General features: G+C 61.1%; 111 protein-coding genes and 3 pseudogenes (1 of these 114 only partly in view). 46 read left to right on the forward strand and 68 right to left on the reverse strand.

Features of this window, described 5'->3' with window-relative positions; all coding sequences use genetic code 11:
• Window positions 1–453, forward strand: the final stretch of a protein-coding gene (ccoG, locus tag ACZYR5_RS14390; protein ID WP_489090631.1) for a cytochrome c oxidase accessory protein CcoG. Its footprint begins 960 nt before the window's first position; 453 of the gene's 1,413 nt are visible here — the last part of the coding sequence; its start codon lies beyond the left edge, outside the window; it ends in the stop codon at window positions 451–453.
• Between the two features lie 146 nt (window positions 454–599).
• On the forward strand, window positions 600–2,009 hold the full coding sequence (gene mapR, locus ACZYR5_RS14395; RefSeq protein ID WP_489090632.1) for a GntR family transcriptional regulator MpaR: 1,410 nt from the start codon (window positions 600–602) through the stop codon (window positions 2,007–2,009).
• Here mapR and ACZYR5_RS14400 read toward each other — a convergent pair.
• The 5 genes from ACZYR5_RS14400 to ACZYR5_RS14420 form a co-directional block, all read right to left on the reverse strand.
• Window positions 2,006–2,752, reverse strand: a complete 747-nt coding sequence (locus ACZYR5_RS14400) for an SDR family oxidoreductase (RefSeq protein ID WP_489090633.1) — start codon at window positions 2,750–2,752, stop codon at window positions 2,006–2,008. The genes mapR and ACZYR5_RS14400 overlap by 4 nt on opposite strands.
• Before the next feature lie 211 nt (window positions 2,753–2,963).
• A complete protein-coding gene (gene nahK, locus ACZYR5_RS14405) occupies window positions 2,964–5,597 on the reverse strand; it encodes a hybrid sensor histidine kinase/response regulator NahK/ErcS' (RefSeq protein WP_489090634.1) in 2,634 nt (877 codons plus the stop codon).
• Window positions 5,527–6,690, reverse strand: a complete 1,164-nt coding sequence (gene nosP / locus ACZYR5_RS14410; RefSeq protein WP_489090635.1) for a nitric oxide-sensing protein NosP — start codon at window positions 6,688–6,690, stop codon at window positions 5,527–5,529. The genes nahK and nosP overlap by 71 nt, the downstream gene beginning before the upstream one ends.
• A 466-nt stretch (window positions 6,691–7,156) precedes the next feature.
• Entirely contained in the window at window positions 7,157–8,341 is a 1,185-nt protein-coding gene (locus ACZYR5_RS14415; RefSeq protein ID WP_489090636.1) for a porin, read from the reverse strand.
• 195 nt (window positions 8,342–8,536) lie between these two features.
• Complete coding sequence (locus ACZYR5_RS14420) at window positions 8,537–9,343, reverse strand: sulfite exporter TauE/SafE family protein (protein WP_489090637.1); 807 nt, start codon at window positions 9,341–9,343, stop codon at window positions 8,537–8,539.
• A 161-nt stretch (window positions 9,344–9,504) separates the two neighbouring features.
• On the opposite strand from ACZYR5_RS14420, the gene ACZYR5_RS14425 reads away from it, so the two are divergent.
• A complete protein-coding gene (locus ACZYR5_RS14425; RefSeq protein WP_489090638.1) occupies window positions 9,505–10,368 on the forward strand; it encodes an MBL fold metallo-hydrolase in 864 nt (287 codons plus the stop codon).
• A 125-nt stretch (window positions 10,369–10,493) separates the two neighbouring features.
• Window positions 10,494–11,351, forward strand: coding sequence for a tyrosinase family protein (locus ACZYR5_RS14430; RefSeq protein ID WP_489090639.1), 858 nt, complete (start codon window positions 10,494–10,496; stop codon window positions 11,349–11,351).
• Between the two features lie 12 nt (window positions 11,352–11,363).
• On the opposite strand, the gene bkdR is transcribed toward ACZYR5_RS14430, so the two are convergent.
• Complete coding sequence (bkdR, locus tag ACZYR5_RS14435; protein ID WP_489090640.1) at window positions 11,364–11,852, reverse strand: Bkd operon transcriptional regulator BkdR; 489 nt, start codon at window positions 11,850–11,852, stop codon at window positions 11,364–11,366.
• 186 nt (window positions 11,853–12,038) lie between these two features.
• On the opposite strand from bkdR, the gene ACZYR5_RS14440 reads away from it, so the two are divergent.
• From ACZYR5_RS14440 to ACZYR5_RS14460, 5 genes are all read left to right on the forward strand, one after another.
• Entirely contained in the window at window positions 12,039–13,274 is a 1,236-nt protein-coding gene (locus tag ACZYR5_RS14440; protein WP_105754140.1) for a 3-methyl-2-oxobutanoate dehydrogenase (2-methylpropanoyl-transferring) subunit alpha, read from the forward strand.
• A gap of 1 nt (window position 13,275) precedes the next feature.
• Window positions 13,276–14,334, forward strand: coding sequence for an alpha-ketoacid dehydrogenase subunit beta (locus ACZYR5_RS14445; protein WP_489090641.1), 1,059 nt, complete (start codon window positions 13,276–13,278; stop codon window positions 14,332–14,334).
• On the forward strand, window positions 14,335–15,612 hold the full coding sequence (locus ACZYR5_RS14450; RefSeq protein WP_489090642.1) for a dihydrolipoamide acetyltransferase family protein: 1,278 nt from the start codon (window positions 14,335–14,337) through the stop codon (window positions 15,610–15,612).
• 3 nt (window positions 15,613–15,615) lie between these two features.
• On the forward strand, window positions 15,616–16,998 hold the full coding sequence (lpdA, locus tag ACZYR5_RS14455; RefSeq protein ID WP_489090643.1) for a dihydrolipoyl dehydrogenase: 1,383 nt from the start codon (window positions 15,616–15,618) through the stop codon (window positions 16,996–16,998).
• A 236-nt stretch (window positions 16,999–17,234) separates the two neighbouring features.
• Window positions 17,235–18,254 (forward strand): branched-chain amino acid aminotransferase, encoded by a 1,020-nt coding sequence (locus ACZYR5_RS14460; protein WP_489090644.1) that lies wholly within the window; start codon window positions 17,235–17,237, stop codon window positions 18,252–18,254.
• Between the two features lie 55 nt (window positions 18,255–18,309).
• On the opposite strand, the gene ACZYR5_RS14465 is transcribed toward ACZYR5_RS14460, so the two are convergent.
• Window positions 18,310–19,230 (reverse strand): LysR substrate-binding domain-containing protein, encoded by a 921-nt coding sequence (locus tag ACZYR5_RS14465; RefSeq protein WP_489090645.1) that lies wholly within the window; start codon window positions 19,228–19,230, stop codon window positions 18,310–18,312.
• Between the two features lie 104 nt (window positions 19,231–19,334).
• On the opposite strand from ACZYR5_RS14465, the gene ACZYR5_RS14470 reads away from it, so the two are divergent.
• Window positions 19,335–19,943, forward strand: coding sequence for a LysE family translocator (locus ACZYR5_RS14470; RefSeq protein ID WP_489090646.1), 609 nt, complete (start codon window positions 19,335–19,337; stop codon window positions 19,941–19,943).
• 16 nt (window positions 19,944–19,959) lie between these two features.
• On the opposite strand, the gene ACZYR5_RS14475 is transcribed toward ACZYR5_RS14470, so the two are convergent.
• Window positions 19,960–20,298, reverse strand: a complete 339-nt coding sequence (locus ACZYR5_RS14475; RefSeq protein ID WP_489090647.1) for an FKBP-type peptidyl-prolyl cis-trans isomerase — start codon at window positions 20,296–20,298, stop codon at window positions 19,960–19,962.
• Between the two features lie 147 nt (window positions 20,299–20,445).
• On the opposite strand from ACZYR5_RS14475, the gene ACZYR5_RS14480 reads away from it, so the two are divergent.
• Window positions 20,446–22,257: a monovalent cation:proton antiporter-2 (CPA2) family protein gene (locus tag ACZYR5_RS14480; protein WP_489090648.1), complete on the forward strand. Its 1,812-nt coding sequence runs from the start codon at window positions 20,446–20,448 to the stop codon at window positions 22,255–22,257.
• Between the two features lie 25 nt (window positions 22,258–22,282).
• Complete coding sequence (locus ACZYR5_RS14485) at window positions 22,283–23,383, forward strand: DNA alkylation repair protein (protein WP_489090649.1); 1,101 nt, start codon at window positions 22,283–22,285, stop codon at window positions 23,381–23,383.
• Here ACZYR5_RS14485 and ACZYR5_RS14490 read toward each other — a convergent pair.
• A complete protein-coding gene (locus ACZYR5_RS14490; RefSeq protein WP_489090650.1) occupies window positions 23,380–24,273 on the reverse strand; it encodes a LysR family transcriptional regulator in 894 nt (297 codons plus the stop codon). The two genes, ACZYR5_RS14485 and ACZYR5_RS14490, sit on opposite strands and share 4 nt — an antisense overlap.
• A gap of 133 nt (window positions 24,274–24,406) precedes the next feature.
• Here ACZYR5_RS14490 and ACZYR5_RS14495 point away from each other — a divergent pair, with 133 nt between their 5' ends.
• From ACZYR5_RS14495 to ACZYR5_RS14515, 5 genes are all read left to right on the forward strand, one after another.
• A complete protein-coding gene (locus ACZYR5_RS14495) occupies window positions 24,407–26,092 on the forward strand; it encodes a GMC family oxidoreductase (protein WP_489090651.1) in 1,686 nt (561 codons plus the stop codon).
• Between the two features lie 107 nt (window positions 26,093–26,199).
• Complete coding sequence (locus ACZYR5_RS14500; RefSeq protein WP_489090652.1) at window positions 26,200–27,822, forward strand: MFS transporter; 1,623 nt, start codon at window positions 26,200–26,202, stop codon at window positions 27,820–27,822.
• Window positions 27,823–28,273: 451 nt separating this feature from the next.
• Window positions 28,274–28,552, forward strand: coding sequence for a hypothetical protein (locus ACZYR5_RS14505; protein ID WP_489090653.1), 279 nt, complete (start codon window positions 28,274–28,276; stop codon window positions 28,550–28,552).
• Between the two features lie 275 nt (window positions 28,553–28,827).
• Window positions 28,828–31,539, forward strand: coding sequence for a magnesium-translocating P-type ATPase (mgtA, locus tag ACZYR5_RS14510; RefSeq protein WP_489090654.1), 2,712 nt, complete (start codon window positions 28,828–28,830; stop codon window positions 31,537–31,539).
• Between the two features lie 80 nt (window positions 31,540–31,619).
• Window positions 31,620–32,402, forward strand: coding sequence for a hypothetical protein (locus ACZYR5_RS14515; RefSeq protein ID WP_489090655.1), 783 nt, complete (start codon window positions 31,620–31,622; stop codon window positions 32,400–32,402).
• Here the strand turns inward: ACZYR5_RS14515 and ACZYR5_RS14520 are convergent.
• On the reverse strand, window positions 32,399–33,793 hold the full coding sequence (locus tag ACZYR5_RS14520) for a heavy metal sensor histidine kinase (protein ID WP_489090656.1): 1,395 nt from the start codon (window positions 33,791–33,793) through the stop codon (window positions 32,399–32,401). The two genes, ACZYR5_RS14515 and ACZYR5_RS14520, sit on opposite strands and share 4 nt — an antisense overlap.
• The gene (locus ACZYR5_RS14525; protein ID WP_489090657.1) at window positions 33,790–34,464 is read right to left on the reverse strand and encodes a heavy metal response regulator transcription factor; all 675 of its coding nucleotides are present in this window, start codon (window positions 34,462–34,464) and stop codon (window positions 33,790–33,792) included. The genes ACZYR5_RS14520 and ACZYR5_RS14525 overlap by 4 nt, the downstream gene beginning before the upstream one ends.
• Window positions 34,465–34,938: 474 nt before the next feature.
• Between ACZYR5_RS14525 and ACZYR5_RS14530 the strand changes: the two genes are divergently transcribed.
• The 4 genes from ACZYR5_RS14530 (at window position 34,939) to ACZYR5_RS14545 (ending at window position 41,057) form a co-directional block, all read left to right on the forward strand.
• Entirely contained in the window at window positions 34,939–36,156 is a 1,218-nt protein-coding gene (locus ACZYR5_RS14530) for a TolC family protein (RefSeq protein WP_489090816.1), read from the forward strand.
• A gap of 49 nt (window positions 36,157–36,205) precedes the next feature.
• Window positions 36,206–37,408 carry an efflux RND transporter periplasmic adaptor subunit gene (locus ACZYR5_RS14535; protein WP_489090658.1) on the forward strand — a complete coding sequence of 401 codons (1,203 nt, stop codon included), beginning with the start codon at window positions 36,206–36,208 and terminating at the stop codon, window positions 37,406–37,408.
• 26 nt (window positions 37,409–37,434) lie between these two features.
• Window positions 37,435–40,587, forward strand: coding sequence for a CusA/CzcA family heavy metal efflux RND transporter (locus ACZYR5_RS14540; protein WP_489090659.1), 3,153 nt, complete (start codon window positions 37,435–37,437; stop codon window positions 40,585–40,587).
• A 140-nt stretch (window positions 40,588–40,727) separates the two neighbouring features.
• The gene (locus ACZYR5_RS14545) at window positions 40,728–41,057 is read left to right on the forward strand and encodes a DUF2790 domain-containing protein (protein ID WP_489090660.1); all 330 of its coding nucleotides are present in this window, start codon (window positions 40,728–40,730) and stop codon (window positions 41,055–41,057) included.
• A gap of 150 nt (window positions 41,058–41,207) precedes the next feature.
• Here the strand turns inward: ACZYR5_RS14545 and ACZYR5_RS14550 are convergent, their stop codons facing one another.
• Both ACZYR5_RS14550 and ACZYR5_RS14555 read right to left on the reverse strand, forming a co-directional pair.
• On the reverse strand, window positions 41,208–41,423 hold the full coding sequence (locus ACZYR5_RS14550; protein ID WP_489090661.1) for a DUF2790 domain-containing protein: 216 nt from the start codon (window positions 41,421–41,423) through the stop codon (window positions 41,208–41,210).
• A 134-nt stretch (window positions 41,424–41,557) separates the two neighbouring features.
• Complete coding sequence (locus ACZYR5_RS14555) at window positions 41,558–42,883, reverse strand: OprD family porin (protein ID WP_489090662.1); 1,326 nt, start codon at window positions 42,881–42,883, stop codon at window positions 41,558–41,560.
• Between the two features lie 270 nt (window positions 42,884–43,153).
• Here ACZYR5_RS14555 and ACZYR5_RS14560 point away from each other — a divergent pair, with 270 nt between their 5' ends.
• Window positions 43,154–45,106 (forward strand): DNA topoisomerase III, encoded by a 1,953-nt coding sequence (locus ACZYR5_RS14560; protein WP_489090663.1) that lies wholly within the window; start codon window positions 43,154–43,156, stop codon window positions 45,104–45,106.
• Window positions 45,107–45,210: 104 nt separating this feature from the next.
• Here the strand turns inward: ACZYR5_RS14560 and ACZYR5_RS14565 are convergent.
• The 4 genes and pseudogenes from ACZYR5_RS14565 to ACZYR5_RS14580 all read right to left on the reverse strand — a co-directional run.
• A pseudogene (locus ACZYR5_RS14565) lies at window positions 45,211–45,330 on the reverse strand (outer membrane lipoprotein carrier protein LolA); the annotation flags it as partial.
• A 5-nt stretch (window positions 45,331–45,335) separates the two neighbouring features.
• On the reverse strand, window positions 45,336–45,914 hold the full coding sequence (locus tag ACZYR5_RS14570; RefSeq protein ID WP_489090664.1) for a hypothetical protein: 579 nt from the start codon (window positions 45,912–45,914) through the stop codon (window positions 45,336–45,338).
• Between the two features lies 1 nt (window position 45,915).
• Window positions 45,916–48,084, reverse strand: coding sequence for a xanthine dehydrogenase family protein molybdopterin-binding subunit (locus ACZYR5_RS14575; protein WP_489090665.1), 2,169 nt, complete (start codon window positions 48,082–48,084; stop codon window positions 45,916–45,918).
• Between the two features lie 2 nt (window positions 48,085–48,086).
• Entirely contained in the window at window positions 48,087–48,548 is a 462-nt protein-coding gene (locus ACZYR5_RS14580) for a (2Fe-2S)-binding protein (protein ID WP_489090666.1), read from the reverse strand.
• A 249-nt stretch (window positions 48,549–48,797) separates the two neighbouring features.
• On the opposite strand from ACZYR5_RS14580, the gene ACZYR5_RS14585 reads away from it, so the two are divergent.
• The 4 genes from ACZYR5_RS14585 (at window position 48,798) to ACZYR5_RS14600 (ending at window position 53,870) form a co-directional block, all read left to right on the forward strand.
• Window positions 48,798–49,322: a sigma-70 family RNA polymerase sigma factor gene (locus ACZYR5_RS14585; protein ID WP_489090667.1), complete on the forward strand. Its 525-nt coding sequence runs from the start codon at window positions 48,798–48,800 to the stop codon at window positions 49,320–49,322.
• 6 nt (window positions 49,323–49,328) lie between these two features.
• Window positions 49,329–50,315, forward strand: a complete 987-nt coding sequence (locus tag ACZYR5_RS14590; protein WP_489090668.1) for a FecR domain-containing protein — start codon at window positions 49,329–49,331, stop codon at window positions 50,313–50,315.
• Window positions 50,316–50,429: 114 nt separating this feature from the next.
• Window positions 50,430–52,913, forward strand: coding sequence for a TonB-dependent siderophore receptor (locus ACZYR5_RS14595; protein WP_489090669.1), 2,484 nt, complete (start codon window positions 50,430–50,432; stop codon window positions 52,911–52,913).
• 123 nt (window positions 52,914–53,036) lie between these two features.
• Window positions 53,037–53,870, forward strand: coding sequence for a helix-turn-helix domain-containing protein (locus tag ACZYR5_RS14600; protein WP_489090670.1), 834 nt, complete (start codon window positions 53,037–53,039; stop codon window positions 53,868–53,870).
• Window positions 53,871–53,878: 8 nt separating this feature from the next.
• Here the strand turns inward: ACZYR5_RS14600 and ACZYR5_RS14605 are convergent, their stop codons facing one another.
• Entirely contained in the window at window positions 53,879–54,466 is a 588-nt protein-coding gene (locus ACZYR5_RS14605) for a LysE family translocator (protein ID WP_489090671.1), read from the reverse strand.
• A 171-nt stretch (window positions 54,467–54,637) separates the two neighbouring features.
• Here ACZYR5_RS14605 and ACZYR5_RS14610 point away from each other — a divergent pair, with 171 nt between their 5' ends.
• Window positions 54,638–55,150, forward strand: a complete 513-nt coding sequence (locus ACZYR5_RS14610) for a PaaI family thioesterase (protein WP_489090672.1) — start codon at window positions 54,638–54,640, stop codon at window positions 55,148–55,150.
• 358 nt (window positions 55,151–55,508) lie between these two features.
• Here ACZYR5_RS14610 and ACZYR5_RS14615 read toward each other — a convergent pair whose 3' ends face one another.
• From ACZYR5_RS14615 to ACZYR5_RS14630, 4 genes are all read right to left on the reverse strand, one after another.
• The gene (locus ACZYR5_RS14615; RefSeq protein ID WP_489090673.1) at window positions 55,509–55,838 is read right to left on the reverse strand and encodes a hypothetical protein; all 330 of its coding nucleotides are present in this window, start codon (window positions 55,836–55,838) and stop codon (window positions 55,509–55,511) included.
• 75 nt (window positions 55,839–55,913) lie between these two features.
• Window positions 55,914–56,759, reverse strand: coding sequence for a phytanoyl-CoA dioxygenase family protein (locus ACZYR5_RS14620; RefSeq protein WP_489090674.1), 846 nt, complete (start codon window positions 56,757–56,759; stop codon window positions 55,914–55,916).
• A 1-nt stretch (window position 56,760) separates the two neighbouring features.
• Complete coding sequence (locus ACZYR5_RS14625) at window positions 56,761–57,540, reverse strand: ABC transporter substrate-binding protein (protein WP_489090675.1); 780 nt, start codon at window positions 57,538–57,540, stop codon at window positions 56,761–56,763.
• A 45-nt stretch (window positions 57,541–57,585) separates the two neighbouring features.
• On the reverse strand, window positions 57,586–58,761 hold the full coding sequence (locus ACZYR5_RS14630) for a M20 aminoacylase family protein (RefSeq protein ID WP_489090676.1): 1,176 nt from the start codon (window positions 58,759–58,761) through the stop codon (window positions 57,586–57,588).
• Window positions 58,762–58,953: 192 nt separating this feature from the next.
• Here ACZYR5_RS14630 and ACZYR5_RS14635 point away from each other — a divergent pair, with 192 nt between their 5' ends.
• The 4 genes from ACZYR5_RS14635 to ACZYR5_RS14650 all read left to right on the forward strand — a co-directional run bounded on the left by ACZYR5_RS14635 (window position 58,954) and on the right by ACZYR5_RS14650 (window position 62,880).
• The gene (locus tag ACZYR5_RS14635; protein WP_489090677.1) at window positions 58,954–59,868 is read left to right on the forward strand and encodes a LysR family transcriptional regulator; all 915 of its coding nucleotides are present in this window, start codon (window positions 58,954–58,956) and stop codon (window positions 59,866–59,868) included.
• Window positions 59,869–60,069: 201 nt separating this feature from the next.
• Window positions 60,070–61,566, forward strand: a complete 1,497-nt coding sequence (locus ACZYR5_RS14640) for a methyl-accepting chemotaxis protein (protein ID WP_489090678.1) — start codon at window positions 60,070–60,072, stop codon at window positions 61,564–61,566.
• Window positions 61,567–61,736: 170 nt separating this feature from the next.
• A complete protein-coding gene (locus ACZYR5_RS14645) occupies window positions 61,737–62,177 on the forward strand; it encodes a hypothetical protein (RefSeq protein ID WP_489090679.1) in 441 nt (146 codons plus the stop codon).
• 61 nt (window positions 62,178–62,238) lie between these two features.
• Window positions 62,239–62,880, forward strand: a complete 642-nt coding sequence (locus tag ACZYR5_RS14650; protein WP_489090680.1) for a LysE family translocator — start codon at window positions 62,239–62,241, stop codon at window positions 62,878–62,880.
• Here ACZYR5_RS14650 and dsdC read toward each other — a convergent pair whose 3' ends face one another.
• The 5 genes from dsdC to ACZYR5_RS14675 all read right to left on the reverse strand — a co-directional run bounded on the left by dsdC (window position 62,881) and on the right by ACZYR5_RS14675 (window position 69,367).
• Window positions 62,881–63,828: a DNA-binding transcriptional regulator DsdC gene (gene dsdC / locus ACZYR5_RS14655; protein ID WP_489090681.1), complete on the reverse strand. Its 948-nt coding sequence runs from the start codon at window positions 63,826–63,828 to the stop codon at window positions 62,881–62,883.
• 49 nt (window positions 63,829–63,877) lie between these two features.
• Window positions 63,878–65,224: a D-serine ammonia-lyase gene (gene dsdA / locus ACZYR5_RS14660; RefSeq protein WP_489090682.1), complete on the reverse strand. Its 1,347-nt coding sequence runs from the start codon at window positions 65,222–65,224 to the stop codon at window positions 63,878–63,880.
• Between the two features lie 38 nt (window positions 65,225–65,262).
• Window positions 65,263–66,606, reverse strand: coding sequence for a GntT/GntP/DsdX family permease (locus ACZYR5_RS14665; RefSeq protein WP_489090683.1), 1,344 nt, complete (start codon window positions 66,604–66,606; stop codon window positions 65,263–65,265).
• A 165-nt stretch (window positions 66,607–66,771) separates the two neighbouring features.
• Window positions 66,772–68,310 (reverse strand): sensor domain-containing diguanylate cyclase, encoded by a 1,539-nt coding sequence (locus ACZYR5_RS14670; RefSeq protein WP_489090684.1) that lies wholly within the window; start codon window positions 68,308–68,310, stop codon window positions 66,772–66,774.
• A gap of 139 nt (window positions 68,311–68,449) precedes the next feature.
• Window positions 68,450–69,367, reverse strand: coding sequence for a LysR family transcriptional regulator (locus ACZYR5_RS14675; RefSeq protein ID WP_489090685.1), 918 nt, complete (start codon window positions 69,365–69,367; stop codon window positions 68,450–68,452).
• 114 nt (window positions 69,368–69,481) lie between these two features.
• Here ACZYR5_RS14675 and ACZYR5_RS14680 point away from each other — a divergent pair, with 114 nt between their 5' ends.
• The 6 genes and pseudogenes from ACZYR5_RS14680 (at window position 69,482) to ACZYR5_RS14705 (ending at window position 73,182) form a co-directional block, all read left to right on the forward strand.
• Complete coding sequence (locus ACZYR5_RS14680; RefSeq protein WP_489090686.1) at window positions 69,482–69,901, forward strand: ester cyclase; 420 nt, start codon at window positions 69,482–69,484, stop codon at window positions 69,899–69,901.
• 3 nt (window positions 69,902–69,904) lie between these two features.
• Window positions 69,905–71,044 (forward strand): SDR family oxidoreductase, encoded by a 1,140-nt coding sequence (locus ACZYR5_RS14685; RefSeq protein ID WP_489090687.1) that lies wholly within the window; start codon window positions 69,905–69,907, stop codon window positions 71,042–71,044.
• Window positions 71,007–71,548: pseudogene (locus tag ACZYR5_RS14690) on the forward strand (histidine phosphatase family protein). The gene ACZYR5_RS14685 and the pseudogene ACZYR5_RS14690 overlap by 38 nt, the downstream one beginning before the upstream one ends.
• A 290-nt stretch (window positions 71,549–71,838) precedes the next feature.
• Window positions 71,839–72,051, forward strand: a complete 213-nt coding sequence (locus tag ACZYR5_RS14695) for a hypothetical protein (RefSeq protein ID WP_489090688.1) — start codon at window positions 71,839–71,841, stop codon at window positions 72,049–72,051.
• Window positions 72,052–72,283: 232 nt separating this feature from the next.
• Window positions 72,284–72,493 carry a hypothetical protein gene (locus ACZYR5_RS14700; protein WP_489090689.1) on the forward strand — a complete coding sequence of 70 codons (210 nt, stop codon included), beginning with the start codon at window positions 72,284–72,286 and terminating at the stop codon, window positions 72,491–72,493.
• Window positions 72,494–72,744: 251 nt separating this feature from the next.
• Window positions 72,745–73,182 carry a GNAT family N-acetyltransferase gene (locus ACZYR5_RS14705; protein WP_489090690.1) on the forward strand — a complete coding sequence of 146 codons (438 nt, stop codon included), beginning with the start codon at window positions 72,745–72,747 and terminating at the stop codon, window positions 73,180–73,182.
• 415 nt (window positions 73,183–73,597) lie between these two features.
• Here the strand turns inward: ACZYR5_RS14705 and ACZYR5_RS14710 are convergent, their stop codons facing one another.
• On the reverse strand, window positions 73,598–74,527 hold the full coding sequence (locus tag ACZYR5_RS14710) for a LysR family transcriptional regulator (RefSeq protein ID WP_320334104.1): 930 nt from the start codon (window positions 74,525–74,527) through the stop codon (window positions 73,598–73,600).
• Between the two features lie 179 nt (window positions 74,528–74,706).
• On the opposite strand from ACZYR5_RS14710, the gene ACZYR5_RS14715 reads away from it, so the two are divergent.
• The 5 genes and pseudogenes from ACZYR5_RS14715 (at window position 74,707) to ACZYR5_RS14735 (ending at window position 78,268) form a co-directional block, all read left to right on the forward strand.
• Complete coding sequence (locus tag ACZYR5_RS14715; protein WP_489090691.1) at window positions 74,707–75,735, forward strand: alpha/beta hydrolase; 1,029 nt, start codon at window positions 74,707–74,709, stop codon at window positions 75,733–75,735.
• Window positions 75,736–75,768: 33 nt separating this feature from the next.
• Window positions 75,769–76,968: an MFS transporter gene (locus tag ACZYR5_RS14720; RefSeq protein WP_489090692.1), complete on the forward strand. Its 1,200-nt coding sequence runs from the start codon at window positions 75,769–75,771 to the stop codon at window positions 76,966–76,968.
• A gap of 45 nt (window positions 76,969–77,013) precedes the next feature.
• The gene (locus tag ACZYR5_RS14725; RefSeq protein ID WP_489090693.1) at window positions 77,014–77,502 is read left to right on the forward strand and encodes a cyclophilin-like fold protein; all 489 of its coding nucleotides are present in this window, start codon (window positions 77,014–77,016) and stop codon (window positions 77,500–77,502) included.
• Window positions 77,503–77,514: 12 nt separating this feature from the next.
• Window positions 77,515–77,867 (forward strand): annotated as a pseudogene (locus tag ACZYR5_RS14730) (IS66 family transposase); the annotation flags it as partial.
• 47 nt (window positions 77,868–77,914) lie between these two features.
• Window positions 77,915–78,268 carry a gamma-glutamylcyclotransferase family protein gene (locus ACZYR5_RS14735; protein ID WP_198849503.1) on the forward strand — a complete coding sequence of 118 codons (354 nt, stop codon included), beginning with the start codon at window positions 77,915–77,917 and terminating at the stop codon, window positions 78,266–78,268.
• 137 nt (window positions 78,269–78,405) lie between these two features.
• On the opposite strand, the gene ACZYR5_RS14740 is transcribed toward ACZYR5_RS14735, so the two are convergent.
• The 21 genes from ACZYR5_RS14740 to ACZYR5_RS14840 form a co-directional block, all read right to left on the reverse strand.
• Window positions 78,406–79,200 carry a DNA adenine methylase gene (locus tag ACZYR5_RS14740; protein ID WP_489090694.1) on the reverse strand — a complete coding sequence of 265 codons (795 nt, stop codon included), beginning with the start codon at window positions 79,198–79,200 and terminating at the stop codon, window positions 78,406–78,408.
• 198 nt (window positions 79,201–79,398) lie between these two features.
• Window positions 79,399–79,593, reverse strand: a complete 195-nt coding sequence (locus ACZYR5_RS14745; RefSeq protein WP_489090695.1) for a DUF7940 domain-containing protein — start codon at window positions 79,591–79,593, stop codon at window positions 79,399–79,401.
• Window positions 79,594–79,641: 48 nt separating this feature from the next.
• On the reverse strand, window positions 79,642–80,067 hold the full coding sequence (locus ACZYR5_RS14750) for a cell wall hydrolase (RefSeq protein ID WP_489090696.1): 426 nt from the start codon (window positions 80,065–80,067) through the stop codon (window positions 79,642–79,644).
• Window positions 80,068–80,166: 99 nt separating this feature from the next.
• Window positions 80,167–80,913 carry a hypothetical protein gene (locus tag ACZYR5_RS14755; protein WP_489090697.1) on the reverse strand — a complete coding sequence of 249 codons (747 nt, stop codon included), beginning with the start codon at window positions 80,911–80,913 and terminating at the stop codon, window positions 80,167–80,169.
• 14 nt (window positions 80,914–80,927) lie between these two features.
• Window positions 80,928–82,910, reverse strand: coding sequence for a hypothetical protein (locus tag ACZYR5_RS14760; RefSeq protein WP_489090698.1), 1,983 nt, complete (start codon window positions 82,908–82,910; stop codon window positions 80,928–80,930).
• 63 nt (window positions 82,911–82,973) lie between these two features.
• A complete protein-coding gene (locus ACZYR5_RS14765) occupies window positions 82,974–83,702 on the reverse strand; it encodes a gp53-like domain-containing protein (protein ID WP_489090699.1) in 729 nt (242 codons plus the stop codon).
• A gap of 2 nt (window positions 83,703–83,704) precedes the next feature.
• Complete coding sequence (locus ACZYR5_RS14770) at window positions 83,705–84,349, reverse strand: putative phage tail protein (RefSeq protein WP_489090700.1); 645 nt, start codon at window positions 84,347–84,349, stop codon at window positions 83,705–83,707.
• The gene (locus ACZYR5_RS14775; RefSeq protein ID WP_489090701.1) at window positions 84,340–85,383 is read right to left on the reverse strand and encodes a baseplate J/gp47 family protein; all 1,044 of its coding nucleotides are present in this window, start codon (window positions 85,381–85,383) and stop codon (window positions 84,340–84,342) included. The genes ACZYR5_RS14770 and ACZYR5_RS14775 overlap by 10 nt, the downstream gene beginning before the upstream one ends.
• Entirely contained in the window at window positions 85,373–85,759 is a 387-nt protein-coding gene (locus ACZYR5_RS14780) for a phage GP46 family protein (protein WP_489090702.1), read from the reverse strand. Before ACZYR5_RS14780 ends, ACZYR5_RS14775 begins: the two co-directional genes overlap by 11 nt.
• Window positions 85,756–86,271 (reverse strand): phage baseplate assembly protein V, encoded by a 516-nt coding sequence (locus ACZYR5_RS14785; RefSeq protein WP_489090703.1) that lies wholly within the window; start codon window positions 86,269–86,271, stop codon window positions 85,756–85,758. Before ACZYR5_RS14785 ends, ACZYR5_RS14780 begins: the two co-directional genes overlap by 4 nt.
• Window positions 86,268–87,377, reverse strand: coding sequence for a phage baseplate assembly protein (locus ACZYR5_RS14790; protein ID WP_489090704.1), 1,110 nt, complete (start codon window positions 87,375–87,377; stop codon window positions 86,268–86,270). The genes ACZYR5_RS14785 and ACZYR5_RS14790 overlap by 4 nt, the downstream gene beginning before the upstream one ends.
• A gap of 2 nt (window positions 87,378–87,379) precedes the next feature.
• Complete coding sequence (locus ACZYR5_RS14795) at window positions 87,380–88,639, reverse strand: DNA circularization protein (protein WP_489090705.1); 1,260 nt, start codon at window positions 88,637–88,639, stop codon at window positions 87,380–87,382.
• On the reverse strand, window positions 88,636–90,486 hold the full coding sequence (locus tag ACZYR5_RS14800; RefSeq protein ID WP_489090706.1) for a phage tail tape measure protein: 1,851 nt from the start codon (window positions 90,484–90,486) through the stop codon (window positions 88,636–88,638). Before ACZYR5_RS14800 ends, ACZYR5_RS14795 begins: the two co-directional genes overlap by 4 nt.
• Window positions 90,487–90,628: 142 nt before the next feature.
• The gene (locus ACZYR5_RS14805) at window positions 90,629–90,934 is read right to left on the reverse strand and encodes a phage tail assembly protein (protein ID WP_489090707.1); all 306 of its coding nucleotides are present in this window, start codon (window positions 90,932–90,934) and stop codon (window positions 90,629–90,631) included.
• Window positions 90,931–91,278: a phage tail tube protein gene (locus tag ACZYR5_RS14810; protein WP_489090708.1), complete on the reverse strand. Its 348-nt coding sequence runs from the start codon at window positions 91,276–91,278 to the stop codon at window positions 90,931–90,933. Before ACZYR5_RS14810 ends, ACZYR5_RS14805 begins: the two co-directional genes overlap by 4 nt.
• Before the next feature lie 53 nt (window positions 91,279–91,331).
• Window positions 91,332–92,810 carry a phage tail sheath subtilisin-like domain-containing protein gene (locus tag ACZYR5_RS14815; protein WP_489090709.1) on the reverse strand — a complete coding sequence of 493 codons (1,479 nt, stop codon included), beginning with the start codon at window positions 92,808–92,810 and terminating at the stop codon, window positions 91,332–91,334.
• Window positions 92,807–93,055, reverse strand: coding sequence for a DUF2635 domain-containing protein (locus ACZYR5_RS14820; protein WP_489090710.1), 249 nt, complete (start codon window positions 93,053–93,055; stop codon window positions 92,807–92,809). The genes ACZYR5_RS14815 and ACZYR5_RS14820 overlap by 4 nt, the downstream gene beginning before the upstream one ends.
• Window positions 93,052–93,624 (reverse strand): phage tail terminator protein, encoded by a 573-nt coding sequence (locus ACZYR5_RS14825; protein WP_489090711.1) that lies wholly within the window; start codon window positions 93,622–93,624, stop codon window positions 93,052–93,054. The genes ACZYR5_RS14820 and ACZYR5_RS14825 overlap by 4 nt, the downstream gene beginning before the upstream one ends.
• 24 nt (window positions 93,625–93,648) lie before the next feature.
• A complete protein-coding gene (locus ACZYR5_RS14830) occupies window positions 93,649–94,170 on the reverse strand; it encodes a hypothetical protein (RefSeq protein ID WP_489090712.1) in 522 nt (173 codons plus the stop codon).
• Window positions 94,163–94,540, reverse strand: a complete 378-nt coding sequence (locus tag ACZYR5_RS14835; RefSeq protein ID WP_489090713.1) for a phage head closure protein — start codon at window positions 94,538–94,540, stop codon at window positions 94,163–94,165. Before ACZYR5_RS14835 ends, ACZYR5_RS14830 begins: the two co-directional genes overlap by 8 nt.
• Window positions 94,540–94,881, reverse strand: coding sequence for a head-tail connector protein (locus ACZYR5_RS14840; protein WP_489090714.1), 342 nt, complete (start codon window positions 94,879–94,881; stop codon window positions 94,540–94,542). Before ACZYR5_RS14840 ends, ACZYR5_RS14835 begins: the two co-directional genes overlap by 1 nt.
• A gap of 58 nt (window positions 94,882–94,939) precedes the next feature.
• Here ACZYR5_RS14840 and ACZYR5_RS14845 point away from each other — a divergent pair, with 58 nt between their 5' ends.
• Entirely contained in the window at window positions 94,940–95,155 is a 216-nt protein-coding gene (locus ACZYR5_RS14845) for a hypothetical protein (protein WP_489090715.1), read from the forward strand.
• A gap of 199 nt (window positions 95,156–95,354) precedes the next feature.
• Here ACZYR5_RS14845 and ACZYR5_RS14850 read toward each other — a convergent pair whose 3' ends face one another.
• From ACZYR5_RS14850 to ACZYR5_RS14935, 18 genes are all read right to left on the reverse strand, one after another.
• Window positions 95,355–96,548: a phage major capsid protein gene (locus ACZYR5_RS14850; RefSeq protein WP_489090716.1), complete on the reverse strand. Its 1,194-nt coding sequence runs from the start codon at window positions 96,546–96,548 to the stop codon at window positions 95,355–95,357.
• Between the two features lie 68 nt (window positions 96,549–96,616).
• On the reverse strand, window positions 96,617–97,480 hold the full coding sequence (locus ACZYR5_RS14855; protein ID WP_489090717.1) for a head maturation protease, ClpP-related: 864 nt from the start codon (window positions 97,478–97,480) through the stop codon (window positions 96,617–96,619).
• A gap of 2 nt (window positions 97,481–97,482) precedes the next feature.
• The gene (locus ACZYR5_RS14860) at window positions 97,483–98,784 is read right to left on the reverse strand and encodes a phage portal protein (RefSeq protein WP_489090718.1); all 1,302 of its coding nucleotides are present in this window, start codon (window positions 98,782–98,784) and stop codon (window positions 97,483–97,485) included.
• Entirely contained in the window at window positions 98,777–98,938 is a 162-nt protein-coding gene (locus ACZYR5_RS14865) for a hypothetical protein (protein ID WP_489095168.1), read from the reverse strand. Before ACZYR5_RS14865 ends, ACZYR5_RS14860 begins: the two co-directional genes overlap by 8 nt.
• Complete coding sequence (locus ACZYR5_RS14870; RefSeq protein WP_489090719.1) at window positions 98,935–100,623, reverse strand: terminase large subunit; 1,689 nt, start codon at window positions 100,621–100,623, stop codon at window positions 98,935–98,937. The genes ACZYR5_RS14865 and ACZYR5_RS14870 overlap by 4 nt, the downstream gene beginning before the upstream one ends.
• Complete coding sequence (locus ACZYR5_RS14875; RefSeq protein WP_489090720.1) at window positions 100,624–101,118, reverse strand: terminase small subunit; 495 nt, start codon at window positions 101,116–101,118, stop codon at window positions 100,624–100,626.
• Between the two features lie 77 nt (window positions 101,119–101,195).
• On the reverse strand, window positions 101,196–101,543 hold the full coding sequence (locus tag ACZYR5_RS14880) for an HNH endonuclease (protein WP_489090721.1): 348 nt from the start codon (window positions 101,541–101,543) through the stop codon (window positions 101,196–101,198).
• Window positions 101,544–102,062: 519 nt separating this feature from the next.
• Window positions 102,063–102,398, reverse strand: a complete 336-nt coding sequence (locus ACZYR5_RS14885; RefSeq protein WP_489090722.1) for a phage holin, lambda family — start codon at window positions 102,396–102,398, stop codon at window positions 102,063–102,065.
• A 214-nt stretch (window positions 102,399–102,612) separates the two neighbouring features.
• Window positions 102,613–102,966 (reverse strand): antiterminator Q family protein, encoded by a 354-nt coding sequence (locus ACZYR5_RS14890; protein WP_442104421.1) that lies wholly within the window; start codon window positions 102,964–102,966, stop codon window positions 102,613–102,615.
• Window positions 102,967–102,969: 3 nt separating this feature from the next.
• The gene (locus tag ACZYR5_RS14895; protein ID WP_489090723.1) at window positions 102,970–103,293 is read right to left on the reverse strand and encodes a hypothetical protein; all 324 of its coding nucleotides are present in this window, start codon (window positions 103,291–103,293) and stop codon (window positions 102,970–102,972) included.
• A gap of 2 nt (window positions 103,294–103,295) precedes the next feature.
• Entirely contained in the window at window positions 103,296–104,576 is a 1,281-nt protein-coding gene (locus ACZYR5_RS14900; RefSeq protein ID WP_489090724.1) for a tyrosine-type recombinase/integrase, read from the reverse strand.
• Window positions 104,573–105,004, reverse strand: coding sequence for a VRR-NUC domain-containing protein (locus ACZYR5_RS14905; protein ID WP_489090725.1), 432 nt, complete (start codon window positions 105,002–105,004; stop codon window positions 104,573–104,575). The genes ACZYR5_RS14900 and ACZYR5_RS14905 overlap by 4 nt, the downstream gene beginning before the upstream one ends.
• A 106-nt stretch (window positions 105,005–105,110) precedes the next feature.
• Entirely contained in the window at window positions 105,111–105,413 is a 303-nt protein-coding gene (locus tag ACZYR5_RS14910) for a nuclease domain-containing protein (RefSeq protein WP_489090726.1), read from the reverse strand.
• On the reverse strand, window positions 105,404–105,613 hold the full coding sequence (locus tag ACZYR5_RS14915; RefSeq protein ID WP_489090727.1) for a hypothetical protein: 210 nt from the start codon (window positions 105,611–105,613) through the stop codon (window positions 105,404–105,406). The genes ACZYR5_RS14910 and ACZYR5_RS14915 overlap by 10 nt, the downstream gene beginning before the upstream one ends.
• Complete coding sequence (locus tag ACZYR5_RS14920; protein WP_489090728.1) at window positions 105,606–106,370, reverse strand: replication protein P; 765 nt, start codon at window positions 106,368–106,370, stop codon at window positions 105,606–105,608. The genes ACZYR5_RS14915 and ACZYR5_RS14920 overlap by 8 nt, the downstream gene beginning before the upstream one ends.
• A complete protein-coding gene (locus ACZYR5_RS14925) occupies window positions 106,370–107,143 on the reverse strand; it encodes a helix-turn-helix domain-containing protein (protein ID WP_489090729.1) in 774 nt (257 codons plus the stop codon). Before ACZYR5_RS14925 ends, ACZYR5_RS14920 begins: the two co-directional genes overlap by 1 nt.
• A 183-nt stretch (window positions 107,144–107,326) precedes the next feature.
• Window positions 107,327–107,749 carry a phage regulatory CII family protein gene (locus tag ACZYR5_RS14930; RefSeq protein WP_489090730.1) on the reverse strand — a complete coding sequence of 141 codons (423 nt, stop codon included), beginning with the start codon at window positions 107,747–107,749 and terminating at the stop codon, window positions 107,327–107,329.
• 153 nt (window positions 107,750–107,902) lie between these two features.
• Window positions 107,903–108,142, reverse strand: coding sequence for a transcriptional regulator (locus tag ACZYR5_RS14935; protein ID WP_095169220.1), 240 nt, complete (start codon window positions 108,140–108,142; stop codon window positions 107,903–107,905).
• Window positions 108,143–108,243: 101 nt separating this feature from the next.
• Between ACZYR5_RS14935 and ACZYR5_RS14940 the strand changes: the two genes are divergently transcribed.
• Both ACZYR5_RS14940 and ACZYR5_RS14945 read left to right on the forward strand, forming a co-directional pair.
• A complete protein-coding gene (locus tag ACZYR5_RS14940) occupies window positions 108,244–109,047 on the forward strand; it encodes a S24 family peptidase (RefSeq protein ID WP_489090731.1) in 804 nt (267 codons plus the stop codon).
• Window positions 109,048–109,391: 344 nt separating this feature from the next.
• Complete coding sequence (locus ACZYR5_RS14945; RefSeq protein ID WP_489090732.1) at window positions 109,392–110,906, forward strand: AAA family ATPase; 1,515 nt, start codon at window positions 109,392–109,394, stop codon at window positions 110,904–110,906.
• Between the two features lie 240 nt (window positions 110,907–111,146).
• Here ACZYR5_RS14945 and ACZYR5_RS14950 read toward each other — a convergent pair whose 3' ends face one another.
• On the reverse strand, window positions 111,147–111,464 hold the full coding sequence (locus tag ACZYR5_RS14950) for a DUF1654 domain-containing protein (RefSeq protein WP_489090733.1): 318 nt from the start codon (window positions 111,462–111,464) through the stop codon (window positions 111,147–111,149).
• A gap of 526 nt (window positions 111,465–111,990) precedes the next feature.
• On the opposite strand from ACZYR5_RS14950, the gene ACZYR5_RS14955 reads away from it, so the two are divergent.
• Window positions 111,991–112,194 (forward strand): hypothetical protein, encoded by a 204-nt coding sequence (locus ACZYR5_RS14955; RefSeq protein ID WP_489090734.1) that lies wholly within the window; start codon window positions 111,991–111,993, stop codon window positions 112,192–112,194.
• The last annotated feature ends 46 nt before the right edge of the window (window positions 112,195–112,240 follow it).

The following is a 112,240-nucleotide window of genomic DNA, read 5'->3' on the forward strand; positions in this document are numbered from 1 at the left end:
TCCGAGCACCAGTTGCAGGGCGGCAAGACCCACCTGCTGCGCCCGCGACTGGTGGGTTACACCCTGGTGCTGCTGGTGATGATCGGCGCCCTGGTGCTGGCGTTGATGGAGCGGCCGATGGTGTCGCTGGACGTCAGCAAGGACCGGGGTCTGTTCCGCGAAAACAGTCAGGGCCAGATCGAGAACATCTACAGTCTCAAGGTCATCAACAAGACCCAGCAACGCCAGGAATATCAGTTGTCGCTGGTGGACGCCGAGGGCTTCCAGCTCCAGGGCAAGACCGAGTTGAGTCTGGCGCCCGGCGAGATCCTCGATGTGCCGGTCTCGGTGGCGATGCTGGCTGACAAGGCCGACAGCAGTTCGCAGAGCCTGTACTTCAAGGTGACCGACAGCGACGAGCCCGAGGTCAACAGCGTGGCGAAAAGCCGGTTTGTTGCGCCGACCAACCGTTGAGCCTTTACACTGCGGTGCTGCATTCGCGAGCAGGCTCGCTCCCACAGGTACTGCACAGCCTTACATGTGGGAGCAGCCCGGGCGGCGTTCCGCTACTCGCGAAACAAGCACCGCAATTTCCCTGAAAGACACCCATCGGGCCCTCAATGAAACGCTACGAAAAATTCGCTGACGACATTGCCGAACTGATCCGCTCCGGGGTGCTCGGCCCCGGCCAGCGCGTGCCGTCGGTGCGCTATGCCAGCCAGACCTACGGGGTCAGCCCGTCCACGGTGTTCCAGGCCTACTACCTGCTGGAACGCCGTGGGCTGATCCGCGCCCGGCCGCGCTCCGGCTACTTCGTCAACACCCATGCACCGAGTCCGTTCTCGGAGCCGGTGATCAGCAGCGAGGTCAACGAGTCCACCGAAGTCGACGTCAGCGAACTGGTGTTCTCGGTGCTCGATTCGATCAAGGACCCGCACACCGTGCCCTTTGGCTCGGCGTTCCCCAGCCCGACGCTGTTTCCGCTGCAACGCCTGGCGCGTTCGCTGGCCAGCGCCAGCCGCGAAATGGACCCACGGATGGTGGTCACCGACCTGTCGCCGGGCAACCCGCAATTGCGCCGGCAAATCGCCCTGCGCTACATGGTCGGCGGGCTGATGTTGCCCATGGAGGAACTGCTGATCACCAATGGCGCGCTGGAAGCGTTGAACCTGTGTCTGCAGGCGGTCACCGAACCCGGTGATCTGGTCGCTATCGAGGCCCCGGCGTTCTACGCCAGCCTGCAAGTACTGGAGCGGCTGAAGCTCAAGGCCGTGGAAATCCCCGTGCACCCGCGCGATGGCATCGACCTCGGGGTCCTCGCGCAAACCCTCGAGCGCCATCCGATCAAGGCCTGCTGGTGCATGACCAGCTTCCAGAACCCGATGGGCGCAACCATGCCCGAGGCGAAGAAGCAGGAGCTGGTGGAGTTGCTGCGCCGCCATCAGGTGCCGTTGATTGAAGACGACGTGTACGCCGAGCTCTATTACGGGCAACAGGCGCCCAAGCCGGCCAAGGCGTTCGACACCGAAGGGCTGGTGATGCATTGCGGTTCGTTCGCCAAGAGCCTGGCGCCCGGCTACCGGATCGGCTGGGTCGCCGCCGGGCGCTATGCGCAGAAAATCGAACGGCTGAAACTGATGACCTCGCTCTGCGCCTCGATGCCGGCCCAGGCGGCGATTGCCGACTACCTCCAGCACGGCGGCTACGACCGCCACCTGCGCAAGCTGCGCTACGCCCTGGAAGAACAGCAGAGTGCGATGTTGGCGGCGATTGCCCGTTATTTTCCGGCGCAGACTCGGGTCAGTCAGCCGGCCGGCGGTTATTTCCTGTGGCTGGAACTGCCGGCGCAGATGGATTCGTTGAAGTTGTTCCAGATGGCCCTGGCCCAGGGCATCAGCATTGCGCCGGGGCCGATCTTTTCGCCGACCCAGCGTTTTCGCAACTGCATCCGCCTGAACTACGGCAGCCCCTGGACCGAGGACAGCGAAAAGGCCATGGAAACCCTGGGGCGTATCGTGCGCTCGTTCTAGCGCCCGCCGCCCAGATCGATAAAGGTCCCGGTCGAGTACGACGCCTTGTCCGACAGCAGCCAGATGATCGCCTCGGCCACTTCTTCCGGGCGTCCAACACGGGCCATGGGAATCGCCGATTCGAGTTTGCTGACCCGCTCGGCATCGCCACTGAGGGCGTGGAAGTCGGTGAAGATGTAGCCCGGGCGCACCGCGTTGACACGAATGCCTTCGCCGGCGACTTCCTTGGACAGGCCAATGGTGAAGGTATCCAGCGCGCCCTTGGACGCGGCGTAGTCGACGTACTCACCCGGCGAGCCGAGGCGTGCGGCCACTGACGAGACGTTGACGATGCTGCCGCCCTGCCCGCCGTGCTTGGGCGACATGCGCAGCACGGCATGCTTGGCACAAAGGATCGGCCCCAGGACGTTGGTTTTCATGATCTTGAGGATGCGGAACTCGGACATCTCCTCGACCCGGGATTTGTGCCCGACCGTGCCGGCATTGTTGACCAGGGCGGTGACGCGACCCAGTTCGTGGTCGACGCGCTGGAACAGGCTGATCACTTCATCTTCGATGCTGACGTCGGCACGCACGGCGATCGCCTGGGCACCGAGGGCCCGGACCTGCTCCAGCACCTTGTGCGCGGAGTCTTCATCGGCCTGGTAGTTGATGCAGATGCGATAGCCCTGCGCTGCGGCCAGCAATGCCGTGGCCGCGCCAATCCCCCGACCGCCTCCGGTGATGATGATGACTTTTTCCATGGTCAAAGCTCTCCTCCTTACTCGGCACCCCTCACCCCCCTGTAGGAGCTGGCTTGCCAGCGAAAAACGTCAACGATGACGCGAGCATCCTGAATGTACGCGGCGCTTTCGGGTTTTTCGCTGGCAAGCCAGCTCCTACAGTATCGTGGTGGAGTTCACATTTTGGCTGGCCAAGAATACCCCCCACCACCAGGTTTTGCATGGCGCCACCTCACGGCCTACCCAACAGATGACTCATCGCCGTCTTCAACTTCATCGGCCGCACCGGCTTGTGCATCAGCGTATGGCCCAGTTCGCGGATCTGCTGTTTGAGTTCGTTGCTGTAATTGGCGGTGATCATCATCGCCGGAATCGCCGAACCACGCCGGGCATTGATCCGCGCCACGGCATCGACGCCGTTTTGCTCATCGTCCAGATGATAGTCGGCAATCAGCAGATCGGCTTCGGCGTGGTAGTTATCGACCTGCCGCGCCAGGTCCTGTTCCGACAGCGCCGTCACCACCTGACAGCCCCAGCCTTCGAGCAGGGTGCGCATGCCGGCGCAGATCGCCGCGTCGTTATCCAGCACCCACACCCGCGCCCCGCGCAGACGCTCGAGCATCGGTTCGCTCATGACCAGATTGGGCAAGGCCTTGGGCGCAGTGGCGCTCAGCGGAACTTCGATGGCGAACACCGAGCCCTTGCCCGGCCACGAGCGCACGTGGATCCGGTGCCCGAGAATCCCGGCAATTTTCTCGACAATCGCCAGGCCCAACCCCAGGCCCCGGTCCTGATGGGGGCGCTGTACATCACCGCGCTTGAACTCCTGGAAAATTTCTTCCAGGCGATCCTCGGCGATGCCCATGCCGCTGTCCCAGACCTCGATCGACAGCCGCTGGTTTTTACGTCGGCAGCCCAGCACCACCCGCCCGCTGTAGGTGTAGCGGATGGCGTTGCTCAGCAGGTTGCGCAGGATCCGCGCCAACAGTTGGATATCACTGCGCACCAGCGCCGAGCAGCCGACAAAATGCAGGGCCAGGCCTTCGCTGCGAGCAACCTGGGTGTACTCGGCGGCAAGGTTTTCCAGCAACTCGCTCAAGGCAAAGGGCGCGATGTCCGGGGTGATCACGCCGGCATCCAGCTTGGAGATATCCACCAGGGTGCCCAGCAGATTCTCCACGTCCTCCAGCGAATTGCTGACGTTACGCACCAGGTTTTCATGGGCCAGCGGCTCGCGGCGTTCGAGCAAGGCGCTGGTGAACAGCCGTGCGGCGTTCAGCGGTTGCAGCAAGTCATGGCTGACCGCCGCGAGGAATTTGGTCTTTGACAGGTTGGCCCGTTCGGCGTCCAGCTTGGCCTCGCGCAGTCTCGACTCGACACGGCGACGTTCGTCGATCTCGCTGCGCAGTTGATCGTTGAGGGTGGTCAGCTCCGCCGTGCGTTCACGCACCCGCAATTCCAGGCTCTGATAGGCCTGGTGCAGCGCCTCGGCAGTGCGCCGGCGCTCGGTGATGTCGCGGATCAACACGAAAATCCCCACCACCTCACCAGTAGCCAGGCGATTCGGCACATAGGAGCGCAGCATGTAGCGCTCCTGGTTGTTGATGTTGGTTTCGGCGAACTCGAAGGTCACGCTCTCCCCGGCCAGCGCCCGCGCCACATAGGATTCCAGGCGCTGATAGTGCTGCTCGCTGTGCACTTCGCGCAGGCTCTGGCCGAGCATCACACCCCGTGGCCAGCAGTACCACTGCTCGTAGACCTTGTTGGTGAACTCGTAGACCAGGTCGGCGTTGAGGTAGGCGATCAACGCCGGCACATGGTCGGTGATCAGGCGGATCCAGCGTTCGCTTTCGGCCAGGGCTTCGGCGTGCTGGTAGCGCTCGGTGATGTCGGTGAACGTGTTGACGAAGCCGCCGGTGGGCAGCGGGTGGGTGCGGATCTCCAGCACCCGGCCATCGTACAGGCGCTGTTCGCATTCCTGCACCGGGCGGCCGTTGTGGTCGCGGCTGGCCGGGGTCAGCAGTTGCAGCTCGCTGTCGCCAATCACCTCGGCAAACAACCGGTGGGCCGCCACTGGCGCCAGGCCGCTGAGTTCGAGGAAGCGCCGGTTCCACAGCTCGAGGATGCCCTCGGCATTGACCATCGCCACGCCCTGGGAAAGGTTGTCCACCGCCCGTTGCAACAGGTGGGACTTCTGCGCCACCGCCTGCTCGCGGCGCAGGGTTTCATTGAGTTTGACGTCGGTAATGTCGGTGAACAGGATCACCCGCCCGCCTTCCTGGGTCGGCCGTTCGCTGACCTGCAGCCAGCGGCCATTTTGCAGGCGATATAAAAGGTTTTCGTCGGCGTGCCCGCGCGGTTCCTCGGTGAACAGCCCGGTGCTGGCCATCAGTCGCTTGACTTCGCTCAGGCGCATGCCGGCAATAATCCGCACCCGGCTGTTGCTCCAGAACGCCTTGAAGCGACTGTTGAAGAGCACGATGCGCTGGTCGGCGTCGAACAGCACAAAGGCGTCGGAAATGCTTTCGATGGCATCGATCAGGTGCTGGTGCGCGGTCTCGGCCCGCAGGCGTGCTTCGCTCAGCAGGTGGTTGCCGGCCTTGAGCTCGGCCATTGCCTGGTTCAACGCATCGGTACGCTCGCGCACCTGTTCGGCCAGCACCACCGAATGCTGGAACGCCGCGTAGGGGTCGTTGCCACCGGTGCTGCCGGACTCGATGCGCTCGATCAGTGCGCTGTTGATGCGCTGAAGCTTCGCCTTGTCGCGCTGCAGTTCGGCGATTTGCGCCTGCAGCTCAACGGTGTCCGGGAGCGCGGCCACGGGCAATGGCAACCCCGGTGAACGTCTGGTTGATGTGCATGCCATTGAACTGTTCTCCGTAGGTGTTGAAGCCCATCACCCGCTGCTCGCGCAGGAAGCCACCGATCTGTTCCAGGCTGCCGGCGTCCTGCAACTCCAGGCGGCGCAGGAAGCAATCGCAGCCGATGGTCAGGAGCAGCTCGCCGAGGCGTTCCTGCAGGCCATCGAACAGTTGTTCCAGGTTTGGCAGCATGGGCCCGGGGGTCATGGCGGTGAGGACAATGCCGTTTTCCACGGCGCAGTAGAAACTCAGGCTCAGGTCGGCATGCACCTGCTGGATGGCGCGCACGTAGTACTGCTGGTTGATCCGCACCGCCAAGGGGTGCGCGGCGAAGATCCGGTGATCGAGCTCGGCCACCGGTACGCCGATGTGCCGCGCGTACTCTTCGGCGGCGGGCTCGGCGTTGAGCTCGAACACGCGCCGGGACGCGCTGTCGGCACCGGTCACCACCAGTTTTTCCTCTCGCGGGAGGATGTGGTGGGTGGTGAAGACTTCAAAGTCCAGCCAGGTGTTGACCAGCACCACCACCGCCGCGCCGCTGTGGAATTCGCCACCAAAATAGACGTGGGTGTGGGTCAGGTAGTTGTCGTCGCCGGCTGAACCGCCGAAATGCGGGATATCGCCGAGGGCGGCGCTGAGGGCGGCGAGGACCATTTCCTCGCGGCTCGACAGGCCATCGAGCAGGGTCAGGGCGAAGCTGTTGCCCTTGATCGGCGCCAGGGTGTTGCTGCGACAGCCACCGACCAGGCGTTCGACCATCTGCTGGGCGTCGATCAGGCTGAAGTGTTCCATTTCGTCGATCAATTCGGTCGAGATGGAGAAGTGCCTATGGTCGAAGCCCACCGCGCTGACGCAGTTGCGGCCATAGCCCTGGGGGGTGATTTCGCCGGCGCTGGTACAGCCCACCAGGCGGATCCCGCCGAAACTTTCCTGCAAAGCCTGGCCCAGCGCCTGCAAATCGTACTCGGCAGAGCAAAAGAACAGCACGAAGCCCAGGTGCGGGTGCAACAACTGCCGCGCCAGCTCCTGGGCAGCCTGTTGTGCATCGCCGGCCTGGGACATGGCGCTGACGACACCTTCATTGTGGACCTGCTGCATGAACGCCTCCGGCAGGTGCGCATGATTGAGAGGTGAGTGTACGAAGGCGCTGGGGCTGGACCTATGCTACTTGGGTAGCGGTCGGGGGCTTCGATGGGATGAAAAATCGCCCCCTGGTAATACGATCCCCTGTAGGAGCGAGCCTGCTCGCGAAGAGGCCAGCACACTCAAATCAGATGTCGAATGTGCCGCCGCCTTCGCGAGCAGGCTCGCTCCTACAGGGGATTGGGGCGATAACAACATCTGCAGTCACAGCAAAATCCTTGTAGGAGCGAGCCTGCTCGCGAAAAACCTGAGGGCGCCGCGTATCGTCAGAATGCGCGCGTTATCGTTGACGTCCTTCGCGAGCAGGCTCGCTCCTACAGGGGAATGGGGCGATAACAACATCTGCAGTCACAGCAAATGCACAGCACTCCCCAGACAACGGCCGATGCGCGACCGCTGTCCGGAGGGGGCTGTGCGGGGGTTACCAGGTCAGCACCGCGCCGACGGCGAAGGTATCGGTGTCTTCGTTTTGCGCGCTAGTGTCGTGGCCGGTGAGTTCGAACTGGTTGTACTCGGCGACCAGCTTGAGGTTGTCATTGACGTCATGGAACAGCGCGATACCGCGGGTCTCGTAGTCCGCGCCGCTGCCGACCACGCCGTTGCCGTCGTCATTGGTCTTGCCATAGGACAGCGCCACACGGTTCTTGCCGACCTTGTACGAGCCCTGCAGCAGATATCCATCGCTGTCGACGTTGCGCAGGGTCGGCTCGCCGGCGTTGTTGGTGTAGAACGGGTTGATGCCCTTGGCCTGGAAACCGGAGCCGGTCAGCGACAGGCCGCCGATCTTGGCCTGCACGCCATAACCGACACCTTTGGAGGTCACGGTGTCGACCGTGGAATCGGTGTTGTCCGAGGTCTGGTAGCTGCCGTTGACCCAGCTGTAGATCTTCGCCCCGGCCAGGTCGAACTGATAGGTGATTTCGGTCTCGGTCCGTGGATTTTCCTGGTAGGCCTTGCCGGTCGGGCTGCTGTCGTTGGTGTCCACCGGGTCCATGATCCCCACGGCCACCCGCAGGCCGTCCATCACCGGGGTGCGGTAGGTGATCTGCGACGTCGGGAACGGGTACGGGTAGCCGGTGCCGATGTTGCCGAACGACACGCCGCCACCGTCCACCAGGCCCAGGGTGTCGCTGACCTGGCCGTAGCCGGCAAGCAATTCGTCGAGCAGGATGTTGGAGCGGGCGAACAGCCCGAAATCCTTGCCGATCAGCACCTCGCCCCACTCCGGATTGGCCACCGTGCCGTAGAACTGCCGTACATCGATGGCGGTGTCGGTGCCGTTGGTTTCGCTGTCGTTGATGGTCACCCAGAACGAGGCCCGGGCGCCCAGCTTGAGGTCGTCGACCTGCTTGCCCATGTTGAAGCCCAGGTAGTTGGGCAAAAAGCCCATCTTCACCCGCGACTGGCGGCGGTCGTACTGGTCACCTTCACGGTTGACGTCACTGTTCACATAGAAGGCGTTGATGTAGCCGTCAGTGGAGAAGGTGGTCTGGTCCTTGTCGTACAGCATGATCTCGGCCTGTGCGACGGAGTTCAGGCCCAGGCTGGACAAGGTGGCGATAAAGGCTGGCAAGAAACGGTGCTGGAATTTCTTATTGTTGTGCATGGCGCGCTCCGCGACGGGGGACTTGGTGTCGGAGGCGATTATCGAAAGCGGACAGACGGCGGCCTACGCTGCCTTGGAGGCGGTTTTCGGGTGCTTTGGACGGGCCGATGGTGCGCGGCAATTTCGACCCAAGACCGGGCCGCGCCGGGGCCCGGTACTTTGGAGTCAGGACACTGGAACGGGGCGACCCACGACTCAGTACGCAGCCTTGAAGGCCATGTACCCCGCCACCAGTACACAGACGCTGGCAAAACCCAGTTGCAGCGCGCGAGCCGGAACCTTGGCGCAAAGCCTGCGGCCGAGCACCATGCCGACGATGCTGGCGACAATAAAGGCCACGCCCAGCCGGTCGATGCGCACGCCGGCATGCAAGGCGCCGATCACCCCGATGGCGGAGATCAGGCTGATCACCATCAATGAGGTGGCGACGATGCCGCGCATCTGTACATCGGTCAGTTGCTTGAACGCCGGGACAATCAGAAAACCGCCGCCTACCCCCAGCAATCCGGAGACCACGCCAGTCACCGCGCCGAGGGTGGCCAGGGTCGCAGTGCATTTGGCGGTCCAGGAAAAGCGCCCGGTCTGCTGGTCGAGCATGCAGTTCTTCTGGCCCCAGTTGGCATGGCCGTGGTCGCTCGGCCCCGCCTCCAGACGCTCTCGACGCAGCATCCGGCCCGCCACCAGGAGCATCAGCAGGCTGAACAGGATCATCAGGATTTTTTCCGAGAGTTGATGGGCGAAATAGATACCCAGCGGCGAGAACACCGCGCCCAACAGGGCAATCAACAGCGCCGCGCGGTAGCGCACCAGGCCGTGGCGCAGGCCGTCGATGGCGCCCACCGCCGCCGCGCTGCCCACCGCGAACAAGGCCACCGGCGCCGCATCGGTCATGCTCCAACCGAGGCCCAGTACCAGCGCCGGCACCGCGAGGATGCCGCCACCGGCCCCGGTCAAGCCCAGCACCAACCCCATCACCACGCCAAACAGACTTGCCAGTAACATAAAACACTCGTCTTCCAGGGACAAAAGCCGGGAGCGCCCGGTATCGATGCCCCACAGTCTAAATGTCGCTCCGCGGTTTTACCTGCGGATATGCCGTCGAACTGGTCAATCGGGTAAAAAGCCAACTACCCTCTGGGCTGGACCTGACCGGAGCGGACCGCATGCCCGCCTTGATTGAAGCTTTTTTCGACGACGCCTCCAAGACCTGCACCTACGTGGTCTACGAACAGGAAGGTGGTGCCTGCGCGATCGTCGATCCGGTGCTCGACTACGACCCGGCCTCGGGCCGTACGGGTACCGGCGAGGCTAACCGGGTGATTCGCTTCGTGCGCGAGCATCGCCTGCAGGTGCAATGGCTGCTGGAGACCCATGCCCATGCCGATCACCTGTCCGCGGCGCCCTACCTGCGCCGCGAACTGGGTGGACGAATCGGTATTGGCCAGCAAATCGGCACGGTGCAGAAGGTGTTCAAGCAGTTGTTCAACCTCGAAGCCGAGTTTTCGGTGGAGGGCTCGCAGTTCGATCACCTGTTCGCCCCTGACGAAACCTTCGCCATCGGCAACCTGAAAGCCAAGGCCCTGCATGTGCCCGGCCACACTCCGGCGGACATGGCTTATCTGATCGAGGATGAGTCGATCCTGGTTGGCGACACCCTGTTCATGCCGGACGTCGGCACCGCCCGCTGCGACTTTCCCGGCGGCGATGCCCGGCAACTGTACGCCTCGATCCAGCGCCTGCTGGCCTACCCGCCCGCCACCCGCCTGTACGTTTGCCACGACTACCCACCGCCCGGTCGCGAGTTGCAGTGCCAGAGCAGCGTGGCGCAACAACGGGCTCACAACATTCATGTGCATGACGGAATCGATGCCGCAGCATTCGTCGAAATGCGCACCCAGCGCGATGCCGGGCTGGGGATGCCGACGCTGTTGTTGCCGGCGATTCAGGTCAATGTCAGGGCCGGAAACTTTCCTCCGGCCGAGGAAAACGGTGTGAGGTACCTGAAGATTCCTCTCGATTCCATATGAGAAAATTCGCCTAACCTACTGACAAGTAACAATTCCTATCTGCTCTGGCGACAGTGATGAACTTGGAATGAAGGACACATGCGCACACACTCCATTGGCCAAACAATCAATGGAGCTTTACCGAAATGGATATTCGTATCAATCACCGTGATATGACCCCGCAACAGAAAACCCTCTTCACCGATGCCATCCTGCTGTTGAAAAACAACGTCGACAGCGTGCTCCGTCCAGGCCTGCAAAGTCGTTACGATGACTTCGTGCAGATCCACAAGAATTCGATGGGCCTGGGCAATCCACTGGTCCCCAATCCGCATCGCAGCCCCCTGTTCTACCCTTGGCACCGAGCGTTCCTGCGGCAGTTTGAAGTGGCCTTGCAGACCGCCGCCAGCAACCCGGCCATCACCCTGCCTTACTGGAACTGGCAACTCACCGGCGCGGACAATCCCTTCACCATGAACTTCATGGGTGCCAACGGCGACAACACCCAGGAACAGCGGGTAACGGGTGGGCCCTTCTCCCGGGAGCACTCGCAATTCACCGTAGCGGTATGGGACGAAGGCTTCGGAAACACCGGGATCCGCCGCAATCTTGGGGCCGCCGGTTATTTACCGTCGCAGGAACAGATCATTGCAACGCTGAACCGGACGCCTTACTGGAGCCCGGAGAATGGCTGGGAGAATTTCTCCGAAACAGACCTTCATAACCCGGTACACGCCTGGATCGGTGGCGACATGCTGTCATCTTCCTCGCCCAACGACCCGATATTCTTCCTGCATCACTGCTATCTCGACTTGCTGTGGGAGCGCTGGAAGCTGCAGCACCCCACTGTTCCGTCCTTCCCAGGGCAACCTGGGCAACCTGACTTCGGTGAAACCGTACTCGTGTTCAATCCTGCCAACGAACCGGCGCCCTGGGCGGGCACCTACACTGTTCGCCAGATGCTGTTCAGCGAAAACCTGGACTATCGCTACGCCGACATCTGACCGGCGTGGCACTCAGTTGCCCAAGGTCATGCCATTGGCCGGCAACGGCAGCGCAGTCTTGTAACGCACCTGCTTGAGGGCAAAGCTTGAACGGATGTTGGCCACACCCGGCACCTTGGTCAGAAAGTCCATCATGAACCGTTCCAGCGACTGAATGGTCGGCACCAGCACCCGGAGCAGGTAGTCCGGGTCGCCGGCCATCAGGTAGCACTCCATCACTTCCGGGCGGTCGGCAATGGCTTCTTCAAAATGCTGCAAGGCCTCTTCCACCTGCTTTTCCAGGCTGACGTGGATGAACACATTGACGTGCAGCCCCAACAGGTCGGCATCCAGCAGGGTCACCTGCTCGCGAATCAGCCCCAGTTCCTCCATGGCCTTGACCCGGTTGAAACAGGGCGTGGGCGACAGGTTGACCGAGCGGGCCAGGTCGGCATTGGTGATACGTGCGTTCTCTTGAAGGCTGTTGAGAATGCCGATATCGGTACGGTCCAGTTTGCGCATGAGACGAAATCACCTGTTTTTTATGTTTATGCAGTTTTTTTATCCTCAAATGATCTTTCATGCAATGAAACAGAGATAAATATTCTCCTGCGGCGGGCCTATGATTGTTGTAGGACAAGATTCATCCGACCCGGATGAAAACTGTCAGCTCACTACAAGAAATTCACAAGATCGAGCGTAGAAGCCATGACCCAAGCGTATGAACCGCTGCGTCTGCACGTGCCTGAACCCTCGGGCCGCCCTGGATGCAAAACCGACTTCTCCTACCTGCACCTGACCGATGCCGGCACGGTGCGCAAGCCCCCCATCGACGTAGAACCCGCTGACACCGCCGACCTGGCCCGTGGCCTGATTCGCGTGCTCGATGACCAGGGCAACGCCCTGGGTCCGTGGGCTGAAGGCGTGCCGTCCGAGATCCTGCGCAAGGGCATGCGTGCCATGCTCAAGACGCGGATCTACGACAACCGCATGGTGGTCGCCCAGCGTCAGAAAAAAATGTCGTTCTATATGCAGAGCCTTGGCGAAGAAGCCATCGGCAGCGCCCAGGCCCTGGCCCTGAACATCGACGACATGTGCTTCCCGACCTATCGCCAGCAAAGCATCCTGATGGCCCGCGAGGTGCCGCTGGTGGACCTGATCTGCCAACTGCTGTCCAACGAGCGCGATCCGCTCAAGGGTCGCCAGTTGCCGATCATGTACTCGGTCAAGGACTTCGGCTTCTTCACCATTTCCGGCAACCTCGCCACCCAGTTCATCCAGGGCGTGGGCTGGGGCATGGCCTCGGCGATCAAGGGCGACACGAAAATCGCCTCGGCCTGGATCGGCGACGGCGCCACCGCCGAGTCTGACTTCCACACCGCCCTGACCTTTGCCCACGTGTACCGCGCGCCGGTGATCCTCAACGTGGTCAACAACCAATGGGCCATTTCCACCTTCCAGGCCATCGCCGGCGGTGAAGCCACCACCTTTGCCGGTCGTGGCGTGGGCTGCGGCATCGCCTCGCTGCGGGTCGACGGCAACGACTTTGTCGCGGTGTACGCCGCGTCCGCCTGGGCGGCAGAGCGCGCACGACGCAACCTCGGCCCGACCATGATCGAATGGGTCACCTACCGTGCCGGTCCGCACTCGACCTCCGACGACCCCTCGAAATACCGTCCGGCCGATGACTGGAGCCACTTCCCGCTGGGTGACCCGATTGCCCGCCTGAAGCAGCACCTGGTGAAAATCGGCCAGTGGTCCGAAGAAGAACACAGCGCCGTCAGCGCCGAACTGGAAGCCGAAGTGATCGCCGCACAGAAGCAGGCCGAACAGTACGGCACCCTCGCTGGCGGGCAGATTCCGAGCGCCGCAACCATGTTCGAAGACGTCTATAAAGAGATGCCGGAGCACTTGAAGCGCCAGCGTCAAGAGTTGGGGATCTGAGATGAACGATCACAACAACCATATCGAGCTGGAAACCGCCATGACCACCACTACCATGACCATGATCCAGGCCCTGCGCTCGGCCATGGATGTGATGCTTGAGCGTGACGATAACGTCGTGGTGTTCGGCCAGGACGTCGGCTATTTCGGTGGCGTGTTCCGCTGCACCGAGGGCCTGCAGAACAAATACGGCACCTCGCGGGTGTTCGACGCGCCGATCTCGGAAAGCGGCATCGTCGGCGTTGCCGTCGGCATGGGTGCCTACGGCCTGCGTCCGGTGGCAGAAATCCAGTTCGCCGACTACGTCTACCCGGCCTCCGACCAGATCATTTCCGAAGCGGCGCGCCTGCGTTATCGCTCGGCCGGCGAATTCACCGCGCCGATGACCCTGCGCATGCCGTGCGGCGGCGGGATCTACGGCGGCCAGACCCACAGCCAGAGCATCGAGGCAATGTTCACCCAGGTCTGCGGCCTGCGCACCGTGATGCCGTCCAACCCCTACGACGCCAAGGGCCTGCTGATCGCCTCCATCGAAAACGATGACCCGGTGATCTTCCTCGAGCCCAAGCGCCTGTACAACGGCCCGTTCGACGGCCACCACGACCGCCCGGTAACCCCGTGGTCGAAACACCCGGCGGCACAGGTCCCTGACGGTTATTACACCGTACCGCTGGACGTGGCCGCGATTACCCGTCCGGGCAAGGCCGTGACCATCCTCACCTACGGCACCACCGTTTATGTCTCGCAAGTGGCCGCCGAAGAAGCCGGTATCGACGCCGAAGTCATCGACCTGCGCAGCCTCTGGCCGCTGGACCTGGAGACCATCGTCAAGTCGGTGAAAAAGACCGGCCGCTGCGTAGTCGTCCACGAAGCGACCCGCACCTGCGGTTTCGGTGCCGAGCTGGTGTCGCTGGTACAGGAGCACTGCTTCCACTACCTGGAAGCGCCGATCGAGCGCGTCACCGGTTGGGACACCCCCTACCCGCACGCGCAGGAGTGGGCGTATTTCCCAGGGCCGTCCCGAGTGGGCGCGGCGTTGAAACGGGTCATGGAGGTCTGAATGGGCACGCACGTTATTAAAATGCCGGACATTGGCGAAGGCATTGCAGAAGTGGAACTGTCGGTCTGGCACGTCAAGGTCGGCGACATGGTGGTAGAAGACCAGGTGCTGGCCGATGTGATGACCGACAAGGCGATGGTGGATATTCCCTCGCCGGTGCATGGCAAGGTGATCGCCCTGGGCGGTGTGCCTGGTGAAGTCATGGCCGTGGGCAGCATCCTGATCAGCATCGAAGTCGAAGGTGCGGGCAACTATAAGGAGTCCGCGCAACCGGCCCCGGCCAAGGTTGAGGCGGAAGTTCCAAAGGTGGTGCCGGTGGCAGCGCCCAAGGTCGAGCCAGCCGTCAGCAAGCCGGCAGCCGCCTGCCGTCCAGCGCCCCAGGCGCCGGTGGCGCGGGAAGCCAACGAACGTCCGCTGGCCTCGCCGGCCGTGCGCAAGCACGCCCTGGATGCCGGTATCCAGTTGCGTCTGGTGCAGGGCAGCGGCCCGGCCGGGCGCATCCTCCACGAAGACCTCGATGCCTACCTGGCACAGGGTCCGGCGAGCGCTTCGACGGGCGGTGCGAGTTACAGCCCACGGCATGACGAAGAGCAAATCCCGGTGATCGGCATGCGCCGCAAGATTGCCCAGCGCATGCAGGACGCCACCCAGCGCGCGGCACACTTCAGTTATGTCGAGGAAATCGACGTGACTGCCGTGGAAGAGCTGCGCGCGCACCTCAACGAAAAACACGGCGCGAGTCGTGGCAAGCTGACCTTGCTGCCCTTCCTGGTGCGCGCCATGGTCGTCGCCCTGCGCGACTTCCCGCAGATCAACGCGCGCTACGACGATGAAGCCCAGGTCATCACCCGCCTCGGTGCGGTGCATGTGGGCATCGCCACCCAGGCCGACATCGGCCTGATGGTGCCGGTGGTGCGTCACGCCGAAGCCCGCAGCCTGTGGGACAGCGCCGCGGAAATTTCGCGCCTGGCCACCGCAGCACGCAACGGCAAGGCCAGCCGCGATGAGCTGTCGGGTTCGAGCATTACCCTGACCAGCCTTGGCGCCCTTGGCGGCATCGTCAGCACGCCGGTGCTGAACCTGCCGGAAGTGGCGATCATCGGGGTCAACAAGATTGTCGAGCGGCCGATGGTCATCAAGGGCCAGATCGTCATTCGCAAGATGATGAACCTCTCCAGTTCCTTCGATCACCGGGTGGTCGATGGCATGGATGCTGCGCTCTTCATCCAGGCCCTGCGCGGCCTGCTCGAACAACCCGCTACGCTGTTTGTGGAGTAAGGCATGCAGACTCTGAACACCACGCTGCTGATCATTGGCGGCGGTCCTGGCGGCTATGTAGCGGCGATTCGCGCCGGCCAGTTGGGGATCAACACCATCCTGGTCGAAGGCCAGGCGCTGGGCGGTACTTGCCTGAACATTGGCTGCATTCCCTCGAAAGCGCTGATCCATGTCGCCGAACAGTTTCACCAAACCCAGAAGCACAACCAGCATTCGGCGCTGGGCATCACGGTCGGCGCGCCGAGCCTGGACATCGGCAAAAGCGTCGAGTGGAAGGACGGCATCGTTGATCGCCTTACCACCGGCGTCGCCGCCCTGCTGAAAAAGCACAAGGTCCAGGTGATTCACGGCTGGGCGAAGATCGTCGATGGCAAGACCGTCGACGTCGGCGATACGCGGATCCAGTGCGAGCACCTGCTGCTGGCTACCGGTTCGAAAAGCGTCAACCTGCCGATGCTGCCAATCGGTGGACCGATCATCTCTTCTACCGAAGCCCTGGCGCCAAAAAGCCTGCCAAAACGCCTGATCGTGGTCGGCGGCGGCTACATCGGCCTGGAACTGGGGATTGCCTATCGCAAGCTGGGCGCCGAGGTCAGCGTGGTCGAAGCCCAGGAGCGCATCCTGCCGGCCTACGACGCTGAATTGACCCAGCCAGTACAGGAAGAGCTGAAAAAGCTCGGCGTGAAACTTTACTTGAAGCACAGCGTGCAAGGCTTTGATTCACAAGCAAATACTCTGCAAGTTCTGGATCAGAACGGGCACACCTTGAACCTGGAGACCGATCAGGTGCTGGTGGCCGTGGGCCGCAAGCCCAACACCCAGGGCTGGAATCTCGAAGCGTTGAATCTGCAGATGAATGGCGCGGCGATCCAGATCGATAACCGTTGCCAGACCAGCATGCGCAACGTGTACGCCATCGGCGACCTGAGTGGCGAGCCGATGCTCGCCCACCGCGCCATGGCCCAGGGCGAGATGGTCGCGGAGCTGATCAGCGGCAAATCCCGGGAGTTCAACCCGACGGCAATTGCCGCGGTGTGCTTCACCGACCCGGAGCTGGTGGTCGTCGGCAAGACCCCGGACGACGCCAAGGGCGCCGGCCTGGACTGCATCGTCGCGAACTTCCCGTTCGCCGCCAATGGCCGGGCGATGACCCTGGAATCGAAAAGCGGCTTTGTGCGCGTAGTCGCCCGCCGCGACAATCACCTGATTGTCGGCTGGCAAGCGGTAGGCGTCGGGGTTTCGGAATTGTCCACCGCGTTCGCCCAGAGCCTGGAAATGGGTGCGCGCCTGGAAGACATCGCCGGCACCATCCACGCCCACCCGACATTGGGTGAGGCGGTGCAGGAGGCGGCGTTGCGGGCGTTGGGGCATGCGTTGCACATTTGAATCGAGGGTGACCGGGATGACCTCATCGCGAGCAGGCTCGCTCCTACAATGTATTTGCGCTGCCCCCCTGTAGGAGCGAGCCTGCTCGCGATTTCCTGAGGCCAACGCGATTTATCTGCCCGTCATCCGATCGTCCGGGCTGCGTAACACCCCCGGAATGAAGTATTGTTGTGCCCATCCAGAAAAACGTCAGAAGCTTGAGCCACTCAGGCGATTGTTAAGTGATAGAGGGTGTCATGGGTAACGAGAGCATCAATTGGGACACGCTGGGTTTTGACTACATCAAGACTGACAAGCGCTATCTGTCGCACTTTCGCAATGGCGAGTGGGACAAAGGCAGCCTGACCGACGACAACGTGCTGCACATCAGCGAAGGCTCCACCGCCCTGCACTACGGCCAGCAATGCTTCGAAGGCCTGAAGGCCTATCGTTGCAAGGACGGCTCGATCAACCTGTTTCGCCCGGACCAGAACGCCCAGCGCATGCAACGCAGCTGCGCGCGCCTGCTGATGCCGTTCGTCGAGACCGAACAGTTCATCGAAGCCTGCAAGGCCGTGGTTCGCGCCAACGAGCGTTTCATTCCGCCGTACGGCACTGGCGGCGCGCTGTACCTGCGTCCGTTCGTGATCGGCGTCGGTGACAACATCGGCGTGCGCACTGCACCCGAGTTCATCTTCTCGATCTTCGCCATCCCGGTCGGTGCCTACTTCAAGGGCGGCCTGACCCCGCACAACTTCCTGATCTCCACCTTCGACCGTGCCGCTCCCCAGGGCACCGGTGCGGCCAAGGTCGGTGGCAACTATGCCGCCAGCCTGATGCCAGGTTCCGAAGCGAAGAAGGCGAAGTTCGCCGACGCCATCTACCTCGACCCGATGACCCACTCGAAAATCGAGGAAGTCGGTTCGGCCAACTTCTTCGGCATCACCCACGACGACAAGTTCGTCACGCCGAAGTCGCCATCGGTGCTGCCGGGCATCACCCGCCTGTCGCTGATCGAACTGGCGAAATCGCGCCTGGGCCTGGAAGTGGTCGAAGGCGACGTGCTGATCGACAAACTGTCGGACTTCAAGGAAGCCGGTGCCTGCGGTACCGCTGCCGTGATCACGCCGATCGGCGGCATCAGCTACAAAGACCACCTGCACGTGTTCCACAGCGAAACCGAAGTCGGCCCGATCACCCAGAAGCTCTACAAAGAGCTGACCGGCGTGCAGACCGGCGACGTCGAAGCGCCAGCGGGCTGGATCGTCAAGGTCTAAGCAACGCTTGAAACACCGAAAGCCCGCCCCTCGCGTATGCGTCGGGCGGGCTTTTTTATGGCTGCGCGGGTTGCGTTGAACCTTGCCCAACCTGCTCCAGGCAGACCGGCTGGGCCACCAGCCAATCGACGAACACCTGTGCCTGGGCCGACCCCGACCCGGCAACCGCGAAGTAATAGTCCGGCAAGGGCATGCGCAACGCTGGCAGCGGACAGACCAGGCGGCCGCTGGCCAGATGGCTGCCGAGCAATGAGGTCGGACACAAGGCCACGCCCTGCCCCTCAATCGCGGCTTCCAGCACCCGATGCATGTGCTCGAACTGCTGTGTCAGCTGCCCGCTGGGACGGGCCTGCCCCAGAAACATCGCCCAGTTGTGCCAATCCTCACGGCGCGCTTTGGCCGTGAGCAAACGGTGCTGCGCCAGGGCATGGAAATCCGCCAGGCCCTGGCGGGCGAGCAGCGCGGGGGCCGCCACCAACACCAGTTCGTCGGTAAACAGGGGTTGGGCATCAAGGCCGGGCGCCCAGTCATCGCGACCGCGGCGAATCACCACGTCAAAATCATCTCGCGCCTGATCCGGGGCCAGTGTCTGGGTAATCACCTGCGGGGTGATGTGCGGATGGCGTGCGGTGAAATCGTGCAACCGGGGCTCCAGCCACAGCAAGGCAAAGGATGGGCGGACGTTGATCTTCACCGTCGGCCTCGCGGCCTGCTGCTTCAACGCAGCCGCCGCCTGGGCAATCTGCTCGAGACCGGCGCTGACCTGCTGATAAAAGCGCTGACCGGCGGGCGTCAGCAGCGATTGACGCACGCGCCGTTCGAACAGCAGCACACCGAGGTGCTCTTCCAGCAATTTGATATGACGACTGACCGCGCTGTGGCTCACATGCAGCTCTTCGGCCGCCAGGCTGAAGCTCTGGTGGCGCGCGGCAACGGCGAAGGCACGAACGGCATTCAAGGGAGGTAATGGATTCATGTGTCTAATTTAGTCACCTATGCCGTGCATTTAAAGCGTTTGTCAGCGCCTGTGCGTAACGCCACTGTGCCTGCGTCCACTCGCCGTTTTTCAAGGAGCTCATCATGCACAGCTACGGATTGTTTGTATTGTTCGCCACCCTGACCGTCCTCAGCCCAGGACCTGGCGTGCTGCTGACCCTGTCGAATGCCCTGCGCCACGGTTTCACCGGCGCGCTGCCGGGAATCCTCGGCATTGCCTCCGGCGCCTTTGTGGTCGCGGCCATCAGTGCCACCAGCGTCGGGCTGATCCTCAGCACTTCGGCCCAGGCCTTTACCGTATTGAAGTACGCCGGTGCCACTTACCTGCTGTACCTGGGGATCAAAAGCTGGCGTGGTGGCAACTTCAGTGCGCGCCTGCAAGCACGTCCGGCCCGGCCTGGTTATCGGTTCCTCGAGGCCGCGTCGATCCAGTTTCTCAATCCCAAGGCGATCTTCTTCTTCCTCGCCGTGTTTCCGCAATTCATCGACCCTGCACAGGCATTTCGCCCGCAGTTCCTGACCCTGGTCGGTTCGTACGCGGTGGTGGTGATTCTGGTACACAGCGGCTACGCGCTGCTGGCGAATGCCGCCAAAGGCTGGCTGTCGAGCGAAAAAGGCGCCTGGATCGCGGCGAAAGTCTCGGGTGTGACCTTCACCGGATTCGGTCTGTTGATGGCCGCGGCCAGTCGCTGAGCCCGCCGCGTAAATCTCAATCGTCGCGGGTCAGCACTTCCAGCAGTTCAATCTCGAACTTCAGGTTCGAGTTGGGCGGGATGCTGCCCACGCTGCGTTCGCCATAACCCAGGTGCGCCGGCACCCGCAGTTCGCGCTTGCCGCCGACCTGCATGCCGATGATGCCCTGGTCCCAACCCTTGATCACCCGGCCCGTGCCGATCACGCACTGGAACGGCTTGCCGCGACTCCAGGAGGAATCGAACTCGCTGCCGTCCTCCAGCCAACCGCGGTACTGGGTGGTGATCAACGCGCCTTTCACGGCCTCTTTACCCTCGCCCACTGCCAGGTCGATGATCTGTAGTTCTTCGTTCATTGCCGCTCTCGCCTGTCATACGCCTTAATTAATCAGCCGCGATACTTACCGACCCATGCAGTGAATGCAACACGCCGTTACACTGCGCCTCGACGTACACGGAATCCGTTCCGTGCTCAGCCTATACAAGCCCCCCAGGAGTGACCGATGCACGAGGAAGGAAGCCTGTTGCAGGCCGCCGTGGTTTTTCTGTTTGCCGCCGTACTCACGGTACCGCTGGCCAAACGCCTGCAACTGGGTGCCGTGCTTGGCTACCTGCTGGCCGGTGTGATCATCGGCCCGGCGGTGCTCGGCTTGATCGGCAACCCGCAAAGCGTGATGCACATTTCCGAACTGGGCGTGGTGTTGCTGCTGTTCATCATTGGTCTGGAATTGTCGCCGCGACGCCTGTGGGTGATGCGCAAGGCGGTGTTCGGCGTCGGCCTGGCCCAGGTGCTGCTGACCGGCTCATTGATCGGGGTGCTGGCGTTCTACGTGTTTGGCCAGAAGCTCAACAGTGCCATCGTCCTCGGCCTTGGCCTGGCGCTCTCCTCGACCGCCCTCGGCCTGCAGAGCCTGGCCGAGCGCAAGGAGCTGACCAGCCCCCACGGGCGTTTGGCCTTTGCCATCCTGCTGTTCCAGGACATCGCGGCGATCCCGCTGATCGCCATGGTCCCGGCCCTGGCTGGCCGCAGCGACACCACCACGACCGCCGAAGAGATCAACCATGCGCTGCAGGTGTTTGGCAGCATCGCCGTAGTCGTGGTCGGCGGGCGTTATCTGTTGCGCCCGGTGTTTCGCATCGTCGCCAAAAGCGGCTTGCCGGAGGTGTCCACCGCCACCGCCTTGCTGGTGGTGATCGGCACCGCCTGGTTGATGGACGAAGTGGGCGTGTCGATGGCCCTCGGCGCGTTCCTCGCCGGCTTGCTGCTGGCCGACTCCGAGTACCGCCACGAACTGGAAGCGCAGATCGAGCCGTTCAAGGGCCTGCTGCTGGGGCTGTTCTTCATGAGCGTGGGCATGGGCGCCAACCTCGATTTGCTGTTCAGCGCCCCGCTCGCCGTACTGGGCATGACCCTGCTGCTGATCGCCGTGAAATTGCCGCTGCTGTACCTGGTGGGCAGCCTCGCCGGCGGTCTCAACCGCTTGAGCGCCGTGCGCCTGGGGGTGGTGCTGGCCGCCGGCGGCGAGTTCGCCTTTGTGGTGTTCAAGATGGGCCGGGACCATAACCTGTTCGATGCCAGGCTGTATGACATGCAGGTGCTGACCATCACCCTGTCGATGGCGATCACCCCACTATTGATGCTGATGTGCGCCCGCCTGGCGAAAAGCAAAGTCGAGCCGGTAGCCGTGCCGCCGCACCTGCGCGAGATCGACACCGACGCGCCGCGGGTGGTGATTGCCGGCATGGGCCGCATGGGACAGATCGTCGCGCGGATCCTGCGCGCGCAGAAAATCAAATTCGTCGCCCTCGACACCTCCGTGGAGACCATCGAGTTGTCGCGCAGCTTCGGTGGCGTGCCGGTGTTCTACGGCGACCCGATGCGCCCGGAAATCCTCAGCGCGGCCAAGGTCGGCGAGGCGGAGTTCTTCATCATCGCCACCGACGATCCGGAAACCAACATCAAGACCGCCGAGTTGGTGCGCAAGCTCTACCCGCACATGAAGATCATCGCCCGGGCGCGCAACCGTCAGCACGTGCACCGGCTGATGGATCTCGGCGCCGATGCGGTGCGTGAAACCTATTATTCCAGCCTGGAGATGAGCCGTCGCACCCTGCTTGGCCTGGGTCTGAGCCAGGCCCAGGCCGACGCACGGATCAAGCTGTTCAGCCATCACGACGAACAGGTCCTGGAAGCCCAGCACGCGGTCTACGATGACGCGGCCAAGGTGCTGCAAACCGCCCAGGAAGCCCGCGCCGAGCTGGCGCGCCTGTTCGAGGCCGACCAGATCCAGGACGATGCCGGCACACGCCGGTGATCCACCACTTGCCAGGGAGCCCCGCATGAGTGACAGCCCGTCTGCGCCGGCGCTGAAGGAAATCTTCAACGCCGAACGTTTTGCCCATATCGCTCGTGAAGTGCGCGCCGTCTACCCGTCGTTCGATAGCCGGGCGTTTCTTGCCATGGCCAACGACGGCCTGGCGCAACGTTCGGTGATGCAACGCATGGCGCGCACCAGCGAGTGCCTGCACGCCGTGCTGGGCCTGGACTACGAGCAGACCCTGGAAGTGCTCGAGGCACTCGCGCCACGGCTCAACAGTGGTTTCGTCTGCATGTTCCTCGCCGACTACGTGGCGACCTACGGCGCTCATGACTTCGCCCGCTCGATGGAAGCTCTGAAGTACTTCACCCGCTTTGGCTCTTCCGAGTTTGCCGTCCGGCATTTTCTGCGCAGCGATTTGCAGCGCGGCCTGGCGCTGATGCATGAATGGTCGCTGGACGATAACGAGCATGTTCGTCGCCTGGCCAGTGAAGGCAGCCGGCCGCGCCTACCGTGGTCGTTTCGTCTCGAAGCGGTGCAGGCCGATCCGTCGTTGGCAGCAGCGATCCTCGACAACCTCAAGCGCGACAGCAGCCTGTACGTGCGCAAATCGGTGGCCAACCACCTCAACGACATCACCAAGGACCATCCGGCCTGGGCCCTCGACGTTATCGAAGGCTGGTCACTGGACGATCCGCGCACCGCCTGGATCGCCAAGCACGCGCTGCGCAGCCTGATCAAACAGGGCGATCTGCGGGCGCTGACCATCATCGGCGCCGGGGCCAAGCCGCAAGTGCAGATCCACCGGCTCAAGGTCGAACCGGCGGTGATCAGCCTCGGCCAGGGCATCACCCTGTCCTTCGAACTGCAGTCCACCGCCGACCAGGACCAGCGCCTGGTAGTGGATTACGCCATCGAGTACGTCAAGGCTTCCGGCGCGACTTCGGCCAAGGTATTCAAGCTCAAGGGCCTGGCCCTGCCCGCCCATGCCCGCCAGCGTCTGAGTCGCGCCCAGCAGATTCGCGACATGACTACCCGCAAGCACTACGCCGGCAGCCATGCGGTGCACATCATGGTCAATGGCGAGCGACTGGCGAGCACCGCCTTCGAAATCCGCGACTAAAGGTCCGGCCCGAGCAAAAGCGCCTGTTCCTGGTCACACAGCTGCACAACGTAATCCCAGAGCAGGCGCAGGCGCACCGACTTGTGCAACTCGCGCCGGGTGCTCATCCAGTAACTGCGCTGGATGCGCTCGGCAGGGAGCAACGGCAGCAACTGCGGGTCGGCGCTGGCCAGGTAGCACGGCAGCACCGCGATGCCCAGGCCGGAACGTGCCGCCTGTTGCTGGGCGATCACGCTGGTGCTGTGGAACACCACCCGGGGGTTGCGGCAGAAGCTGTTGAGGAACATCAGCTCCTGGCTGTACAGCAGGTCATCGACATAGCCGATCCAGGCGTGCTGGCCGAGGTCTTCGCGACTGCGCAGGGGCGGCGCACGGTCGAGATAGTCCTGGCTGGCGTACAGCGCCAGGCGGTAATCGGTGAGTTTGCGGGTCACCAGCATGTCCGCCGCCGGGCGCTCCAGGTGGATGCTGATTTCCGCTTCGCGGTTGAGGATGCTGACAAAGCGCGGCACCGCCACCAACTCCACCTCCAGCCCCGGGTAACGCTCGAACAGCCCCCTCATCCGGCTGGCAAGGAACATGGTGCCCAAGCCCTCCGTGACCCCGAGGCGAATCTTGCCCAGGGGCGCGCTCGACTGAGTGATTTCCTCCTGAGCCAACAAGGCCACGTTCTCCATGGCCTCGGCGTGTTTAAGCAGGGCTTCGCCGGCCGGCGTCAGTTGATAACCCTGGGCGTGCTGGACGAACAACGCGGTGCCGAGGCTCTGTTCGATCGCCTCGATGTGCCGTGCCACCGTGGCGTGGGTGGTTTTCAGGCGCTTGGCGGCGGTCAGCAGGCGTCCGCTGCGCTGCAATTCGAGAAAAAACCGCAGGTCATTCCAGTCGAACATGGACCGTCCTTGTGTCACGTCTGAGGGTGATTGTTTATAAACGCACAATGGCTGCGCAAAAACTAACATTCTTTTGTCGAAAGCTAACAACTAGGATCAAGCGCAATAAGAACAACAAGCAGTGAGGTCACGGATGCAACCTGCCGTTGATGGATACGATTACATCGTGGTCGGCGCCGGTCCCGCCGGCTGCCTGTTGGCCAACCGGCTCAGCGCCAACCCGCAGCACCGGGTGCTGCTGCTCGAGGCCGGTGGCCGCGACAACTATCCGTGGATTCACATCCCGGTCGGCTACCTGTTTTGCATCGGCAACCCGCGCACCGACTGGTGCTTCAAGACCGAGGCGCAGGACGGCCTGCAGGGCCGCAGCCTGAGCTACCCACGGGGCAAGGTGCTCGGCGGCAGCTCGTCGATCAACGGCATGATCTACATGCGCGGCCAGGCCGGCGACTATGATCGCTGGGCTGCCGACGGCAACCCGGGCTGGAGCTGGAACGAGGTACTGCCACTGTTCCGCCAGAGCGAAAACCATTTTGCCGGTGACTCGGAGTTTCACAGTGCTGGCGGCGAATGGCGGGTCGAACGCCAGCGCCTGTCGTGGCCGATTCTCGATGCCTTCCGCACCGCCGCCGAACAGAGCGGCATCGCCAGCATCGATGACTTCAACCGCGGCGACAATGAAGGCTGCGGTTATTTCCAGGTCAACCAGAAAGCCGGGGTGCGCTGGAACGCCGCCAAGGCCTTTCTCAAACCGGCGGCCCAGCGCCCCAACCTGACCGTGCTGACCGGGGTCGAGGTTGACCGGGTGCTGCTGGAAAACGGTCGGGCGAGCAAGGTGGTGGCGCGCTGGCAAGGCCAGTCGCAGCACTTCAGTGCGCGCCGGGAAATTATTCTCAGCGCTGGCTCCGTCGGTTCACCGGGAATTCTCCAACGCTCCGGTATCGGCCCTGTCGACCTGCTCAAGCGCCTGGGAATTAATGTTGTGCATCCCCTCAACGGCGTCGGCGGCAACCTGCAGGATCACCTGCAACTGCGGCTGATCTACCAACTGGAAAATGCCCGCACCCTGAACCAGATCGCCGGCAGCCTGTGGGGCAAGATGGGCATGGGCCTGCACTACCTGTATGACCGCAGCGGCCCGCTATCGATGGCCCCCAGCCAACTTGGCGCCTTTGCCCGCTCCGGCCCCGAGCAGACCTCGGCGAACCTCGAGTTTCACGTGCAGCCGCTGTCCCTGGAGCGCTTCGGTGAGCCGTTGCATGCCTTCCCGGCGTTCACCGCCTCGGTCTGCGACCTGCGTCCGCACAGCCGTGGGCGAATCGACATCCGCTCGGCCGATCCGCAGCAGGCGCCGTTGATCCAGCCCAATTACCTGAGCCATCCCGAGGACCTGCGCGTCGCCGCCGACGCCATCCGCCTGACCCGGCGCATCGTTGCCGCCCCCGCGCTGCAGCCGTTCAAGCCAGTGGAGTACCTGCCGGGCGCTGCCTTGCAAACCGAAGAACAGCTGCACGAAGCTGCCGCGCGAATTGGCACCACCATCTTCCATCCGGTGGGCACCTGCCGCATGGGCCAGGACGCCGATGCCGTGGTCGACGCCCAGTTGCGGGTCCACGGCATCCCCGGCCTGCGCATCGCCGACGCCTCGATCATGCCGCACATCACCTCGGGCAACACCTGCTCGCCGACGCTGATGATCGCCGAAAAAGCCGCCCAACTGATTCTCGCCACACCGGCTGCAACCACCACCTCTGTAGGAGCGAGCTCGCTCCGGGCGGCGTTCAGACGAAAAACGTCAACGATAACGCGTCCATTTTGAAGGAACGCGGCGCCCTTGAGTTCTTCGCGAGCAAGCTCGCTCCTACAAAGAGAAAGAACACGCAACACCAGTGAAACAACAATAAATACACACTGTGAGGGAACGATATGTCAGAGCACGCGCAAGCTGTCGCCGGGACACTCAGCACCGGCACCAGCAAGGAAACCCAGAAAGTCATCTTCGCCTCCTCCCTGGGGACGGTGTTCGAGTGGTATGACTTTTTTCTCTACGGCGCCCTCGCGGCGGTGATCAGCAAGCAGTTCTTCGCCGGGGTCAACGACACCACGGCCTTCATCTTCGCCCTGATGGCGTTCGCCGCCGGCTTTGTCGTGCGGCCCTTCGGCGCGCTGGTGTTCGGCCGCCTTGGCGACATGATCGGGCGCAAATACACCTTCCTCGCCACCATCATCCTGATGGGCGTGGCAACCTTCGCCGTTGGCCTGCTGCCGACCTATGCCAGCATCGGCATCGCCGCGCCGATCATCCTGGTGGTGCTGCGCATGCTCCAGGGCCTGGCCCTGGGTGGCGAATACGGCGGCGCCGCGACCTACGTCGCCGAACACGCGCCGATTGGCAAGCGCGGCTTCCACACCAGCTGGATTCAATCCACCGCGACCCTCGGGCTGTTGCTGTCCCTGCTGGTGGTGCTCGGCTGCCGTTACTTCACCGGTGACCAGTTCGAGGTCTGGGGCTGGCGCATCCCGTTCCTGCTGTCGATCGTGCTGCTGGGCATTTCCACCTGGATCCGCCTGAGCCTGCATGAGTCGCCGGCGTTCCTGAAAATGAAAGAGGAAGGCAAGTCCTGCAAAGCGCCGATCCGCGAGTCCTTCGGCAATTGGCAGAACCTCAAGGTGGTGCTGATCGCCCTGTTCAGCATCAATGCCGGGCAAGCCGTGACCTTCTACGCGGCGCAGTTCTACGTGCTGTTTTTCCTCACCCAGTTCCTCAAGATGGACCCGGCCCTGGCCAACACCCTGCTGATTGTCAGCGTGGTGATCGGCGCGCCGTTCTTCATCTTCTTTGGCTGGCTGTCCGACCGGGTCGGGCGCAAGCCGATCCTGATGCTCGGCCTGCTGCTGGCCACCGTGCTGTACTTCCCGATCTTCAAAGCCCTGGCCCACTACGCCAACCCGGCCATCGACCGCGCCAGCCAACAGGCGCCGATCAGCGTGCTGGCCGACCCGGCCACCTGCACCTTCCAGTTCGACCCGGTGGGCAAGGCGCGCTTCGACAGCCCATGCGACAAGGTCAAGACCTTCCTGGTCAAGCAGGGCCTGCCGTACAGCAGTGTTGCCGCGCCGGCCGGCAGCGGCGTACAGGTGAGCATCGGCGAGATCAAAATCGACGGCTACGACGAAGCCGCCTTGCGCGGTGCGGTGACCCTGGCCGGCTATCCACAGGCTGCTGACGCCCAGCAAGTGAACAAAGCGATGATCGTTGCCCTGATCGTCGCGCTGATCATCATTTCCGCCATGTGCTACGGCCCCCTGGCGGCGCTGATGGTCGAACTGTTCCCGACGCGCATCCGCTACACCTCGATGTCCCTGCCCTACCACATCGGCAATGGCTGGTTCGGCGGCTTCCTGCCCACCGTGTCCTTTGCCCTGGTGGTGTACACCGGCGATATCTTCTACGGCCTGTGGTACCCGGTGCTGATCACGTCAGTGAGCCTGGTGGTGGGCATGTTGTGTTTGCGTGAGACCAAGGATGTCGATCTGGAGAAAAACTGAAGTGCATTGAACTGTAGGAGCGAGCCTGCTCGCGATGGTAGACCAGACAGCGCGTACATTCAGTCAATGCGCGTAATCGTTGGCGACCATCGCGAGCAGGCTCGCTCCTACAATTAACCTCCACATCTGTCATATAACGGTCACATACACGGAACAACTTTCAGAAATCTTTTGTTACCTGTCTAGAAGCCAAACAAAACCCATTAAAGGTTTGACTCCATAAACCCGCCTGAGTACATTGCGCGGGTTGGCCAGCCCAACCTCTTTTCAACTGAATAAAGAACTCAATGGACACAGTATCTAGACGCGGCCCGGCGCTTGCCAACAGGCAAGGCCGGGCTTCAATACAAGCAACTGACGGGACCCCAGGTTCCGGTCAGGCACGCCGCGCCAGAGCCTGAGCTCCGACGTGACCTGCCCGCCCGGCGCCAGTCCGGTCGCGAGGCATGTCATGTATTTCATCAACACGCTGATCCCAGGATTGCGCGCCTTGAGCAAGGCGCTGCCAATCAAGTTGTGCCGCGAGCCGACAGTGCTTGCGCGCTCGCAGCAGCCCTCTTCTTCCATGTGCCTGCAGCCTCGCCTGCGGGCCCATTGGCGCATCTGTCCCAGCAGCAGGCAACTGCAGCAATGCTGGGCGGTCGATGCCCGTCTGGAACCCCCGAGTCGATACTTCGCGCCGCTGATACAACAGCTCGGCCTGTGTTTCGGCGCGCGCACTTTCAGTTGAACTGAAAGTTTCATCAACGCATTAAAACAGCGAACTCCTTATTCAGATGTTCGGCAACTTTCTATTGCCTGCAAAAAGCGAGAAACACTATGGACGACGACAGTAGACGGTTCGCTACCTACCCCATTTACGTGGATAGGCAGCGAACGTTAAACACCCGACCACCACACTTCCCTGAATCGAACGCCGGTTTGCGCTTCGCCATGACTTCGCTCGTCTTTAATTAGTCGGGAGCTGCCGTGCCGTGCCGCAAGCCTGCGGCAGGAGCACTCGACATGAGCACTGTAAAAAACCGCAAGACCCCGCTACAGGGCGCCAGCAACGACGAGCAAAAACTGTCGATGCGTGCAGCCCGCGAAGCGCGCAACGGCCTGGACGTGACCCTGGCCAACGTCAAGTCCAGCAGCGTCGGCCTGACCGAACTCGACGCCGAAGGTCGCCTGCTGCGCGAAGGCTACAACGAGGTGGCCCACGACAAGCCGCCCCATGCCCTGGTCCAGGTGCTGAAAGCCTTCAACAACCCCTTCATCTATGTGCTGATGACCCTGACCCTGATCAGTTTCATCACCGATTTCTGGATGCCCTTGCAGGCAGGTGAAGAAACCGACCTGACCGGCGTGATCATCGTTCTGGTGATGGTCCTGGCCAGCGGCCTGATGCGGTTCTGGCAGGAATACCGCTCCGGCAAATCCGCCGAAGCCCTGAAATCCATGGTCCGTACCACCGCCACCGTGCTGCGCCGCGAGCAACTGGGCAGTACCCCGACCCTGCGTGAAGTGCCGATGCGCGAACTGGTGGCCGGCGACATCGTGCAGTTGTCCGCCGGTGACATGATCCCGGCCGACATTCGCCTGATCGAGTCCCGCGACCTGTTCATCAGCCAGGCGGTGCTCACCGGCGAAGCGCTGCCGGTCGAGAAGTACGACACCTTGGGCAATGTCGCGCAGAAATCCGCTACTGCCGCTGCCGACCAATCCAACCTGCTCGACCTCTCCAACATCTGCTTCATGGGCACCAACGTGGTCAGCGGCACCGCCCGCGCCGTGGTGGTCGCCACCGGGCCGCGGACCTACTTCGGCTCGCTGGCCAAGGCGATCGTCGGTTCGCGCACGCAAACCGCCTTCGACCGCGGGGTCAACAGCGTCAGTTGGCTGCTGATTCGCTTCATGCTGGTGATGGTGCCGGTGGTGCTGCTGATCAACGGCTTTACCAAGGGAGACTGGGGCGACGCCTTCATGTTCGCCCTCGCCGTGGCTGTCGGCCTGACCCCGGAGATGCTGCCGATGATCGTCAGTGCCAACCTGGCCAAGGGCGCAGTGGCCATGGCCAAGCGCAAAGTGGTGGTCAAGCGCCTGAACGCGATCCAGAACTTCGGTTCGATGGACGTGCTGTGCACCGACAAGACCGGCACCCTGACCCAGGACAAGATCATTCTCGAGCATCACATCGACGTCGACGGCAAGCGCGATGATGCCATCCTCGAACTGGCCTGGCTCAACAGCTATCACCAGAGCGGCATGAAAAACCTGATGGATCAGGCTGTGGTGCAGTTTGCCGAGCAAAACCGCACCTTCAAGAAACCCTTCGCCTACAGCAAAGTCGATGAGCTGCCCTTTGATTTCATCCGCCGGCGCTTGTCGATCATCGTCAAGGACAACAACGATGACCACCTGCTGGTGTGCAAGGGCGCGGTCGAGGAGATGCTCGGCATTGCCAGCCACATCTATGAGGACGGTGTGGTGGTGACCCTCGACGATCCACGTCGCGCGCAACTGTTGAAGCTGGCCAGCGAGTACAACGAAGACGGCTTCCGCGTGTTGCTGATCGCTACCCGCAAAATCCCGCGCAACCAGAGCAAGGCGCAGTACACCGCCAGCGACGAGCATGACCTGGTGATTCGCGGCTTCCTGACCTTCCTTGATCCACCGAAGGAAACTGCCGGGCCGGCCTTGGCCGCGCTGCGTGACATGGGGGTCAACGTCAAGGTGCTGACCGGCGACAACGCGGTGGTCACCAGCAAGATCTGCCGTGAAGTCGGCCTGGAGCCCGGCACTCCGCTGCTCGGCCCCGAGATCGAACGCATGGACGAGCAGACCCTGCGCCAGCAGGTCGAGGAGCGCAGCGTATTCGCCAAGCTCACACCGCTGCAGAAGTCGCGGGTGATCAAGGCACTGCAAGCCAACGGCCACACCGTCGGCTTCCTCGGTGACGGAATCAACGACGCCCCGGCCCTGCGCGATGCCGACGTGGGCATCTCGGTGGACAGCGGCACTGACATCGCCAAGGAATCGGCGGACATCATCCTCCTGGAAAAGAGCCTGATGGTGCTCGAAGAAGGCGTGCTGAAAGGCCGCGAAACCTTCGGCAACATCATGAAGTACCTGAACATGACCGCCAGCTCCAACTTCGGCAACGTGTTCTCGGTGCTGGTGGCCAGCGCCTTCATTCCGTTCCTGCCGATGCTGGCGATCCACCTGCTGCTGCAGAACCTGATGTACGACATCTCCCAGCTGGCCCTGCCGTGGGACAGGATGGACAAGGAGTACCTGAGCAAACCACGCAAGTGGGACGCGAAGAACATCGGCCGCTTCATGCTGTGGATCGGCCCGACTTCGTCGATCTTCGACATCACCACCTTTGCCCTGATGTGGTACGTGTTCTCGGCCAACAGCGTGGAAATGCAGACCCTGTTCCAGTCCGGCTGGTTCATCGAAGGGCTGCTGTCGCAGACCCTGGTGGTGCACATGCTGCGTACCCAGAAAATCCCGTTCTTCCAGAGCACTGCGGCACTGCCGGTGATCCTGATGACCGGCATGGTGATGGCCGTGGGCATCTACATCCCGTTCTCGCCACTGGGCAACCTGGTTGGCCTGGAGCCGCTACCGTGGTCCTACTTCCCATGGCTGGTGGGCACCCTGCTGAGCTACTGCGTGGTCGCGCAACTGATGAAGACTCTCTACATCCGTCGCTTCAAGCAATGGTACTGAGTGCCTGAGCCGACCCTGCAACGCACGGCCACCACGCTGGGGCGTGGTGGCTGCATCGCAAAAATACATGGATGACCTGCATGCCGAAGTACGATTTTCGTCGCCACCTGCACGCCTTGATCGGCGACCTGCCAGCCGCCTACAGCCGCCGTCTGCGGCGCAACCTGGTATTCACCGCAGTCACCCTGACTGTCATCGGTTGCCTGTCGCTGATCTCCGGCGCCCATGCAGCGGGCGGTGCCTATGTGGTGGATGACGCCAGCATCAATGAACCGGGGGAATGCACCCTCGACCTCTGGAACCAGAACCTGCGCCATGCCGGCTCCAGCCACGACCGCGTGCTCTCTGCAGCCTGCACCGCCAGGGACCTGCCCGCTCTGCAACTGGGCGCGACCTGGCAGCATGCCCATGACCAGGAAAACGGCGTCTACAACCTGCTGGCGCCGCAATTCAAGGCACAACTGCTGAGCCGGGCTGACCTTGGGTTGGACCTGGCCCTGGCGGCCAATGCCACCTTCGCGGTAGACCGAGGACAGATCTTCGACAGCGCCGAATTGAACCTGCCGTTGACCTATAGCCTCACCAAAGCCTTGCGCCTGAACCTCAACGCCGGCTGGATTCACGCCAATGACCAGGCGCAACCCAATGAGCGCTGGACCTGGGGCAGCGGTGTGGAGTACGACCTCGCCAAGCCGGTGACCCTGATCGCCGAACGCTACGGTCAACGCGGCGCCCAACAGGCCTGGCAAGCCGGCCCGCGCTGGCGCATCGGCGAACGCCTGGACCTGGATCTGTTGGTCGGTCGTGAGCTGACGGATACCCGGCAACAGTGGATGACGACAGGGGCGACGCTGCGGTTCTAGCTTTTATCGGCCCCGGGAAACGCCAGACAAAACTCGGTCCAGCCATGCGGCGTGCTCTGCACCTGGACCGAGCCCTGGTGCAAGCTCATGATCGAACGCACGATCGCCAGCCCCAACCCCGTTCCGCCTTGCGCCCGCGAGCGGCTGTTGTCGACCCGGTAGAAGCGCTCGAACAGGTGCGGCAAGTGTTCTGCGGCGATGCCGGGCCCGGGATTGCCGACCCGTACTGTAACGTGCTCGCTGTGACGCTCGATGACCAGGCTGATCGATTTGCCGGGCGGACAATGGCGAATGGCGTTGGACAACAGGTTCGAGATCGCGCGCTGGATCATCAGCCGATCGCCCAGGGTGGCGCCACTGCCGCAGACCTGCAGACTGATGTGCTTTTCCTCGGCCGACAGGTCAAACAGCTCGGCCACCTTGTTCACTTCTTCCGCCAGTTCGATTCGCTCGAAGGGCACCAGTGCCGCCGGGTGGCTGACCTGAGCCAGGAACAGCATATCGGCGACGATGCGCGTGACCCGGGTCAACTCCTCGGTGCAGGACACCAGCACTGCCTTGTACTCCTCGCTTGGCCGTTCTCGCGAAAGGGTCACCTGGGCCTTGCCCATCAGGTTGCTGATCGGCGAGCGCAGTTCGTGCGCGATATCGTCGGAGAACTGTGAGAGCTGCTGCACACCGTTATCCAGCCGATGCAGCATGAAGTTGATGCCGTGGGCCAGTTCACTGAGTTCCTGGGGCATATTCGATTCCGCCAGGCGATGGCTCAACTCCTGAGTCGAGACCATCGCCGCCACCTTGCGAAATTCGCGCAGCGGCGCCAGGCCGCGCCGAACAATTGCCCAGGCGCCGATACCAATCAGGATCAACAGCAATGGCAGGGCAATCAGGGTCGAACTCAAATACGCGCTGAGCAGTGCCTCGTCGTTGGAACGGTCGACCGACAGCAACACCGCAACCGACTCGCCATTGGGCAACGGCATCAACTGGCTCGCCGTGAGAAAGTGCTGGCCCTTGCCGTCCGAACGGCTGAAATATCTGAGGCGCTCCTGACTCGGCGCAATGGCCTGGGTCAGCGGCGGCAACGGGCTGCCGACACTGAGCAGCGGGGTTGGCGGAGTGTTGCGGTCGAGGATCGTCAGGTTCAGATTGTCGTGGCCGAGCACCTGGTCGAGCAACGAATGCGGCTTGCGCGCGATCTCGTTGACGCTCAGGTCCGCCGCCAGGCTGTGCTGAATCTGCTGCATTTTCTTTTCCAGGCCGCTTTTGGCCAGGAAGTCGAGTTCGTGGGTCAGCGCCAGGAACGCGAGGATCGCCAACAGCACCACCAACAGCGCCCCCATCACACTGACCGTCAGCCCCAGGCGCATCGACAGGCTGGCGGGTTTCATTCCCGGGCCTCCAGCACGTAACCGACACCGCGCAAGGTGTGGATCAGCTTGTTGTCGAACGGCTCGTCGATCTTCGCTCGCAAGCGCCGGATCGAGACTTCGACCACATTGGTGTCACAGTCGAAATTCATGTCCCAGACCATGGAAATAATCTGTGTACGCGACAGCACTTCACCGGACTGGCGCATCAGCAAATGCAGGAGCGCGAACTCCTTGGTGGTCAGGTCGATGCGTTGCGCGCCACGAAACGCCCGGTGCCGCCCGGGGTCCAGTTCCAGGTCGGCCACCTTCAGCACCCGGGGCAGCGGAATATGCTCGCTGCGACGCAACAAGGTGCGCACTCGCGCCAACAGCTCGGGAAATTCGAACGGCTTGAGCAGATAGTCATCCGCCCCAAGATCCAGCCCGCGGACTCTGTCGGCCAGGCGGCCGCGGGCGGTCAGCATCATCACCCGCGTATTGCCACTGCTGCGGATATTCTCCAGCACTTCCCAGCCATCCATTTCAGGAAGATTCACATCAAGGATGACCAACTCATAAGCCTGTTGTCGGGCCAGGTGAAGTCCATCGGCGCCATTATCCGCGCGATCCACTACATAACCACTTTCAGTCAAGCCTTGATGCAAGTACTCGGCAGTTTTCAGCTCGTCCTCAATGACAAGGATTCGCATAAGTTTTCACCCTTACAAATAAAAAGACAGTAGAAGAGACCGCCAGCCAGAGTGAGTAGTTATTGAACTTGCTGGTTGACTCGATGCGCACGCTAAAGCCTGTAGTCGCTACAGGGTCAATCGAAAGAAGCCCATTCCAGAGGGATTCGCGACGATTTGCCGCAGTCGAATACCCCGTTGGGTGCCGAACATCATGGAATTAGCTGGCGAACAAGTGCATTCGAGCGGATTAATCTGGCTATTTGTTTCTCCATATTGCGCAATCACCGCCCGACACTTTCTATCCTAATGCACAACTTACCGGCATCACCGCAGATAACGCATTTGTAATTATCCAGCCACCCTATTGATAAGTACCGACCACTACATTGTCGCCATCACCGGTTTCGCATTAAAGGAACAACCAACGTGCAGGGTTATGAAAGTGTGGTCATTCCCCCGAGGATCAAAACGCGACGCAAGGCTGTTGCGCTATTGCTGGTCAGTCTGCTTTCCGCCACCAGTGCCTTGCCTGCCGCCGCGCAGGCAGCGGTATTGAGTCTCGACCAGGCGCTGCAGAGTGCCTTCGCCAACAACCCGGAACTGGCCGCGGCGCAGTGGGAAATCGGCATCGCCCAAGGCGATCGCCAACAAGCCGGGCTGATTCCCAACCCGGAGCTGTCCTGGGAGGCCGAAGACACCCGCAGTGAATCGCGAACGACCACTGTGACGCTCAGCCAGCCGCTGGAACTGGGTGGCAAGCGTGGGGCGCGCATCGAGGTTGCCAGCCGTGCACAGGATGCCGCCGACGTCGAATTGGAGCGCCAGCGCAACGGTTTGCGCGCCGATGTGATCCAGGCCTTCTACCGCTCCAGCACCGCCCAGCAACGCTGGCAACTGACAGAGCAATCCGTGCAATTGGCCGAACGCGGACTGAGCGTTGCCGAAGGCAGCATCAAGGCCGGCAAGTCTTCGCCGGTGGAAGCCACGCGGGCCCAGGTGCAATTGTCCCAGGTGCGCCTGGAGTTGCGCAGGGCCGAGCGCGATCGCGCCGATGCCTACCAGCAGCTGGCGCAGGTCACCGGAGCGCCGCAGGCCAGCTTTGCCCGGGTCGAGGAACCCGGCAGCCCCCTGCCGGTGATTCCTGGCTCAGCCACCCTCCTTGCCCGTCTGCCCGAGACTGCCGATATGCGCCTGGCGCAGCTGCAGATCATCCAGAAGGAAGCGGCCCTGGGCCTGGAAAAAACCCAGCGCATTCCCGACTTGACGGTGAGCGTCGGCAGCCAGTACAGCGAGACCGATCGCGAACGGGTCAACGTCGTGGGTTTGTCGATGCCCATTCCTCTGTTCGACCGCAACCAGGGCAACATCCTTGCCGCCGCGCGCCGTGCCGATCAGTCCCGCGACCTGCGCAACGCCAACGAACTGCGCCTGCGCTCCGAAGTGCAGGCGAGCCTCGATCAATGGACCACCGCCAATAGCGAAGTCGAGGCCTTCAACCGGGTGATCCTGCCGGCCGCACAAAGCGCAGTGGATACCGCCACCCGTGGGTTTGCCATGGGCAAATTCAACTTCCTCGAAGTGCTCGACGCCCAGCGCACCCTGATCGACGCCCGCAGCCAATTCATCCAGGCCGTGGCCGATGCCACCGACGCCTGGGTGCGCATCGAGCGCCTGTATGGCGATACCCGCGCCCTCGCCCGCACCCCTTGAACCCCACCTTTTTCGCTCCCGTGCAACACACGGGACGCAGGGAGTCTGCATGAACAAGAAAAACCTCCTGGCCATCGCCTTGACGCTGATCGTCGGCACCGGCCTCGGCTCCTGGCTCACCACACGGGCCGCCGCCCCGGTAGCGCAGGCAACTGCCCATGCCGACCACGACGAGGAAAGCGCCCCTGGCGGCGAGCAACATGCCGAGAATGAGGCCGAAGGAGAAGGTCACCTGAACCTGAGCGCCGAGCAGATCAGCGCTGCCGGCATTCAACTGGCCCAAGCCGGACCGCTGGCGATGGACCTGTCCCTGCCGTTTCCCGGTGAAGTGCGCTTCGACGAAGACCGCACCGCCCATGTCGTGCCACGCACCCCCGGCGTGGTCGAGCAAGTGCTGGTCAACCTCGGGCAACCGGTGAAAAAGGGCCAGTTGCTGGCGGTGATTGCCAGCCAGCAGATCTCCGAGCAGCGCAGCGAACAGGCCGCAGCCCAGCGCCGGGTCGAACTGGCACGCACCACCTACGAACGCGAGCGCCAATTGTGGCAGGAGCAGATCTCCGCCGAGCAGGACTTGCTGCAAGCGCGTCAGGCCCTGCAGGAAGCCGAAATCGCCCTGAACAATGCCCGACAGAAAGTCAGTGTGCTCAGCGGCAACAGCACCGCCATCGGCGGCAATCGTTATGAGCTGCGCGCGCCCTTCGACAGCGTGGTGGTGGAAAAACACCTGACCCTGGGCGAAGTGGTCAACGACAGCACCAGCGTCCTGACCCTCTCCGACCTGTCGAAGGTGTGGGTGACCTTTGGCGTTTCGCCCAAGGACCTGGACAGCGTGCAGGTGGGCAAGGCGGTGAGCATCAGCGCCGCGGAACTGGATGCCCAGGTGACCGGCACGGTGTCCTACGTCGGCAGCCTGCTGGGCGAGCAAACCCGTACCGCCACCGTGCGTGTATCGCTGGACAACCCGCAAGGCGCCTGGCGCCCGGGGCTGTTTGTCACCGCACGGGTCACCACCGACACCCGCCAGACCCCGGTCGCGGTGCCGGAAAGTGCGATCCAGACCGTCGAGGACCAGCCCAACGTCTTCGTGCGCACCGACGACGGTTTCAAGGCCCAGGCGGTGCAACTCGGCAGCCGTACCGCTGACCAGGTGGAGATCACCCAGGGCCTGGCCGCCGGGGCGCAGGTCGCCACGGCCGGCAGCTTCATTCTCAAATCGGAATTGGGCAAGGCCTCGGCCGAGCACGCTCACTGATCCGCCCTCGGCACAAGAAGGTCCTTATGTTCGAACGCCTGATTCAATTCGCCATCGAGCAGCGCATTATCGTGCTGCTCGCGGTCCTGCTCATGGCCGGCCTCGGTATCGCCAGCTACCAGAAACTGCCGATCGATGCGGTCCCCGACATCACCAACGTCCAGGTACAGATCAACACCGCAGCCGCCGGCTTCTCGCCGCTGGAAACCGAACAACGCATCACCTTCCCGATCGAGACCGCCATGGCCGGCTTGCCGGCACTGGAGCAGACCCGCTCGCTGTCGCGCTCGGGACTGTCGCAAGTGACGGTGATTTTCAAGGAAGGCACCGACCTGTTCTTCGCCCGGCAACTGATCAACGAGCGCCTGCAAGTGGCCCGCGAGCAACTGCCCGAAGGCGTCGAGGCGGTCATGGGCCCGATCTCCACCGGCCTCGGCGAGATTTTCCTGTGGACCGTGGAAACCGAAGCCGGCGCGGTGAAGGACGACGGCACGCCCTACACGCCGACCGACCTGCGGGTGATCCAGGACTGGATCATCAAGCCGCAGTTGCGCAACGTGCCCGGGGTCGCCGAAATCAACACCATTGGCGGCTATGCCAAGGAATACCAGATCGCCCCCGACCCCAAGCGCCTGGCCGCCTACAAGCTGACCCTGGCCGACCTGGTGACGGCGCTGGAGCGCAACAACGCCAACGTCGGCGCCGGCTACATCGAGCGCAGTGGCGAGCAGTTGCTGATCCGCGCGCCGGGGCAAGTGGCGAGCCTGGATGACATCGCCAATATCGTCATGGCCAATGTCGACGGCACGCCGATCCGCATCAAGAACGTCGCCAGCGTCGACATCGGCCGAGAACTGCGCACCGGCGCCGCCACCGAAAATGGCCGCGAGGTGGTGCTGGGCACGGTGTTCATGCTGATCGGCGAGAACAGTCGCACGGTGTCCCAGGCGGTCGCCGCCAAGCTCGAGCAAATCAACCGGACACTGCCCAAGGGCGTGGTCGCAGTGACGGTGTACGACCGCACCAGCCTGGTGGACAAGGCCATCGCCACGGTGAAGAAAAACCTGGTGGAAGGGGCGATCCTGGTCATCGCGATCCTGTTTCTGTTCCTCGGCAACATCCGCGCCGCGCTGATCACCGCCATGGTGATTCCGCTGGCCATGCTGTTCACCTTCACCGGGATGTTCAGCAACAAGGTCAGCGCCAACCTGATGAGCCTCGGCGCGCTGGACTTCGGGATCATCGTCGACGGCGCCGTGGTGATCGTCGAAAACGCCATCCGCCGCCTGGCCCATGCCCAGCAGCACCACGGCCGGGTGCTGACGCGTTCCGAACGCTTCCATGAAGTCTTTGCCGCGGCCAGGGAAGCGCGTCGGCCATTGATCTACGGCCAGTTGATCATCATGGTCGTGTACCTGCCGATCTTCGCCCTGACCGGGGTCGAAGGCAAAATGTTCCACCCGATGGCATTCACCGTGGTGATCGCCCTGCTCGGCGCCATGCTGCTCTCGGTGACCTTCGTGCCGGCCGCCATCGCCATGTTTGTCACCGGCAAGGTCCAGGAAACCGAAAACATCGTCATGCGCAGCGCACGTCGGGTTTACGCTCCGGCGCTGGACTGGGTCATGGCCCACCGCACCCTGGCGTTCGCCCTGGCGCTGGCAGCTATCGGCGTCTGCGCCGTGGTGGCCAGCCGCATGGGCAGCGAATTTGTACCGAGCTTGAGCGAAGGTGACTTTGCCCTGCAGGCCCTGCGCGTACCCGGCACCAGCCTCAGCCAATCGGTGGACATGCAACAGCGCCTGGAAACCCTGCTGCTGGAGAAAGTCCCGGAAGTGCAGCGGGTGTTCGCCCGCACCGGCACCGCGGAAATCGCTTCCGACCCGATGCCGCCGAACATCTCTGACAGCTATGTAATGCTCAAGCCCCAGGCGCAATGGCCGGATCCGGACAAGAGCCGCGAGGCACTGATCGCCGATATCCAGCGGGTCACGGCGCTGCTGCCGGGCAGCAACTACGAACTGTCGCAACCGATTCAGTTGCGCTTCAACGAGCTGATTTCCGGGGTGCGCAGCGATGTCGCGGTGAAGGTCTTCGGCGATGACATGGAGGTGCTCAACAGCACCGCAGCGAAGATCGCCGCGACTCTGCAGAAGGTCGAGGGCGCGTCCGAGGTCAAGGTCGAACAGACCTCCGGCCTGCCGGTGCTGACCATCAACATCGACCGCGACAAGGCCGCGCGCTACGGGCTGAATGTCGGCGACGTGCAAGACACCCTCGCAGTGGCGGTCGGTGGACGCCAGGCCGGCACCCTGTATGAAGGCGACCGGCGTTTCGACATGGTGGTGCGCTTGTCCGATGCCATGCGCCAGGACGTCGACGGTCTGTCGAAGCTGCTGATCCCGGTGCCGGCCCTGCTCAATGGCAACGCCAACAGTATCGGCTTCATCGCCTTGTCGGAGGTCGCCAGCCTGGATTTGCAGTTGGGTCCGAATCAGGTCAGCCGGGAAAACGGCAAACGCCTGGTGATCGTCAGCGCCAACGTGCGCGGCCGCGACATTGGTTCGTTCGTGCAGCAGGCCAGCACCCTGATCGACCAGCAAGTGCAGGTCCCGGCCGGTTACTGGACCAGTTGGGGTGGCCAGTTCGAGCAACTGCAATCGGCGGCCAAGCGCCTGCAGGTAGTGGTGCCGGTGGCCTTGCTGCTGGTGTTCGCCCTGCTGTTCATGATGTTCAACAACCTCAAGGACGGCTTGCTGGTGTTCACCGGGATACCCTTCGCCCTCACCGGCGGGGTCATGGCGTTGTGGTTGCGGGACATTCCGCTGTCGATTTCCGCAGGCGTCGGCTTTATCGCGCTGTCCGGTGTGGCGGTACTCAACGGCCTGGTGATGATTGCCTTTATCCGCAATTTGCGCGAAGAAGGTCGCCCACTGGGTGTGGCAGTCAACGAAGGCGCCCTCACCCGCTTGCGCCCGGTGTTGATGACCGCCCTGGTAGCCTCGCTGGGCTTCATTCCGATGGCCCTGGCCACCGGCACCGGCGCCGAAGTCCAGCGCCCGCTGGCGACAGTGGTGATTGGCGGGATCCTGTCCTCCACCGCGCTGACCTTGCTGATACTGCCGGCGCTGTACCACTGGGCTCATCGACGTGATGAAGAGCCAGTAAGCGAACACTAATCTGCTCAACCATCAACGGCCCGCCCTCATTAATGACGGCGGGCTTTTTTATGCCCATGACGTATCTGTCATCTGTGTGCCACGTCGACGAAAGGCAGCGATTGATAAACTTTCAGCGGTATTTATTCGAGGTAATGACTATGAAAACCATCAAACTATTGAGCCTTGTCGGCGTCTTGTTAAGTTCTTCTGCGGTACTGGCGGAAAGTGGCGGCGATGCGACCTTTGAACGGATGATGCAGAACAATCGGCAAGCCATGGACAACTACGCCCTGCAACAAGGCAAGCAGCCGCCAGTGATCAAGGACTATGCCTATGGCATGCCGCTGGATGTGGTCAAGGTGGTGAATGTCAGCCGCCCGATCAAGTCCTGCGGGGTGGTCCCGGCGCAGATGACCTATGAAGACTCCAAGGGCCAGCTGACTACCCTGCGCTACAGCGTCGCCGGCGACTGCCGGACCCGCGGCTGATCGTGCTCATGCCCGCCCGCGATCAACGCGGGCGGGCATTGTGGGGCTTTTCCAAAGCCAAAAAAAGCGTCCCGAAGGACGCTGAAAAATTCACCTCTTCCAAAGGAGCAAGGCGCTACCAAAGGTGAATGGCCACACTGTGAAACCTGTTCAACCCTCGGAGTTTGCCCCCGACTTCTGCCCATCCGCAGCATCCGCTTTAGCGGTTGCCTGGGCATCCGGCGCCTGTTGTGCGCCATGAATCTGCTCCTGGCTCAGTTTGAACTGGGCCAGGTATTGCGCCGAGCGTTCGGCGCCGCCTTCGGCGAATACACTGACACTGGTGGTGGTGAGAGCAGTCAAAAACAGAACCTTGAGCAGTTTCATGGCAGGCATCCTCTTACAATCATCGGGTCACTTGGCGGCATGTTTGCCTTCAAGTTGTTGGCTTCCCGGTGATTATAAAAAAGCCAAGTTAACAGGAGCATGGGCGCAACATTACATTGCTGACATCTTCAACTTCAGAGCACCGACAGCGGGTATTCGACAATCAACCGTACTTCGTCCAGATCCGACTCGAAGGCCGTGGCCCGGGTCGTGGCCTGGCGGATGCGAAACGACATGTCCTTGAGCGTGCCGGCCTGCATCACGTATTTGACTTCGATATCGCGCTCCCAGCGCTTCTGGTCGGTCAACGGATTGCCTTCGGCGTCGCGGCGCATGTACACCGCGTTGGCATTGGAGTAGTCGGCGTTGCTGCCACGCCCGTAGCGGCTCATGAAGCTCAGGCCGGGGACGCCGTAGCCGGTCATGTCGAGGTCATAGCGCAGCATCCACGAACGTTCCCTGGGCGCGTTGAAGTCGCTGTACTGGATCGAGTTGTCGAGGAAGATCGAATCCGACTGGCGCAGGTAGTCGAAGTCATCGTTGCCGTTGTTGCGCTGATAGGACAACGCCACGCTGTGGGCGCCAAACTTGACCCCGGTGCGGGTGCTCCAGATGTTGTTGTCGAAGGCGCCCAGCAGCTGCTTGCCCTCGTCGACCGCCTTGTAATAGTTGAAGCCGTAGAACAGCGACAGATCATCGCTCAACGGATAACTCAGGCTGGTACCGGCGTAGTACTGGTTCCAGGCGTCCTTGAGCCGGCTTGAGTAGAGGCTGAAACTGGCGTTCGGGTTGAGGACGTAATCACCGCCGCCATAGGCCAGCCAGGGGGAATCCACGGGGCCGGCATAGAAGGTCTCGAAGTTGTCGCGCATATTGCTCGAGGTCGGCTGGCTCATCGCATGCAGGCGCCCGCCCTGCACGGTCAGGCCGTCGAGACTGGTGTTGCTGGCGGTGATCCCGGTAAAACTTTCCGGCAGCAACCGCGAGTCGCCCGCCGCTACGACGGGTGTGGCAGGAAACACGTCGCCAATCTTGACGACGGTGTCGAACGCGCGAATCTTCGCCGCGCTGCCGATCTTGCTGTACTCGTCACTGGCCTCGCCATCGCCGTTGACCGGCAGCACATCGAACGAACTGCGCCCGCCGTTGCGCCCGTCGCCGGTGTCCAGCTTCAATCCGAGCATGGCAAAGGCATCCACCCCCACGCCGACCGTCCCTTGGGTAAACCCCGACTCGAAGCGGCTGATAATGCCGTGCGCCCAGGCCTCGGAGTAGCCATTGCCGCTCGGCGCAGACTGGCCTTTGCGGTAATCGCGGTTGAAGTAATAGTTGCGGTTGAGCACGGTCAGGCTGCTGCCCTCGATAAAGCCCTCGGCTTGCTCTTGTGCGATTGCCAGCGACGAGCCGGCACCAAGCAGCGCCGCAATGGCTGCCCCGGTGAGTGTTGTTGTGGTTTTCATGTTTCGCTCCTGAATGTTTGGCAGAACGGCAAAGGTTCCACTGGCGGAGCTGTTGTTATCGTGCAGGGCGCAGTGCCCCGAGTCCGCCAGAGGCTATCGTGGCAAGGGCGAGATAACGCGAAGATGAGCGGCGAATGACAATTCCGTCATCCGCAGGCGGCTGTCATCAGCGGCAACATCAGCACTGTACATTCATACAGATAATCATTGATCGACAGCGCCAGACCGCGCATGCTGTGCACCTTTCAACCCTTTTGACCGATGGTGGTTATGCGGCTGTATCTGTGTGAAAAACCCTCCCAGGCCAAAGACATTGCCGCAGTGCTCGGCGCCAGCCGGCGTGGCGATGGTTGCTGGCTGGGCTCGGGGATCACTGTTACCTGGTGCATTGGCCATCTGCTGGAAACCGCACCACCGGATGCCTACGACGCGCGCTACAAACGCTGGGTGCTGGAAGACCTGCCGATCATTCCCGAAAAATGGAAGATGCTGGTCAAGCCCAAGACCGCCAGCCAGTTCAAGGCCGTCAAGCGACTGCTGGGCGAGGCCCAGGAGTTGGTGATCGCCACCGACGCCGACCGCGAGGGCGAAATGATTGCCCGCGAGTTGGTGGAGCACTGTCGCTATCGCGGGCCGATCCAGCGGCTGTGGCTGTCGGCGCTGGACGACGCGTCGATCCGCAAGGCGCTGGCCGCGCTCAAGCCGGGTGCCGAGACCTTCAGCCTGTATCACTCGGCGCTGGGTCGCTCACGGGCCGACTGGTTGATTGGCATGAACATGAGTCGTCTGTTCACCCTGCTCGGGCGTCAGTCCGGTTATCAAGGGGTATTGCCGGTGGGTCGGGTGCAGACCCCGACCTTGCGCCTGGTGGTCGACCGTGACCGCAGCATTGCCGACTTCGTGCCGGTGCCCTACTGGGCAATCGACGTGCAACTGCTCCACGACGGCACGCCCTTCACCGCGCAATGGCGAGCCGCAGCGGATGTCTGCGATGAACATGACCGCTGCCTGAACCAGGACCTCGCCCGGCAAGCCGCCGAGGCCATGGGTAGCGCCGCCAGCGCACGCTTGGTCAAGCTGCGCACTGAACGGGTTCGCGAAGTGGCGCCGTTGCCGTTCGACCTCGGCACCCTGCAGGAAATCTGCTCGAAAAAACTCGGCCTCGGCGCCCAGGAAACCCTCGACGTTGCCCAGGCGCTGTACGAAACCTACAAAGTCATCACCTACCCGCGCAGTGACTGCGGCTTCCTGCCGCTGAGCCAACACAGCGAAGCGCCGGCGATTCTCGATGCGTTGGGCCGTGCTGATCCGAGCCTCGCACCCCTGCTCAAGCACCTGGAACCTCAACGCCGCTCGCGGGCCTGGAACGACGCCAAGGTCAGCGCCCACCACGGCATCATCCCCACTGCCGCTGCGCAGAACTTCGAGCGCTTGAGCGGCAAGCATCGTTCGGTCTATACCCTGATTCGCGCGCGCTATCTGGCGCAGTTCCTGCCCAACCACGAATACGACCGCACCCAGGCCGACTTCGACTGTGCCGGCCAGGCCTTGCGCGCCGTGGGTAAACAGGTGGTCGAGCCGGGCTGGAAACGCGCCTTGCCCGAAGCCCTGGCACCGGCCAAGGGCCGCGAAGCTCCGGCCCCGCAGAACCTGCCGCCGCTGACTCAGGGCAACGACTATGCGGTGGCCGGGGTCAACCTCAAGGACCTCTGGACCCAGCCCCCCAAACCCTTCACCGAAGGTGACCTGATCAAGGCGATGAAGAACGTCGCCAAACTGGTGGAAGACCCGCTGCTCAAGCAGAAGCTCAAGGACACCACCGGGATCGGCACCGAGGCCACCCGTGCCGGGATCATCCAGGGTCTGCTGGATCGCGGTTACCTGATCAAGAACGGCAAGGCCCTGGCCGCCACCCCGGCGGCCTTCAGCCTGATCGACGCCGTGCCCCGGGCCATCGCCGACCCCGGCACCACGGCAATCTGGGAGCAGGCGCTGGACATGGTGCAAAGCGGCGAAATGAGCCTGGAAGAATTCGTCGCCAAGCAGGCGGCGTGGATGAGCAAACAGGTCGGCCGCTGCAGCGGCCTGCGCCTGACCATCAGCGGGCCGGCGAGCCCTGCGGGTAAAGGTGCGACGCCGTGGAAAAAGAAACGCAAAACGACCAGGGGCAAGGCGGCACCGACGGCCAAGGGCAAGCCCAGAGCGGCAAGACCGGCCAAGTGATGCCTGCCAGCGATGAGGCCATCAGCCACACCGCATCAACTTCATCGCCAGCAGGCCCTGCAGGGGATTAGAGTCGTACACACATTCCCTGCTGGTGAATAACCTGTAGGAGCCAGCTTGCTGGCGAAGAACCTGAGAGCGCCGCGTGCATTCAGGATACCCGCGTCATCGTTTACGACCTTCGCCGGCAAGCCGGCTCCTACAGGTTTTTGTGATCGACACAAATGCCCTACCCCCCCACCACCGGACACGGCCCACCTGCCCCCGCCCAGCGCTTGAACTGGCTGACGAACTCATCATGGGGCACCGGCACCGGCGCACGATCCCCTCCGGGATTCCAGCCCCAGAGCACCAGTTTGTCGTCGCTGATGTGCTTGATCAGCGCCGCGAAGTCGCGGTTGCCGTTGCTGCCACGGTCCTTGATCATCTGGCACAGTTGATCCGCCGGTAACCCGATCCAGGCCATCTTGTGTGCCGGCGGCGGCAGGCTCCAGTGCGGTGCACCCGGCGGCGCATGGGGGCCGTAGCTGTCCGGCGGATTGCTCTGCCCATGACAACTGGCACAGGGCAAACCCACCGCCCCCTTGCCGTCCGGACCACGCACCACGTTCATGCCGTGGGGCCGCCCGGCGTCGAACTGCAAGGGCGCATCCCCGGGAATATGGCAGTTCTGGCAACGCGGGCTCTGAAACACTTTTTGCACCGTGGCAAAGGCGTCCAGCGCGGCCTGGTCCTCGGCGAACAGCTCCGAGTGATAACCGCCCACCCCCAGCAACAACAAGGTGCCCAACAGCAGATGACGGCTCATCTCAGACTCCTTCCAGTTGCAGCGGCAACTCGCGCAGGCGCTGCCCGGTCAGGGCGTACACCGCATTGGCAACAGCCGGCGCGGTGGGAGGCACACCGGCCTCGCCGATCCCGCCGGGCTTTTCGCTGCTGGGCAGGATATGCACTTCGACCCTTGGCATCTCGTTGAGCCGCAGCACCTGATAGTCGTGGTAGTTGGACTGTTCGACCTGACCCTCCTTGATCGTCAACTTGCTGTGCAGGGTGAAGCCGAGGCCGAAGGTGATGCACGACTCCATTTGCGCAACGATGCTCAGCGGGTTCACGGCGATCCCGCAATCCACCGCGCAGACCACCCGGTGCACGCGAATCTTCAGGTTGTCCTGGGACACTTCGCTGACCTGGGCCACGTAGCTGCCAAACGACTCATGCACCGCCACCCCCAACGCATGCCCAGCCGGCAACGGCGCCTGCCAGTTGGCTTTCTCCACCGCCAGGTTCAGTACCCCGAGATGCCGTGGATGGTCCTTGAGCAGGGCTCGGCGATATTCCACCGGGTCCTTGCCGGCCGCGGCGGCCAACTCATCGACCAACGACTCCATGACAAAAGCGGTATGGCTATGCCCCACCGAACGCAGCCACAGCACGCTGATGCCGGTCTGCGGTGAATGCAGTTGCACCTGGTGATCAGCCAGGCCTGTCAGGTACGGACTGTCCACCACGCCCTCGACCGAGGTCTTGTCGATGCCATCCTTGACCATGGTGGCCGCCAGCGAGGTGCCGGCCATGATTGACTGGCCGACCATCACCTGCTTCCAGGCCACAGGCATGCCATCGTCACCCAGGCCAATCCGCGCATGGTGGAGAAAGGCCGAACGGTAATAACCGCCGCGAATGTCGTCTTCGCGCGACCACATGGTCTTCACCGCAGCGCCAGCGGCGTGGGCCACCTGTACCGCCTCGCTGACAAAATCCGAAGTCGGATTGGCCCGCCGGCCGAAGCCACCGCCGAGAAACTCGGTATGGATCACCACCTGCTCGGGCTTGAGCCCGGTGATCTTCGCCGCAACCATCTGGTCGAGGGTCTGGAACTGGGTACCGGTCCAGATTTCGCATTGCTCGGCGGTGATTTTCACCGTGCAATTGAGCGGTTCCATCGGCGCGTGGGCCAGGTACGGCACGCTGTATTCGACGTCGACGGTTTTCGACGCCTTGGCCAATCCGGCGTCGACATCTCCGGCCTGGCCAGCCGGCGTGCCGGGGGTGGCCGCCAATTGACGAAAACGCTGGAGCAGGCTGACGCTGTCGAGCCCGGCGTTGGGCCCGGGATTCCAGTCGATTTTCAGCGCATCCCGGCCCAGTTTGGCCGCCCAGTAATGATCGGCCACCACCGCCACCCCGGTCGGCACCTGCAACACCTTGCGCACCCCGGGCACCGCCAGCGCGGGCTGGGCGTCGAACGAGGCGACGCTGCCGCCAAACATCGGCGGCCGGGCGACCATGGCCGTGAGCAAGCCGTCGAACTGCACGTCGATGCCGAAGCGCGCCTGGCCGGTGATTTTCTCCGGCGTGTCGAGGCGCGGGGTCGGTTTGCCGATCAGGGTCCAGTCCTTGGGCTGCTTGAGGGTAATTGTCGCTGCATCCGGCACCGGCAGTTGGCCGGCGTCATTGGCCAGCTCACCGTAAGTAGCGCGCTGCTCGCCGGCAATCACCACCCCAGGCTCGGTGCGGATTTGCGACGGCGGGACATTGAAACGCTTGGCCGCCGCCTCGATCAACATCAACCGTGCGGCGGCGCCGGCCAGGCGATAGCGATCGAACTCCATCCAGGTCGAAGTCGAGCCACCGGTGATCTGCATCCCGCCGAACCCCGGCAAACCGTAATCCGCCGCCGACGCGGGGCCGTGCTCGACGCGGATGCTGTTCCAGTCGGCATCCAGCTCCTCGGCCAGCAGCATGCTCAGGCCGGTCCAGATGCCCTGGCCCATCTCCGAATGGCCCAGCAGGATGGTCACGCTGCTGTCGGGAGCGATGCGCAGAAAGGCATTGGGCGCAAAGATGCCGTGCGCAGCATTGGCGGCACGGGCAAAACGATTGCCGCCGGGGATGACGAACGCCACCACCAGGCCGGCGCCGAGCACAGCACTGCCTTTGACGAAGGCGCGCCGTGAGCTGTCGATAGGGCCATTCATGATCAGGCCTCCCGCAGCTGCGCGGCGCGTTTCACCGCTGCGCGAATCCGTACGTAGGTGCCGCAGCGGCAAATATTGCCCGCCAGCGCCTGATCGATGTCGCTGTCACTGGGCGAGGGGATTTTCTCCAGCAGGGCCACCGTGGCCATGATCTGCCCGGACTGGCAGTAGCCGCACTGCACCACGTCGAGTTCGGCCCAGGCGCGCTGCACCGGGTGCGAGCCGTCGCTGGACAGACCTTCGATGGTGCGGATTTTCTGCCCGCTGGCCACCGCAGCGGCCGGGGTGATACAGGCGCGCAACGGCCGGCCATCGACATGCACGGTGCAGGCACCACATTGCGCCATGCCGCAGCCGAACTTGGTGCCGGTCAGTTGCGCAACATCGCGCAGTACCCACAACAAGGGCATGTCGTCGGGCACGTCCAGGGGTTGATCGTTGCCATTGATATTGAAGGTCAGCACGGCAATCTCCTGCGGGGGCACGGGTGAGCGACGCTGAGCCTGCAAGGCCTGCGCGCGCTTCGGCTGGTGTGTTGAGTCAAGCGCACTTTCCCCCCACATCCGGGGTGGCGCGACCACCGGTCAAGCCAGCCGTACTGCAGCTGACCACCTAAAAGCAAACCAATATCATTTGCGCCAATAGCGGCCACTTGCTTTAATCGCGACCAATTCCCATTTGCACTGCCTCAGCCGTATGGACATGCGCTCTTTATGATGGTCGTCGAATCCTCACCTGTGCAGCACCTCTACGCCAGCCATCACCGCTGGCTGTACGAGCTGTTGCGTCGTCGCCTGAGCAATGCCTTCGATGCGGCGGACCTGGCCCATGACACCTTCATTCGCGTGCTCAAGCGTCCACAGCAGTTCGACTGTGACGTGCACGCCCGGTCCTACCTGGCGACCATCGCCCGTGGCCTGTGCATCGACCACTGGCGCCGTCGTCAGTTGGAACAAGCCTGGTTGCAGGCCTTGAGCCAGCAACCCCAGGCCCTGCAGCCCTCCCCCGAACAACAGGCGATCATCGTCGAGACCCTGCATGAAGTGGACGCGATGCTGCAGCGCCTGCCGCAACGGGTCAGCGATGCGTTCATCCTCGCGCAGTTGCATGGCATGCCCTACAAGGACATCGCCATGGAGATCGGCGTGTCCGAACGGATGATCAAGAAATACCTGGCCCAGGCCCTGTTGCACTGCGCCCTGCTCGAGGCCGAACTCGACGGCCTGCTGATCGAGTAAGCGCCCATGCCTGCCACCGCCTTGAGCAAACTCAGTCACGCCAGCCTGCAACAGGCGGCCCATTGGTACGTGCAGTTGCACGATCAACAGGTCGGCGAACAGGAGCGACTGCGCTGGCAAGCCTGGCTGGACCAGAGTGGCGAGCATCAGGACGCCTGGCGCTATGTGCAACGGGTCGGCGAGCGCTTCGCACCGCTGCACGGCGACGGCGATTCACTGGCGGCGAGCATGGCCTTGCGTGGCGGTGGACGCAGCCGCGTGACGCGGCGCCAGAGCCTGAAGTCGTTGCTGGTGCTCAGCGGCGGCAGCCTGCTCGGCTGGAGCGCCTGGCGCCAGACGCCGCTGCCGGACGCCCTCAACCGCTGGACCGCCGACCTCTCCACCGGCACCGCCGAGGTCCGCGAGAACCTGCTCAGCGATGGCAGCCGCCTTTGGCTGAACGCCCTGAGCGCGGTGGACGTGCGCTTCGACAGCCGTCAGCGGTTGCTCGAACTGCGCCTCGGCGAAGTCTTGGTCGACACCGCCCGCGACAGCCAGCGGCCGTTCCTGCTGGACACTGCGCACGGCCGCCTGCGTGCCCTGAGCACCCGCTTCGGCGTCCGTGAAAGCCACGGGCAAACCCTGCTCAGCGTGTTTGCCGGCGCCGTGGAAGTGCGCTTGGCCAACGACCAGGTGCAGGTCGCCAATGCCGGTCAGCAGTTGAGTTTCGCGCAAGACACCTTCGGCCCACTGCAACCCGTCTCCCCCGCCCGCGAAGCCTGGCGCCGTGGCGTGCTGCTGGCGGACAACCTGCCTTTGGGACAATTGCTCGAAGAACTGGGCCGCCACCGTCATGGTCACCTCGGTTGCGACCCGGCCGTGGCGCAGATGCCGGTGATGGGCTCCTTCCCCCTCAAGGACACCGACCAGGCCCTGCGCCTGCTGGCGGCGGCGCTGCCGATCAGCGTTGAAACGCCGCTGCCGTGGTGGGTCAATGTCGGCGTCAAAAGCTGAAAATCACGCCTGACGAAAATAGTTCTCCGCTGGTGGTTCCCTTTCCCGTTGTTCGTTCGGTTAACCCCACAGAAGCACTTCAATTGCCGATCGACATGATCCAAAGGGACCTCCATGCCGCACCACGTCGCCGCCCGTTTTCGATTCGCCTTGCGCCCCCTGGCGCTGGCTTTGCCGGCCGCTCTGCTGAGCCTTGCCCCGGCCGCCGCCCACGCCGCTGAAAGCCCTGCCAGCGAACAGTCCAGCAGCAAGCGCCAGTACGCCATCGCCGCCGGCTCTCTGGTCGCCGCGCTGAACAGCTTTGCCGAACAAGGCGGCGTGTTCCTCGCCGGGCACAACGACCTGGCCAGCGGCAAACGCAGCGCCGGGCTCAATGGCAACTTCACCGCCCAGGAAGCTTTGCAACGCCTGTTGCAGGGCAGCGGCCTGCAAGCCCAGGCCCTGGACAACGGTGGCTACATCCTGCAACCGGCGCCCAAGGGCGACGGCACCCTGGAACTGGGCGCCACGACCATTTCCGGCAGCCAGGCCCTCGGCGCGACCACCGAAGACACCCACTCCTACACCACCGGTTCGACCTCATCGGCCACCGGCCTGCCGCTGTCGCTGCGCGAAACGCCGCAATCGGTCACCGTGATCACCCGTCAGCAAATGGACGACCGCGGCGCCCAGGATGTCGGCGATCTGCTGCGCAATACCCCGGGTATCACCCAGCAGGCCTATGACACCGACCGCATGGAGTTTTCCTCCCGCGGCTTCGCCATCACCAATTACCAGTACGACGGCATCAACCGTCCGTACGACGGGGTCTACGGCGAAGCGGCGACCAACGTCGACGCCGCCACCCTCGATCGCGTCGAAGTGATCAAGGGCGCCACCGGCCTGATGACCGGTTCCGGCGACCCGTCCGCCACAGTCAACCTGGTGCGCAAGAAGCCGACCAAAGAGTTCAAGGCCTCGGTCAGCGGCACCGTCGGCTCCTGGGATGCCTACCGCACCGAAGGCGATATCTCCGGTTCGTTGAACGACAGCGGCAGCGTGCGCGGACGATTCGTCGGCGCCTATCAGGACAAGAACTCCTACCTGGACCACTACAGCCAGAAGAAAGACCTGTTCTACGGCATCCTCGAAGCCGACCTGACCCCCGACACCCTGCTGACCTTCGGCATCGACAAGTCGAGTGTCACCCCACGCGGCACCTCCTGGACCGGCAACCCGACCTACTTCGCCGACGGCGGGCGCACCGACTTCCCACGGCACTTCAACCCGGGCGCCGACTGGAGCCGTCGCGACTTCGACGACATCACCTACTTCACCTCCCTGGAGCAGGCGCTGGCCAACGACTGGACACTCAAGGTCAGCCTCGATCAGAAAACCACCGACCACGACACCCGCCTGGCCTCGGCCAGCGGTGGCAACCCGGACCGCGCCACCGGCGAAGGCATGTTCCTGTACTGGGGCCGCTGGGAAGGTCATCGGGTGCAGAACACGGCGGACGTGAACGTCTCGGGCCCTTTCAGCCTCGGCGGTCGCGAGCATGACCTGGTGGCCGGCGTGATGACCTCGCACTCGCGCCAGACCGGCGCCACCTACGACACCAGCGCCTTCGCCCAGGTGCCTGGGAGCATCTACGACTGGGACGGCGACCTGCCGTATCAGAACTTCCCGAAAAACGGCAAGTACGAGCGCACCCAGAGCCAGAACGGTGTGTACCTGGCCACCCGCCTGCGCCCTACCGATGACCTGTCGTTCATCCTCGGCGGTCGCGTCAGCACCTTCAAATACAACGAAGACTACCGCTATTACCCGGGCGCCGGCCTCGACCCGACGCACGCCAGCTACAAGGAACATGGCGTCGTCACGCCGTACGCCGGGGTGGTCTATGACCTCGACGATACCTACTCGGTCTACGCCAGCTACACCTCGATCTACCAGCCACAGACCTACAAGGACAGCGACGGCAAGACCCTGGCGCCGGTCGAGGGTAACAGCTACGAAACCGGCCTCAAGGCCGCATATCTCGATGGCCGCTTGTACGCCAGCCTGGCGCTGTTCCGCATCGAGCAGGACAACGTCGCCGAGTCGATCGGCACCAACCCGGTGACCAACGAAGGCATCTACAAGGCCATCGACGGCGCGACCACCCAGGGCATCGAACTGGAGCTGGCCGGCGAACTGCAGGACGGCTGGAACCTGATGGCCGGCTACACCTATGCGCGCACCCGTGACCAGGACGAGCAACGAATCTTCGGCTACCCGCTGACCACCTCGAAACCGGAACACGTGATCCGCACCTTCACCACCTACCGCCTGCCGGGCGCGCTGGACAAGGTCACCGTCGGAGGCGGCGTCAGTTGGCAGAGCGCGTTCTACGGCAACATCTACAGCCCGACCGTGGGCGACTACACGCGGATCAAGCAAGGCGGCTTCACCCTGGTCGACCTGATGACCCGCTATCAGGTCAACGAGCACCTGAGCTTCACCGCCAATGCCAACAACGTCTTCGACAAGAAGTACCTGTCGGGCCTCGGCAACTTCGACACCACCTTCTACGGCGAGCCTCGCAACCTGACGCTCACCACCCGGTGGGACTTCTAAGCCAGTACCCCCCGCACGCCGTCCACTCCCCGGACGGCGTGCGATTTTCCTGCGGGTTACCGCGAGCCTTTAGCCACCAGAGCGCTTACACTGCCCCTCTGCACTGCACAAGGACCGCGACCGATGAACCCTGCCAGCTCCCGGAATGCCGACCAGGCCCCACGTTTCTGGCGCGACGACGCCCTGCCCTTCATCGAGGCCCGGGCCATCGCCGACGGTCGCCAGGTCTGCTACTCGCGCCATTCCCACGAGCATTTTTCCATCGGCGCCATCACTGCCGGGCGCAGTACCTATCTGCACGAGCACTCGTCCTTCGAAGTGACTGCCGGCACCGTGGTGCTGATGAATCCGGGCGACGTGCACGCCTGCAACCCCATCGAGGATCAACCCTGGTCCTATCGCATGCTGTATGTCGAGACGCCGTGGCTGACTGACTTGCAGCACCAGATGGGTTTTGCCGCCGAACTTGATTTTCGCCGTTTCAGCAGCACCCACAGCACCGATCTCGAGCTGTTCAAAGGCCTCAATCAGTTGTACGAGGTGCTGGTGGATGAACAGGCCAGCACCCTGCACAAACACAGCACGGCGGTGGCTTTTTTCAGCGAGGTACAGATCCGTCTCAACCCGGCTGAGGTCGAGGTCGCCGAACCCAACTTCAAGCTGGAGCGGGCCGCTGAATACATTAGCGAACACTGCACCCAGGCGCTGAAACTCGAGGACATCTGCGCGGCGGCGCAGCTCTCGGCCTCATACCTGATCCGTGCCTTCAAGCTGCGCTACGGCATGACGCCCCACGCCTATCTGGTCAACCGGCGCATTCAGTTCGCCCGCCAGCAACTGCGCCAGGGCCGGCTGATCGCCGACGTCGCGCTGGAGGCCGGGTTTGCCGATCAGGCGCATTTCCAGCGGGCGTTCAAACAGCACCTGGCGGCGACACCGGGACAGTATCGCGGCTGAGCGCTCCCTTACGGCAACAGCAGATAACCGGCGCTCGCTGCCAGCAAGGCGGCCATCAGGCGATTGAACAGGCGCATCCCGGCGGCGTTTCTCAGGTAGTGCCGCAGGAAGGTGCCGGCATAGGCCCAGCACGCCATCGACAGGTAGCAGATCACCAGGTAGATCGCCGCAAACTGCCAGACCAGGCGCATCTCGCCGTCCGCGACAAAGGCCCCCATCCCGGCCACACACGCCAGCCAGGCTTTCGGATTGAGCCACTGCATCAAGGCACCATACAAAAAACTCGGCGCCTTGCCCTCGTTGGCGCCGCCCAGTCGACCGTCATCGGCGGCGAGCTTCCAGGCCATGAATAAAAGAAACCCCACCCCGGCCCACTGCACGATACGGGTCAGCACCGGCCAGGCTTGCAGCAACTCATGCAGCCCCAGCCCCATCAATACCAGCAACAGCACAAAGCCCAGGGTCGCCCCCGCCACATGCCGCTGACTGGCACGAAAGCCGTAGTGCGCCCCGGAACTGAGGGCGACGATGTTCACCGGCCCGGGGGTTATCGAAGCGACCAGAGCAAAGGCGGCCATGGAAATCATCAGACTCATTGCGTACTCCACACACTTGGGGACATCCCGGGGCTCAAGGTAGGGGGATGGCTTCCTGCTGTATTGAAGAAAAACGCCCTGTAGCCATACGACAACAACCCTTTGACGGGTTCTGATAAACGCTGAATTCCGTTAGTCTGGGATTTTTCTTACCCAGGAAGGAACCAGGAAATGCCCATGCTCGACACCCCCCTGCAAGACCTCGCTGCCCCCGAAGGCGTCTGCTACGGCTGTGGCGGCCGCAATCCCCACGGCCTGCACATCAAGAGCCGCTGGGATGAGGATGGCTCGCAGGTGATCGCCGAGCATTTGCCGGACGAGAAGTACTGCGGCTGGCCGGACCTGGTCTACGGCGGGCTGATCGCCATGCTGGTGGATTGCCACTCCAACTGGACCGTCATGGCCTACCACTACCGCGCCGAACAACGCGAAGCCGGCAGCCTGCCGCGTATCGACTGCGTCACCGGCAACCTCGGCATCAAGTTCATCAAACCCACGCCCATGGGCGTAAAACTGACCTTGAAGGCGCGGGTTGAAGGCGAAGTCGGACGCAAGACCCGGGTGATCTGCGAGATCTATGCAGGGGATGTGCTGACGGCGGTGGGGGATTCGGTGTTTGTGCGGGTGGATACGGGCCGGTTGGCGGCGGCGGCGCATGGGCGGGAGGAGACGCCGGGGGCGTGAGGTTGGGGGCTGTTACTGTGGGGATGGTGTACATGCCCCAACATCCGGCCCCCTCGCTTAGGCTCGGCGTACCTTCGCTCCGTGCTCCCCTCGGATGAATGCCTCCGCTCAGCCCTCTGTAACGGGGCCGTTGACTCAAAACCAAAAGCAGCCGAGGCGGCCTACCGGCCGGCCTATTCTGGGGAGCCGACGCCGCTCAAAAACTGTGGGAGCCAGCCTGCTGGCGATGGTCGTTAACGATGACGCAGCTAGCCTGAGTGCACGCGGCGGCCTCTGGTTTTTCGCGAGCAAGCTCGCTCCTACAAGGTTTTGCGGTGATTGCGAGAACCGTAAACAAATACAACCAGCCACCCCGCTCTCACCTGCGCGCCACCTTGTACCTCACACAATCCCCATAAAAAATCTCCCGCACCGCCGCCGGCTTCATCCGCGATTTACTGTCATAAGTCTGCTCGGTAATGCCTAACGCCATCATGCGCATCCACGGCTTGTTGAACTTGTAGGCCTGGATCTTCTGCCGCGCCGCATACAGAGACACCCCCGACAATTTCAGCTCCTGCGCCCGGGCCGCTGTGCCTGCGCCCCAACTGCAGACATAGCGGTCATTGGCCGGCAGTTCCTTGGCCTCGGCGCAAACGGCGACGCCAGCCAAGGCAAACGGGATCAGCGCACTCATTACATTTCGCATTACTAGTTCCGTCTAACCGCCTGAATTGCGGCGATTTTGACGAGATGTTTCGGGGCTGGGGGCCAGCAAATTGCCTTATCGCTGGTTTTCCTGCTGCCACAGGGTCGGGAACAATGGATGCTCCAGGGGCACGTCCGCCGCCAGCGCTTCGCGCAACCCCGGGAACTCCGGCGAGGTGGTCCAGGGCCGTGGCGCGTGGCGTACGTCGTCGCCGATCACCCGCACCGAAAACGCCCGGCGACGGTGTTGCCCGCCGACTCCCGACGAAGCGTGCAAGGTCAGCATGTTGAAGCACACCATGTCCCCCGGTGCCAATTCCCAGCCGAGGATCGGAAAATCCTCGCGGTGATTTTCAATGTCCGGCAACTCCCCCAGCGTGCCCTCGGCAAACCATTTGGCCTGGCTGTCGAGGAACGAGCGCGGCATCAACCACGGCCCCTTGTGCGAGCCGCCGATGAATTCCAGGGTCGAGGCCCGGGGCACCGGGTCCACCGGGATCCAGAAGCTGACGGTGTCCGAGCCGCTGATGTTGTAGTACGGCTGATCCTGGTGCCAGGGCGTGCGCTGGCGGGTGTTCGGCTCCTTGACCAGCAGGTGGTCATGGTGCAGACGCACCTGGCGACTGCCCAGCAGGGCCGCGGCGATCGGCGCCAGCGCCGAGTTGAAGATGAAATCGCGATAATCAGGGTTCTCCTGCCAGTTGCAGAAGTCCTCAAAGAACCAGCCCGGATCGCTGGCGCTGCTCGCCACCTTCGCGCGCGGGCTGGGGCTGGCCAGGTTGCTTTCGATCCCTCGGGTCAGGAGGTTGATCTGCTCCGGGCTGAAGGCATTGCGGATGCACACGGCGCCGTGGGTCTGGAAGGCGCGCACCGCCTCGTCATCGATCGGGCAGGCGAAGCCAGGGTCGTCGAGTCGGCTCATGTCACTCTCCATAGATGTCGAAGTTGAAATACTTCTTGGCGATCTGATCGTATTCGCCGGACTGACGGATGTTCGCCAGGGCGGTATTCAGTTGCTCCTTCAACTGCGGTTCGTTCTTGCGAATGCCGATGGCCACGCCGTCGCCGATGATGCTCTTGTCGGTGATCGGCTCGCCGGCGAAGGCGAAGCCCTGGCCCTGGGGTGTTTGCAGCAAGCCGGCATCGGCCTGTACGGAAGCCTGGAAGCTGGCATCGAGACGGCCATTGATCAGGTCGGAGAACACCTGGTCCTGGGTCTGGTAGGTGTGAATGTTCACGCCTTTGTTGCCCCACTGCGCCCGGGCGAAGCTCTCATGCAGGGTGCCTTGCACCACGCCCACCGATTTGCCGGCCAGCGATTCGGCGGTGGGCAGCAGGCCGCTGTCCTTTTTCGCCACCAGGGATGAGGGCGCGGTGTAGATCTTGTCGCTGAAATCCACCTGCTGGCGGCGCACTGCGGTGGCGCTGAAGGCCGAGAGGATGGCGTCGAACTTGCGCGCCTTGAGGGCCGGGACCATGCCGTCGAAATTCTGCTCGACCCAGATGCACTTGACCTGCAGTTCGGCGCACAGCGCATTGCCCAGGTCGATGTCGAAACCGCTCAGCGAGCCGTCCGGCTGTTTCTGCTCGAACGGCGGGTAGCTGGGGTCGACACCGAACTTGATCACCGGCTGTGCCTGGGCCAGCGGCGTGATGATCAGCCCCAGCAACAGGGCGCGAAGGGAACGTCTGGATAGCTGCATGATGACCTCATTGTTATGGGTTATTCACGGTTTTCGGGTCGTTATTCAAGGGTTCAGCGCCAGGAAGGCTTCGGTCAGCTTGACCCAGAAGCCAGCGCCGCGAATCAGGATGTCGTCGTTGAAGTCGTAGCGCGGGTCATGGGCCATGCAGCTTTTCTCGCCATCGCCATTGCCGATGATCAGGTAGCAACCGCGGCATTTCTGCAGGAAATAGGCGAAATCCTCACTGCCGTTGAACGGCACGATATCGTTCAACACCTCGTCCTCACCCAGCCAATCGGTGGCGACCTGGCTGGCAAAACGGGTCATCTCGGCGTCATTGATCAGCAGCGGGTAGTCGGCACTGTAGTGGATCTCGGCAGTGGCGCCGAATGCCTGGGCCTGGGCATGGATCAACTGCTTGATCTGGCTTTCCAGGCGGTCGCGCACCGTGTTGTTCAGGGCACGCACCGAGATCAGCATCTGCGCACTGTCGGGGATCACGTTGGAGGCTTTGCCGGCGTTGATCGAGCCGACGGTGATCACGCTCATGTCCTGGGGCGAGACGTTGCGCGAGACGATGGTCTGCAAGGCCATGATGATGCTGGCGCAGACCACCACCGGGTCGACCGTCAGGTGCGGCATGGCACCGTGGCCGCCGACGCCATGGATGGTCACCGTGACCTGGTCGGCAGACGCCATGAACGGCCCCGCACGAAAGCCCAGCGTGCCCACCGGGTAGCCCGGCATGTTGTGCGCGGCAAACACCGCGTCGCAGGGAAACTGCTGCAGCACGCCCTCCTCGATCATCCGCCGGGCACCGGCCAGGCCTTCTTCGGCCGGCTGGAAAATCAGGTGCACGGTGCCATCGAACGGGTGGTCGTGGGCCAGGGCATAGGCCGCCGCCAGCAGCATCGTGGTGTGCCCGTCATGCCCGCAGGCGTGCATCTTCCCGGGGATCTTGCTGGCGTAGGGCAAGCCGGTCTTCTCGAGGATCGGCAGCGCGTCCATGTCGGCGCGAATGCCGATCACCCGGGAGCTGGTGCCTTTCTTCAAGGTGCCGATCACGCCGGTCTCCGCCAGCCCCCGGGTCACCTGGTAACCCCAGCGGGTCAGGCGCTCGGCCACCAGGGCGCTGGTTTCGACCTCCTGATACCCCAACTCGGGGTGGGCGTGGATCTGCTGGCGCAGTTCGCGCATTTCCTGCTCGATCTCTTGCAACAACGGGAGGGTCTGGGGCATGGCTGGCTCGATCCTTGTTGAACGCCAGGCAACTTTTGCGCAAAGTGCCAGGGCGTTTTCTGCTACGGTCCGGCAGCCCCATTCGGGGTTGCAGGCCAGGTCGGTGTGGGCTCGAGCTTAAAGCGCGCGGGCATCGCCCAACAGGCAATTGAAAGTCAACAGGGCAACCCAGGGTTAACAGCGGGAGCAAGCATGAAGTTTTATCAACTCAATGCACTTGTGGCGGTGGCGGACGCCGGCAGTATCCGCGGCGCGGCAAAACGCCTGGACACCTCGCCGGCCGCCGTGACCAAGGCCTTGCAGAAGCTGGAGGCCGACACCGCGACCCAGCTGCTGATCCGCAATACCTCGGGAATCGCCTTCACCGAGCTGGGCAAGAAGCTGTTGATCCAGGCGCGCCTGCTGGTGGCGCAGATGGTCAGCGCGCGCCAGGTGTTGGCCGACAGCAGCGGCGAGTTGGTGGGGCGCCTGGCGGTTTCGGTGACGCCCTGGCTGGCAATGACCCTGATGCCCAAGGCGATCGTGCGCTTTCGCCAGTTGTTCCCGCAGGTGCAACTGGAGCTGTATGAAGGCCTGTCGTCGGTGGCCTGCCCGATGGTCCGCGATGCCAGCGTCGACCTGTTCATCGGCCGCCTGGATACGCGTTTTTCCAGCAGCGACCTGACCTACCTGCCGCTGTTTACCGCCGACTGCGCGGTGGTCGCCCGCCAGCAACACCCGCTGGCCGACAGCCGCAGCATGGCGCAACTGGCGGCAGCGGACTGGATCATGACCTCGCAGCAGGACAGCACGATTTCCACCCAGGGCCACGTGCATTTCGCCCATTCGCTGTCGATCACCTTGAGCCTGCTGCGCGACACCGACATGCTCAGCGTCTTTCCCTGGCCCCTGGTGGAGTTCTGTGCCCAGCGCGAAGGCCTCACCGCCCTGCCCTTGCGCGAGCCGATCGGCAGCGCCGCGGTCGGCGCCATCAGCCGCAGCGGCCAGCCGTTGCGCCCGGCGGCCGAGCGCTTCCTCGAGTGCCTGGTGGAGACCATTCATTTCGAAATGGGCCACGCCCAGTCGCCGTATCGGCGGATGTTGCAGACCGTCGATCTGCTGATCTGAAAGTAACTGCCGGGTTAATCGGCCAAACACCGGACTGGCGCTGAACAGCGACTAAAGCGCCCCCACTGCTTGCCGATAATCGATTCCAGACCGGGCGTTTTCCCCAATGCCTGCAGCGTTCGTTCGCCCCACCGCAGCCGTCTATTTCACGTGGTACCTGTTGTCTGTTTGGTTCTGACTCAATCAATGGAGTAAGAGTGAATGGTCCAACCTCCGCGTTTTTTCGAGCACTACCGCAAGGCCGACCGGATCATGCTGGGCCTGACCTGGTTGATGTTTATCTTCGCCCTGGGCCTTGGGTTCTGGCATGACACACTTGGCCAGGCCCTTTGGATCGGTGGCGGCACCAGCCTGTTGTTGACCCTGCTCTACCGCGCCATCGGCGGCAGACGCGTGATGCGTTGTGCCCTGGCGGTGGGCCTCATGGTCATGGCCGCCCTGCACATCAACCAGGCCCAGGGATTGATCGAAGCGCACTTCGGCATTTTCGCCTTGCTCGCGGTCCTCACCTTTTATCGCGACTGGCTGCCGATCCTGATTGCCGCCGCCACCATCGCCGCCCATCACGTGCTGTTCCATATCCTTCAGCATCAGGGGTTTGCGGTGTTTGTGATGGAGCATCACGGCGGCTGGAGCATGGTCTTCGTGCATGCCTTCTATGTAGTGATGGAAACCGTCGCCTTGCTCTATCTCGCCGTTCATAGCCAGGCTGAAGCAGTCGAAGCACAAGAGATGCTCGACCGCATGCTCGCCACCACCACGCAGTTTTCGGGTACGGCCGACAACGCTCAGGCCAGCCGCGTCCATGTCTCGCTGGCAGAGCGTTTCGACCTGTTCCTCAGCCAGATCACCCAACTGATCGACGGGGTCACCCGCGACTCCCAAGGGCTGGGGGAATTGGGCCATGAGCTGGCCCGGGCCAGCAGCACCCTGGAAACAGGCGCCAGACACCAATTGACAGAAATATCGCGGATGGAGACCTCCATGCAGCGCATGGGTGACGCCATGGGGCATATCGCGGTACAGGTGCAACAGGCCGTGGTGCATGCCGGCCAGGCCAGCACGCAAATCAGTCGGGGCCAGGCCAGTGTCAATCGCGCCCAGCAGGAAATCGGCCAATTGGCCGCGTCGATCCGCGGCACCAGCGCGACCATGGATACGTTGGCAGGTCAGGCGCAACAGATCGGCTCAGTACTGGAAGTGATCAGCAGCATTGCCGAGCAAACCAACCTGTTGGCGCTGAATGCCGCCATCGAGGCCGCCCGTGCGGGTGATCAAGGTCGCGGCTTCGCCGTGGTCGCCGATGAGGTTCGCAGTCTGGCGCAACGCACGGCGCTCTCGACCCGGGAAATCCGCGCGATCATCGAAGCGTTGCAGCAAGGCAGTCGCCAGGCGGTGGACGCCATGCACGACAGCCATGCCGGCGTCGAGCGCTGTGTCGAGGACAGCCGTCAGGCGGCCGAGATGCTCCAGGCGGTGGGCGTCGATATCGGCCACATCGACGCGCTCAACGGGCGCATTGTCTCCACCACCCGTGAACAAGCCACGGCCAACGAGGAAATCGTCGGCCGGTTGCAGTCGGTGCAGAACATCGCAAGGAGCACCGCGCAGGATATCGGCACACTGTCGCAGAGCAGCCAGCGCCTGCCGCCCATCGCCACGCGCCTGGACGCACTGGGCCGCACCTTCCACCCGTGACCGGCGCTGCGCCTGCGAGCGTGGGTCACGTTTGCCGGGCCTGGCGCCTCTTGTCACTGACGGGAGGCGAACAAGGCCGGGCCGATCCGATGCTACGCTTGGATTTCGGCAACAAGAGTCGATGCGATGCCATTCGCGCTTTTACTCCCCGGCGGTTCGAGGTCGCGACCATGACGCGCAGATTGATCGTGGGTATCAGCTTGCTGTCGATCGGCACGCTGGGCTTTGCCCTGCTGCAGTGGATCGTGGTGGCTCCCCCGCGTCACGATACGCTGTGCAACGACGCTCGCCAGGCGCTCAAGGGCGTGGAAATTCGCGCGCGGGCGATGGCGGCAGGCTTGTCGATCGACGGCTACACCCGGGAAGAGGAGGCCAAGGTGGCGGCGTTGATCAAGGCGCTGGACAGTGCCCATAGCGAGGCAGAGGTCAATGCGGTGATCGACGCCCACGCGGCCGCCATCGAGTCCCAGGTCGCGGCACTGGACGCCGAGGTGGATACCCGCGGTGAGCAGGTGTTCCTCGAGCAGCGCCTGGTCAAGCAGAAGATTCCGGTCGACATCAAGCTGGAACTGCAGCGCGCGGCCAAGGCGGTCAATCTGACCTGCAATTAGCCGTTGTCAGTCGGACATTTGCACGTAAAATCAACGCTCTCCCGTCCTACGAGTTCAGAAAATGGAAGTTCACTCGATCCTTGCCTACACCCTGGTCGCTGCAGTTTCCGTGGCCAGCCCCGGCCCCGCCACGTTGATGGCGCTGCACAACAGCCTGGCCTACGGCACTAAATCCACCCTCTGGTCGTCCCTGGGCAATATCAGCGGACTGTTCTGCATGTCCGCCGCCGCGATGCTTGGCCTGGGCGCCTTGATCGCCAGTTCCGAGCTGATCTTCAACGCGGTGAAAATCGCCGGTGCCGGTTATCTGTTCTATCTCGGCGCCAAACAGCTGCTGAAAAAGACCCCGCTGATCAGCGAGCCCATCGAGGGTGGTTCAAGCAGCCAGGCGCCTTCGCGCTTCAAGCTGTTCAAGTCGGCGTTCCTCACCGCCGCGACCAATCCCAAGGCGACGATTTTCTTTACCGCGCTGTTTCCCCAGTTCATCGACCAGAGCGCGGCCCTGTTGCCGCAGTTCCTGGTGCTGACCCTGATCTTCATGACGCTGTCGCTGCTCTCCCTGAGCCTCTATGCGCAACTCGCCTCCCGCGCCAAAGGCGTGCTGACCCGCCCGGTGTTTTCCCGGTGGCTGAATCGAATCGTGGGTTCGACCTTTATCTTCTTCGGCACGGCCATCATGACCATGCGCCGACAAACCGCCTGATCAGCCGGGCAACCCTTGCCCGGCACATTCCTTGAGCCAGTCGATCAGTACCTGCACCCGTTGCGGCATGGGCTGGCGATGGGGATGGACCAGGAAGTAATCGTAGCGACCGGGCTGGGTGAAACCGCCAAACGGCAGGATCAGTTCACCCTGGTCGACCCGGCTCTGCACCAGGCGTTGGCGGCCGATGGCGATCCCCGCATGGTTGATCGCCGCCGTGACACACAGGTCTGAACGATCAAAGGTCAGGCCGCGTTGCGGCAGAGAGTCCAGCAGCCCTTGCTGCTGCGCCCAGAGCTGCCATTCGGCGTCATACACCGCGTTGTCCCAGGCCAGTGCATCGTGCAGCAAGGTGCAGTGCCGCAGGTTCTGCGGGGTGTCGCACAAACCGTGGCGCTCGGCATATCGCGGGCTGCAGACCGGGGCAATGGTCTCGCTCATCAACGGGTGACTGACCAGCCCGGGAAACTCGCCATTGGCATACAGCAAGGCGAGGTCGATGTTTTGCGTGCGAAAGTCGATGGCGTCGTTGCCGACCCGGATGTCCAGGGCAATGTTCGGGTAACGCTGGTGAAAGTCGGCCAGGCGCGGTACCAGCCAGCATTGCGCGGCGGATGGCCGGGCGTACAAGGCCACCGAGCCGGACAGTTCGGCCTGGGGTGACTGCTGCAGTGCCTCGGTCAGTTGCCCCATCACCCCTTCGAGAATTGCGAACACTCGCTCGCCTTCGCAGGTCAGGCGCACACGCCGGGTCAGGCGCTCGAACAGGCGCAAGTCCAGGGCCTGCTCGAGCCGGGCAATACGATGGCTGACCGCACTGGGGGTGACGCACAATTCCTCGGCGGCCAGGGCAAAACTCAGGTGCCGCGCGGCCACCAGGAAGGTGTGCAGATTGGCAAACTGCGCACTGTTGAGGCGCGAGCTCAGTCGCGGAGGCAAATTCAGCATCGGTCTTTCCACGGCAAGTCACCCGGGGCCGTAGCCCCGGGCGTGTTGGTCAGGCCAACAGTTTACGGCCCTGACGCAGGTAAGCGTCCATTTCCACCTCCGGCACCATGCTGCCACCGGTGCCCCACACCAGGTGTGTAGCGTTGTTCATCCGCTGCGCATCGAGCCCCAGGCGCTGGCGATAACCCTGCTGCTCCTGCAACACGCGCAACATGCCCGGCACCCCGGCCAGCGCCGAAGGTTCCAGTTTCAGGCCTTCCTCGGCGTACAGCAGTGCCAGCAAGCGGTACATCTGATCGTCGTCGAGGGTGTAGTAACCGTCGATCAGGCGCTGCAGGGAACGTCCGACAAAACCCGAGGGCCGACCGACCGCCAGGCCATCGGCGGCAGTGCGATTGTCGATGCCGAAGTCGTAGACGCTGACGGCGTCGTGCAGCCCGGTGTAGACCCCGAGCATCATGCAGGGTGAATGGGTCGGCTCGGCAAAGATGCAGTGCACCGCGTCACCAAAGATCTGCTTCAAGCCGTACGCCACGCCGCCTGGGCCACCGCCTACGCCGCACGGCAGGTAGACGAATAGCGGGTGCTCGGCGTCGACCACAATGCCCTCGGCCACCAGTTGTTTCTGCAAGCGCCGCGCCGCCACGGCATAGCCGAGGAACAGGTTGATCGAGTTCTCGTCGTCGACAAAATGGCAGCGCGGGTCGCCCTCGGCCTGCCGCCGTCCCTGCTCCACCGCCACGCTGTAATCGGATTCGTACTCGACCACCGTCACCTCGCAGGCGCGCAAGCGATCCTTCTTCCACTGCCGGGCATCGGCGGACATGTGCACGCTGGCCTTGAAGCCCAGGCGCGCACTCATGATGCCGATGGACAGCCCGAGATTGCCGGTGGAGCCGACGGCGATGCTGTATTGACCAAAGAACGCCCGCGCCTGATCGCTGTCCAGCTTGCTGTAGCACTCACCGGGCTGCAGCAGGCCGCCCGCCAGCGCCAGGTCCTCGGCGTGCTTGAGCACTTCGTAGATCCCGCCACGGGCCTTGATCGAGCCGGAAATCGGCAGCAGGTTGTCGGCTTTCAGCCACAGCGCACCCTGCGGTGCAAGCGACTGCTCGGCACACAACACCGCCTGCAACCGCGGCAAGGCGATCAGCGGCGATTCGATGATGCCGGCGCTGGCCCGGGTCTCGGGGAACGCCGACTGGATGAAACTGGCAAAGCGCTCCAACCGCGCACTGGCGTCATCGACATCGGCCAGGTTCAGCGGCACATCGCCCATGGCCTGCGCGGTCGGCGCCAGCGCCGGGTTGAACCAGGTCGTCGGCTCGAGCCGCACCAGCGGCGCAATCAGCGGATGGCTCTGGCACCATTGTTCAAGGGTTTTGCTGTGAATCATGCTTTTACTCCAGACAGTGGACAGCGTCGCCAGCGGGTTCAGACCCAGCCCGTCACCAATAGGGTCATTCCCAGGGCGACTACCGAGGCCAGCAGGGTTGCGACGGTAAATTTTTTCAGCGCATCGGCCAGCGACACGCCCAGGTATTCCTTGACCACCCAGAACGCCGAGTCGGTGACGGTGGTCCAGCCGATCGCGCCGGCGCCAATCGCAATCACCACGATTTCACGGTTCTGCCCCGGCATCGCATCCAGCAGCGGCAGGACCATGCCGGCCGCACTGACCATGGCCACGGTTGCCGAGCCTACCGCCAGGTGCATCAGACCGGCGACAAACCAAGCCAGCAGGATCGGATTGAGGTCCCACTGCGACAAGGTGCTGGCCAGCACCTTGCCCACACCACTGTCGATCAACACGCCATTGAAGGCCCCGCCAGCGCCGATGATCAACAGGATATTGGCCAGCGGCGTAAAGGATTGACCGGTCAGGCGCTGCAACTCGGCCATGCTCAGGCCACGGTTCAAGCCCAATGCACCGTAGGCAAAAATCACCGCGATGGCCAGGGCGGTCAGTGGATTGCCGAGAAACATCATCAGCCGATACAGACCGCTCTCGTGGGGCAGGCCCATGGTCGCCAGAGTCTTGCCGACCATCAGCAGCAGCGGCAGCAAAATCACCAGCAGGGTCAGGCCGAGTCCGGGCATCGCACGGTTGGCAGTCAGCTGTCCGGCTTGCGCGTCCAGGCCCGATCCATCCGCCGGAGCATGCCGTGGGCACACCAACTTGACCCACAGCGGACCGGCAATGATCGCCGTCGGCAAGCCGATAATCAGGCCATAGACGATCACCTTGCCGACATCCGCCCCCAGCAACTGGGTGATCGCCATCGCCGCCGGATGAGGCGGCAACATGCAGTGCACGGTCATCAGCGACACCGCCAGCGGCAACCCGATGTAGAGGATATTCAGTCGGGTCTGCCTGGCCACCACGTAGATCAACGGAATCAGCAGTACAAAGCCGACTTCGAAGAACACCGGAATGCCGACGATGAACCCCACCAGCATCATCGCCCAACTCGCGCGCTGCTCGCCCAGGGTGCTGAGCAGGGTCTTGGCGATACGCTCGGCGCCGCCTGAGACTTCGAGCATCTTGCCCAGGATGCTGCCCAGGCCGATCACGGCCGCGAGAAAGCCGAGGGTGCCGCCCATGCCCTTTTCGAACGAGTCGGCGATGCTCGCCAGCGGCATGCCGGCACCGGCGCCGACGACAAAACTGGCGAGCATCAACGCCAGGAAAGAATGAACCCGAAACTTGACCACCAGCAGCACAATCAAGCCGATGGCCGCCGCCAATATCAGTAGTAAACCCGCCTCTTCGTGCATGACATCCCCTTGTTATTGTAGTGAGCGCATGAGGCCGCGCGGATCGCGGTCGCGGCGATTAAGCGTCAGGGGCAAGGGGCTTTACAAAGGATGGATCGTCAATGGATGGGTGATCTGGGGTCATGTATCGCAGGGGGGGGCAACAGCGCTCGTTGGAAATGCGCGTCAGCCTGTGGTGACAGCAGGCACATCGTAGACGGCCGCGCCCTGCTCCACTGCCCGATTGCGCCCCGTGGACTTGGCGTCGTACAGCGCCAGGTCCGCCGCCTCGATCAGGGCTTGTGGTCGAGCCAACTGCGGCCCCTGGGCAGTGGCAATGCCAATACTGACGGTCACCTGCCCGAACGGGCTGCTGGCGTGAGCCATGTTTTCCTGACGCAGGCGATCGAGGATCACCTGCGCCACCACCCGCGCACCGTCGGCTCCGGTGTTGGGCATGATCACCGCCATTTCCTCGCCACCGTAGCGCGCCACCAGGTCCGAGGGGCGCCGCACGCTGGCTTCGATGAGGCGACCGACCGCCTGCAGGCACGCATCGCCGGCCACATGTCCGAGGCTGTCGTTGAAGCCCTTGAAATAGTCGATATCGATCATCAACAACCCCAGTGTGCTGCCCTCGCGCTGCGCGCGGCGTGCCTCGATGGTCAGGGCTTCGTCGAAGCAGCGCCGATTCGCCAGGCCGGTCAGCGCATCCTTCATCGCCAACATTTCCAGTTGCCGATTGGAGTCGAGCAACTGCTGCTGAGTGCTCAGCAACTCGGATTCGACCTTGATGCGCCGGCGGATGTGCAAGATCAACTGCCTGCCGATAATGCCGGTGAGGGTCAGCAAGCTGATCACCAACCCCGTCGACAGCAGGGCTTCCTGGCGCCACGCCGTCAGGGCTTCATGCTTGCCGAGTGCAACCGTGGTCACCAGCCCCAGGCTGTCACTCCTGCGAAACGCGTAGAGCCGGTCCACGCCATCCAGAGTGGACGTGAGGGACGCGGTCCCCATCGATTGCTCCACCAGGTATTTGGCAAAGATCGGCGACTGCGAGAAGTTGCGGCCCATGTCCTGCTCGCGGAAGGGATAGCGCACCAGCAACGTACCGTCAGCGTCAGTCAGGCTGATGGCGCCCTCCTGCCCGACGTCGATCTGCCCGAACAGCCGCAGGAAGTTTTCCACGCCCAGGGTCACGGCCACCACCCCGGCAAAGGCTCCATCGGCGTCGTTGAAACGCCGGCTCACGGTGATCACCCACTCGTTGTTGGAGCGGCTGCGGATGGGTGGACCGATAAAGGGCTCGCGCGAGGGGTCGCTGCGGTGATGAATGAAATAAGCGCGGTCGCTGCTGTTGGCACCGACCGGAATCGGTCGGTTGGAGGACATCAACCAATGCCCATGAGTGTCATAGATGGTCACGCCGCTCAACTGCGGCATCAACGGCTGCTGACGTTTGACCAGCACGTTCAGGCGCTGGATATGCACGGGGTCGCTGCCTTCGGTTTCAAGGCGCTCGACCAGCCCGAGCAACAGCAAGGAGCTCTGGCGGACAATGCCATCGCTGTAGGTGGACAGCGCCTGGGTGAGGTTCAAGCCATGGATATTCGCCTCATCCAGCACACGCTCTCGGGAGTCCATGACTTTCCACAGGGTCAGCGACGCCAATGAACAGCCGACAATCAGCAGCAGGAGCACAACAAGATGAAGGTCACGTCTCACATCAGTACCCAATGGAAAGTCCGGTTCCAGGCAGACCAAGCAGGCGTATGTCCTCGCCTTGTACAAGGATACAAGTTGTACAGGGCAGACGCAGCAACAGAATGTGAAGCGCCTGATTGCGTGCCGGGAGGCCACCTGCTCAGCCCACCACGGCGTGCCCTGCGCGACTTGCGGCGTGCTTTTCGTCCTGTTCAAGGCGCAGCGCGTCTCGCAGGACCTGCTCCAGGATGGCGAAAAAGCACTGGAGATGGGGTTGCTTCAAGGCCTGGGGCCGGGTCACCAGGTAGATCGGCATGTCGGGAAGCTGGATATGGGCAAACACTTCGATCAGATCCTGGGCCAGGATTCGAGGCAACACGGCGACCCCCATCCCTCGCTTCACTGATTCGAGCTGTGCGGCGAAAGAATTCACACTGATCTGCGACCGCGTCAGGCCGGCGGCCTTCGCTGCACGCATCTGCTCCAGCATGTCCATTGGCGGGAGCAAGGCGACACTGGCTACGGTGCCAGGACTCACACAGGCGCAGCGCTGCAGGTAATCGGCTGCGGCGAAAACACCATAGGCAAGCCTGCCGATGGGCCGATAAATCAGCGATGGCTCACCCAGATGCACAGTACGCACCGCAACATCGGCCACACCACGGACGATCTTGTGGAACTCGGCGCTGACCTGCAATTCTACCGAGCACTGCGGATGCTCGGCGGTCATGCGACGCGCAGCTTCGAGCACCGGGGCGCAGAAGCCCTCGCCCGCACTCACCAGGATTGTGCCCGATAGCGCCGCCCCTGAATCGGACGCGCCAGCCCCGGCTTGACGGCGCAACCCCGCCTCCGCCGCGAGGGCGACCTCCACCAGGGACTGGCCCCGTGCGGTCAGCCAGCAGCCCTCGACGCCGCGCTCCACCAGCGGCTCGCCGAGTGCGAGCTCAAGTTGGGTCAGGCGACGAGACACCGTCGACGCTGCAATACCCAGCATTTGACCGGCCTGCAGGAAACTGCCACGCCGTGACACGGCCAACAGCAGACGAAGATCGTCCCAATTCGCTTGCACTGCCATGCCTCTATCCTCCGTGATGTGCAGATATGCAAAGCCATTATGCAGCAGTGACTGTTTTTGCAAAGCGCGCTGAACGGTATATCTGCCGGCCCTGAAACCGCCGAGAACGTCTTGATGAAAACTGCCTCCAACGACTTTGCGACACGCGCCGCCAACGCCTTCAATCACCGCGACATAGAGGCGATGCTCGCACTGGTCAGCGAAGACTTTGTCTACCTCGATGGCATGGGCCTGCAAATCGGTCGCGAAGCCATGCGTAAGCGAGAAAAGGCGCTGTTCGACGCGCTGCCCGATGCCCGCGTGACCCTGACCCCTTTCCTCGTCGCGGACGATCGCCTGGCATTGACGGCGCTGCTCACTGGCCGTTTCAGCGCCCCGCTGGTGCTGGCGGATCGGGTGATCCCGCCCCATGGCCGCCCTGTCAGTATTCACTACGCCGCACACTTCACCTTCAGGAACGGCCTGGCGATACGTGAAGAGGCCTTCTTCGACACGTCGGTGTTGATGCCCCCTGCTACACCGAACGAGGGTTGAACGATGCGCACTCCATTCGTCACGGGGGCAACCGGCCTGTTAGGCAACAACCTGGTACGCGAGCTGGCTGCCCGTGGCTACGCGGTCAAAGCGCTGGTCCGTTGCAGAGCCAAAGGCGAACAACAGTTCCATGATGTGCCCGGCGTCGAGTTGATAATCGGCGACATGGCGTGCGTCGAGGCTTTTGCGGCCTCGCTGCACAGCTGCGATACGGTGTTCCACACCGCCGCGTTCTTTCGCGACAACTATAAAGGCGGCAAGCACTGGCACAAGCTTATGCAAATCAACGTGGCGGGCACCCGGGATTTACTCGAGCACGCGTACCGGGCCGGCATACGACGGTTCGTCCACACGTCTTCGATCGCGGTGCTGGACGGCGCCCCGGGGACCTCCATTGACGAGACCTGCCTGCGAGCCGAGGCCGATGCCGACGATTACTACCGCAGCAAGATCCTCGCCGATCGGGTCGTCCTGTCGTTCCTCGACGCTCACCCCCTGATGCACGCCTGCATGGTGCTGCCCGGCTGGATGTGGGGGCCTGGCGACCGGGGGCCGACGTCGTCCGGGCAGTTGGTCAATGATGTCGTCAAAGGCAAGCTGCCTGGACTGATTCCCGGCACCTTCAGCCTGGTGGACGCCCGTGATGTGGCATTGGCGCTGATCGCCGCCGGCCAATTCGGCCGACGTGCAGAGCGCTATCTGGCGGCGGGCCGGGAAATGACCATGCGCCAGTTGGTCCCGCTCATAGGACGCATCGCAGGCGTCAAGACCCCCACACGGCAACTCCCGTTTGCCGTGCTATACACGCTGGCGGCGATGCAGGAGATCTACGCACGCCTGACGACAAAACCCATTCTGCTAAGCATGGCGACGTTACGGTTGATGATACGAGAGGAGAATCGCACGCGCTTCGATCCGCGCAAAAGTGAACGAGAGCTCGGCCTCGTTTTCCGCCCTCTGCAGCGGACCCTTTCGGACACCATCGACTGGTACCGCGATCACGGCTGGCTTGAAAAGCCTCACGCTCGCCTCGATCAAGCTGATCTGCCTTCAGGCGCGCCTAATGTTTTCAAGGAGCTGCACAGTGAACAGGGAAATAATGCTGATGAGACACGGCCAGCCCGCAGGGGTGAATCGCAATAGAGTGTCGGCGCGGCAAATGAAGGAGTGGATTGACCACTACAACCGCTCCGAAATCGACCGCCAGCCGATTCCGCAGGCCAGTGTGCAACTCGCCGCAACGGCCAGGGTGGTTGTTTCAAGCACGGCGCCGCGTGCGCTGTCATCGGTCCTGGCATTGGGCCTGCAACCGCAGTTGGTGGACGCCGTCTCTGCGAAGCGCAGCTCCCTTGGGCAAACTGGAAACGCCCACGGCTATCGCCCTTTACCTGGGCTTTTATCCTTCGTGTCTTATGGCTTTGCGGTCGTTCAGGCGACGTTGAAACTGCCGCCACCGCCAGCCAGCGTGCCACGCAGGCCGCGCGAAAGTTGCAGTCCCTGGCAGTTGCAGGGCCTGTGCTGCTGCTCGGTCATGGTGTGATGAATCGGATGATCGCCAGGCAACTGGTGAAGGACGGATGGGTGCGCCAACAGCGTAGCGGCAGCCAGTATTGGAGCGTGGCGGTTTATCGGCATGAGTCGATCTGAACGCCAGCGCGCCCCCCTGTTTCAGTGGAGGGCGCGCCGCCATGTCGGGCCTGGCTAGACGCCGCGAGCCAGCTCGAATCGATCCAGGTTCATCATCTTGAAGGACATCCCTGAGGGCCGCGTAGCCTGCGGCTTTCAGCCCGGCAGAAAGCCCTCCTTGGGGTTTATATGGCTCAGTTTGGCTATGTAATGACAACATTATGCCAGCCTGACGCCCCCTCCTCCGGCCTTGCCAACCGAGCCCACTCCCAAGCCTTCTGCTACGCTGAAAACTACGCGGAGGATTCGCGATGCCGAACACCGACCTGCTCCCATCCCTGCTTCACAAACTCAACGAAAACCAGCCCGCCCTTGAAGCCGCCATCATGGAGCTTTCAAACTGGGTAGAGCAGCACTGGTCACCGGAGGTGGCCGAGAACGTGCTTGGTGCCATGGACACCATCGACCGTAATGAGGAGTTCATCAAGATGACGCCTGCGGTGATTATGAGTGACTGCAATTAATCGCTACACTAGGCCCCTAGCACCCCATGCAAGCGGAAACGTCTACAGCCCGCTAAACACAAAGCTTCGCGCTTGGCGCTCGCTGCAACGATGCCCAACAGTGCGCAACCGTAATTCACAAAGTCACTTGGAAAGTCACTGAGCTATTTTTGCCCCCCTCCTCTGGCGTCCTGCCGACCAAACACCACCCCCAATCCCCCTGCTACGCTGAAAACTCCACGGAGGATTCACGATGCCACATTCCGACCTGCTCCCTTCCCTGCTATTCAAGATCAATGAAAACCAACTCGCCCTGGAAGCCGCCATCATGGAGCTATCAAACTGGGTGGAGGCTCGCGGATCGGCAGACGTCGCCGATAACGTTCGTGGCGCTCTGGACACGATCGACCGTAACGAGGAGTTCATCAAGCTGACACTGGCTGTGCTCATGACTCCGGAGTGATACCAACTCACACTTTCTGCAAATGACCGCGATCGGGAGACACCCTCCCAACAGGCAGCAATCGGCCAAAAGCAGACCATGGACACGCAGCTAACACGTCAGTAATGTGCTAAGTAATATGTCGCTTTCCCCCTTCTTGATGTCGCGTTTACAATGTCGATTTTTTGATTGCTCAAGGGATTACGCATGAACATAGGATGTTATGCCAAAAGCCGTTCGGCATCTAAAAGTTGAATTTAAGGAGCAATAAAATGGAAATCAAGATTGATGTATTGGGTTCTCCAACAGAAAAGGATAAAGGAGTTCTGAATAATAGGTTTTCAGAATATCTTCGAATTCAATATCCAAATCTGCCACCAGAATCGGAAGATAGAATATTTATGGTGGTTGCACACGATGAAGTAGGCGACTACATCGGTGCAATAAGCTGTAACTGTTACTGGGATGGCTTAGAAATTGACACCTTTTGGGTTAAGGAATCTCATCGCGGTAAAAAAGTAGGATCTATGCTTTTGGAAAAAGCAGAAGCGATTGGTGCCAACAATGGAGCAGTAGTTGCATTCTTAAAAACCGTTGATGCTAAAAAGTTCTATGAGCGGCATGGATATGAGATTTATGGTGTTCTTGAGGATCGCCCAATCGGGACTAACCTGTATCATTTAAAGAAACGGCTAGTAAAACATGCATAACAACTGGTTCAAATCGTTCACTTCGCTCAATGGGACGGGCTAAAGCCCCCCTTAACCAAATGCTGGTCAGAGTCCGCTTCGGGTCGATTGCTGCCTGTCGTGAAGGGTAGCAACCGACCCAAAGCTGCCCCTCCCGGAGGGAAGCCGCCGGCCAAAAGCGGGCATGCCCCTTGCGCATTTGCCCTTGTAAAACGTCATTGCATTGCCTCCAGTGCAGCGTCAAAACCTCAGCTCGAACCCCAGCGCTTCAGAGCCCTGCCCATTGCCCTTAAAGCTTTACTGATATCTCAGATAATCATCGTGCCGTCAGCATCTTGAGTGGGTGAACCATTGGCCGAGCTCGGCAAGAATGGCGATCTGCATGTGCCCTTGCAAACGCTAGGCGTCACTCCGGTGCTTGCCCGAACCGTCGTGGTCACGCATCCGTGCCAGTCAGGCTGTCATCTGGTGGCAGGCGATCCACCCGTAATGCATCAACGACCAGCGAAAATGCCTGGGAAGGTTGCCGGCGGCTGGGGTAGTAAAGGTGAAATCCGCCAAAAGGCTCACACCAGTCTTCCAGCACTCGAACCAGACGGCCTTGAGCCAGTTGTAAGGCAAACTCGTCCTCGGGCAGGTAAGCGATGCCCAGCCCGCTGGCCGCTGCATCGGCAATATGGGTCGTGGAGTTGAATACCAATTGGCCGGCTACCCGCACTTTCAGCTTCTTGCCCTGACGCTCGAATTCCCAGGCGTCCATGCCGTCATAAGTAGGGAAACGTATGTCGATGCAGCGATGTGCTGCCAGGTCGCGAGGGTGTTCAGGGGCGGGGTTTTGGGCGAAATAGCTTGGCGCTGCCACGACCGCCATTCGTATAGCCGGGCCGATGGGCACGGCAATCATGTCTTGGGCCACCGTGTCGCTGAAGCGCACGCCGGCATCGAAGCGGTCGGCAACGATATCGCGAAAGCCATAGTTGATATCAAATTCCAGCTTGATATCCGGGTACATCTGCAGCAGTGGCGTGAGCTTGGGTAGCAGCGTGGTCTTGATGATGTTGTCACCGCAGGTGATCCGCACCGTGCCGGCCGGCTTGTCGCGCAGCTCGGTCAAGGCTTCCACTTCGGCCTCGATTTCATCGAAGCGATGGCCCACCGCTTCCAGCAGCCGCTCACCTGCTGTGGTCAGAGAAACGCTGCGCGTGGTGCGGGTAAGCAGGCGAATTTTTAGACGTGCCTCCAGGGCCGAAACCACCTGGCTCACTGCCGATTGAGTCACCCCCAGTTGCACCGCCGCGCGGGTAAAGCTGCCCACGCGCGCCACGGTGACAAAGGCCAGAAGATCGTTGAAGTTTTGTTTAGCCATCGCGATAGCACTCGGGCGATTGATTAGGCTTTCTTATATCCGCATTAAGCATTCATTAGCTAATCAAAATCCGGTTAGTCAGCAACAATAGCTGCAATCCCAGCCCCTGAGTGAAGAGGGTGCGAGCTGGGCACTAACGGCCAACGTCGTCGCTAGCTTTCCCCTGATAAGGACGCCCCATGAAAAAACTTCTCGTAATGCTCGGTTTTTTGCTCAGTTCATTTGCCGCATCAGGAGCCGATATGTCCAACGGTGCAGACAACTTCTTCAAAAGTGACAAGGTGACCGTGCAAAAGGTCAGCTTCAAAAATCAGTACCAGCTCAATGTGGTGGCTAATCTCTTCATTCCAAAAGGTCTTGCCAACGCTGCCCGCAGCCCGGCCATTATCGTTGGCCACCCCATGGGCGCGGTAAAGGAGCAAAGCTCCAACCTGTATGCGCAAAAACTCGCGGAACAGGGTTTCGTTACCATGGCGCTGGATTTGTCGTTCTGGGGCGAAAGCAAAGGCAGCCCACGCAATGCAGTGCTGCCGGACATGTACGCCGAGGACTTCAGCGCCGCCGTGGATTATCTCGGAACTCGGCCCTTTATCGACCGTCAGCGCATCGGTGTTCTGGGTATCTGTGGCAGCGGTAGCTTTGTGATCAGCGCGGCCAAGATCGACCCGCGCATGAAAGCCATCGCCACTGTCAGCATGTACGACATGGGCGCCGCCAACCGCAACGGTCTCAAGTATTCGCAAACCCTTGAGCAGCGCAAGCAGGTCATCGCAGCGGCGGCCGAGCAGCGTTATGTGGAGTTCACGGGCGGCAAGATCGAATACACCGGCGGCACTGTGCAGGAGCTCAATACCGATACGCACCCCATTCAGCGCGAGTTCTTTGACTTCTACCGCACCCCGCGTGGCGAATTCACCCCAACAAGCTCCTCACCGCAACAGACCACCCGCCCGACGCTGAGCAGCAACACCAAGTTCATGAATTTCTACCCATTCGTAGATATCGAGAGTATTTCGCCCCGCCCGATGCTGTTTGTCGCAGGTGAAAACGCCCACTCCCGCGAGTTCAGCGAAGAGGCGTTCCGCCTGGCGGGTGAACCTAAAGAGTTGGTCATTGTGCCTAACGCCGGCCATGTCGATCTGTATGACCGAGTGAACCTGATCCCTTTCGCCAAGCTGACCCAGTTCTTCCAAACCCACCTTAAGTAACCGGCAATTACCACAGAGGCTATTCGATCTACGATGAACAACACTTGCGTTGACACCCAATTGGGCGCTACCTCCGCCAGTGAAACAGGCACGCGTGCCAGTAGCTGGGGCGGCGTTTATGCGATGACATTGTGCGTGTTCGCGCTGATCGCATCGGAGTTTATGCCCGTCAGCCTGCTGACGCCGTTGGCAGACGACCTGCAGGTGAGCCAGGGCTTGGCAGGCCAGGGGCTGGCCATCTCCGGCGCGTTTGCAGTGTTGGCCAGCCTATCCATCAGTTGGATCGCCGGCAGCGTCAACAGAAAGACCCTGCTGTTAGCGCTGACCGGTTTGATGGCAGTGTCGGGCGCCGTTGTGGCACTTGCCCCGAACTACCTGACCTACATGGTCGGGCGCGCCCTGATTGGCATGGTGATCGGCGGCTTCTGGTCGATGTCTGCAGCCACCGCGATGCGCTTGGTTCCGGCCAGGCAGGTGCCCAGGGCGTTGGCGGTTTTCAACGGCGGCAACGCCCTGGCAACGGTGGTGGCGGCGCCGCTGGGCAGTTATCTGGGATCGGTCGTAGGTTGGCGTGGCGCATTTCTCTGTCTGGTTCCGGTGGCGCTGATCGCCCTGATCTGGCAATGGATCAGCCTGCCAACTATGCCAACTCAGGAGCGCTCGCCGGGTGCGGGTAATGTTTTCAAGCTGCTGAAAAATCGTACGGTGGCGCTGGGAATGGCTGCCAGCGGCCTGTTTTTTATGGGCCAGTTTGCGCTGTTCACTTACCTGCGCCCGTTTCTGGAAACAGTCACCTTGGTCAACGTACCGACGCTTTCCTTGCTGCTATTGGCGCTCGGCGTGGCTGGCTTTTTTGGCACGACGATGATCGGCGCAGTGCTGAGACGCAGCCTCTACGGCACCCTGAGTACGATTTCACTGCTGATGGCTGTGATTGCTTTGACGCTGATTCCTGCTGGCACTGGGGTTATCGCCGTGGGGGTGTTGCTGGGGCTCTGGGGGTTTATCGCAACGGCAGCGCCAGTGGGCTGGTGGAGTTGGATCGCGCACACCTTGCCACACCACGCCGAGGCGGGCGGTGGACTGATGGTGGCAACCGTGCAGTTGTCCATCGCATTGGGCTCCACCGTGGGCGGCGTACTGTTTGACACTCTCGGCTACCAGAGCACTTTCATCGCCAGCGCAGCGCTGCTGATGCTGGCCGCCTTGTTGACGTTTCTAACCTCCCGTTAGCCGGTGTCGCACACCCGGTGACCATCCATTCGACGGAGCAAGGCCATGCATACGCGCAGTCTCGGCACCGATTACTTCCCAGGCTGGAAGGGCTTCTGGTTGGCGGCATTGATGCCATTTGCCCTATCGACTTTACCCCTCGCCGCTGCGACGGCTATCGCAGGCCCGTCAACAGGCATGGAGAACACCACGATGTGGATGACCGTCGGCCAACAGCGCTTCGCCATATACCTAGAAGATAACCCGACCACTCGGGAGCTTGTCGCCCGATTGCCGCTCAGCCTGGACATGATCGAGCTGCACAGCAACGAAAAGTACGCCACCTTAGATCATCCACTCCCCACCCAAGCCTACCGGCCCGGAACCATCCACAACGGCGATTTGCTTTTGTACGGCACCGACACCTTGGTGGTCTTTTATCAAACCTTTACTTCGTCCTACTCCTATTCCCGTCTCGGTCGCATCGACAAGCCGGCAGGTCTTGCCAAGGCCTTGGGTCGCGACGATGTACGTGTGACATTTTCCGTTGATTAGGGTTGCCATGGTCAGCGCGACTTGGTGCCCAGTGGATCGGCCACGGCCAAAGCCCTAGATTACAGCCTGAAACGCTGGGTAGCGCTAACGCGCTACCTGGACGATGGGGCTGTGCCCATCGACAACAATCAGGTGGAAACCAGATCCGACCTTGGGCACTTGGGCGTTCAAACTGGTTGTTTGCAGGGTCGCTGCGCAGCGGCAAGCGGGTGGCGGCGATCATGAGTTTGATCCAGTCAGCTCGCATGAATGGGCATGATCCGTATGCGTATTTGAAGGACGTTCTGACTCGTTTGCCAACACATCGTGCGACTGATATAAGCCTGCTTCTGCCGCACTGCTGGACGCCGGATTTAGCTTCCTAACCAAGCTAATGTTTTGCCTTTGTGATGGATAACTTAAAGGAAGGAATATGACGTTGCATCAGGATTTTAAAGTTTTGCTGTTTTCTTATGGCACCTTGCAGGACAAGGCCGTTCAGGTAGCCAACTTTGGCCGAGAGCTAGTTGGGCAGCCTGATCACATGGCCGGCTACAAAGAGTCCTACGTTGAAATTACTGATCCAGAGGTGCTTGCCACTAGCGGGAAAACACACCATCCGATTGTCATCCCTAGTGCAAACCCTGAGGAAACCGTTTCAGGCATGGTCTTCCAGATCACCCCACAAGAGCTACGTGCAGCGGATGCCTACGAGGTTTCCGACTACAAGCGTGTTGCAGTGGGGCTTGTCTCCGGGTTGACGGCATGGGTGTATGTAAAAGCCTAACAAATTCAAGAAATTCGTTGGCGCATAGTGAGTCCAGCATTCCCGGTGAACTCGACCGCTTAAGCAGTCGGCACCTACCACCGGAATGCTGGGATTTGCAATGTGTTGTCTCGGAACGCTTCCCCTAGTCTGTCATCTCAAAATAGTCCTCCCAACGCCGCTGGCTCCCAGTTCATGATCACCAGTTCACCAGTGACCTCGGCCTTACCCTGCCGCTGGTTAGTCGTGGTGTAGCGAATATCCAGCGTCTCGAAATGAAAGCCCTCAAACACCCGGCGAATGTCCGGGTGGTCGTTGATGCTGACCATCACCCTGCCCTTGCAGCGGCGCATAAACTCAGCCATTCGCTCGTAGTTTTCGAAGGGAAAGTCCACCCCATAGCCCGCGGTCTGCCAGTAAGGCGGGTCCATGTAGTGGAAAGTATGGGCACGGTCGTAGCGCTCCGCGCACTCCAACCAAGGCAGATGCTCGACGTATGTGCCGGATAGACGCTGCCAGGCAGCCGACAAATTTTCTTCGATCCGAAGCAGATTGATCGCTGGGCCTGTCGTCGCGGTGCCAAAGACTTGCCCGGTGATCTTGCCAGCAAAGGCATGGTGCTGCAGGTAAAAGAATCGAGCGGCCCGCTGAATGTCAGTTAGGGTTTCAGGGCGGGTCATCTTCTGCCATTCGAATATCTGGCGCGAGCTCAGCGCCCATTTGAACTGGCGCACGAACTCTTCCAAGTGATTCTGTACGACGCGATACAGCGTCACCAAGTCGCCATTGATGTCGTTGAGGACTTCAACAGGTGCCGCCTGAGGCCGCATAAAGTACAGCGCCGCACCGCCGGCAAAGACTTCGACATAGCATTCGTGCGGAGGGAAAAGAGGAATGAGACGGTCGGCCAGGCGGCGTTTGCCGCCCATCCAAGGGATGATAGGAGAGGACATGGAGAGCAAGACCTTTACTGTATAGATAAACAGGTGCTAGGGTCGCTTCGCTTTGTGCACGAAGCGGGAGCCTTGGTTGGACTTGCAGGGACATTCTGCGGGGACGGCGGTCGGGCTGGATGTTGACGCATCTAACCCGGCCGCTCTTTTTCACTTCAGTGTTGAGATTGATTTGGCATTGAGCTTCAGTCGCCCAACTTATTTAGTCAGCTTTGGCTGCAGGATCACTCGGGTCAGCATCACCAGAATGCCCAGAACTCCGTAGGCTGCCGGCGGCAGTACCGCCTGCAACTGAGGCAGCAACTGCTCAGCCATACCCAGTGCGGCAATCGCGCCGCCGGCTTGAACGCTGGACATTTTCAACGCATCTTTCCAATTGTTAATCAGTTGCATAGTTCGTTGCCTCGGGTATTGGGAGAGATTCAGGTCCGCGCCACGGGTTCACGGCACATCCTTGAAGAAAAAATGACGCCCAAGCTTCAGCGTCTGCTTGGCGCCCTTAGCCCACACGGGAGGATTGGGCATGGTCGTCGCGTAGTAGTGGGTTGCCCCGCCGGTCGGATCTGGAACGTTGTCCGTCATCACCTGATCAGCGACGATCTGCGCCTGAGCCAGTTCGCGGAACGGGATCCGCTTCGCGCCACTTAGGTAGGCGTAGTTCGGATCGTTCCTGTTCCAACAACTGAACTGGTAGGGCTTCTGGCACACGCCGACGTAACCCTCCCCCCACCACGATTTGGCCTTGCCGTCGTTTACGCGGTTGCGAATCGTCCAGGCCACGGCGATCTGGCCGGCCAAGCCTTCGCCTCGGGCTTCCCCCCACAACGTGCGTGCAAGGATGTCGCGGTCTTTCTCGGTAGTCGTCATGCCGATTCTCCAGGCAAAAGAAAACCCGCGCAGTGGCGGGCTTAAAACGCAGGCACAAAAAAACCGCTCAAGGCGGCAGATGCATTACACCCGTGATGGTCAGACCGCGATACCTTGGCGCAAGACGTAGGCTTTCAGGTCAGCATATACGGCCTGAATTTCCGCCTCGGTGAGCACGGCACTGTGATACTGGAAGGCGGCAACGTCACACACGCCAGGATAGGACGAAAAGCCACTACCAATACGCAACTTGTCAGTGGACACGCGGCGAGGAAACGGCAGGGGCGTTGTCGCGGTGTAGGGCACGGTCAGATTGCGGTGAGCCAGCGACGCATCGCTGAAGGTCATCACGGCCATTGACCAAGTGGTTAATGGCGTCACTTGAGTGGTGGCAACCGACATGGTGGCCGCGTCAGCGTCCGTGGCGGCGCAGGCCGCCAGGCCATTTACCCGAGAGACCGCAGAGCCAGCATAGAAGCCCACGCCGCTAGCGCCTGGAAGAGCGCCACCGCTGGAACGGTAGTTGCCCGCTGGCATGCTTTTGTTACCGTTCGCGCCGTCATCCACTGCGTTTCGGAAAACCACGAACAGGGTACCGTTTCGGCTTTCAGCCAGTCCGGTCTGAATAAAGTTCGACAGCCCTGTGCATTTCAGGAAGCCGGAGCCGACGACCGGCGTACCCACCACAGAGCCTTGCGGCTTGTTGCCCGGGGCGTAGTTGCGCACCGACTTTTCCAGTGACCCGTTCAGGAAGTGAATCCCTTCCAGCGCACGGCGAACCGGGCTGGCATATTCGGTTGCGTAAGGCTCGGCATTTACACCCTTGGCCACGATACGAACACCCATTTTGTTTCTCCTGTTTAGAAGCCGATTTTTCGACTGTATTCGAACATTACGCATGCGTTGTGCAGTGCATAGGACTGGCCCGATGGGGACTGGACGATATCCACCAGACCGTGCGTGTCGCGAAGGTTGCCCCGGGCCCCAATGACTGGACCTCCCGCCGTAGGATCACCGACACGACCACGCCCATAACTGATTGAGGCGTTCAAGGCAGCGGGCCGCGAGAGGGTGAGGCGAATCATTTTTTTGTTCAGGACGGAGACGTTGGTGATGATATCGACCATCAGATCATTCTCACGCACGTCAAACCCAAAGTTGATCGTGGACGCAGCCAGGGCGCTATCGAGAACCAACTCGCCATGGGGTACGTGGAACTCGACATCGATATAGGTATCGGTCCATTGCACCGCCACTGGCTCCAGAGGACGCCACTTTTGACCACGCTTCATCATGGTTTCAAACATGGCGCGGCTACGGTATTCACCCATCAACCATGACCCCTCATTGGTCAGGTGGATGTTGTCCGCAGCGGTCGGGAAGATGTAAGCTGGAGACGACAGCGAGATGTCGGCACGTTCACGCGTAACGCGCCACTGCGCTTTGGCAATTTCCATCTTGTCCGAATGGTAGGCACGGTGGGCAGCCACCTGGTAAGTGAAGATGTATGGCCTCGAGCGCTGACCGATGATATTGACGATCTCGCGAGTCAGGCTATCGAACAACTCCAACTGGTACTGAGCATACTGGTATGCCGAATGAGTCGAGCCGACCTGGTGGTTGGCCTCGCCTTGATCCCAGGTGTAGGCCCATACGGAATAGCTCTTGCCCATGCCGTCGGCCAGCGCCTTGCTGTCCTTGATGATCTGAATCAGCCCTCTATATTCCGGGCTGCCGGCCATCAGCTCTTCAACAGACCGGCCGCCTCGACCTGCGGCCGTGCCCAGCAATGTCCAATTGGACTGAAGCTCGCCAAACTCGATAGCGCGACGGACGAATCCGTTGCATTGAGCGCTCACCGGCGTCTCGCCTTCCACGCCACGAATGGCCTCAACCAGGGGCGCAAAAGCGGAGGCGTTATACCCAGGCTCTCCTGGACGTGTGCTTAATCCACCCTGCAGCATCAGGTTGCCATAAGGCTGAGCCGTTGACAGCAACGGGGTGGAGAACGCGCCAAGGCTCAGCGATTGGCCGTAGCCGATGATGTGAATAAGGTCAGTACGCTGCTGCTGACCCAGCGCCGCTACGACCGGCGACACCGTTTGCGGCGCTGCTTGAGCCACGCCAAAGAAGGCGCCAGCGTCATCGATACGCCCAACAATAAACCCACCTTCATCGACGAACTCTAGCCCTGTGTTGTCGGTTGGAACAATACGCAGGCCGTTGATATCACTGCTTGTGATCCCGATGCGGGAGCCGATAAAGCCGTCATCACCGCTGATCTCCAGCCCGTTCCCATCGCTGTTTTTCAGCAAGCCTTTTAGCATGTCGATAGAGCCGTCCGTCATGATTTTCAGGAGGACAAAGCGCAATTCATCCTCAAGCTGAAGCGCCACCTCAGCGCTGTTCAATTCGTTGATTTTCTCTGCCACACCATTAGCCGTGGCGCTGATTTCTGCCACCGCAGCCGAACTCGGGTCATCCACGATATGGTCGGAGGTGGTGGCGTTCAGCCGCCGATACAGTGAGCGGCTGATTAACGGGGTGGCCCCCTTGACGTAAAAGTAGACACCATCGCCCACAGCTAGGCGGCCCGACGCTTCGTCTGGATAAATCCTGCCGTCGGTCATCTGAGCGCTGAGCTCAGCCACCGCATCCGGAATAGCTTCGCTATACAGCCGCGCCTGCTTGGCTAACGTCGGCACCGGACCGGACTCGGTCTGCACATCCGATAACTCATCGCCATTGATGTACTCATGCTGCTTGCCAGCCGCCGTAGTTGCTTTGGCGGCGGCCTCCGAAAGAGCCCCGGCGTAGGCTTCAAGCGCTGCGACTTCAGTCATTTACTTTTCCTTGAGCAATAAAAAACCCGCCGCAGCGGGTTGGGTGAATCCGATAACTACCGCTCAGTAACCGGGCGCCCGGCCAATCGCGCGCCAATGCACAGTGACGGCCATCAGGTTTGTATCGTTGAACAGCTGATACTGCGTTGCGCTGGAAGCAAAAGCGCCCGCTGCGTTGCCATCACCGTCCACCGAGTTGGTGTTGATCTTGTTGCCAAAGCAGTTGTAGACCTCAGCAAAGGGCGTGGGAAAGTTGATCGGAGCGGTGGTGGTGTCCGCCGGACAAACGCCGGTACCCCATTGCTCCAACAACCCCGTGGCCTTGTCGAGCCGCCAGCCATTGGCGCCCATCAGCGCGGTGTTTTTGTCTTGCTTAGTCGACGCCAGGCTATCGATGGCCGTTTGTTTTGCCGCAAGCGCGGCATCAACTGCAGTCTTGGTGTATGCGTCACCAATGCCATAGCCCGCGAGGGTGATCGCCCAATTGGCCTTCCCTGATAGCAGGAAGTCAGTTTGGTTTTTGGTATAGGCATCCAGAATGCCGTAGCCGGCTAGGGTCGTTGCCTTCGCGGCAAAGCCCGCAATACTCGCCTGAATGGCCTTAAGCAACTGGGTGCTGTCGTTCTTGTCCAGGGCCGGCAGATAGGCCAGCACGACATGCGCCAATTCCTCCTGCAGCGTGTTCAGCCATTCAGCCGAAAGAGGAGTTGGTGGAATCCCATGGGTCAGTGAGCCATAACGAAACAGTCCGTCCGGCGTAACCAGATCAGACCAGGCTGAAATTCTCTGCATGTTTAAAGATCCTCGATCCCCGCGACGGCGGCCGGCAGGGTGTAATGAATGGCGGTAAACAGTTCGTCCACCTTCAGCGCAATGCCGTCGACCTGCTCACGGCCAAAGGCCAGCAAAACGTCCGTGTATTCCGGCGCGTCGCGCTGCAGGCGGCAATTGAGCGTGGCCGCCTGGGCTGTGCCGTAAGCCTCAAGCGGGGCCGAAGCGATCCAGCTCCAGGGCCAGGCATCCCCATACAAAAAATCGCCGACATTGGCAGGCCCCACCCGGGCCGGCTGAAACTCCTCGATCAGCAAGGGGATAGCACTTCGCCGGCCCAGCTTGCGGTAGTAACCCAATTGAGGCGCGCCGGTGGCAGTGAGCTTGTCGATCACTGCCGCGCGGCGCTCTTCAAGCGTCTGCGATCCGGGCACCACGCAAAGGTCAGGCAGGCCCAAATAGCCTTCCCACACCGGCAGCAGGATCGTTGCCGTAGCCGGGTTCAGCTCCAGCAATAAAGCCTCACCGTTGCCGTCGACCCTCGCCAGCTCAGGGGCCAGCGCGGCCAGCAGTTGCGCGATATCGGGTTGCTGCTCCAGATCGAACGCCGGCCCGGGGGGCAACAACTGGCGCAGCTGCTGGAAGTAGTCCGCCTCACTCAAGCCCATGTGAACACCCCCGGCACCGCCACCTCATTGGCGCCCATCACCACATCACCGGCCGGGGCAATCAACGTGTGATCGACCTCGCCGGCGGTGTTGCTGATCGCCGAATGAATATGAGTGCCCAGCAGGATTTGACCCGGCCCGCCTTCGTCATCGACCAGCACCCGCAACGACTTCTCAACAGCGGCCCGCAGCGCAGTGCTGTCGGGCTTAACCCGCAGATTGAAATTCAGGGTGCGCGGCACAGCGCCCAGGGCATACACCTCAGACGTGACCGGGCGTTTCTTGTCCAGGTAGGCTTGAACCTCGGCGACCTGCTCAGGCGTTGGGATAATGTCGGGATCACCATCACGCACAAACGCCAGGCCAAAGGTGCCCGGCCCCATCCAGCGCGGTAGTGCCCAGGCCCGCGTAACACCCGGAACCTCCAACGCCCACTCCACAAAATCGTCACCGTTTCCGACCTTGCTGGGGTTCTTGAACGCCGCCTGAACCCGCAGGCGTAGCGCTTCGATACTTTCCAGATCCGTGCCGCCCACGATCCCATCGGCGCCAATGGTGGCCGTAGCGCTGACCCCGATCACCGGCGTAACCGCCGTCAAGGTGCCGGCCTGTACGTTACCCGTAACGCCAGCGTTTTCGGCCCGTAGCTTCAACGTCGCCGCGCCATCGACCAGCCGCGCGGTTTCCGTGACCACATAACGGCGGCCATCGGGCAGCTGATAAACCTGATCAGCGTCCACCAGCGAGCCGGCAGCACCTACAATCGCCGCCCCACCCTTTGCCGCTACCGCCAGATTGCGCCCGCCTTCCAGGCGCCACGCCGCCCAGCGCAACAGCATTTCCTCATCACAGGTGGCCGGGTTGGACTGGCGGGCGATCCAGTCTTGATAGCCATAGATCCCATAGGCCGCACCACCCAGCGCCCGCGAAGTCACCTTGGCATCACCCCGGCGCAGCGCGTCCGGGGCGTTTCGTTCAAAGTCCGCCTCAATGCGCTTGATCAGCGCCGGCAGCGTTGGCGTCTCATACTGCATTGATCAAACTCCAAGCGTCTTCAAAAGCCAGCTGCAGCGTCTCGCCGTTTTGCTCTACCAGCTCAACCCGCACATTCATTCGGTCAACACCTTGGCGCTCGACCGTTACCGTAACGGCCGTGACCACCTGATCATCGACCAGCCAGGCCAACGCTTCCTCCGCGAAAGCCTTGGCATCCTTGAGCGTGTCCGCCACCAACGTGCGACGGCACAACAGCCACAGCCGAGAGCCGATCTTGTCACCCGCCGCCGACGGCACACTGTCACCCCACCAGCCTTGCCGATCGGCATCGTCCAGCACGTCGTCAGGGCCAGCACGGCGCCAGGTGAACAGGCTGATGGTTACGGAACGGCGCAACAGGTCCTCGCGATTCATTCGCCACCTCCGACTGGCGGGCCGCTTTGACCATCGCCTCGCTGAACATCCGAATGCGGGTGATTGATTTGGCTCACCCCGGCGGCGACCTGATCACCGGCGGACTCAATGCGCCCGGTGGTGCTGATCAGTGGCGTATCGAAATTCACCGACCCTGACGCCGTGACGTTCAGCGTCACCGTTTCAATGTCGATCACTCGACCGCGCTTCATGTGGATTCGGTCGCCTTCGTCGGTGTAGATGGCAACCTCGCCCGGCTTTAGCCCAACAAGTCGGTGGCGACGGTCAGAAACAACGATAACCACCCCATGGCTACGATCCCCACCAAAGAACCCGGCCAGCGCCTCAGCGCCCGCCAAGGGGCTTGCCGTGAAGCCATATGGCTCAAGGTGCTCCATGTTGTCTTTGACTTCGCCGGCCGTTAGCCGTAGCTGCAGGCTCTGCAGTTTGCTGGCCGAGTTACTCAGGGCCACCACCCCACGCGCCAACAGGTTCGCTATGCGGTTTTTCATGGCTTGTAGTCCGCTGGAATGAGGTATTCAAAGTTGTCCGTGGCTTTGCCCTTTTGCAGCTTGCGCTTCTCATAGGCATCATTCGGCTCAGGCAGGAATGATTCCGGCGGTGCCACGGTGATTTTTGCTGTGGTCCCCGTCGCGCTCAGCTCATAGCTGATTTCACTGATCAGCATGTCGCGATCAAACCCAATCAACGGATCGATCACCCGCGCAATCATGTTGTGCCGCCACAGTTCGCCGTTGCTCTGCCGCCAACCCTGCAGGGTGTAGCTGACCTCAAGGGCTTTGCCGACCGCGTTCGCCCGCTCCCACTCGACCCGCTGCCGCGCGATGGCCTCGGTCATCTGGCCGGACTGCTGAATGACCTTCACCCGCCGGCGGGTGATGCGCTCATCAACAATCGAGGCTTGCACCTCGCTGGCTTCGATGCCAAAGCTGTCATCGGTGCCACTGCGCTGGCCCTTGCTGATGTACTCGGAAAACACATTGGAAAAGTCCAAATTGGTTTCCCCTTCCTTCAGGTTCTTGCCCAGCTCCAGCGCATCCACCGCACGGCCCGCACTGCCCGGCTTAGCAATCACCAAGCGGCCCTGGGCATCGTCCGTGCTGAACAGCCTGGAAAGCGTCAACAGCCTGTCGATGCTTTCAAATGCCGTCTCACCTGGCTCAATGGTGTGATCCTCAAGGCCCAGGGTTAGGCCGGCATCATTCACGACCTTGATGCCGTATTCAGCGGCAATCGCGGCAATGATGGTTTTCACGTTTTGCCCGCGCCATTGCCCGGGCTGATTGATTGCCGCGCAGTCCACCAGATCCGCCGTGCTCGAGCGCCCGGCAATGCTCAAGGTGATTGACTCACTGTCATAGCGAATCGGCGTGCTAAAGACATACCCAGTCAACAGCAGATCCTGACCGATCCTCAGTTCAACCAACTCACCCTGTCGGATCCTGACAGGCACCGGGCCACCCCCCGGCCAGCGCCAGGTGATGCCCAGGTTAAAGTCACGCGCCTGCCGCTCAAGGCCGGCGCTGATGCTGACGCTTTTCCAACCGGCGTAATCGTGCCCACCCACGCTAAGAGTGACCTTGTTCAGCTCGCTCATGGTTAGGTTTTCGCTACTTGAAGTTCAGTGGCCGGGACAAACCCCGGATGCCTTACGCCGTTACGCGTAACGATTTCGCTGCTGCGCTGGGCGTCGCCATACAGCGCGTAGGCCAATACCAGCGCCGGCACGGTTTCGAGGGGCGCGTACGTGCGCAGGCTCACTCCGCTGCGCGCCACTTCGGTCAGGTGCTGATCAAGAGCCGTACGCGCCTCGCTCAGCGCGCCGAAATGTTCCGGCGAGCTTTCCCCGGCAACAGCCCACAACGCCTCACTGATCGCATCACGGACAGCCAAAACATCATCAGCAATCGGAACGGGCGCCGTTGCCGAGCTTCCCGCCGCAACGGTTGCCCCTTGCTGCTCCAGCTGCACGTCCAGATCCGCCGGCTCACTGACCACCGGTGCGATGGCTATCGGGATTTGCGCCATGTCTAGCAGCAAGTCCAACAGCGCCGCGTCCTGAATCAGCCCGATCACTGCCGCCTGGATCACCGCCAGGTCAGGGTCATCGGGTACCACGGCGGATGCCTGCAGCGCCGCCACCCCCGATGCTTTGGCGCTGCTGCCCGTAAACGAACCATCAGCGCCGTAACCGCTAAACGTGCGCTCCAGGCTGGCAATGTCACTGGTCAGACTGGCCGCGAAGGCATCCGGCGCATTAACGAGGGAGTACACCAGCGCATCCAGATCCGAAGCCAGTGACGTGACGGGCTTGAGGAAATTGATTGCAAAGGCATACGCCCCCGATACCACCGCGCGCACCGCGTTGACCCGTTGCCGGGCCAGATCCACCGTAGCCATGGCCTCACGGAATCGACGCTTGATCGAATCCAGCAAGCTCGGCGCCTGGGCCAACAATAGCCGCCGGGTGTTCGGCGCCTGGACCGGGAACACCAACATGCCGTCGATGAACACCAGGCTAAAGCGCACCATGCCCATTTCATTGCGCGCATGGGACACCTCACATTCACCGGCCGTCACCGTCAGACGACCAAACCACGGATGGACCAGCTCGCCCGCCCCGGGTGTATCCAGCGCCGTCAGCAACTTGTCCCGCTGCAACAGGCAGTCATCCCCCACCACAAAGCCGGTGAACTTGTACTGCCGCGTCCGCCGGCCCAAGTCTTCGACAAAGGGTTGATCCCGCTGGGGGAACTCATGCAACTGCGTCCGCCGGCCGACATTGACGCTATCGGCATCGAGCCAGAACGGCACCCCCCGAAAGGAGGCGCCTTGTTTACGGTCGCGCCATTCACTCATTGCTCAGTACCCCCGCCCAAGCTTCGATAACCCACGCGCGGCGTGATGGACATGCCAGGCTGATTGCTTTGCCCAGGATCGGCACGCATGCCAGGCGGCGCATTTTCAAAGCGAACCACCAGCGAGCCGTCCAGATTGGCCCGACTACTGGCGGCCGCCTGCGCCAGCAGCGACGACCCCGGCGATTGCCCGGCCGGCGTTGCCAGTGACCTTGGCAAACCCGAGGACACCAGCGGACTGGGCGCAGCGGTCATACCGCCACCCGCTGCCACCGCGCCGCCAGTGGTCACGATCCCGAGCTTTCCACCAATCCACTCGCCCATTTCCATCAGCGGCTCAAGGTACGGCCTGATCCGCTCATACATCCCTTTGAACCAGGCCACGATAGGCTCCCAGTTCGCGACGATCATGCCCATCGGTGTAAAGGCAAACACCGCTTTGAACAGCTCCCACAACGTCGACAGCGGCGCGCGGATCTTCTCCCACACCGCCTCAAAGTACGGTGCCACCGTCGACCAGTTGGCAATCAACAGGCCGGCAGCCAAGGCGATGCCGCGCACGATCAGCCCAATAGGACTCATGCCAACGACTGCGCTAAACACTTTCATTGCCATCATGGAAGCCATCACCGCCACCCGCAGCACTGTGAAACCGATAGCCGCGCCCAACAGTCCTTTGACTAGCCACGGGTTGGCTGCAGCCAGATCACCCACTTGGCTGATCATCGGCCCCAGCGTGGTCAGCGCCTCATTGAGCGGCGGTAAAAAAATCGTGCCGAGCGTGATGCCGGCGCTGGCAATCCGGTTGCGCAGCAACTGAATCCCGTTCGCCGTGGTGGCCGAGCGAGAGGCATATTCCTGCTGCATCGAGCCGGCGTAGGCCGATTCGTCGCCGACATTGGCGAAGTTCTTTTTCAACAGGTCCAGGTTCGTCAACATCGGCGCAATAGCCCCGACCGATTCCGTACCAAACAGCTCGGTTAACAGTCCGGCCTGCTTGGTTTTGTCGACCTTGGCGATACGGTTCAGCACGTCCAGCATCGTGCCCTGGGCGTCCTTCTGCATGCCCTCAGCCAGTTGCTTGGTGTCGACCCGCAGCGCCTTGAATGCGGCCTTCTGCGCCTTGGTGGCGGATGCGCCCTTAGTCAGGGCCAGCATGAAATTTTTCATGCCTGTCGCCGCCACTTCGCTGGGCACGCCCACCCCGGCCAGGGTGGCGCCCATGGCCGCAATCTGCCCCGACGCCAGGCCGGCAATTTCACCCAGCGGACCAATGCGCGTCACGATGTCGGAAATTTGCTGCGCGTTCGCCGGACCGGTGTTGCTCAAGTAGTTGATCTTGTCGGCCAGCGCGACGACTTCCGGTTGCGTCAACTTAAACGAGGTTCGCCACTTCGCCATCATGTCGCCGGACTGCTCGGCGGTCTGATCAAAGGCAATGCCCATTTTCACCGCGTCCGTGGCAAAGGCCTTGAGTTCCTCCCGAGGAATCGACGCCTGACCACCCGCCGCGACAATCTGTGCAATACCCTCGGCACTCATCGGCAGCGCTTCGGACAGGTCCAGCACGTCTTGGCTCATTTGCTTGAACTGGGCCGGTGTGTCGAAGTTGACGACCTTCTTCACGTCGGCCATGGCCGATTCAAACTTGATCGCCTCATTCACCCCGGCAATGAACGGGGCCGCCAGTGCGCCGCCCTGGACCACATCGGAAAAGCCAATGCTGCCCAAGCCAGTTTTATCGAGTTGCTTGCGAAAGCCGGCGACGTTCTTGCGAATGCCGGCGAGCGTAGGCGACAACTTGTCGACGCCTGTAATCAGCGCTTTTAGCTGAAACTTATCTGCCATAACTACCCCGGCGCCACGGCCGCACTAATGCGCTGCGCGTGCTGCAAAGACTCCTGCAGCACGTCAAGCGGCCGACTCATCATGTGTTCAGGGTCGACCTTCCAGAACCAGGCAAGGTCGTAGACGATTTCAACGACCTGGCTTAGCTCGGTTCCGTCACCGGCTTTGCCTGTGAAGCCGGCGTCAAGAAAAAACCCGCCACCGCCCACGCCAGGCCGTTCAAGTCGTTCAGATCCAGCTGATTGACCGATGGCGCCGGAATAGCGCCGCAAATCGCGATGTATTTGGCGGCCGTCTCCAGATCGATGGTCACGGCTTCGTCTTTGGCGATGACATAAGGCAGCTTCCCGATGGCCCGGCACTCTGGAACGGTCGGCCGGCGCAGGGTGATGCGGGTAACTTCTTCGCCGTGCGCCTGGATCGACTTGCTCAGTTCATGCTCAATCATTGCCATACCCCTTTATCGCCATTCCACTCAAAATCAATCGTGCCTTCGTCGCCCTTGGTCGACGGCTCGCCGACGATGTACGCGCCCGACAGGACATAGACCCGACCGTTGGCATACTCGACAGTGATCGTCGAATTGGTGGCGGTCATAAGCTGCTGAATCGGCAAGTCCGGATCATCGACCGCGGTCAACTTCACATACGCCGGCAAGTCTTCTTCTTTGAAATAACCCGGCGCCACGGTTTCGCGTTTAACGTCACTCAGCGGGCATTCAACGCCCCCTGTGACAGTGACCTGGCCGCCATCTACTTTGGCGTAGACGGTGCCGGCTACTTTTTTGCCCATTGCGTTCTCCCACAAAAAAGCCCGCACTCGGCGAGCTTTCGACGTTCGTTAAATCAGGCTGCGTACTGCAGGCGGAATTGATACTGCAGCGCGAAAATCCGCAACTGGTTCACCAGATCCGGCGGGAACAGAATGTTCAGGCGGTTCGGATTTTCGCTGGATCGCTCGACGATCAGGTACTTGGCGAACGCTTCGGCATTCTCAACAATGCCCAGGCGCTCCAGAGCGTAATAGGCGCCGATCAGCTCGCCGCGAATCACCACCGGCGTGACGATGGCCTGGCCCGCACCAAAACGCGTGCCGTCATTGGCGAGCTTGTGACGCCCATACTTGCTGGTGATCAGCCCTTTCAGGTACTTGATCACATAGGCCGATTGGTGCAGCGTCTCGCTGTCCAGATACGAATCATCCGGCTGATCGAACGCGTTCACCCGATAGCTGGTTACACCGCGCTCGATGCGCATCGCTCCACCGCTGTAGCTCGCCGTAGCAACGCCATGGGTCAGCAACGATTGCCGTTCAGGCAGCGAGAAGCGCGACCCCGCCGGCGCCGGTTGGCTGCCGTTCAGCTCGCCGCTTTGTGTCGGTCGCGCCGGATCGGCGGAAATAAACACCGCTGTGCGCGCGGCATAGGCCGCCGCCTCACGCCAGAACGGACCGGGGCAGCCGACCTCAAAGCCGTAAGTGGTGGTGTGTTGATCGTTACGCGTAACGCCGAAGGCAACCAACTGCCCGAGCGTGCCGCGCTTGGCGGCGTACACATGCCCATAAAGCTGCTTAGCCCAGCTCCAACGCCCGGTTGAGTCGTCCATGAACTCTTTCCAGGCGTTGAGCGTCGTGGCATCCGTCCAGGGCGAGCAAATGAACTCAAACGGCTCATCACCCAAGCTGGCAAGCACCGCGCCCACGTCCGGCGATCCCGCGCCGGACGCCATTGCCGTCAGCGCCACCACCAACCCGGCCGGGGTAGCCTCGCCGTCGTTGCGCCCCAAGCGATTCATCTGCAGCGAAATATCATTGCCGCTATCACCGGCCCACTTGCAGCTCAGCGTCACCACGCCGAGCGCGGCAACGGCCGACACCGACAGCCCGGCCTCGTTGACGGCGGCGGCCAAGGCCGCTGCCGCCTGGGTCGGAGTCGCACCGCTGGGCACCACGGCGCGCACGCGGGTACCCGCGATGTACAGATTCAGCAGGCCCGATTCTGTCGCCGCGCCGGTGATGGTGACTTTGCCGGCAGCCTGGGCGCCGGCGCCCTTGATCGGCAAACACCAGATTTCGCCCGCCGGATCGATGCGGCGCCAAACGTCATACATCTGCTCCAGCATCGAACCAACGCCGCCGATGCTTTTGGCAAGGCCCAGGGTCGATACCAGCGTCAGCTGACCAATCTCCAAGGCAGTCGAATCATCGTTGACCTGGGCGACAATCAAGCGCGGCATGCTCGATGTAGCGCTATTGGCCTGGCTGTTATCGACCTCGGCATAAAACAGCGGCACGCGGATATCGGCCGGAATGGTGTTCAGGTTCATTTGGCGGCACTCCGCTTAGCGGCTTTAGGTTCAGCAGGCGGCTGTTCCGGTTGATTCACCGGCTCAGGCAATTGCGCTTCTTCTGCAGGCGGATCCGCCGTGATCACGTCTTGATCTTTCAGCCGACGTTGCCAATAGGCAGTATTCGGCACTGAGTGGACTTCGCCGGCCAGCAACAGCTTGCCGCCGTTCTCCAAGTCGGGAACCTGGCGGCCCTCGCCCAGCGTCACAAAAAGTCGCGTCATTGGGGTAAATCCTCGCGCGTATGAAATTCGACACGGCCGTCAGGCGCGCCGCTGTTGGTGATTAGGTCGTAATCAATGTTCAGCCCCTCAAGCGGGGGCAGGCCGTCCAGCTCGCGTTCTTGCCAAGTCTCGGGCGGATCCGACTTGGAGTTGCGGCCTAACTGAAACTCGGCGATGAAGTTGAACTGGTACACCACCCGAGCACGGCTAATGTGTAACAGCGCTCCCTTGCCATATTCGATCGGGCTGTACTCGGCGCCGGGCTCCCAGCCCACCAGCGCCCGCCAGAGTTCGGCACGCAGATCGTGAAGCAGATCATTGGCGTCCTGCCCGCGCTCATCGGTAGGCTCAAGGACGATGACCACACTGAACTGGTCGGTGATGTCCTGGACGGTGACGTTCTGGGCTTTGCTCGGCGTCGCAACATCTGCCGAGGCAATTACGTACGCTGCCGGCAGCGCGAGCTTGGCGCTCTCAACGACGGCGTCCCAGTCGATGCCGCCGGAGATCCTTTGGGCAAAGCTCGGGCATGTCGCTCGAAGGTGAGCAACGATAGGATTCAGTTTCATGGAGGTATCCAGAGGGTTAAACGATCAGCCCAGGGCGGCCGCGAACGCCGCAGACAGGATTGACTGAACTTGCGGTGCAGAATCTTGCAGGGCGTCGGCCATGTAGTTGTTACGGGGTGCGATACGCCATTCGCCAGCGGCACGCTCGGCAACTAAGCGAGCGCGAGCCCCCTTGGCTCGACGGTTGGACTTTCCCTTCCCTTTGCCCGGCGCAAGCTTTCCGGGCCGCCGACCCTTCTTTACCCCGTAGTGCAGGTAAGCTGGGTAAAACTCTTCCATCGATGCGGTTTTTGTCGGGGATATCCGAACCAGAAAACCGGAGCGCGAGACCTTGAAACTAATCGAGTGGACCGTCTCACCGGTGCGGTTGATCGGATAGCCATCCTGATCCTTGCCCAACACCAGGTTCATCTGCGCTTTTTGGGTGACCAGCAAGCCGACTTTGCGCATTCCCGCTCGAATCTTCCGCTTGTCGAAGGCGTCGCGCTCGAAACTATCGAAGCCCTCGACGTGCAGATAACCGTCAATCGAAGCAGAGTTAGACATAGATCTCGCCTCCATTTTTGAGTTGCCCCACATCCTCCACCTCGAGGACAGTAAACCGGTGCGAGCCATTCAAATCGGCGCTGCGTTTAACCCGGTACAGCGTTTCCCCATGAACCACTTCGTGCGCCTCGGTAATACCCGGGTGGTAGCGTAGGGTGATGCGGTGGGTGATCTTGTTGTCTGTCTGCACCCCGTTGGCGTATATCGCGGTCCCGACAGGCTCTATCTTCGCCCAGCGTTTTCTAGGCTCAGAAAACACCGGTTCCAGGCCCATATCCAGAGCAGGCACATCCGACCTGAGTCGGAGGGTGATACGCCTGTTGAGCTCGCCGGTATGCGGTTCACGAAGCTGGTTTGCGCCACGAGCCATTAGATCCCCCACCCGATTCGATACGGCGTCAGCAGTGACCGAGATCCGGCAGGCATGCTGCTGAACTCGTCACCCACCAACGTGTCTTCGCGGTTGCTGTAAAGGTTTCCCAGAATCAGCAAGCACGCTGCTCGAATGGAAGGATTGATCAAGATCGGTTTCGAACCGGCGGAGCCGCTCAGGACCGCAGCATCCAACGCAGCCGCATCTGCATAAAACCGCCGATTGAGAAATTGCGCTGCACTGTCTTCCGCGGCGGCCAGCATTTGCTCGACGTCGGCCCGATCCTCATCTTCAGCCCTGAGATGGCGCAGTGCGTCGTCTGTCGAGATTACGTTCATGTTAGGCCTTCGGGTCTTCATCGGACGCCAGGCCCTTGGCGATCAAAAGACTTGCCTCGTGCTTGGGCGACTTGTAGCTCGCGCCACCGGCACGCCGGATCTCCTTCCCATCCAAGTAGCTGCGCAATGGGTAGAGAGTGACGAATGGACCTGCCGGGGGCTCAGCGTCAGCGTCAGCGTCAGCGTCAGCGTCAGCGTCAGCGTCAGCGTCAGCGTCAGCGTCAGCGTCAGCGTCAGCGTCAGCGTCAGCGTCAGCGTCAGCGTCAGCGATTAGTGTTTGGGTACCTTCATCCAGCGCGCCAGTACTTTCTTTGGTATCCGCCTCAGCAGCTGGCTGGTTCAACGTGACTGTCAAAACGGTTTCGTTCTGACCGGAAACAACATCGCCAGCTGCTTTGACCTTGGAACGACTCATGGGTAGATCTCCCAGGATTAGAGCTCCGCCAATGGACGGAACCCTATTTATGTGCGAGTTAAGGAGCGGTCAGATCGCCAGTCACGAATGCTTCAGGGCGATACACAGCGAAGGCCAGACGCTCTTCTGCACGGATAGTCACCATGTTGTTCTCGAAATCCTTGTCGTTCTCGGTGGAGACCAGAACCTCGATACCCATGCGGTCCAGGATCTGCGCGGCCAGGCTGAAAGCACCGACCAAGAACTGGTCCTGGACGATGGCTTGCGTTTCAACCACCGGCAGATTCCAAAGGCGTGGAGAGGTACCTTCCTGAGGTTTACCGATGATGTAGCGGCCTTCACCATCTTTCAGCAGTTCAATGGCCGCCCAGTCGATGGGATTGAGCACCACACCCGTCGACGGAAACTCAGCGAGAGTCGCTTGCAAGAGGGCCAAGCGAATGCGGTCGATCCGTTGCGCAGCCTGAACGACAACACCGGCTGGAGCTGCGTAAACCTGCGCCTGTGGGATGATCCCGTGCAGATTGTTGCCGGTGCCATTGCCATACAGCAGCTGAGCTTCTTCAGCCAGAAGCAGGCCGTAACGAGCTCGGGCATCAATGAAACTCTGCAGCGCCGCCGCGTCATCCAGGATCTGGCGACTGCCTTTAAAGAGGTGGGCAATCGTCCGTACGTTGGCATTATCCAATTCGAATTTCAGATCGCTGTACGGCTTGGCCATCCCCTCACCGACAACTGCAGCGTTGTTGGTAAAGCCCGTTTCACGCACGTACTCGTAAGCATTGCTGTTGGTCGTACCCGGGGCGACCAGGTCACGAATAGTCAGGCGACGTTGCGGTGCGAGAATAACGCCGCCACGCTCCGGCGCCACCAGAGCACCGCCCGAATTGGGCGCAGAGGTAATGGCGGCGCGTGGCACTTCAACCCGGCGAGAACCGCGGAAGGAACTGGTAAGCCCTTCTTCACTGATCTTGGCCGCCACCAGTTGCCCGGCCGACTGCTGAATTTCCGGTTCATGCTGTTTGCCGGCATTGACCAGCTTCTGCTCGGCTTCCTGCATTCGGGCCTGGAGCTCGCCCTGCTTGAGCAGCAATTCGTCCACCTTGCCACGGGTTTCCGCCTGCATCTCTCCGGAGGCTTTGATTTCCTTCTCGGTGCGCTCGGCATAGGTTTTGATCTGATCGCCTACAGCTTTCAGGTCCGCTTGGGTTTGCTTCTGCGAAGCTTCGATTTGGGAAAGATCGACGGGCATGTTTGGGTCCTTTCAGAAATGAAAAAACCGCCACGCGGGCGGTTGTTAATCGGTTGCGAAACCAGACGCTAGAGGCCCGGAAGCAGATTCCGGAGCGCTGAGGCCTGATGAGCGGTTTCTTCAAACGCAGATACATCAAGGGCAGCGCGAGGCGTACCCGGCACGACAGCGCGAAGCGTGTCGCCGCCAGCAGCGCTAGGCATGCCGGTCTTGATTTCAGAAATGAGTTTTCTGCGCTCTGAGCGCGTCATACCAGACTTGGCCAATGCAGCATCCATCTTGCGAGCGGCGTGGGCCTGGGCTTGCTGATCATCCGGCGCTTCCTTGACCTCGGCCGCCGAGATCAGACCTGTTGCAAAACCCTTCTCCAGTGCATTCGCACCGTTCATGTAGGTTTCAGCGTCAAGCATCTTCTCTACGGTCTTTTCGTCCTGGCCACTGGTGTCAGCATAGAGACCGATCATGGCGCGATCGAACTCTTCCATAGAGTCTGCAAGCTCCCGAATCGCGTGGCGATTGCCAGCGAAGTAGGTCCAACAGTTGTGGATCATCAAGAATGCGGTCTTGGCAATTTCCCGCTTGGCGCCGGCCATGGCGATCACTGAGGCTGCCGAGGCCGCCAACCCCAACACCTTGATGGTGACCTCCTGCGAGTGCTCGAGGAGACGGTTGTAGATGGCGATCCCCTCAAACATATCGCCACCTGGCGAGTTGATGTACACGGTGACCGGCTTATCACCAATGGCACGCAGTGCTGCATCAACCCGCTTTACCGTAACGCCCTCACCCCACCAGTCTTCACCGATCACCCCATACATGGTGATGGTCTCAGTCCCAACTTCTAGCGCGGCGCGGATATCCGGGTTCCACATTTCAAGTGCGCGCGGGCTCAGCTCGCAGTGAAAACTGCCAGCTTTAAGTTTCGGTGGCATGGCTACTCCTGGGGCTGGTCAAGCCAGCTTTTTAACGCGGCCTGAGCGGTCTGCGCATCGGTTGACTGCCCTAACTTGTCGATCGGGGCTAGGTTGGTTTGTACGGTCAGTACCGCGGCATTTCCACCATGGCGAGGAAGGTTCTCTTTCACGCGGCATTCGTCGCGAGTCATGATCCCGTTCTGGGTCATCTTGCTGTACCACTCGGCCCGCCCAGCGCTATCTGCCTTCAGAAAGGCTTCCAGCGAGAACTCGACGTAATAGTTCCGACGCTCTACAGGCGTGAGCAACCGCTTGTTGACGCATTGCTGAATTTGATTGGTGATCGAGCTGATGCTGAACGTCAAAAACGCAATCATTTGCTGCTCTAGACCCGTTCCCCAGTTACTGCCCGAGTCCGTCTTGCCTACCATCCAGGGTGGTACACCGAACCAGCGGCATATTTCCTCAATGCTGTAAGTCCTCGACTCCAGCAGTTGGGCATCGACCGGATTGATTCCGATTGACTCCGGGGTGATACCTTGCTCGAGGACCGGGGACCGCCCGGCATTCAGCGCACCTGAGACCTGCTTGATGTAATCCCGAAACTCTTCACGCTGATCTGGGCGCAACACCCGATCAACCTTGAACGCCACTGCCGGCAACAACCCGTTTTTGAACGTGCCATTCGCGGCGTCATCCGCAGACATGGCGGCGCCGAAGACATCAGCCCCATAGCGAATGGCCGAAAGCCCAACCCGCCCATCAAGACTGAACGCCGGAATGTGCAGCATGTTCTGCCGCTCGATCTGACGCCGAGGACCCTTCCGCGGTTTATACCAATAGGTGATACGGCCATCGTCATCCAGCTCGAGGTCGACGCGCGAAGGCAGGAGAAAATCCAGTGCCACGACTCGGTTTGCCATGCGATGAACTTCCGCATAGGCATTACCCCGCAACAACATCGCCGCCACCATGGCCTGCCAGAACTGGAAGGCGGTCATGTCTTCGTTCGGGCTGGTGTGGATGACGTCATACAATTCAAAGCCCCTGGCATCCTTCCTGCCGCCATCGGCTTCACGCTGGTAGACACCCAGTGGCAGCCCTGCCACCGAAGTCGAGATGATGCGGACACAGGACCACACCGCCGACAGTTGCATGGCGCTGTCGACGGTGACCGTTTTCCCGGAGCTCGACTGTCCACCCAGGAACTGCCCCCAGAAACCGCCGTCGCTCAACTGGATCGACTTTCCGAACCAATCACCGATAGAGGCGCTGGGCTTGCGCGCGGCCCGACCAATTACGGTCGATAAGGATTTAGTCACCGGTCAGCCCCTTGCGCACAAAGCCCGCGATGAGAAATAGCGAGCCAGCGCCGGCCAGCAAGGCCCAACCCAGTCCAGCCAGGATAAATACACCCGCAACTGCCAGGCCGAACCCGCATAGCGCGGTCAGAATGAATACGTGCAATGGGTTCATACGATGATTGGGTTCCGAATGGCGGCCATGAAATCGTCGTTGCCCCGACCTTCGGGGTTCAGGGAAATCAGGGTCACGGCATTGAATAAAGCCATCAACGGGTCAATCTTGGCCGACCCGCTGGCTTGCTTGGTGATGAGGATGGAGTTGGCCCGGGGCTCGACTTTGGCGTTGCCCACACACCAGGCCATCATCGCCTGGCCGCCGTGCTTCATGCCGCCTTCGGCGAGCTTGCGCTCAGCGGTTTTGATCGCTCCGCCAAGCTTCCAGCCCTGGCTGATGGCAACGATTTTTTCCGGTGGAATCTCACGCTCGATCATCGCGTCATAAATTGCGCCGATGCCGACCGGGTCGCAGCCAACCTTATCGAGCAGTCCGAATGCCTCGACCTGCTCCACGAGATCGGCCACATCATTCACGTCATCACCGATTCGCTTTGACAGGGTCAAATCACCGTCTTTTTCGAAGTCATGAAAACGAGGGGCTTCTGCCTTTCTTCGTTCGAGCACGGAGGGATGCGCCCACGCGTGAGTCCACACCAACCAGTCACGGGTTCGTTTGTCCCGACCCACTGCGGCAAAGCCCAGCAAGTCGTCCAAGCCACCGCCATCGATCCCGATGTCGATGACGTCACATCGGGCAATCAAATCATCAAGGGTGAGCTTGTTTTCCTCAGCGCCGATCCAATAGTCAGCACCTGCCCACCGGTCTGAGCGCAACGCGAGGCCGATCTCGACATTAAGGTGCTTGGACATGAATCCCAGAACCTCAGCCTCACCAGCCTCCTCCGCTTTTTTCATTTCCCGGATCAGGAATTTCTCGCTGACCGAATACCCCAGGTTCGGGTTGGTGATGTAAAAGCTCTCGGGCCTGCGGTGTTCATCCGCCTCGAGGATCTTCTTCGGAAACTCGTAAATCACCGGCAGGAAGTTCGGATCGATGATCGTGCCATCACGAACACCTCGGGCGTACTGGAGCTTCTCGCGAAATACTCCTGCCGGGGGCTGGTCAGACTGCGTTGTGAGATAGATCACGAACCCTTCTGGTCGAGACGCGAGTCCACCGGTTGCTTCGCGCAGCATGTTGGCCGCGTGCGGGTTCTTCCCGAACAGGTGAAGCTCGTCGACCAGGACGACTGCGGCCTTCTTCCCTCCAACAGTGTTTTGATCGGCGGCCACCACTTTCAGCGTGGCGCCGGACTCGCGGTGCGTGATCGTCCGAACGTGATCCTGGACATGCAGCAGCGCCGAAAGCTCCTCGTCGTGTTTGACCATGTCACGCGCGGGCGCGTACGCGTTGTTCGCCACCTCAATCGTCGGTGCCAGGATGATGAATTCGGCTGACTGGCGCCAATTTCGGATCAACACAGTGAGCATGATCGCTGCGGCGATGGTGCTTTTCGCGTTCTTCTTACTGATCAGGAGAAAGAACTCCTGGATCAAACGTTCGCCGGTGTTGGAGTTGTAGGCCCCGAAAATGGCGCCCGCCAAGTCACTGATCCACGGTGCACAAGATTCACCGATTAGAGGGCTACCTGGTGCATCGACGATCCGCAGGTCATTGAGAACCTGCATGCACGCAGCCGCCTCATCTGGAAACAGCGGCGGAAACGGCACCAGTGACTGTCGGTTGATAATTCGCGATTCCCAGTCTGGGCACGCAGTGTCCCAAATGGGTTCGTTCATTTATTTCACCGATCGCAAATGAGCTGGAGGCGGAGGCGCGGCACCAAACTTGCCTTTGGATGCTGTCTTCGCTGCGTTCTCCTTTTCTTCCTTTTTGCCACCCTCGCCTTTACGCGGATGGATGAAAGGCATCAGTGCTTTCGCCGCATCCACCCGAAGCTTCGCGTCCGCGTCGTAGTCGTTCATGGTCGCGATCAAAAAAGCTTTCGGATCCGTAAAGGTCATCGCCTTAGAAAAGTCGAAGCTAGGTTCTTCACCGGGTTCGTCGAGATCCAGAGCAGGCGGTTTAGCTCTTGCTGATCTGGCGATCGCGTTAACATTTTTGTTAATGGGCGAGGACGCCAATGCAGCAAGAACGCTCGGGTGTTTTGCCAATCGAGAACCGGCGACCGAGGCGCTGGAGGCCGCGTATCCTGCGGCGATGGCAGCGTCTTTGTTGGACGCACCTTTCCTAACAGCGTCGACGAAAGCACGCTGCTTGGTTGTTAACGCCATTAACAAAAATCCTGTGCAGGGGAAAAAATCTGTCCGTGCGGGGGCGAGTGGTCTAGAGCAAATTACTTCCCACGGTTTCAACCCCCCCTGGGGTGGTCCATCTGGGCCTCCTCTCGCTTCTTGATGCCGTCGTGACAAGGCTTGCACAGCGACTGCCAGTTTGAACGGTCCCAAAACAGAACCTTGTCACCACGGTGAGGGATGCGGTGATCGACGATACATGCCGCAGTCACTTGCCCCTCTCGCTCGCAATACACGCAGAGCGGATTCTCATCGAGGAAAGACAGTCGTGCTTGCTGCCACTCGTAGGTGTAACCACGCTGATTGGATGTGCGCTTGTCGGAGCGCCATGAGTCCGGCTCAACGGTAGCCAGTCTCTCGGGTAGGGTTTTTAATCTGGTACCAAGTGTTTTCAGCCTTGCCATTCAAAGACCTTTATCACTGTCCGTTCGGCAAAAGCTATGGACGTTTGCCTGAGATAAATAATTGGTTACTGAATGAATGAACCCGAATGCAATTGAGTTGCAACAGACCGCTCATCGGATATTTATCGAATTACCTTGCTCCAGCGGCACGCAGGCGTTAACCCTGACCTGCGCCGCCGCCATGGCCGCCGCACTCAGGGGTAGAATGCATGCTTAGATATGTGGTGGTTCCGGCAAATTCTGTCGACCCGAGCTCAGTACCTGTGGGCGGACGCTACTACCGCAAATCGGTGGCATTTGGATTCAACTTATACGACAACCTGGATAAGCTTCGGTTGAAAGCCACCTACTCAACCCGCCTAGAAGCAGACAGGGAATGTGAAAAGCTCAACTGGGTCAAATCCCCTTTCAGAACCTCTTGCACCTAGTCCACCAAGGCCCGCTGCGCGTACTCAACTCCAAATCAAAGTGCCTAAAATCAGTCGCGACACGATCACAAACCTTCAAACCGTGTCGCGACTATTGATCAGGATTACGTCCTGGCAACTTGAATCCGGTAAAGCGATCAGCGTAAGCACGGATCTTGTCCACCCCGAGCAGACCAATCATCCCGCCAACAATTCCGGCTGCTGACTGAGGAATACCCAGTACCTCTAGGCCTGAGAGCATCGCCAACGTAATGCAGCCGCAAAGTAGGCTCTCAAGGAAGGCCGCCTTTTTTGTACCTCCGCCGTAGATAATCCGCAGCGCTGAAATTGACACAGCCAGACCGGCAGCATAGAACGCTGGCGTGTGCTGGCTTAGCCACGCAAGAGCGATCAGCCAGGTATCTGGTTTGTCTGGCATGTTCGGCATCTCGGCATCCTCCCTCTCGGGGAGCGAATATATCCGGCCCCAGCAGCACTCCCAGCTCGGAGCAATGGGTGTGGTGGAGCCGAAAACGAAAAAGCCCCGACAAATGCCGAGGCTCAAAGGACTGTAGAAAGCAAAAAGCCCAACTCTAGAGTCGGGCTTTGCTCGCGGAAAAACCGCAAAGTAACGAGAAATCTATAGGTCGGCCCCGGGCCTGTCAAGCAGCCTCACGACGAAAATCTAAAGCTCCATCGATCCACGCAATACCTGCCTTCCAGAGCTGTCTGGTCTTCTCCTCTCCGAAGCCCAACTTCTTGCCGACATCAACCAGAGCCTTGTCGCGGGCGGTGTAGTACTTCATCAGCACGTTGCCGCATTCCGGGTACCGCTTGATCAGCCGGCCCATGAGGCCATCGATCATCAGCGCATCGTCGTCGGTGATCATCGGTGTATGCAGAGTGTTCTCGCGTGATGCGCAGCACGACACCCCGGAGCCCAGCACAACCCAGCGCCCCCAATGCTCCAACAAGTCTTCTGCAGTACGCTCGGTGAAACTCACTGTTCTGGCCATCGTTCAATCCCCCGTGAAATTCGATCCGCCTGCACCGCGGCGGTTGTTCTGTTCGTACTGCGCGGCTGGATCATTCAACACCACCGGGCGCTTCAACTTTTCAAGCTCGTGGTCGGCGGCCTGGAGCCGGATGCTCAGCTGGGTAACCAGGATCTCAAGCGGCAGCGCCTCACCGGTCTCGGCTGTGACCCAGCCCGAGGCGTTGCACTGCACGCAGGCCAGCTCGTGGAACACACCCTTTACCACCGCCCTGCCCTTGCAGTTCGGGCAGCGAGCCAGGTCTAGCTGGGAAGCTCGGAAGGCGGGTCCATGCTGCTTTTTTCTCATTTTTAAACCTCGCCTATGGTTGATTCTTGAATGGCCTCGCAGCCCTTATTTTCCGTGGCTTCCAGAGCATTATCGGAATCTCCGAATCTAAAGCCGGTCAATGTGTGGATACGCTTGAAGCCTTTCGAATCTAGATAGGCACACCACCGATCCAGCGCCTCACGCTTGCGCCCCATCACGTCGGATTGGATGTACACCTTCACGTTGTGGCCCATGGCGTGGTTGATCAGCAGCTCGCCGATCAGGTGGTCAATGCCAATGTCTGCCCAACCGGTGCGGGCCACCTTGCGCAGGTCGTGACTGGTCCACTCGCCCTTCCCCAGCCGGGTAAACACAGCACTGGCCTGCCCCTCGCTGAGTGCCTTGCCGTTGCGCGCCGGGAACAGGTACTGCCCGTCATAGCCGTTCGCCCACTGCAGGTCGCGGTAGTTGATCAGCAACTGTCGCACCTGGTCGGTCAGTGGCAGGTGATGCTCGACGCCGGTCTTGGTGTGCTCGGCCGGAATGAACCACTCGCGCTCGGCCAGGGTGATGTGCGACCACTGGGCCTGCCGGGTTTCACCAATGCGCGTGCCGTGGCAAAGCATCATCAGGGCGAACATGGCATCAGCCGGCGTGCTGGCCAAGGCCTCCCGCAGTTGGCTGATCAGGTCCTGCAGTTGGGTGACGCGAAGACGAGACGGCTTTACACCGACCTTGGCCTTGGAGAAGTCGCTGAACTTGACGTCCTTCATTGGGTTGGCCGCGATCAGCCGCAACTTGAACGCCTGGCGGAAGGCCAGGGCCAGCAACTGGAACGCGGAGCGCACGTAGTCGATACCGATGGACTCCTGTGCCGGCCACATGAACTTGTCGTCCAGCGTGGCCTTGTCGATCGACGCCAAGGGCACGGCACCGAGCAGCGGCTTCAGGTGGCACTTGATCAGCGAGGCGCCGGTCTTCTTGCGCTTGCTCGACAGGCTGCGGTCGCGGGCCATGCGATCGGCGTACCAGTCCAGCAACTGACCGACCAACACCCACTTCGACAGATTCGACCCGGCACCGGCATCCAGGCGCAGGCGAATGCTCGGCAAGGCCGCGACCACCTGCTTGGCACTCAGGTCAGGGAAGCTGCCGACGAGGTTCCACTTGCCCTTCTGCACCAGGTACCACGATGCCCGGGCACGATCGCGGGTGAAGCGCAGGTACAAGCCCCGGTTCTCGATATCGCGAAGATCCCGCACGCCGCCGGCGGCCTGGCGCTTGATCTCGGTGTCGGTGATCTTCACCACCGCCGTCGTCATGCCGCCACCACTGTCGGCGCCATGCGCAGGTAGGCGCGGATCTGCTCCATCGCATCGAAGTGGCCACGGCACACTATAGCCAGATAGCCCTGATCACTGAGCTTGCGGATGCGCTCGTGCTGGCTGGCCGAAATAGCGGCGTCGTACGGCGGTGTCGCCTTGAACTCAAGGTACAGGCCGAAGTAGCCACCCCGAGCCATCGGCAGCACCAGGTCAGGGATCCCGGCCTTCACGCCTTGGTCCTTCAGCTTCGTGGCCACGGCCTTGACCCGATGTCCGCCGTTGGGTACGTGATAGATCAGGTCGGCAACCTCGGGCATGCGCAGGCGCAGCTCGGCCATCAACGCGGCTTGCTCCAACCCTTCACGATCGACGGGCTTGGCCCGACGGCTGCGCGGCTTGAACACCTTCATGGTGACCGACTTCATTTGCGCGAACCCCGCGCCTGGCTGTTCCGGCGGATCAGGTAGAAGCACGCCTCCCAGATGGCCACGGTCGCGGCGAGCATCAGGCCGAGCAAGGTTTGTAGGTCCATCATGCAGCCCCCTTCACGGTGAGTATTCCGGCCCGAATCAAGGCCTCATGTGTTTCGGCGATCGCCCGGGGCATGTCCTGCCAATCCACGGCCCCGGCGGCGCGTCCGTCGATCACGTCGTGACAGGCGCTGCAGGCGTAGACCGCTACGGTGTCGAAGCCCTTCATGCCCATGCCCTTCTGCCCGCACGGCAGGTGCGCAAGAACGGTGGTGGCCGAGTCGAAGTTGCAGATACCCGGCATGCGCACGGCGCAGTCCTGGCCGCAGGCTGAGGCGCGGAGTTTCTTCGAGGTCACGCGCATACCTGCTCCCCCGTCAGGCGATCAATCACCTCGTAGGTGGCAGGCCAAAGCGACAGGCCGTACCGCAGAGCCGCTTCCGCATCCGCGAACAACGCCACTCCCCGGTCAGGCACGGGGCCGCGGTCCCACTTGTAGCCGCAGCAGTGCACCACATAGCGGTAATCGGCGAGGTTGATCGGCGCGAGATATGGGTTAGCCATGGCGAGCGGCTCCTACGGCGCGTGGCGACGGCTTCAACCCGAAGCGCCGCAGCAGTTGCTCTCTGGCCGACTGCCCGTCAGTTGGGATACCCATTCTGGACACCTGGGCCTGCGCAACGCGCTCAGTCAGCTCAGAGGCCCACTCGGCCGCCGACTTCTGGCTGTCATGGCCGATGCCGATCGAGATCTCTTCCAGCGGCAGGCCCTGCACCAGGCGCCGAATCGTGATGTCGTAGGCCCGGTCGAAGACCTTGCTGGCTTTCTCCGGGATCAGGTCCCCGAGGTTGTGTACCTCGCACTGCAGCGCGGCATGCCGAACAGCTGGATGGGACCAGGTACGCTCACCAAAGCGGCTTGGATGCGAGTTTTCCAGCGCCTCACGGAACGCCCTGTCATGTGAAGGAATCCCCAGCATTTCAGGTGTGGGCTGGCACCATTTGATGAACTTCCCCACGCTGGGTGCGAAGTCACCACCGATCTGGCGGCAGTTCTGCAATCCGTAGCGGATCTGCTCAAGGGTGTTGATGCCCGCGACGAGGAACGCCTTGATCCAACTGCGCTTGGCAGCCTTTAGCGCCTCGTCATCCGGCCAAGCCTGCTTCCAGGCAGGGAAGATTGCCTGTAGCTCCTTGAAGAGCGCGTTCACCACATCGGCAGTGCCAGGCGGAAGTTGCTTGGGTTGCACCAGCGCGACCGGCGGGAGATTGCCCATGGTGCTGAGCAGTTGGGTGGTTGTGCGCGGTTTCTTGTTTTCCATCACAAATCCCCCAAATCATCAGCCCAGGTCGAGTCATTGAAATCTGGGTCCTTGCCTTGGCCCGCTGCCTGAACTCGCTCACGCTTGACCCACTGAACCAGTCGGTAGCACCAGCCAGCATTGGAATCGAGGGTGTTGGGTTTGGCGCAGTGGAAGCCCTTGAACTTGCGAACAGCTTCGTCAGGCACGCAGCCGACCGGCAGGCCAGCGATTGTGATCTGGTCGGACAGCGACTTGGCGTCAGGCACCCAGAGCGCGAACATGGCAAAGCGAGCGTTGGGTGCAACGCACTCGGCGGCGGCCTGGTCCTGCCGAACAACCTCATCAACCAACTCGCGCTGCAGCTGCTCTTCGGTTACTTGATGGTTAAGTGACGGATTGGGTGCAGATTCTGCACCCCGTTCTGTTCCAGGCTGCACCCCGTTCTGTTGTGAGTTGCACCCCGTTGCGTCATCTGCACCCCGTTTTGTACGGGGTGCAGGATTTGCACCCCGCGATAGCTGCAGGTCGTAAACGACGGGACGGCGGTCATGACGATCGATGTGCACGGCGGCAATGGCTTGATTGCCCTTCTGGATCAAGCCGCACTCCTCCAGATCGTCGAGCTTGTAGCGAACAGTGCGCTCGGAGAGGCCAGTGTCCTGCGCCAGGGTTGAAGCAGAAGGGAATGCACCTGCCCCGTTGGAGCCGGCATAGTTGGCCAGGCACAGGAGTACATGGCGCGCACTTGAATCTTTTAGGGATTCGGTGGACAGCGAGAGTGCCCAGGACATTGCTTGAACGCTCACGCCCTGCCCTCGCAGCTTTCGGTACTAGCCAGACGTGACAGGCTCAGGACAAAACTAAAACCTGACGCGATAGGGCATCTATTGCCTGCATCGATTGCTATGTGCATAATCGACCCCGATATGATTTGAAGAAGCCGCCCTGCCAGGCGGTTTTTTTATGCCTGCGATTCAGGCAACCTTTACCGACGCCTCCATCACATCGAGGCTTTGCCGCACATGCCCGAGCTCTTTGCGGATTGACGCTTTCTCCAGTGGGGAAACATGGCTGTCATCCAAAGCCTCATGCACCGCAATAGTCAGATCGGCCACCTCTTTGCCCAGGCTGATCAACGAGGTTGTGAGCGCCTTCGGGGCAGGTGCAGTCTTGGCAACCAGGTCGAACCCAAACTCATTGGCGAGCACCGTCAGCGGCCGCATGTCACCGGTGTGCAGAAGAATCCCGAACAGATGCTCGATTGTCAGGTGATGAGCTGCGTTGTCTGGATTCGAACGCTGGAGCAGGCTCACATGCGCCAAGCACATTTTCCCGGCCAACTCCTCTGCCCCACTTTCCTTGATGATGGTGTGGCAAGCCCTTAAGAAATCTTCCATTCGTAAAACCTCAGATTTGTTTCCGTGGCACCTTGTCGGTGGGTCAGCGATCATTAACTCAATGGGATAGGAGGTCTGAGCATCCGTTAGCTGGCACGCTTTGGATTGGGGTCCATGTACATACGGGTCGTGCTCCTGGCTGTTGAAGTTGGTTTAAGCGGCGGATTTGGTTGGCTCGGAACTGCGCAGATAGGCCCAGTCGATATCGGGACGCATCACTTCACAGGTCACCGAACGCGAGGATTCGCGCTCAATGCTGATAGCGAGAGCTGCACCCGGGCGCCGATAGCCATATGCAACCTGCTTGATCTGGCCGACGGTCGTGCCGCAGCTAGTCGCAAAGTCTTCAAGGGCCTGCTTGTCGAATGGCTTTATGTAGTCGTGCAAATTCATGGGTGCACCTCCGTATTGCCAGCCAGATTAGCAATTGCTAATCAGCGAGGCAATAGCAGACCGTAATTTACTGATTGCTAACTGAAAGCGATTATTGGCAAATGGACATCAACCAAACCCGAGTGAAAGCCCTCAAAGCCGTCATGGCCGGGGCATCCCAGAAAGACTTCGCCAATCAGCACGGCTTGGATGCGTCGTACCTGTCCCAAATTTTGAATGGGCACAGGAATCTCGGCGAGAAAGCGGCGGCGAACCTGGAAGACAAGATCGGCCTACCGAAAGGAAGCCTGGTCAGCCCGTCTGCACCCGAAGAACAGGCTCCGATAGCGCCAGCGGCATCTGCGACCGAACAGCTGAAGTTGGCTCTAGCAAAAGTTAAAGGACTGTCCGACGAGGCGCGGAACCGTTTGCTTGCTGTTGCGGATGAGCCCCAGAAGAGCAATGTTCTGGCGGGCGACTTCTCACGCCCCGGCCAGGTTGGCGATGAAGTGTGGATTGCGCACTACGACGTGCGTGCTGCAATGGGTGGCGGGCAGATCCCGCACGAATACCCCGAAATGCTCCAGGACATCAGGGTCAGCCCCAAGCATCTGCGCGAGATGGGCGTCGCGTTCAAGGAGCACTTCCATCTCAAGATGATTACCGGCTGGGGCCAGTCGATGGCACCGACGATCAAGGATCGCGACCCCCTACTGGTCGACATCACGACCCGGGAGTTCACTGGAGATGGGATATACCTCTTCTCTCACGACGAAATGCTGTACGTGAAGCGCCTGCAGAAAAAAGGCAAGGATCGCTTCAAGATGATCTCGGACAACAAACACCACGACCCAGAAGAGATTCGCGTGGATGACACCCATATCCTCGCTCGAGTTCTTTACGTCTGGAATGGAAATCCGGTGTGATCCATGCCCCTAACCAAGCCCAACCAGCAACTGTGCCGCGACCAGCGCATTACCAAGGAAAAGGCAGGTAGCTGATGGCACTTGTTGAGCTCCTCTTAAACATTCTCGGGATGTTCAACAACTCCGGCTGGTCCTACGAAAAGCCTAGCAAGGTGTTCACGCGGGGCTTTTTTATGTTCAGCGTTTTCGTCGCTATGTTTGAGCTGATAGCGTCTAACCATTTCTATGGTGGCGCAGGAAACTAGAATAGTTACCGAGTTTTATTATTTGTGTTACGAGCCGCTCCAGCCTCTAACTGGTAGCAAAAAATCGATTGTGTTATAGACCCAAAGGAATTGAGGACTATGTATCAGAGTGAAATTCGAGATAGTGAAATAACCGGACTTTTTGAAAGAGTTCAGAAACGCAATTATAAAAAATACATCTACAAGATAATTATTGAAAAGGCTCGCGGCTATGAGAACACCGTGCTGACTTTCGACTTCCCTGTAACTGCCCTAATTGGTCCGAATGGCGGCGGAAAAACAACATTACTCGGGGCAGCTGCACTAGCATATAAGGATATAAAGCCTTCATTGTTCTTCTCGAAAAGTGGAAGATTCGATGAAAGCATGCAAAACTGGAAAATTGAATATGAAATCATTGATAGAGATGTGCGACAACAGGACTCAATAAAGCGAACCGCAAAATTTACAAACTTCAGGTGGAGTCGTGAGGCATTAACCAGAAAGACTCGCGTGTTTGGCGTTTCCAGAACCGTTCCAGCAACGGAGCGTCCAGATCTCGCTAAATGCATGTCAAGAAAATTCGACGTAAAGCCGTCTGCGATCAGCGTCATGCCTGCGGAAGCCGCGCAAGCCGTAGCAACTATCCTGGATAAAGATGTTAGCGAGTTTAGCTTTCTGAAAATCGACGCGAAAGGAAAAATCACACTATTAGCCGGCCAAACGGCAAAGGGAGATAAATACTCCGAGTTTCATTTTGGAGCAGGTGAGTCGAGCATCATCCGAATGATTGTTGAGCTTGAAACTATGCCGGAACAGTCTCTTGTTCTTATTGAAGAGATTGAAAACGGGCTTCATCCTTTGGCGACTATACGGTTAGTTGAGTATCTCATTGATCTTGCAAATCGCAGGAAGATACAAGTAATTTTCACAAGCCACTCGAACGACGCCCTGAAACCATTACCTGATAAGGCCATTTGGGCAGCTATCCGAGGAAAGCTGTACCAAGGAAAATTAGATATTGCCTCTTTGAGAGCGATTAGTGGTGTGGTTGACTCTCGTCTCGCAATATTTGTTGAGGATCGATTCGCGAAAATGTGGGTTGAGGAAATTTTGCGAAATGTGAATGGTGTCGCTGTTGACGCTATAGGAATCTACGCAATGGAGGGGGACGGGACGGCTCAGAGGGTACATAAAGACCACAATATAAATCCGGCCTCAGTACAAAAGTCCATCTGTATTCTTGATGGCGACTCAAAGTACATAAATAGCCCATCGCAATTAATTTTCAAGCTCCCTGGCGAGAGCCCGGAGCGTTACATTTTTAACAAGGTTATCGCTAAATTATCTGACATTTCAGGGGAATTGGCGGTTGCCTTGCTAAAGCCGTATGAAAAGGCATCTGAAATCGAGGACATCGTCCGAAGCGTTGCAAATACAAATCGAGATGAACACACAATTTTTTCGCAGATTGGTAAGCGACTCGGCCTTGTTCCGGAGGCCAGGGTCAAAGAAGCATTTTTAAGTCTGTGGGGTCGCTGCTACCCTGAAGAACTTAAAGATTTCGCTGCTGGTTTCGATAGTTACCTGCCCAAGGAGTCGCAAGAGATCGGCCTAGGGTCCAAGGCATATTGATTCAAAATGACTGTTTGTCGAACAACCCCTGCGAGCCCCCATGGCTCTCGCAGGGGTTAAATACCGCGCGACTTCCTTATCGACGAAAATTATCATTCCGAAGGATTTTTAGCCCGGCCCAGCGCCGGGCTTTTCGTATCTGCCCTTCCCTACCCCGCTTCCCAGGCCACACTGAAATCAGCCGACTGATCGACGCCCCGTCGACAGATTTCCCGCCACTGAGCGGGCTTTTTGTTGCCTTCAGAAAGGCGCTGGTTCCTCAGTGGCGAATGCTTCATCCACTTCAACAACACGATCTTCCTCAGCCTGAGGCTCCCACTTCAAGGTCACCGATTCGTCGTCGTTGAACGTCATGTCTATGCCATCCGTTTCGGATAGCAGTCCCATCACTTCCTCCCACTCGCGATCGCCATCCGTATCCAGGCGATGGATCGTTACCCACCGCTGAGCCTGCGCCACCGGGTGATTAATCATCGAGGACACGCGTAGTCCCAGCCGCTCTACGCCGCTGATTTCTTCCCTCTTCGCTGGTTTTTCCTGCTTCTTCGCCTTCGCCATTTCCAACTCCAAGCGCTGTATATCCATCCAGTACAAGCAAACTATAGCGAAGCTTTACAGAAATGTAACTACCAATTCCTGGCGAGTAGGGAGTGGCGGATAAACAGTCCCCACCAAATCAATTTAGCATTTGCTATTGACACACCATTTAGCAATTGCTAATTTGCATCCATCGCAACGCTACAAGGACTGCGAAGGGCCTCAACAGACCCGCCGCTCTTTAACAGTCTGACGTGACCACCGCGACGTACCCAGACCACTACCTGGGTCGGAAGAAGCTAAACCGCCGCCCATGCAGCCTCTGGATAGCTGCCGTGCTCCCTCATGTGAGTACGCGAAACCATGCAAGCCAGCCAGGAAGAACACCGGACACGAAATGTGTGACCTGGCCAGAGATATGAATCGGGCGATGCGCGTGGTGGAGAACGTGCGAATGCAAATTTTGCACTCGTTCGAATGGAAAGCATCACTGAGCAGCCTTCTAGTGAGGGTTGCTTGGGATGACAACCACTCGGAAACAAATTGCATGGCCAAGTCATTCAAACAAATGATCAAGGACGGCGATCTGCGACGTGCCGATGCGATGAAGGCACGCTTGGAAGATCTCCATGAGGAACCTGGCTTCAACCTTCGAGCTGAAGGCGAGGATCTGGAAGAAAGCATTGAGGCCTTGGCTGAATTCATCTTCGCCGGCGGCCAGATACCAGCTGTCGATCACACCGCAATTTGATTGCACTACCAAACAACCAGCGCCACGTCAGCCTGACGTTAACTGC

It is taken from the genome of Pseudomonas sp. F007 (assembly GCF_057814275.1).

Coding starts and splice junctions, on each gene's coding strand:
- mapR (WP_489090632.1), top strand. CDS start 600: ATGAAACGCTACGAAAAATTCGCTGACGACATTGCCGAACTGATCCGC.
- ACZYR5_RS14400 (WP_489090633.1), bottom strand. CDS start 2,752: ATGGAAAAAGTCATCATCATCACCGGAGGCGGTCGGGGGATTGGCGCG.
- nahK (WP_489090634.1), bottom strand. CDS start 5,597: ATGGCATGCACATCAACCAGACGTTCACCGGGGTTGCCATTGCCCGTG.
- nosP (WP_489090635.1), bottom strand. CDS start 6,690: ATGCAGCAGGTCCACAATGAAGGTGTCGTCAGCGCCATGTCCCAGGCC.
- ACZYR5_RS14415 (WP_489090636.1), bottom strand. CDS start 8,341: ATGCACAACAATAAGAAATTCCAGCACCGTTTCTTGCCAGCCTTTATC.
- ACZYR5_RS14420 (WP_489090637.1), bottom strand. CDS start 9,343: ATGTTACTGGCAAGTCTGTTTGGCGTGGTGATGGGGTTGGTGCTGGGC.
- ACZYR5_RS14425 (WP_489090638.1), top strand. CDS start 9,505: ATGCCCGCCTTGATTGAAGCTTTTTTCGACGACGCCTCCAAGACCTGC.
- ACZYR5_RS14430 (WP_489090639.1), top strand. CDS start 10,494: ATGGATATTCGTATCAATCACCGTGATATGACCCCGCAACAGAAAACC.
- bkdR (WP_489090640.1), bottom strand. CDS start 11,852: ATGCGCAAACTGGACCGTACCGATATCGGCATTCTCAACAGCCTTCAA.
- ACZYR5_RS14440 (WP_105754140.1), top strand. CDS start 12,039: ATGACCCAAGCGTATGAACCGCTGCGTCTGCACGTGCCTGAACCCTCG.
- ACZYR5_RS14445 (WP_489090641.1), top strand. CDS start 13,276: ATGAACGATCACAACAACCATATCGAGCTGGAAACCGCCATGACCACC.
- ACZYR5_RS14450 (WP_489090642.1), top strand. CDS start 14,335: ATGGGCACGCACGTTATTAAAATGCCGGACATTGGCGAAGGCATTGCA.
- lpdA (WP_489090643.1), top strand. CDS start 15,616: ATGCAGACTCTGAACACCACGCTGCTGATCATTGGCGGCGGTCCTGGC.
- ACZYR5_RS14460 (WP_489090644.1), top strand. CDS start 17,235: ATGGGTAACGAGAGCATCAATTGGGACACGCTGGGTTTTGACTACATC.
- ACZYR5_RS14465 (WP_489090645.1), bottom strand. CDS start 19,230: ATGAATCCATTACCTCCCTTGAATGCCGTTCGTGCCTTCGCCGTTGCC.
- ACZYR5_RS14470 (WP_489090646.1), top strand. CDS start 19,335: ATGCACAGCTACGGATTGTTTGTATTGTTCGCCACCCTGACCGTCCTC.
- ACZYR5_RS14475 (WP_489090647.1), bottom strand. CDS start 20,298: ATGAACGAAGAACTACAGATCATCGACCTGGCAGTGGGCGAGGGTAAA.
- ACZYR5_RS14480 (WP_489090648.1), top strand. CDS start 20,446: ATGCACGAGGAAGGAAGCCTGTTGCAGGCCGCCGTGGTTTTTCTGTTT.
- ACZYR5_RS14485 (WP_489090649.1), top strand. CDS start 22,283: ATGAGTGACAGCCCGTCTGCGCCGGCGCTGAAGGAAATCTTCAACGCC.
- ACZYR5_RS14490 (WP_489090650.1), bottom strand. CDS start 24,273: ATGTTCGACTGGAATGACCTGCGGTTTTTTCTCGAATTGCAGCGCAGC.
- ACZYR5_RS14495 (WP_489090651.1), top strand. CDS start 24,407: ATGCAACCTGCCGTTGATGGATACGATTACATCGTGGTCGGCGCCGGT.
- ACZYR5_RS14500 (WP_489090652.1), top strand. CDS start 26,200: ATGTCAGAGCACGCGCAAGCTGTCGCCGGGACACTCAGCACCGGCACC.
- ACZYR5_RS14505 (WP_489090653.1), top strand. CDS start 28,274: ATGTATTTCATCAACACGCTGATCCCAGGATTGCGCGCCTTGAGCAAG.
- mgtA (WP_489090654.1), top strand. CDS start 28,828: ATGAGCACTGTAAAAAACCGCAAGACCCCGCTACAGGGCGCCAGCAAC.
- ACZYR5_RS14515 (WP_489090655.1), top strand. CDS start 31,620: ATGCCGAAGTACGATTTTCGTCGCCACCTGCACGCCTTGATCGGCGAC.
- ACZYR5_RS14520 (WP_489090656.1), bottom strand. CDS start 33,793: ATGAAACCCGCCAGCCTGTCGATGCGCCTGGGGCTGACGGTCAGTGTG.
- ACZYR5_RS14525 (WP_489090657.1), bottom strand. CDS start 34,464: ATGCGAATCCTTGTCATTGAGGACGAGCTGAAAACTGCCGAGTACTTG.
- ACZYR5_RS14535 (WP_489090658.1), top strand. CDS start 36,206: ATGAACAAGAAAAACCTCCTGGCCATCGCCTTGACGCTGATCGTCGGC.
- ACZYR5_RS14540 (WP_489090659.1), top strand. CDS start 37,435: ATGTTCGAACGCCTGATTCAATTCGCCATCGAGCAGCGCATTATCGTG.
- ACZYR5_RS14545 (WP_489090660.1), top strand. CDS start 40,728: ATGAAAACCATCAAACTATTGAGCCTTGTCGGCGTCTTGTTAAGTTCT.
- ACZYR5_RS14550 (WP_489090661.1), bottom strand. CDS start 41,423: ATGAAACTGCTCAAGGTTCTGTTTTTGACTGCTCTCACCACCACCAGT.
- ACZYR5_RS14555 (WP_489090662.1), bottom strand. CDS start 42,883: ATGAAAACCACAACAACACTCACCGGGGCAGCCATTGCGGCGCTGCTT.
- ACZYR5_RS14560 (WP_489090663.1), top strand. CDS start 43,154: ATGCGGCTGTATCTGTGTGAAAAACCCTCCCAGGCCAAAGACATTGCC.
- ACZYR5_RS14570 (WP_489090664.1), bottom strand. CDS start 45,914: ATGAGCCGTCATCTGCTGTTGGGCACCTTGTTGTTGCTGGGGGTGGGC.
- ACZYR5_RS14575 (WP_489090665.1), bottom strand. CDS start 48,084: ATGAATGGCCCTATCGACAGCTCACGGCGCGCCTTCGTCAAAGGCAGT.
- ACZYR5_RS14585 (WP_489090667.1), top strand. CDS start 48,798: ATGATGGTCGTCGAATCCTCACCTGTGCAGCACCTCTACGCCAGCCAT.
- ACZYR5_RS14590 (WP_489090668.1), top strand. CDS start 49,329: ATGCCTGCCACCGCCTTGAGCAAACTCAGTCACGCCAGCCTGCAACAG.
- ACZYR5_RS14595 (WP_489090669.1), top strand. CDS start 50,430: ATGCCGCACCACGTCGCCGCCCGTTTTCGATTCGCCTTGCGCCCCCTG.
- ACZYR5_RS14600 (WP_489090670.1), top strand. CDS start 53,037: ATGAACCCTGCCAGCTCCCGGAATGCCGACCAGGCCCCACGTTTCTGG.
- ACZYR5_RS14605 (WP_489090671.1), bottom strand. CDS start 54,466: ATGAGTCTGATGATTTCCATGGCCGCCTTTGCTCTGGTCGCTTCGATA.
- ACZYR5_RS14610 (WP_489090672.1), top strand. CDS start 54,638: ATGCCCATGCTCGACACCCCCCTGCAAGACCTCGCTGCCCCCGAAGGC.
- ACZYR5_RS14615 (WP_489090673.1), bottom strand. CDS start 55,838: ATGCGAAATGTAATGAGTGCGCTGATCCCGTTTGCCTTGGCTGGCGTC.
- ACZYR5_RS14620 (WP_489090674.1), bottom strand. CDS start 56,759: ATGAGCCGACTCGACGACCCTGGCTTCGCCTGCCCGATCGATGACGAG.
- ACZYR5_RS14625 (WP_489090675.1), bottom strand. CDS start 57,540: ATGCAGCTATCCAGACGTTCCCTTCGCGCCCTGTTGCTGGGGCTGATC.
- ACZYR5_RS14630 (WP_489090676.1), bottom strand. CDS start 58,761: ATGCCCCAGACCCTCCCGTTGTTGCAAGAGATCGAGCAGGAAATGCGC.
- ACZYR5_RS14635 (WP_489090677.1), top strand. CDS start 58,954: ATGAAGTTTTATCAACTCAATGCACTTGTGGCGGTGGCGGACGCCGGC.
- ACZYR5_RS14640 (WP_489090678.1), top strand. CDS start 60,070: ATGGTCCAACCTCCGCGTTTTTTCGAGCACTACCGCAAGGCCGACCGG.
- ACZYR5_RS14645 (WP_489090679.1), top strand. CDS start 61,737: ATGACGCGCAGATTGATCGTGGGTATCAGCTTGCTGTCGATCGGCACG.
- ACZYR5_RS14650 (WP_489090680.1), top strand. CDS start 62,239: ATGGAAGTTCACTCGATCCTTGCCTACACCCTGGTCGCTGCAGTTTCC.
- dsdC (WP_489090681.1), bottom strand. CDS start 63,828: ATGCTGAATTTGCCTCCGCGACTGAGCTCGCGCCTCAACAGTGCGCAG.
- dsdA (WP_489090682.1), bottom strand. CDS start 65,224: ATGATTCACAGCAAAACCCTTGAACAATGGTGCCAGAGCCATCCGCTG.
- ACZYR5_RS14665 (WP_489090683.1), bottom strand. CDS start 66,606: ATGCACGAAGAGGCGGGTTTACTACTGATATTGGCGGCGGCCATCGGC.
- ACZYR5_RS14675 (WP_489090685.1), bottom strand. CDS start 69,367: ATGGCAGTGCAAGCGAATTGGGACGATCTTCGTCTGCTGTTGGCCGTG.
- ACZYR5_RS14680 (WP_489090686.1), top strand. CDS start 69,482: ATGAAAACTGCCTCCAACGACTTTGCGACACGCGCCGCCAACGCCTTC.
- ACZYR5_RS14685 (WP_489090687.1), top strand. CDS start 69,905: ATGCGCACTCCATTCGTCACGGGGGCAACCGGCCTGTTAGGCAACAAC.
- ACZYR5_RS14695 (WP_489090688.1), top strand. CDS start 71,839: ATGCCGAACACCGACCTGCTCCCATCCCTGCTTCACAAACTCAACGAA.
- ACZYR5_RS14700 (WP_489090689.1), top strand. CDS start 72,284: ATGCCACATTCCGACCTGCTCCCTTCCCTGCTATTCAAGATCAATGAA.
- ACZYR5_RS14705 (WP_489090690.1), top strand. CDS start 72,745: ATGGAAATCAAGATTGATGTATTGGGTTCTCCAACAGAAAAGGATAAA.
- ACZYR5_RS14710 (WP_320334104.1), bottom strand. CDS start 74,527: ATGGCTAAACAAAACTTCAACGATCTTCTGGCCTTTGTCACCGTGGCG.
- ACZYR5_RS14715 (WP_489090691.1), top strand. CDS start 74,707: ATGAAAAAACTTCTCGTAATGCTCGGTTTTTTGCTCAGTTCATTTGCC.
- ACZYR5_RS14720 (WP_489090692.1), top strand. CDS start 75,769: ATGAACAACACTTGCGTTGACACCCAATTGGGCGCTACCTCCGCCAGT.
- ACZYR5_RS14725 (WP_489090693.1), top strand. CDS start 77,014: ATGCATACGCGCAGTCTCGGCACCGATTACTTCCCAGGCTGGAAGGGC.
- ACZYR5_RS14735 (WP_198849503.1), top strand. CDS start 77,915: ATGACGTTGCATCAGGATTTTAAAGTTTTGCTGTTTTCTTATGGCACC.
- ACZYR5_RS14740 (WP_489090694.1), bottom strand. CDS start 79,200: ATGTCCTCTCCTATCATCCCTTGGATGGGCGGCAAACGCCGCCTGGCC.
- ACZYR5_RS14745 (WP_489090695.1), bottom strand. CDS start 79,593: ATGCAACTGATTAACAATTGGAAAGATGCGTTGAAAATGTCCAGCGTT.
- ACZYR5_RS14750 (WP_489090696.1), bottom strand. CDS start 80,067: ATGACGACTACCGAGAAAGACCGCGACATCCTTGCACGCACGTTGTGG.
- ACZYR5_RS14755 (WP_489090697.1), bottom strand. CDS start 80,913: ATGGGTGTTCGTATCGTGGCCAAGGGTGTAAATGCCGAGCCTTACGCA.
- ACZYR5_RS14760 (WP_489090698.1), bottom strand. CDS start 82,910: ATGACTGAAGTCGCAGCGCTTGAAGCCTACGCCGGGGCTCTTTCGGAG.
- ACZYR5_RS14765 (WP_489090699.1), bottom strand. CDS start 83,702: ATGCAGAGAATTTCAGCCTGGTCTGATCTGGTTACGCCGGACGGACTG.
- ACZYR5_RS14770 (WP_489090700.1), bottom strand. CDS start 84,349: ATGGGCTTGAGTGAGGCGGACTACTTCCAGCAGCTGCGCCAGTTGTTG.
- ACZYR5_RS14775 (WP_489090701.1), bottom strand. CDS start 85,383: ATGCAGTATGAGACGCCAACGCTGCCGGCGCTGATCAAGCGCATTGAG.
- ACZYR5_RS14780 (WP_489090702.1), bottom strand. CDS start 85,759: ATGAATCGCGAGGACCTGTTGCGCCGTTCCGTAACCATCAGCCTGTTC.
- ACZYR5_RS14785 (WP_489090703.1), bottom strand. CDS start 86,271: ATGAAAAACCGCATAGCGAACCTGTTGGCGCGTGGGGTGGTGGCCCTG.
- ACZYR5_RS14790 (WP_489090704.1), bottom strand. CDS start 87,377: ATGAGCGAGCTGAACAAGGTCACTCTTAGCGTGGGTGGGCACGATTAC.
- ACZYR5_RS14795 (WP_489090705.1), bottom strand. CDS start 88,639: ATGAGTGAATGGCGCGACCGTAAACAAGGCGCCTCCTTTCGGGGGGTG.
- ACZYR5_RS14800 (WP_489090706.1), bottom strand. CDS start 90,486: ATGGCAGATAAGTTTCAGCTAAAAGCGCTGATTACAGGCGTCGACAAG.
- ACZYR5_RS14805 (WP_489090707.1), bottom strand. CDS start 90,934: ATGATTGAGCATGAACTGAGCAAGTCGATCCAGGCGCACGGCGAAGAA.
- ACZYR5_RS14810 (WP_489090708.1), bottom strand. CDS start 91,278: ATGGGCAAAAAAGTAGCCGGCACCGTCTACGCCAAAGTAGATGGCGGC.
- ACZYR5_RS14815 (WP_489090709.1), bottom strand. CDS start 92,810: ATGAACCTGAACACCATTCCGGCCGATATCCGCGTGCCGCTGTTTTAT.
- ACZYR5_RS14820 (WP_489090710.1), bottom strand. CDS start 93,055: ATGACGCGACTTTTTGTGACGCTGGGCGAGGGCCGCCAGGTTCCCGAC.
- ACZYR5_RS14825 (WP_489090711.1), bottom strand. CDS start 93,624: ATGAAACTGAATCCTATCGTTGCTCACCTTCGAGCGACATGCCCGAGC.
- ACZYR5_RS14830 (WP_489090712.1), bottom strand. CDS start 94,170: ATGTCTAACTCTGCTTCGATTGACGGTTATCTGCACGTCGAGGGCTTC.
- ACZYR5_RS14835 (WP_489090713.1), bottom strand. CDS start 94,540: ATGGCTCGTGGCGCAAACCAGCTTCGTGAACCGCATACCGGCGAGCTC.
- ACZYR5_RS14840 (WP_489090714.1), bottom strand. CDS start 94,881: ATGAACGTAATCTCGACAGACGACGCACTGCGCCATCTCAGGGCTGAA.
- ACZYR5_RS14850 (WP_489090716.1), bottom strand. CDS start 96,548: ATGCCCGTCGATCTTTCCCAAATCGAAGCTTCGCAGAAGCAAACCCAA.
- ACZYR5_RS14855 (WP_489090717.1), bottom strand. CDS start 97,480: ATGCCACCGAAACTTAAAGCTGGCAGTTTTCACTGCGAGCTGAGCCCG.
- ACZYR5_RS14865 (WP_489095168.1), bottom strand. CDS start 98,938: ATGAACCCATTGCACGTATTCATTCTGACCGCGCTATGCGGGTTCGGC.
- ACZYR5_RS14870 (WP_489090719.1), bottom strand. CDS start 100,623: ATGAACGAACCCATTTGGGACACTGCGTGCCCAGACTGGGAATCGCGA.
- ACZYR5_RS14875 (WP_489090720.1), bottom strand. CDS start 101,118: ATGGCGTTAACAACCAAGCAGCGTGCTTTCGTCGACGCTGTTAGGAAA.
- ACZYR5_RS14880 (WP_489090721.1), bottom strand. CDS start 101,543: ATGGCAAGGCTGAAAACACTTGGTACCAGATTAAAAACCCTACCCGAG.
- ACZYR5_RS14885 (WP_489090722.1), bottom strand. CDS start 102,398: ATGCCGAACATGCCAGACAAACCAGATACCTGGCTGATCGCTCTTGCG.
- ACZYR5_RS14890 (WP_442104421.1), bottom strand. CDS start 102,966: ATGGCCAGAACAGTGAGTTTCACCGAGCGTACTGCAGAAGACTTGTTG.
- ACZYR5_RS14895 (WP_489090723.1), bottom strand. CDS start 103,293: ATGAGAAAAAAGCAGCATGGACCCGCCTTCCGAGCTTCCCAGCTAGAC.
- ACZYR5_RS14900 (WP_489090724.1), bottom strand. CDS start 104,576: ATGACGACGGCGGTGGTGAAGATCACCGACACCGAGATCAAGCGCCAG.
- ACZYR5_RS14905 (WP_489090725.1), bottom strand. CDS start 105,004: ATGAAGTCGGTCACCATGAAGGTGTTCAAGCCGCGCAGCCGTCGGGCC.
- ACZYR5_RS14910 (WP_489090726.1), bottom strand. CDS start 105,413: ATGCGCGTGACCTCGAAGAAACTCCGCGCCTCAGCCTGCGGCCAGGAC.
- ACZYR5_RS14915 (WP_489090727.1), bottom strand. CDS start 105,613: ATGGCTAACCCATATCTCGCGCCGATCAACCTCGCCGATTACCGCTAT.
- ACZYR5_RS14920 (WP_489090728.1), bottom strand. CDS start 106,370: ATGGAAAACAAGAAACCGCGCACAACCACCCAACTGCTCAGCACCATG.
- ACZYR5_RS14925 (WP_489090729.1), bottom strand. CDS start 107,143: ATGTCCTGGGCACTCTCGCTGTCCACCGAATCCCTAAAAGATTCAAGT.
- ACZYR5_RS14930 (WP_489090730.1), bottom strand. CDS start 107,749: ATGGAAGATTTCTTAAGGGCTTGCCACACCATCATCAAGGAAAGTGGG.
- ACZYR5_RS14935 (WP_095169220.1), bottom strand. CDS start 108,142: ATGAATTTGCACGACTACATAAAGCCATTCGACAAGCAGGCCCTTGAA.
- ACZYR5_RS14940 (WP_489090731.1), top strand. CDS start 108,244: ATGGACATCAACCAAACCCGAGTGAAAGCCCTCAAAGCCGTCATGGCC.
- ACZYR5_RS14945 (WP_489090732.1), top strand. CDS start 109,392: ATGTATCAGAGTGAAATTCGAGATAGTGAAATAACCGGACTTTTTGAA.
- ACZYR5_RS14950 (WP_489090733.1), bottom strand. CDS start 111,464: ATGGCGAAGGCGAAGAAGCAGGAAAAACCAGCGAAGAGGGAAGAAATC.
- ACZYR5_RS14955 (WP_489090734.1), top strand. CDS start 111,991: ATGGCCAAGTCATTCAAACAAATGATCAAGGACGGCGATCTGCGACGT.